The sequence below is a fragment of the Caballeronia sp. INML1 genome, from assembly GCF_023631085.1.
GTDB lineage: Bacteria > Pseudomonadota > Gammaproteobacteria > Burkholderiales > Burkholderiaceae > Caballeronia > Caballeronia turbans.
Genome location: NZ_JALQDT010000012.1, coordinates 1 through 106,205 on the forward strand (window position 1 = coordinate 1; position 106,205 = coordinate 106,205).

At 63.2% G+C, this 106,205-nt stretch carries 111 protein-coding genes, 4 tRNA genes and 1 pseudogene; 66 read left to right on the forward strand and 50 right to left on the reverse strand.

Annotated elements, in window-relative coordinates; translation table 11 throughout:
* Window positions 1-174: 174 nt before the first annotated feature.
* Window positions 175-1,374 carry an amino acid aminotransferase gene (locus tag NCR38_RS04870; RefSeq protein WP_061120146.1) on the reverse strand — a complete coding sequence of 400 codons (1,200 nt, stop codon included), beginning with the start codon at window positions 1,372-1,374 and terminating at the stop codon, window positions 175-177.
* Between the two features lie 377 nt (window positions 1,375-1,751).
* Between NCR38_RS04870 and uvrB the strand changes: the two genes are divergently transcribed.
* From uvrB to NCR38_RS04900, 6 genes are all read left to right on the forward strand, one after another.
* On the forward strand, window positions 1,752-3,848 hold the full coding sequence (uvrB, locus tag NCR38_RS04875; RefSeq protein WP_061120145.1) for an excinuclease ABC subunit UvrB: 2,097 nt from the start codon (window positions 1,752-1,754) through the stop codon (window positions 3,846-3,848).
* Between the two features lie 365 nt (window positions 3,849-4,213).
* On the forward strand, window positions 4,214-4,759 hold the full coding sequence (locus tag NCR38_RS04880) for an iron transporter (protein WP_061120144.1): 546 nt from the start codon (window positions 4,214-4,216) through the stop codon (window positions 4,757-4,759).
* A gap of 55 nt (window positions 4,760-4,814) precedes the next feature.
* A complete protein-coding gene (locus NCR38_RS04885; protein WP_061120143.1) occupies window positions 4,815-5,147 on the forward strand; it encodes a cupredoxin domain-containing protein in 333 nt (110 codons plus the stop codon).
* Between the two features lie 67 nt (window positions 5,148-5,214).
* Window positions 5,215-6,066 carry an FTR1 family protein gene (locus tag NCR38_RS04890; protein ID WP_061120142.1) on the forward strand — a complete coding sequence of 284 codons (852 nt, stop codon included), beginning with the start codon at window positions 5,215-5,217 and terminating at the stop codon, window positions 6,064-6,066.
* Complete coding sequence (locus tag NCR38_RS04895) at window positions 6,063-7,466, forward strand: 4Fe-4S binding protein (protein ID WP_250476517.1); 1,404 nt, start codon at window positions 6,063-6,065, stop codon at window positions 7,464-7,466. Before NCR38_RS04890 ends, NCR38_RS04895 begins: the two co-directional genes overlap by 4 nt.
* Window positions 7,467-7,504: 38 nt before the next feature.
* Window positions 7,505-7,918 (forward strand): heme-binding protein, encoded by a 414-nt coding sequence (locus tag NCR38_RS04900; RefSeq protein WP_061120140.1) that lies wholly within the window; start codon window positions 7,505-7,507, stop codon window positions 7,916-7,918.
* Between the two features lie 295 nt (window positions 7,919-8,213).
* Here the strand turns inward: NCR38_RS04900 and hemP are convergent, their stop codons facing one another.
* From hemP to NCR38_RS04920, 4 genes are all read right to left on the reverse strand, one after another.
* Window positions 8,214-8,462 (reverse strand): hemin uptake protein HemP, encoded by a 249-nt coding sequence (hemP, locus tag NCR38_RS04905; protein ID WP_061120139.1) that lies wholly within the window; start codon window positions 8,460-8,462, stop codon window positions 8,214-8,216.
* Between the two features lie 145 nt (window positions 8,463-8,607).
* A complete protein-coding gene (locus NCR38_RS04910; RefSeq protein ID WP_061120138.1) occupies window positions 8,608-9,096 on the reverse strand; it encodes an SRPBCC family protein in 489 nt (162 codons plus the stop codon).
* A gap of 40 nt (window positions 9,097-9,136) precedes the next feature.
* A complete protein-coding gene (locus NCR38_RS04915; protein WP_061120137.1) occupies window positions 9,137-9,535 on the reverse strand; it encodes an OsmC family protein in 399 nt (132 codons plus the stop codon).
* A 134-nt stretch (window positions 9,536-9,669) separates the two neighbouring features.
* Entirely contained in the window at window positions 9,670-10,542 is an 873-nt protein-coding gene (locus NCR38_RS04920) for a pirin family protein (RefSeq protein WP_061120136.1), read from the reverse strand.
* A gap of 166 nt (window positions 10,543-10,708) precedes the next feature.
* Between NCR38_RS04920 and NCR38_RS04925 the strand changes: the two genes are divergently transcribed.
* On the forward strand, window positions 10,709-11,671 hold the full coding sequence (locus NCR38_RS04925) for a LysR family transcriptional regulator (protein ID WP_061120135.1): 963 nt from the start codon (window positions 10,709-10,711) through the stop codon (window positions 11,669-11,671).
* Window positions 11,672-11,997: 326 nt separating this feature from the next.
* Here the strand turns inward: NCR38_RS04925 and NCR38_RS04930 are convergent, their stop codons facing one another.
* The 9 genes from NCR38_RS04930 to NCR38_RS04970 form a co-directional block, all read right to left on the reverse strand.
* Complete coding sequence (locus tag NCR38_RS04930; protein ID WP_061120134.1) at window positions 11,998-12,420, reverse strand: biopolymer transporter ExbD; 423 nt, start codon at window positions 12,418-12,420, stop codon at window positions 11,998-12,000.
* Window positions 12,421-12,437: 17 nt separating this feature from the next.
* Window positions 12,438-13,184 (reverse strand): MotA/TolQ/ExbB proton channel family protein, encoded by a 747-nt coding sequence (locus NCR38_RS04935; protein ID WP_061120133.1) that lies wholly within the window; start codon window positions 13,182-13,184, stop codon window positions 12,438-12,440.
* A 34-nt stretch (window positions 13,185-13,218) separates the two neighbouring features.
* Window positions 13,219-13,959 carry an energy transducer TonB gene (locus NCR38_RS04940; RefSeq protein ID WP_061120132.1) on the reverse strand — a complete coding sequence of 247 codons (741 nt, stop codon included), beginning with the start codon at window positions 13,957-13,959 and terminating at the stop codon, window positions 13,219-13,221.
* 324 nt (window positions 13,960-14,283) lie between these two features.
* The gene (locus tag NCR38_RS04945; RefSeq protein WP_061120131.1) at window positions 14,284-14,520 is read right to left on the reverse strand and encodes a bacterioferritin-associated ferredoxin; all 237 of its coding nucleotides are present in this window, start codon (window positions 14,518-14,520) and stop codon (window positions 14,284-14,286) included.
* A gap of 175 nt (window positions 14,521-14,695) precedes the next feature.
* Window positions 14,696-15,577, reverse strand: coding sequence for a glutamate racemase (gene murI, locus NCR38_RS04950; RefSeq protein ID WP_061120130.1), 882 nt, complete (start codon window positions 15,575-15,577; stop codon window positions 14,696-14,698).
* Window positions 15,578-15,581: 4 nt separating this feature from the next.
* Window positions 15,582-16,058 carry a bacterioferritin gene (bfr, locus tag NCR38_RS04955; protein WP_014190999.1) on the reverse strand — a complete coding sequence of 159 codons (477 nt, stop codon included), beginning with the start codon at window positions 16,056-16,058 and terminating at the stop codon, window positions 15,582-15,584.
* A 204-nt stretch (window positions 16,059-16,262) separates the two neighbouring features.
* Entirely contained in the window at window positions 16,263-17,786 is a 1,524-nt protein-coding gene (locus NCR38_RS04960; RefSeq protein ID WP_061120129.1) for a fumarate hydratase, read from the reverse strand.
* Window positions 17,787-17,835: 49 nt separating this feature from the next.
* A complete protein-coding gene (locus NCR38_RS04965) occupies window positions 17,836-18,423 on the reverse strand; it encodes a TIGR00645 family protein (RefSeq protein WP_061120128.1) in 588 nt (195 codons plus the stop codon).
* 170 nt (window positions 18,424-18,593) lie between these two features.
* Window positions 18,594-19,520 carry a DMT family transporter gene (locus NCR38_RS04970; RefSeq protein ID WP_061120160.1) on the reverse strand — a complete coding sequence of 309 codons (927 nt, stop codon included), beginning with the start codon at window positions 19,518-19,520 and terminating at the stop codon, window positions 18,594-18,596.
* A gap of 331 nt (window positions 19,521-19,851) precedes the next feature.
* On the opposite strand from NCR38_RS04970, the gene acs reads away from it, so the two are divergent.
* The 4 genes from acs (at window position 19,852) to NCR38_RS04990 (ending at window position 24,389) form a co-directional block, all read left to right on the forward strand.
* Window positions 19,852-21,834, forward strand: coding sequence for an acetate--CoA ligase (gene acs / locus NCR38_RS04975; protein ID WP_061120127.1), 1,983 nt, complete (start codon window positions 19,852-19,854; stop codon window positions 21,832-21,834).
* Between the two features lie 77 nt (window positions 21,835-21,911).
* Window positions 21,912-22,235 carry a DUF4212 domain-containing protein gene (locus NCR38_RS04980; protein WP_061120126.1) on the forward strand — a complete coding sequence of 108 codons (324 nt, stop codon included), beginning with the start codon at window positions 21,912-21,914 and terminating at the stop codon, window positions 22,233-22,235.
* Entirely contained in the window at window positions 22,232-24,256 is a 2,025-nt protein-coding gene (locus NCR38_RS04985; RefSeq protein WP_061120125.1) for a sodium:solute symporter family protein, read from the forward strand. Before NCR38_RS04980 ends, NCR38_RS04985 begins: the two co-directional genes overlap by 4 nt.
* Window positions 24,257-24,299: 43 nt before the next feature.
* Window positions 24,300-24,389 (forward strand) — tRNA-Ser (locus NCR38_RS04990).
* Window positions 24,390-24,883: 494 nt separating this feature from the next.
* Here NCR38_RS04990 and NCR38_RS04995 read toward each other — a convergent pair.
* The 3 genes from NCR38_RS04995 to NCR38_RS05005 form a co-directional block, all read right to left on the reverse strand.
* Window positions 24,884-25,180 (reverse strand): hypothetical protein, encoded by a 297-nt coding sequence (locus tag NCR38_RS04995; RefSeq protein WP_061120124.1) that lies wholly within the window; start codon window positions 25,178-25,180, stop codon window positions 24,884-24,886.
* Window positions 25,181-25,278: 98 nt separating this feature from the next.
* Complete coding sequence (locus NCR38_RS05000) at window positions 25,279-25,656, reverse strand: hypothetical protein (RefSeq protein ID WP_250476518.1); 378 nt, start codon at window positions 25,654-25,656, stop codon at window positions 25,279-25,281.
* 120 nt (window positions 25,657-25,776) lie between these two features.
* Entirely contained in the window at window positions 25,777-26,253 is a 477-nt protein-coding gene (locus NCR38_RS05005) for a hypothetical protein (protein WP_250476519.1), read from the reverse strand.
* 120 nt (window positions 26,254-26,373) lie between these two features.
* Between NCR38_RS05005 and NCR38_RS05010 the strand changes: the two are divergent.
* Window positions 26,374-26,748, forward strand: a pseudogene (locus NCR38_RS05010) (inorganic phosphate transporter); the annotation flags it as partial.
* An 11-nt stretch (window positions 26,749-26,759) separates the two neighbouring features.
* On the opposite strand, the gene NCR38_RS05015 reads toward NCR38_RS05010, so the two are convergent.
* Entirely contained in the window at window positions 26,760-27,251 is a 492-nt protein-coding gene (locus NCR38_RS05015) for a hypothetical protein (protein WP_061120120.1), read from the reverse strand.
* A gap of 155 nt (window positions 27,252-27,406) precedes the next feature.
* Complete coding sequence (locus NCR38_RS05020) at window positions 27,407-27,682, reverse strand: hypothetical protein (protein ID WP_061120159.1); 276 nt, start codon at window positions 27,680-27,682, stop codon at window positions 27,407-27,409.
* Between the two features lie 310 nt (window positions 27,683-27,992).
* Here NCR38_RS05020 and NCR38_RS05025 point away from each other — a divergent pair, with 310 nt between their 5' ends.
* From NCR38_RS05025 to NCR38_RS05035, 3 genes are all read left to right on the forward strand, one after another.
* On the forward strand, window positions 27,993-28,448 hold the full coding sequence (locus NCR38_RS05025; RefSeq protein WP_250476520.1) for a hypothetical protein: 456 nt from the start codon (window positions 27,993-27,995) through the stop codon (window positions 28,446-28,448).
* 79 nt (window positions 28,449-28,527) lie between these two features.
* The gene (locus NCR38_RS05030; protein WP_250476521.1) at window positions 28,528-29,547 is read left to right on the forward strand and encodes an IS110 family transposase; all 1,020 of its coding nucleotides are present in this window, start codon (window positions 28,528-28,530) and stop codon (window positions 29,545-29,547) included.
* A 664-nt stretch (window positions 29,548-30,211) separates the two neighbouring features.
* The gene (locus tag NCR38_RS05035; RefSeq protein WP_250476522.1) at window positions 30,212-30,949 is read left to right on the forward strand and encodes a DUF2968 domain-containing protein; all 738 of its coding nucleotides are present in this window, start codon (window positions 30,212-30,214) and stop codon (window positions 30,947-30,949) included.
* A gap of 63 nt (window positions 30,950-31,012) precedes the next feature.
* Here the strand turns inward: NCR38_RS05035 and NCR38_RS05040 are convergent, their stop codons facing one another.
* Window positions 31,013-31,237, reverse strand: coding sequence for a hypothetical protein (locus NCR38_RS05040; protein WP_061120117.1), 225 nt, complete (start codon window positions 31,235-31,237; stop codon window positions 31,013-31,015).
* A gap of 85 nt (window positions 31,238-31,322) precedes the next feature.
* Here NCR38_RS05040 and NCR38_RS05045 point away from each other — a divergent pair, with 85 nt between their 5' ends.
* The gene (locus NCR38_RS05045) at window positions 31,323-31,565 is read left to right on the forward strand and encodes a hypothetical protein (protein WP_061120116.1); all 243 of its coding nucleotides are present in this window, start codon (window positions 31,323-31,325) and stop codon (window positions 31,563-31,565) included.
* Between the two features lie 52 nt (window positions 31,566-31,617).
* Here the strand turns inward: NCR38_RS05045 and NCR38_RS05050 are convergent, their stop codons facing one another.
* Window positions 31,618-32,124, reverse strand: coding sequence for a PRC-barrel domain-containing protein (locus tag NCR38_RS05050; protein WP_061120115.1), 507 nt, complete (start codon window positions 32,122-32,124; stop codon window positions 31,618-31,620).
* On the opposite strand from NCR38_RS05050, the gene NCR38_RS05055 reads away from it, so the two are divergent.
* On the forward strand, window positions 32,116-32,916 hold the full coding sequence (locus NCR38_RS05055; protein ID WP_250476523.1) for a ribonuclease HI family protein: 801 nt from the start codon (window positions 32,116-32,118) through the stop codon (window positions 32,914-32,916). The two genes, NCR38_RS05050 and NCR38_RS05055, sit on opposite strands and share 9 nt — an antisense overlap.
* A 59-nt stretch (window positions 32,917-32,975) precedes the next feature.
* On the opposite strand, the gene NCR38_RS05060 is transcribed toward NCR38_RS05055, so the two are convergent.
* Window positions 32,976-33,725, reverse strand: coding sequence for an SDR family oxidoreductase (locus NCR38_RS05060; protein WP_061120113.1), 750 nt, complete (start codon window positions 33,723-33,725; stop codon window positions 32,976-32,978).
* A gap of 289 nt (window positions 33,726-34,014) precedes the next feature.
* Here NCR38_RS05060 and NCR38_RS05065 point away from each other — a divergent pair, with 289 nt between their 5' ends.
* The 4 genes from NCR38_RS05065 to NCR38_RS05080 all read left to right on the forward strand — a co-directional run bounded on the left by NCR38_RS05065 (window position 34,015) and on the right by NCR38_RS05080 (window position 37,997).
* On the forward strand, window positions 34,015-35,112 hold the full coding sequence (locus NCR38_RS05065) for a porin (protein WP_061120158.1): 1,098 nt from the start codon (window positions 34,015-34,017) through the stop codon (window positions 35,110-35,112).
* Window positions 35,113-35,178: 66 nt separating this feature from the next.
* A complete protein-coding gene (locus NCR38_RS05070; protein WP_061120112.1) occupies window positions 35,179-35,811 on the forward strand; it encodes a LysE family translocator in 633 nt (210 codons plus the stop codon).
* A 525-nt stretch (window positions 35,812-36,336) separates the two neighbouring features.
* Window positions 36,337-37,881 carry a peptide MFS transporter gene (locus NCR38_RS05075; RefSeq protein ID WP_061120111.1) on the forward strand — a complete coding sequence of 515 codons (1,545 nt, stop codon included), beginning with the start codon at window positions 36,337-36,339 and terminating at the stop codon, window positions 37,879-37,881.
* Between the two features lie 39 nt (window positions 37,882-37,920).
* A tRNA-Met gene (locus NCR38_RS05080) sits at window positions 37,921-37,997 on the forward strand.
* Between the two features lie 315 nt (window positions 37,998-38,312).
* Here the strand turns inward: NCR38_RS05080 and rpsU are convergent.
* The 4 genes from rpsU to NCR38_RS05100 form a co-directional block, all read right to left on the reverse strand.
* Entirely contained in the window at window positions 38,313-38,525 is a 213-nt protein-coding gene (rpsU, locus tag NCR38_RS05085; protein WP_006999077.1) for a 30S ribosomal protein S21, read from the reverse strand.
* Window positions 38,526-38,689: 164 nt separating this feature from the next.
* On the reverse strand, window positions 38,690-38,998 hold the full coding sequence (locus tag NCR38_RS05090) for a 2Fe-2S iron-sulfur cluster-binding protein (protein WP_086961388.1): 309 nt from the start codon (window positions 38,996-38,998) through the stop codon (window positions 38,690-38,692).
* A 26-nt stretch (window positions 38,999-39,024) separates the two neighbouring features.
* Window positions 39,025-39,618 (reverse strand): YigZ family protein, encoded by a 594-nt coding sequence (locus NCR38_RS05095; protein WP_061120109.1) that lies wholly within the window; start codon window positions 39,616-39,618, stop codon window positions 39,025-39,027.
* A 53-nt stretch (window positions 39,619-39,671) separates the two neighbouring features.
* Window positions 39,672-40,211, reverse strand: a complete 540-nt coding sequence (locus NCR38_RS05100; protein ID WP_061120108.1) for a GNAT family N-acetyltransferase — start codon at window positions 40,209-40,211, stop codon at window positions 39,672-39,674.
* Window positions 40,212-40,486: 275 nt separating this feature from the next.
* Here NCR38_RS05100 and NCR38_RS05105 point away from each other — a divergent pair, with 275 nt between their 5' ends.
* The 13 genes from NCR38_RS05105 to NCR38_RS05165 all read left to right on the forward strand — a co-directional run bounded on the left by NCR38_RS05105 (window position 40,487) and on the right by NCR38_RS05165 (window position 54,414).
* Complete coding sequence (locus tag NCR38_RS05105; protein ID WP_061120107.1) at window positions 40,487-42,073, forward strand: EAL domain-containing protein; 1,587 nt, start codon at window positions 40,487-40,489, stop codon at window positions 42,071-42,073.
* 49 nt (window positions 42,074-42,122) lie between these two features.
* Window positions 42,123-42,521 (forward strand): hypothetical protein, encoded by a 399-nt coding sequence (locus NCR38_RS05110; RefSeq protein ID WP_250476524.1) that lies wholly within the window; start codon window positions 42,123-42,125, stop codon window positions 42,519-42,521.
* A 286-nt stretch (window positions 42,522-42,807) separates the two neighbouring features.
* A complete protein-coding gene (locus tag NCR38_RS05115; protein WP_061120157.1) occupies window positions 42,808-43,497 on the forward strand; it encodes an ABC transporter permease in 690 nt (229 codons plus the stop codon).
* Window positions 43,498-43,520: 23 nt separating this feature from the next.
* Entirely contained in the window at window positions 43,521-44,255 is a 735-nt protein-coding gene (locus NCR38_RS05120; protein ID WP_061120105.1) for an ABC transporter permease, read from the forward strand.
* An 18-nt stretch (window positions 44,256-44,273) separates the two neighbouring features.
* On the forward strand, window positions 44,274-45,101 hold the full coding sequence (locus NCR38_RS05125; RefSeq protein WP_409241422.1) for an ABC transporter ATP-binding protein: 828 nt from the start codon (window positions 44,274-44,276) through the stop codon (window positions 45,099-45,101).
* Between the two features lie 46 nt (window positions 45,102-45,147).
* Window positions 45,148-46,125 carry a GlxA family transcriptional regulator gene (locus tag NCR38_RS05130; protein ID WP_250476537.1) on the forward strand — a complete coding sequence of 326 codons (978 nt, stop codon included), beginning with the start codon at window positions 45,148-45,150 and terminating at the stop codon, window positions 46,123-46,125.
* Between the two features lie 131 nt (window positions 46,126-46,256).
* Entirely contained in the window at window positions 46,257-47,483 is a 1,227-nt protein-coding gene (locus NCR38_RS05135; protein ID WP_061120155.1) for an aspartate aminotransferase family protein, read from the forward strand.
* Window positions 47,484-47,499: 16 nt separating this feature from the next.
* Window positions 47,500-48,546 (forward strand): arginine/ornithine succinyltransferase subunit alpha, encoded by a 1,047-nt coding sequence (gene aruF / locus NCR38_RS05140; RefSeq protein ID WP_061120154.1) that lies wholly within the window; start codon window positions 47,500-47,502, stop codon window positions 48,544-48,546.
* On the forward strand, window positions 48,543-49,574 hold the full coding sequence (gene astA / locus NCR38_RS05145) for an arginine N-succinyltransferase (protein WP_061120103.1): 1,032 nt from the start codon (window positions 48,543-48,545) through the stop codon (window positions 49,572-49,574). Before aruF ends, astA begins: the two co-directional genes overlap by 4 nt.
* A 12-nt stretch (window positions 49,575-49,586) precedes the next feature.
* Entirely contained in the window at window positions 49,587-51,059 is a 1,473-nt protein-coding gene (astD, locus tag NCR38_RS05150) for a succinylglutamate-semialdehyde dehydrogenase (RefSeq protein WP_061120102.1), read from the forward strand.
* A 15-nt stretch (window positions 51,060-51,074) separates the two neighbouring features.
* Window positions 51,075-52,424, forward strand: a complete 1,350-nt coding sequence (gene astB, locus NCR38_RS05155) for an N-succinylarginine dihydrolase (protein WP_061120153.1) — start codon at window positions 51,075-51,077, stop codon at window positions 52,422-52,424.
* Window positions 52,408-53,424, forward strand: a complete 1,017-nt coding sequence (astE, locus tag NCR38_RS05160) for a succinylglutamate desuccinylase (RefSeq protein WP_061120101.1) — start codon at window positions 52,408-52,410, stop codon at window positions 53,422-53,424. The genes astB and astE overlap by 17 nt, the downstream gene beginning before the upstream one ends.
* Window positions 53,425-53,601: 177 nt before the next feature.
* On the forward strand, window positions 53,602-54,414 hold the full coding sequence (locus NCR38_RS05165) for an ABC transporter substrate-binding protein (protein WP_250476526.1): 813 nt from the start codon (window positions 53,602-53,604) through the stop codon (window positions 54,412-54,414).
* A gap of 116 nt (window positions 54,415-54,530) precedes the next feature.
* Here NCR38_RS05165 and NCR38_RS05170 read toward each other — a convergent pair whose 3' ends face one another.
* Genes NCR38_RS05170 through NCR38_RS05185 form a run of 4 tightly spaced genes read right to left on the reverse strand, consistent with a single transcriptional unit; the run spans window position 54,531 to window position 59,304 of the window.
* On the reverse strand, window positions 54,531-55,394 hold the full coding sequence (locus NCR38_RS05170) for an HlyD family secretion protein (RefSeq protein WP_061120100.1): 864 nt from the start codon (window positions 55,392-55,394) through the stop codon (window positions 54,531-54,533).
* Window positions 55,395-55,434: 40 nt separating this feature from the next.
* Window positions 55,435-55,638 (reverse strand): DUF1656 domain-containing protein, encoded by a 204-nt coding sequence (locus tag NCR38_RS05175; protein WP_061120151.1) that lies wholly within the window; start codon window positions 55,636-55,638, stop codon window positions 55,435-55,437.
* On the reverse strand, window positions 55,625-57,790 hold the full coding sequence (locus tag NCR38_RS05180) for an FUSC family protein (protein WP_061120099.1): 2,166 nt from the start codon (window positions 57,788-57,790) through the stop codon (window positions 55,625-55,627). The genes NCR38_RS05175 and NCR38_RS05180 overlap by 14 nt, the downstream gene beginning before the upstream one ends.
* Before the next feature lie 2 nt (window positions 57,791-57,792).
* Entirely contained in the window at window positions 57,793-59,304 is a 1,512-nt protein-coding gene (locus tag NCR38_RS05185) for an efflux transporter outer membrane subunit (RefSeq protein ID WP_061120098.1), read from the reverse strand.
* A gap of 168 nt (window positions 59,305-59,472) precedes the next feature.
* Here NCR38_RS05185 and NCR38_RS05190 point away from each other — a divergent pair, with 168 nt between their 5' ends.
* Both NCR38_RS05190 and NCR38_RS05195 read left to right on the forward strand, forming a co-directional pair.
* The gene (locus NCR38_RS05190) at window positions 59,473-60,411 is read left to right on the forward strand and encodes a LysR family transcriptional regulator (RefSeq protein WP_061120097.1); all 939 of its coding nucleotides are present in this window, start codon (window positions 59,473-59,475) and stop codon (window positions 60,409-60,411) included.
* Window positions 60,412-60,528: 117 nt separating this feature from the next.
* Window positions 60,529-60,717, forward strand: coding sequence for a hypothetical protein (locus tag NCR38_RS05195; protein WP_061120096.1), 189 nt, complete (start codon window positions 60,529-60,531; stop codon window positions 60,715-60,717).
* 17 nt (window positions 60,718-60,734) lie between these two features.
* Here NCR38_RS05195 and NCR38_RS05200 read toward each other — a convergent pair whose 3' ends face one another.
* The 5 genes from NCR38_RS05200 to wrbA form a co-directional block, all read right to left on the reverse strand.
* Window positions 60,735-61,445: an SOS response-associated peptidase gene (locus tag NCR38_RS05200; RefSeq protein ID WP_061120095.1), complete on the reverse strand. Its 711-nt coding sequence runs from the start codon at window positions 61,443-61,445 to the stop codon at window positions 60,735-60,737.
* 54 nt (window positions 61,446-61,499) lie between these two features.
* Entirely contained in the window at window positions 61,500-62,303 is an 804-nt protein-coding gene (locus tag NCR38_RS05205; RefSeq protein WP_061120094.1) for a metallophosphoesterase, read from the reverse strand.
* A complete protein-coding gene (locus NCR38_RS05210; RefSeq protein WP_250476527.1) occupies window positions 62,300-63,754 on the reverse strand; it encodes an FAD-binding oxidoreductase in 1,455 nt (484 codons plus the stop codon). Before NCR38_RS05210 ends, NCR38_RS05205 begins: the two co-directional genes overlap by 4 nt.
* A 159-nt stretch (window positions 63,755-63,913) precedes the next feature.
* A complete protein-coding gene (locus NCR38_RS05215; RefSeq protein WP_061120092.1) occupies window positions 63,914-64,324 on the reverse strand; it encodes a DUF2069 domain-containing protein in 411 nt (136 codons plus the stop codon).
* Window positions 64,321-64,941, reverse strand: coding sequence for an NAD(P)H:quinone oxidoreductase (gene wrbA, locus NCR38_RS05220; RefSeq protein WP_061120091.1), 621 nt, complete (start codon window positions 64,939-64,941; stop codon window positions 64,321-64,323). The genes NCR38_RS05215 and wrbA overlap by 4 nt, the downstream gene beginning before the upstream one ends.
* A 96-nt stretch (window positions 64,942-65,037) precedes the next feature.
* Here wrbA and NCR38_RS05225 point away from each other — a divergent pair, with 96 nt between their 5' ends.
* Window positions 65,038-66,345 (forward strand): YihY family inner membrane protein, encoded by a 1,308-nt coding sequence (locus NCR38_RS05225; protein ID WP_061120150.1) that lies wholly within the window; start codon window positions 65,038-65,040, stop codon window positions 66,343-66,345.
* 28 nt (window positions 66,346-66,373) lie between these two features.
* Here NCR38_RS05225 and NCR38_RS05230 read toward each other — a convergent pair whose 3' ends face one another.
* The 3 genes from NCR38_RS05230 to NCR38_RS05240 all read right to left on the reverse strand — a co-directional run bounded on the left by NCR38_RS05230 (window position 66,374) and on the right by NCR38_RS05240 (window position 68,998).
* On the reverse strand, window positions 66,374-66,694 hold the full coding sequence (locus NCR38_RS05230; RefSeq protein WP_061120090.1) for an Mpo1-like protein: 321 nt from the start codon (window positions 66,692-66,694) through the stop codon (window positions 66,374-66,376).
* A 127-nt stretch (window positions 66,695-66,821) separates the two neighbouring features.
* Window positions 66,822-67,664, reverse strand: a complete 843-nt coding sequence (locus NCR38_RS05235; protein ID WP_250476529.1) for an alpha/beta fold hydrolase — start codon at window positions 67,662-67,664, stop codon at window positions 66,822-66,824.
* The gene (locus NCR38_RS05240; RefSeq protein WP_061120149.1) at window positions 67,661-68,998 is read right to left on the reverse strand and encodes an O-acetylhomoserine aminocarboxypropyltransferase; all 1,338 of its coding nucleotides are present in this window, start codon (window positions 68,996-68,998) and stop codon (window positions 67,661-67,663) included. Before NCR38_RS05240 ends, NCR38_RS05235 begins: the two co-directional genes overlap by 4 nt.
* 240 nt (window positions 68,999-69,238) lie before the next feature.
* Between NCR38_RS05240 and NCR38_RS05245 the strand changes: the two genes are divergently transcribed.
* From NCR38_RS05245 to aroC, 3 genes are all read left to right on the forward strand, one after another.
* Window positions 69,239-69,691, forward strand: a complete 453-nt coding sequence (locus tag NCR38_RS05245; protein WP_061120088.1) for a CBS domain-containing protein — start codon at window positions 69,239-69,241, stop codon at window positions 69,689-69,691.
* Between the two features lie 210 nt (window positions 69,692-69,901).
* On the forward strand, window positions 69,902-71,839 hold the full coding sequence (locus NCR38_RS05250; RefSeq protein ID WP_061120087.1) for an MFS transporter: 1,938 nt from the start codon (window positions 69,902-69,904) through the stop codon (window positions 71,837-71,839).
* 58 nt (window positions 71,840-71,897) lie between these two features.
* The gene (gene aroC / locus NCR38_RS05255) at window positions 71,898-73,004 is read left to right on the forward strand and encodes a chorismate synthase (RefSeq protein WP_061120086.1); all 1,107 of its coding nucleotides are present in this window, start codon (window positions 71,898-71,900) and stop codon (window positions 73,002-73,004) included.
* A gap of 69 nt (window positions 73,005-73,073) precedes the next feature.
* Here the strand turns inward: aroC and NCR38_RS05260 are convergent, their stop codons facing one another.
* The gene (locus NCR38_RS05260) at window positions 73,074-74,747 is read right to left on the reverse strand and encodes an electron transfer flavoprotein-ubiquinone oxidoreductase (RefSeq protein WP_061120085.1); all 1,674 of its coding nucleotides are present in this window, start codon (window positions 74,745-74,747) and stop codon (window positions 73,074-73,076) included.
* Window positions 74,748-74,951: 204 nt separating this feature from the next.
* Between NCR38_RS05260 and NCR38_RS05265 the strand changes: the two genes are divergently transcribed.
* Window positions 74,952-75,725 carry an SDR family oxidoreductase gene (locus tag NCR38_RS05265; RefSeq protein ID WP_061120084.1) on the forward strand — a complete coding sequence of 258 codons (774 nt, stop codon included), beginning with the start codon at window positions 74,952-74,954 and terminating at the stop codon, window positions 75,723-75,725.
* A gap of 41 nt (window positions 75,726-75,766) precedes the next feature.
* Window positions 75,767-76,204 (forward strand): thioesterase family protein, encoded by a 438-nt coding sequence (locus NCR38_RS05270; RefSeq protein WP_061120083.1) that lies wholly within the window; start codon window positions 75,767-75,769, stop codon window positions 76,202-76,204.
* A gap of 24 nt (window positions 76,205-76,228) precedes the next feature.
* Here NCR38_RS05270 and NCR38_RS05275 read toward each other — a convergent pair whose 3' ends face one another.
* Window positions 76,229-76,774: a LuxR C-terminal-related transcriptional regulator gene (locus NCR38_RS05275; protein ID WP_061120148.1), complete on the reverse strand. Its 546-nt coding sequence runs from the start codon at window positions 76,772-76,774 to the stop codon at window positions 76,229-76,231.
* Between the two features lie 220 nt (window positions 76,775-76,994).
* Here NCR38_RS05275 and NCR38_RS05280 point away from each other — a divergent pair, with 220 nt between their 5' ends.
* The 15 genes from NCR38_RS05280 to NCR38_RS05350 all read left to right on the forward strand — a co-directional run bounded on the left by NCR38_RS05280 (window position 76,995) and on the right by NCR38_RS05350 (window position 91,358).
* Window positions 76,995-77,699, forward strand: a complete 705-nt coding sequence (locus tag NCR38_RS05280; RefSeq protein WP_061120082.1) for a CoA transferase subunit A — start codon at window positions 76,995-76,997, stop codon at window positions 77,697-77,699.
* A 2-nt stretch (window positions 77,700-77,701) separates the two neighbouring features.
* Complete coding sequence (locus NCR38_RS05285) at window positions 77,702-78,343, forward strand: CoA transferase subunit B (protein ID WP_061120081.1); 642 nt, start codon at window positions 77,702-77,704, stop codon at window positions 78,341-78,343.
* A 212-nt stretch (window positions 78,344-78,555) separates the two neighbouring features.
* Window positions 78,556-79,476: an alpha/beta fold hydrolase gene (locus NCR38_RS05290; protein ID WP_250476530.1), complete on the forward strand. Its 921-nt coding sequence runs from the start codon at window positions 78,556-78,558 to the stop codon at window positions 79,474-79,476.
* 62 nt (window positions 79,477-79,538) lie between these two features.
* A complete protein-coding gene (locus tag NCR38_RS05295; protein WP_061120079.1) occupies window positions 79,539-79,892 on the forward strand; it encodes a RidA family protein in 354 nt (117 codons plus the stop codon).
* 35 nt (window positions 79,893-79,927) lie between these two features.
* Window positions 79,928-82,150, forward strand: a complete 2,223-nt coding sequence (locus NCR38_RS05300; RefSeq protein ID WP_250476531.1) for a bifunctional (p)ppGpp synthetase/guanosine-3',5'-bis(diphosphate) 3'-pyrophosphohydrolase — start codon at window positions 79,928-79,930, stop codon at window positions 82,148-82,150.
* Window positions 82,151-82,246: 96 nt separating this feature from the next.
* Window positions 82,247-82,323, forward strand: a tRNA-Val gene (locus NCR38_RS05305).
* Window positions 82,324-82,617: 294 nt separating this feature from the next.
* Complete coding sequence (gene thrS / locus NCR38_RS05310) at window positions 82,618-84,525, forward strand: threonine--tRNA ligase (protein ID WP_061120147.1); 1,908 nt, start codon at window positions 82,618-82,620, stop codon at window positions 84,523-84,525.
* 47 nt (window positions 84,526-84,572) lie between these two features.
* On the forward strand, window positions 84,573-85,100 hold the full coding sequence (gene infC, locus NCR38_RS05315) for a translation initiation factor IF-3 (protein WP_075583873.1): 528 nt from the start codon (window positions 84,573-84,575) through the stop codon (window positions 85,098-85,100).
* A gap of 235 nt (window positions 85,101-85,335) precedes the next feature.
* The gene (gene rpmI, locus NCR38_RS05320; protein WP_006052501.1) at window positions 85,336-85,533 is read left to right on the forward strand and encodes a 50S ribosomal protein L35; all 198 of its coding nucleotides are present in this window, start codon (window positions 85,336-85,338) and stop codon (window positions 85,531-85,533) included.
* A 28-nt stretch (window positions 85,534-85,561) separates the two neighbouring features.
* Window positions 85,562-85,921, forward strand: a complete 360-nt coding sequence (rplT, locus tag NCR38_RS05325) for a 50S ribosomal protein L20 (protein WP_008350196.1) — start codon at window positions 85,562-85,564, stop codon at window positions 85,919-85,921.
* A 202-nt stretch (window positions 85,922-86,123) separates the two neighbouring features.
* Window positions 86,124-87,137, forward strand: coding sequence for a phenylalanine--tRNA ligase subunit alpha (pheS, locus tag NCR38_RS05330; protein WP_250476532.1), 1,014 nt, complete (start codon window positions 86,124-86,126; stop codon window positions 87,135-87,137).
* A gap of 79 nt (window positions 87,138-87,216) precedes the next feature.
* On the forward strand, window positions 87,217-89,649 hold the full coding sequence (pheT, locus tag NCR38_RS05335; RefSeq protein WP_250476533.1) for a phenylalanine--tRNA ligase subunit beta: 2,433 nt from the start codon (window positions 87,217-87,219) through the stop codon (window positions 89,647-89,649).
* A 65-nt stretch (window positions 89,650-89,714) separates the two neighbouring features.
* Window positions 89,715-90,119, forward strand: a complete 405-nt coding sequence (locus tag NCR38_RS05340) for an integration host factor subunit alpha (RefSeq protein WP_061120075.1) — start codon at window positions 89,715-89,717, stop codon at window positions 90,117-90,119.
* An 87-nt stretch (window positions 90,120-90,206) separates the two neighbouring features.
* Complete coding sequence (locus tag NCR38_RS05345; RefSeq protein WP_061120074.1) at window positions 90,207-90,587, forward strand: MerR family transcriptional regulator; 381 nt, start codon at window positions 90,207-90,209, stop codon at window positions 90,585-90,587.
* Window positions 90,588-90,758: 171 nt separating this feature from the next.
* Entirely contained in the window at window positions 90,759-91,358 is a 600-nt protein-coding gene (locus NCR38_RS05350; protein ID WP_061120073.1) for a short chain dehydrogenase, read from the forward strand.
* Here the strand turns inward: NCR38_RS05350 and NCR38_RS05355 are convergent.
* The 5 genes from NCR38_RS05355 to NCR38_RS05375 all read right to left on the reverse strand — a co-directional run bounded on the left by NCR38_RS05355 (window position 91,348) and on the right by NCR38_RS05375 (window position 93,783).
* Window positions 91,348-91,704 carry a hypothetical protein gene (locus NCR38_RS05355; RefSeq protein WP_143756384.1) on the reverse strand — a complete coding sequence of 119 codons (357 nt, stop codon included), beginning with the start codon at window positions 91,702-91,704 and terminating at the stop codon, window positions 91,348-91,350. The genes NCR38_RS05350 and NCR38_RS05355 overlap by 11 nt on opposite strands.
* 126 nt (window positions 91,705-91,830) lie before the next feature.
* Window positions 91,831-92,085 (reverse strand): hypothetical protein, encoded by a 255-nt coding sequence (locus tag NCR38_RS05360; protein WP_061120071.1) that lies wholly within the window; start codon window positions 92,083-92,085, stop codon window positions 91,831-91,833.
* A gap of 86 nt (window positions 92,086-92,171) precedes the next feature.
* A tRNA-Pro gene (locus NCR38_RS05365) sits at window positions 92,172-92,248 on the reverse strand.
* Window positions 92,249-92,337: 89 nt separating this feature from the next.
* The gene (locus NCR38_RS05370) at window positions 92,338-92,862 is read right to left on the reverse strand and encodes a hypothetical protein (RefSeq protein ID WP_409241423.1); all 525 of its coding nucleotides are present in this window, start codon (window positions 92,860-92,862) and stop codon (window positions 92,338-92,340) included.
* Window positions 92,863-92,892: 30 nt separating this feature from the next.
* Window positions 92,893-93,783 (reverse strand): LysR family transcriptional regulator, encoded by an 891-nt coding sequence (locus tag NCR38_RS05375; RefSeq protein WP_061120069.1) that lies wholly within the window; start codon window positions 93,781-93,783, stop codon window positions 92,893-92,895.
* 102 nt (window positions 93,784-93,885) lie between these two features.
* Here NCR38_RS05375 and NCR38_RS05380 point away from each other — a divergent pair, with 102 nt between their 5' ends.
* On the forward strand, window positions 93,886-94,302 hold the full coding sequence (locus NCR38_RS05380) for a DoxX family protein (protein WP_250476534.1): 417 nt from the start codon (window positions 93,886-93,888) through the stop codon (window positions 94,300-94,302).
* 2 nt (window positions 94,303-94,304) lie between these two features.
* Here the strand turns inward: NCR38_RS05380 and NCR38_RS05385 are convergent, their stop codons facing one another.
* Both NCR38_RS05385 and NCR38_RS05390 read right to left on the reverse strand, forming a co-directional pair.
* Window positions 94,305-95,228, reverse strand: coding sequence for a LysR family transcriptional regulator (locus tag NCR38_RS05385; protein WP_061120067.1), 924 nt, complete (start codon window positions 95,226-95,228; stop codon window positions 94,305-94,307).
* A 58-nt stretch (window positions 95,229-95,286) separates the two neighbouring features.
* Window positions 95,287-96,105, reverse strand: a complete 819-nt coding sequence (locus NCR38_RS05390) for an IclR family transcriptional regulator (protein WP_061120066.1) — start codon at window positions 96,103-96,105, stop codon at window positions 95,287-95,289.
* Between the two features lie 228 nt (window positions 96,106-96,333).
* Between NCR38_RS05390 and NCR38_RS05395 the strand changes: the two genes are divergently transcribed.
* Genes NCR38_RS05395 through pcaC form a run of 6 tightly spaced genes read left to right on the forward strand, consistent with a single transcriptional unit; the run spans window position 96,334 to window position 101,486 of the window.
* Complete coding sequence (locus tag NCR38_RS05395) at window positions 96,334-97,026, forward strand: 3-oxoacid CoA-transferase subunit A (protein WP_061120065.1); 693 nt, start codon at window positions 96,334-96,336, stop codon at window positions 97,024-97,026.
* A 16-nt stretch (window positions 97,027-97,042) separates the two neighbouring features.
* Entirely contained in the window at window positions 97,043-97,699 is a 657-nt protein-coding gene (locus NCR38_RS05400) for a 3-oxoacid CoA-transferase subunit B (RefSeq protein ID WP_061120064.1), read from the forward strand.
* Between the two features lie 33 nt (window positions 97,700-97,732).
* Window positions 97,733-98,935: a 3-oxoadipyl-CoA thiolase gene (gene pcaF / locus NCR38_RS05405; protein WP_061120063.1), complete on the forward strand. Its 1,203-nt coding sequence runs from the start codon at window positions 97,733-97,735 to the stop codon at window positions 98,933-98,935.
* Window positions 98,936-98,939: 4 nt separating this feature from the next.
* Window positions 98,940-100,307, forward strand: coding sequence for a 3-carboxy-cis,cis-muconate cycloisomerase (locus NCR38_RS05410; protein ID WP_061120062.1), 1,368 nt, complete (start codon window positions 98,940-98,942; stop codon window positions 100,305-100,307).
* A gap of 4 nt (window positions 100,308-100,311) precedes the next feature.
* Entirely contained in the window at window positions 100,312-101,106 is a 795-nt protein-coding gene (gene pcaD / locus NCR38_RS05415) for a 3-oxoadipate enol-lactonase (RefSeq protein ID WP_061120061.1), read from the forward strand.
* On the forward strand, window positions 101,103-101,486 hold the full coding sequence (gene pcaC / locus NCR38_RS05420; RefSeq protein ID WP_008350165.1) for a 4-carboxymuconolactone decarboxylase: 384 nt from the start codon (window positions 101,103-101,105) through the stop codon (window positions 101,484-101,486). The genes pcaD and pcaC overlap by 4 nt, the downstream gene beginning before the upstream one ends.
* A 67-nt stretch (window positions 101,487-101,553) precedes the next feature.
* Here pcaC and NCR38_RS05425 read toward each other — a convergent pair whose 3' ends face one another.
* Together NCR38_RS05425 and NCR38_RS05430 are read right to left on the reverse strand one after the other, a co-directional pair.
* Window positions 101,554-102,846 (reverse strand): DUF3443 domain-containing protein, encoded by a 1,293-nt coding sequence (locus NCR38_RS05425; RefSeq protein WP_061120060.1) that lies wholly within the window; start codon window positions 102,844-102,846, stop codon window positions 101,554-101,556.
* Between the two features lie 10 nt (window positions 102,847-102,856).
* Window positions 102,857-103,318, reverse strand: a complete 462-nt coding sequence (locus NCR38_RS05430; RefSeq protein ID WP_061120059.1) for a DUF2844 domain-containing protein — start codon at window positions 103,316-103,318, stop codon at window positions 102,857-102,859.
* A 418-nt stretch (window positions 103,319-103,736) separates the two neighbouring features.
* On the opposite strand from NCR38_RS05430, the gene bamC reads away from it, so the two are divergent.
* Together bamC and NCR38_RS05440 are read left to right on the forward strand one after the other, a co-directional pair.
* The gene (gene bamC, locus NCR38_RS05435; protein WP_250476535.1) at window positions 103,737-104,957 is read left to right on the forward strand and encodes an outer membrane protein assembly factor BamC; all 1,221 of its coding nucleotides are present in this window, start codon (window positions 103,737-103,739) and stop codon (window positions 104,955-104,957) included.
* 453 nt (window positions 104,958-105,410) lie between these two features.
* Entirely contained in the window at window positions 105,411-105,701 is a 291-nt protein-coding gene (locus NCR38_RS05440; RefSeq protein WP_061120057.1) for a putative quinol monooxygenase, read from the forward strand.
* A 15-nt stretch (window positions 105,702-105,716) separates the two neighbouring features.
* On the opposite strand, the gene NCR38_RS05445 is transcribed toward NCR38_RS05440, so the two are convergent.
* Window positions 105,717-105,977: a hypothetical protein gene (locus NCR38_RS05445; protein WP_035503563.1), complete on the reverse strand. Its 261-nt coding sequence runs from the start codon at window positions 105,975-105,977 to the stop codon at window positions 105,717-105,719.
* Window positions 105,978-106,205: the final 228 nt, after the last annotated feature.

Below are 106,205 nucleotides of genomic sequence, written 5' to 3' on the forward strand. Positions count from 1 at the left end.
GCCCGCGCTTTCTCCTTGAGCAGCGCATCGAGCTTTTTTAGGTACGCCACCTCCGCGCGCAGGTATTCGTTCTCCTTCGCCATGAAAAACACCCCAAAGGTTGGATCGGTATCCAACTTTTGGGGTCAGTTCAGAAGGGCGCCATTTTTTATTTTGATGCTGCCTGGGCCGCTTTTACTTCAGCACAGCTGCGACGGCGTTCGCGACAGCATCGATGTTGCGCGTGTTCAGCGCGGCCACGCAGATACGGCCGGTGCTCACGGCGTAGATGCCGAATTCTTCACGCAGACGATCGACTTGCGCCGCTGTCAATCCCGAGTACGAGAACATGCCGCGCTGCTTGTTGACGAACGAGAAGTCGCGATCGACGCCGCTCGCCTTCAGGCGCTCGACGAGACCGTTACGCATCGCGCGAATGCGATCGCGCATTTCGCCCAGTTCCTGCTCCCAAGTGGCGCGCAGTTCCGGCGACGCCAGCACGGCCGCGACGATCGAGCCGCCGTGCGTCGGCGGATTCGAGTAGTTGGTGCGGATCACGCGCTTGAGTTGCGACAGCACACGGGTCGATTCCTCCTTGCCCGTCGTGATGATCGACAGCGCGCCGACGCGCTCGCCGTACAGCGAAAACGACTTCGAGAACGACGACGATACGAAGACGTTCAGATCGGCGGCTGCGAAGAGACGCACGGCGGCCGAGTCCGCATCGATGTTTTCCGCGAAGCCCTGATAGGCCATGTCGAGGAACGGCACGAGATTCTTCGCCTTCACCACTTCCACGATCTGCTTCCACTGGTCGTCCGACAGATCGACGCCCGTCGGGTTGTGGCAGCACGCGTGCAGCACGACGACGGTGCCCGGCGCGTAGCTGTTGAGCGCCGCGAGCATGCCGTCGAAGTTCACGCCGTGCGTGGCGGCTTCGTAGTACGGGTAGTTGACGACCTCGAAACCTGCGCTCTCGAACAGCGCGCGGTGGTTTTCCCAGCTCGGATCGCTGATTGCGACGATCGCGTTGGGATTCACGCGTTTCAGGAAGTCCGCGCCGATCTTGAGCGCGCCGGTGCCGCCGAGCGCCTGCGCCGTCACGACGCGGCCCGCGGCGATCAGCGGCGAGTCATCGCCGAGCAGCAGTTTTTGCACGGCGGCGTCATACGCCGCGATGCCGTCGATCGGCAGATATCCGCGGGGCAGCGCGGCGTCGACGCGTGCTTTCTCGGCTTCGCGCACGGCGCGCAAGAGCGGAATCTTGCCTTCCTCGTTCGTGTACACGCCGACGCCCAGATTGACTTTGGTCGTGCGCGTATCGGCGTTGAAGGCTTCGTTGAGGCCCAGGATCGGGTCGCGGGGAGCGAGTTCGACGGCAGAGAAAAGAGACATGATCTATCGGCAGTGAGGGAAGGACGTGCGGCAGGATGCAAACGGACGATGCGTGCGCCCCCGGTAACATCGCAAGAGGCGCAGAGCGCGGCGAAATACGGCTCGGGGCCGCTGCGCCCAGTCGCACATTGTAGCGAATCCAGCGAGGCTTTTTGGGCGATTATGGTGCGAATGCGCGTGCTTTTCGCCCTTTTTTGCACCGGAAGCCGTGCGAATGTCGACTAAAAGGGCGCGAATGGGCGCGCTTGAGATTGGTGATCGTTGCCCAATCTGTTGACGATCAGCCTTCCGAATCCCGGTCACGTCATGGCGAGCGCGCGTATTGCGTACGACGCTAAAATGCTTGTTTGCGCAGGCGTTGACTCTCTCGATCTCTCATGTCCGACACTCTCATCGCATCACCCGAAGAACTGGACGAATCGAAGTTCGTCACGTTCAAAGATTCGCCGTTTCAGCTCTATCAGCCGTATCCGCCCGCAGGCGATCAGCCCACTGCGATTGCGACGCTCGTCGAAGGCGTCGAGGACGGCCTTTCGTTTCAGACGCTGCTCGGCGTGACCGGCTCCGGCAAGACCTTCACGATGGCGAACGTGATCGCGCGCCTCGGCCGACCGGCGATCGTCTTCGCGCCGAACAAGACGCTCGCGGCGCAACTCTATGCGGAATTCCGCGAGTTCTTTCCGCGCAATGCCGTCGAGTACTTTGTCTCGTACTACGACTATTACCAGCCCGAAGCGTACGTGCCGCAGCGCGACCTTTTCATCGAGAAGGATTCGTCGATCAACGAGCACATCGAGCAGATGCGGCTTTCGGCCACGAAGAGCCTGCTCGAGCGGCGCGACGTGGTGATCGTCGCGACCGTGTCGGCGATTTACGGTATCGGCAATCCGTCCGAATACCACAAGATGATTCTCACGCTGCGCACCGGCGACAAACTCGGCCAGCGTGACGTCATCGCGCGTCTGATCGCGATGCAGTACACCCGCAACGAAGCCGATTTCCAGCGCGGCTCGTTCCGCGTGCGCGGCGACACCATCGATATTTTCCCGGCGGAGCACGCCGAAATGGCGGTACGCGTCGAGCTTTTCGACGATGAAATCGAATCGATGATGCTCTTCGATCCGCTCACCGGCCGCGTGCGCAACAAGATTCCGCGCTTCACGGTCTATCCTTCGTCGCACTACGTGACGCCGCGCGACACGGTCATGCGCGCGATCGAAACCATCAAGCTCGAACTGCGCGAGCGGCTCGAGTTTTTCCACGGCGACGGCAAGCTCGTCGAAGCGCAGCGGCTGGAGCAGCGCACGCGCTTCGACCTGGAAATGCTCCAGGAACTCGGCTTCTGCAAGGGCATCGAGAATTACTCGCGGCACTTTTCGGGCGCGGCGCCGGGCGAGCCGCCGCCGACGCTCGTCGACTATCTGCCGCCCGACGCGCTGATGCTGCTCGACGAATCGCACGTCTTGATCGGCCAGTTGAACGGCATGTACAACGGCGACCGCGCGCGCAAGGAAAATCTCGTCGACTACGGCTTTCGCATGCCGTCCGCGCTCGATAACCGGCCGCTCAAGTTCAACGAGTTCGAGCGCAAGATGCGTCAGGCGATCTTCGTCTCCGCGACGCCCGCCGACTACGAAAAGCAGAAGGCGGGGCAGGTGGCCGAGCAACTCGTGCGGCCGACCGGTCTCGTCGATCCGGAGATCGAGGTGCGTCCGGCGCGCTCGCAGGTCGACGACGTGCTTTCCGAGATCAATGCCCGCGTCGCCGTGCATGAGCGCGTGCTCGTCACCGTGCTCACGAAGCGCATGGCCGAGCAGCTGACCGAATTTCTCGCCGATCACGGCGTGAAGGTGCGCTATCTGCATAGCGATATCGACACCGTCGAGCGCGTGGAGATCATCCGCGACCTGCGGCTCGGCACGTTCGATGTGCTCGTCGGCATCAACCTGCTGCGCGAGGGTCTCGATATTCCCGAGGTGTCGCTCGTCGCGATTCTCGACGCCGACAAGGAAGGCTTCCTGCGCGCCGAGCGCTCGCTGATCCAGACGATCGGCCGGGCGGCGCGTAACGTGAACGGCAAGGCGATTCTCTACGCCGACAACATGACCGATTCGATGACGCGCGCCATCGGCGAAACCGAGCGGCGGCGCGCGAAGCAGATCGCGCACAACGAGAAGATGGGCATCACGCCGCGCGGTGTCGAGAAGCGCATCAAGGACATCATCGATGGCGTCTATAACGCCGACGATGCCCGCGCCGAGCTCAAGGAAGCGCAGGCGCGCGCGAAGTTCGAGGACATGTCGGAGAAGCAGATCGCGAAGGAAATCAAGCGCCTCGAAAAGCAGATGATGGATCACGCCAAGAACCTCGAATTCGAAAAGGCGGCGCAGACCCGCGACCAATTGGCGCTTCTTCGACAGCGCGTGTTCGGCGCGAACGTCGGCGATCACGTGAGCGGCATCGGCGGAAAGTAGTCGAGATGTAAGTGGTTTGCGCGGTGAAACGCGAAAAGACGCGGCGGAGCGGAAGATTCGCCGCGTTTTTTTATGTGCGCGGAAATCGCGATTTCGCGAAAAGCCTTACTGCGTCTAGGTCTGTAAGTTTGCTCAAATTGTTGAGCGTGTCGAACGATGCTAAACTGACGAACATTGAGAATCGTTCGTATTAACGTTCACAGTGTTGTGCTAACGCGCAACTGCGGCACTGCGATGCGGGCGGTCAATCGGCACGCATTGCCCCGGCCGGCGCGTCGCTTTCAGCCGTGGCGTGAAGGTTCGGAATCTCTGTGGCACGGCTCGCGTGGCACGCGCGCCAATCGATAACAACAAGGAGTTTTTTGATGGGTTCAACGTTGATGCGCGGCCTCGTCGCCGCCGCAGGTCTCACGGCGATGATGGCAGCATCGGCTGCCGAATATCCGATCGGCAAGCAGCACATCGAGGGCGGCATGGAAACGGGGGCCGTGTATCTCCAGCCGATCACGATGGCGCCGGAAGGCATGATGCGCAAGGCATCGGATTCGGACATCCACCTCGAGGCGGACATTCACGCGGTCAAGAACAACCCGACCGGTTTCGCCGAAGGCGACTGGATGCCGTATCTGAACGTGACGTATGAACTCACGAAGGTCGGCACGACGCAGACCCTCAAGGGCGACCTGATGCCGATGGTCGCGAGCGACGGCCCGCATTACGGCGACAACGTGAAGCTCTTCGGCCCGGGCAAGTATCACCTCAAGCTGCACATCTCGCCGCCTTCGCAGGACGGTCACATGGCGTTCGGCCGTCACACCGACAAGGAAACGGGCGTCGGTCCGTGGTTCAAGCCGTTTACGATCGAATACGACTTCCCGTTCGCGGGCATCGGCAAGAAGGGCGGTTACTGATCGTCGCAGGCGCCCGGCATCCCGGTCCGGGCGCACTCATCTTCAGGAAGTACGCATGAAACTGAAAATTCAGGTGGCCGCGCTCGCGATGTCCGTGTTCGCCTCCGGGATCGCATTCGCCGCCGACCTGCCGACGTTCAAGCTCGAAATGAACGACGGCAAGCTCAACCCGGCGCGTATCGAGGTGCCGGCGGGGCAGCGCATCAAGATCGAAGTGCACAACATCGGCAAGGGCGCAGCCGAGTTCGAAAGCGTGCAGTTGCGCAAGGAAAAAGTGCTCGCGCCGGGCGCCGATTCGTTCGTCGTGATCGCGCCGCTGGACCCGGGCGAATACAAGTTCTTCGACGACTTTCATCAGACCGCGCAGGGCGTGATCGTCGCGAAGTAACCGCCGTGCCGGCACGAGACGTGATGTCGCGCGCGGCCGATCGAACTGGAATTGCTGGAGGTTTGGAATGGGGCAGGTACTTTTCATCGTGTGGCGGGAGAGCGTCGAGGCGTTGCTCGTCGTCGGCATTCTCTACGCGTGGCTGAAGAACGGCGACCATCAGGCGCGCCGTGGCCTGCCTTATCTCTGGGCCGGCGTCATCATCGGTCTGCTCGCGGCCGTGGCGCTGGGCGCGGCGCTGATCGGCTTCACGGAAGTGCTGTCGGGCAATGCGCAGGATTATTTCCAGACCGCGATGGTGCTGGTCGCGTGCGTGCTGATCGTGCAGATGGTTCTGTGGATGAAGCGCCACGGCCGCACGCTCAAGCGCGACATGGAATCGTCGCTGCAAAAGAGCACGCAGGACGGGCACTGGTGGGGCATCGCGCTGCTCGTCGCACTCGCGATCGCGCGTGAGGGGAGCGAAACCGCCGTGTTCCTCTACGGCGTCGGGTTCGGCCAGTCGGGGCACGTCGACGTGTCGCAGTATGTCGCCATCATCATCGGTTTCGGCCTCGCGCTGCTGACCTTCTATGTGCTGCAGCTCGGCGGCAAGATCTTCTCGTGGCGCTCGTTCTTCCGCGTCACCGAAATCATGCTGCTGTTCCTCGCTGCGGGCCTCTTCGAGACGGGCGTCGACAAGCTGATCGACATGGAAGTGCTGCCGGTCATCGTCAATCAGGTGTGGAACACGTCGTGGCTGCTCGACGATTCGAGTACCTTCGGTTCGCTCGTCGCGACGCTCACCGGTTATCGCGCGCATCCGGCAGGCATGAACCTCGTTGCGTATGCCGTGTACTGGATCGTCATCTATCTCCTCATGCGCCATTCGAACAGCCAGATGGCGCAGAAACAAAAGGCGGCGAGCCGTCCAGCATGAGCTCTGTAATGCCTAGACCGGGCCGGCTGCAACAAGTCGGCCACTGGATGCAACGTCACGGCAGTGCGATCCGCATGATCCAGTGGGTCGTCGTGGCCGTATATGCATTTCTGATCGTCGTGCCCGCCGTGATGCCGCTGCCCGACGGCTCCGCGCACCTCTGGAGCAATCTCACGCTCGCCGCGCAGTTCGTGTTCTGGGGCATCTGGTGGCCGTTCGTGCTGCTTTCGATGGTGATGCTCGGCCGCGTCTGGTGCGGCGTGCTGTGTCCAGAGGGCGCGCTGTCCGAGTTCGCGAGCAAGTTCGGCCGCGGCTGGGCAATTCCACGCTGGATGCGCTGGGGCGGCTGGCCGTTCGTCGCGTTCGGGTTGACGACGATCTACGGCCAGATGGTCAGCGTCTATCAGTATCCGAAAGCGGTGCTGCTCGTGCTTGGCGGCTCGACCGTGGGCGCGATGATCATCGGCGTGCTGTATGGCCGCGAGAAGCGCGTGTGGTGCAAGTATCTGTGCCCGGTGAACGGCGTGTTCTCGCTGCTCGCGCGGCTCGCGCCGTTCCACTACAAGGTCAGCGAAGACGCGTGGCGCCGCTCGTACAAAGAGGGCGAGCACGGGCATCGCGTCATTCCGATCAACTGCGCACCGCTCGTCCCGCTGCGCAACATGAAGGGCGCGGCCGACTGCCACATGTGCGGACGATGCAGCGGCCATCGCGATGCAATCGCTCTCACGTGGCGCTCGCCGTCGGAAGAAATCGTGAAGCTCGGCGACAAGGCCGCGAATCCGTGGGACACCGCGCTGATTCTGTATGGCCTGCTCGGTATCGCGATCGGCGCGTTCCACTGGACGGTGAGCACGTGGTTCGTCGATCTGAAGCAATATCTCGCCGCGTGGCTGATCGATCGCAACATTCTCTGGCCGCTCGATACAACCGCGCCGTGGTTCCTGTTCACGCACTACCCTGAGCAGAACGACGTCTTCTCGTGGCTCGACGGGACGATGGTCATCGGCTATATCGTCGCAACGGGGATCGTGTACGGCACGGCGTTGCTCGCGCTCCTCGCGATGAGCACGCGCATGCTCGGCAAGATGAACGCGACGCGCCTGCACCATCTGACGCTCGCGCTGATCCCGATTGCGGGTGTCGGCGTGTTTCTCGGCCTTTCCGCGACGACGGTGTCGCTCTTGCGTGCCGAGCATTTGCCGTTGTGGTGGGTGCCGGGGCTGCGCCTCGGTTTGCTCGGCGCGGCGAATCTCTGGAGCGCGTGGCTCGCGTGGCGCGTGACGAACCGCTACACGTCGACGCTTGGTTCCCGCGTCCTTGCGATGGTATGGTTTGTCTCGGCGCTGGCCGTCGCGGACAGCGCGTGGTACCTGATGTTCTGGGGCTTCACCCGATAAACCGTCCACGCCGTCACGTGCGGCAACGAGAGCGAGAAGTGAGAACCAAACCCGTACTGACCGACGAAGACGTCAAGACCATGGCCGCCGCCGCCGAGGCGCATGCCAGGGAGCACAACTGGAACGTGACGATTGCGATCGTCGACGATGGCGGACATCTGCTGCATCTGCATCGTCTCGACGGGGCGGGCGCGAGCACCGCCGAGATGGCGACGGGCAAGGCGCGCACCGCCGTGCTCGGCCGCCGTGAGACCAAGGTCTACGAAGACACCATCAAGCAGGGCCGCACGGCATTTCTCAGCGCGCCCATGACCGCGATGCTCGAAGGCGGCGTGCCGATCTTCGTGGGCGCGGATATCGTCGGAGCAGTGGGCGTGTCGGGCGTGAAGTCGGATCAGGATGCACAGATCGCGAAGGCGGGCATCGCGGCGCTGGGCATCGAGAACGTCTGATCGGCGGCAGCGCGCTTCCTTCCATCAGTCGCGGCAAACGAAAACGGCACGCCTTCCGTGGAAGCGCGTGCCGTTTGCTCGATCATCATTTGCGTGGCATGCCTGAGAGGCATATCGCACAAGCGCGGGAACCAAAAAAAGCGGCTTCGCTTGCTATCGACGACTGGCTGGTGTTTGCACGAAGGGGTCTAAATTCTCGCGTGCAAGTCGTCCTCGCTGGCTAAGGCCAAACACCTCTTGGCGAGGTGGTCCCCACAATACCCGGTAGTAACGCTGTTCTTGCCTGACTGCCGCCTTACTTCGTCAGGATCAGTTTGCCCAGACGTGTCGCGCGCAACTGATAGGTCTCCCCGTTATGCACGATGCTCACATGGCTGCGTCCCTGCAGCAGCGCGTCGCTCCTGAGCGAGCGTTCAACATTGCTGTCCGCTGCGTGGGCAACGTGAACCGTAGTCACGGTGGTCGCTTTAGGGCGGGTGATCGCGGCGTCGCGGACAGCCGGGCGGCGCAGCCTGAGCGTGGAGGATCGCGGCGTGTCAGTCATGTCGGAATGTGCGTTCGTTGATTCGATGGTCTATAGTAAATGATAACTATTCCTATTTGCAAACAGACTTTCCGATTGAAGCGCAAAACTCGATAGGCAATCTCGATGCAGCAGCGACACAGTCTCTGCCGCGTCGGAGAAACGCTCAATGCAGCGGGCTTTCGTCTTTGCGCGCGTGCACGAACTGGCGAATCAGCCGCACGGTATCGATATCCGATTCGCGATAAGCCGACTTCACGATCTCCTGCGTCTGACGCTCGTCGGGCGTCGCGTTCTCGTTCTCGGGCAGCGTCGTGCTGTAGGTGAAGCGCAGGAATAGCTGAAGCGCGTCAGGCTGCTCGATGGCCATCGTGAGCGAGCCGCCGACGTACTCCGCAGTCGGCAGGATGTCATAGCGCACGCTCGAACCGGGCGTGAGCGTTACGCGATCGCGCACGGTGGCCTGGCCGTAGTGCAGCTCGCGCTCCATCGTGTCGCCATCGCGCGAGAGGATGTCGCAGCTATCCAGCCCCAGCACGAACAACTGCGGCTGCTCCGCACGCAGGACGAGCCCTTCCCAAAGCTGTTCGGGCGTGAGCGACTCGACGAGCGGGTTGAGCGGATCGTTGATCTGGATAAGGTGTTCGAAATTCAAGACGACGGTTTCCTTGGACGTTCGTGGTGCCTGCGATGCATCACTGCGGCGTGAGCCCGGAGTCGATGCGAATCGCGCCGGACAGGACCTTGTGCATCGGGCACGCATTGGCAATTTGCAAGAGCCGTTCCCGCTGTTCACCGGACAACGCGCCCTGAAGCGCGATGCGGCGATCGATGTTCGTGCCTTCCGCTGTGCTTTTCATCGACAACTCGACGTGGACGGCTTCCAGCGGCCATTCCTTGCGCTTCGCGTACATCTTCAGCGTGATGGACGTGCACGCGCCGAGGCTCGCGAGCAGCAGTGAAGCCGGTTCCGGGCCAGTGTCGCCGCCGCCGATGCTGGCCGGCTCGTCGGCGATCCACGCGTGTGTGCCATCCGCGAGGCGGACCTGATAGTCGATATTGCCGATGTCGGCGGTCACGGAAGGTCCGGCCATGCGTTGCTCCTCGTTGTAATAGGGGACTGCAAGAATGACGAAAACGGTGCGGCAAGAACGGTCATTGTGACGCAATGTGTCCGTTCATGCCGCACCGTCTCGTTGATTCCGCTCCAGTACGTGGGCGACGGCGCTCAGTGCGTGATCGCGCCCATCCGGCCTGCCTGAAAGTCCACCACGGCCTGACGGATTTCGTCCTCGGTGTTCATCACGAAGGGGCCGTAGCGCACGACCGGCTCCTTCAGCGGCACGCCGCCGATCAGCAGAAGCTCGACCGGCTCATCACCGGCGGCGAGTGCGATCGTATCGCTGTCGTCGCGAAAGATCACCATTTGCTGCGCACGCACCGGCTGGCTTTGCGGGCCGTACAGCCCCGTGCCCGACAGCGGATAGGCGAACACGCGGTAATCGCGCGGCACGGCCAGCTCGATCTTCGCACCGGGCTTCAGCGAAAAGTGCTGATACAGGATCGGCGTGCGCGTTTCGATGGCGGCTTTCACGCCGAGTGCCTCGCCCGCAATGACCTTCACACTGACCTTTCCGTCTTCGCTCGTCGCGACGGGAATCTGCGTCGACGGAATCTCCTGATAGTGCGGCGCGATCATCTTGTCGCGGCGCGGCAGGTTCACCCAGAGCTGCAGGCCGTGTACGCGGCCGCCGCGGCGTGTGAATTCCTCGGCCGGCATTTCGCTATGCACGACGCCCGCGCCGGCGGTCATCCATTGCACGTCGCCGGGCCGCAGCGTGCCCGAATGCCCCGCCGAATCCTTGTGGCCGAACTCGCCTTCGAGCATGTACGTCACGGTTTCGAAGCCGCGGTGCGGGTGATCGGGTGCGCCCTTCGCCTCGCCGGGGGCATAGTCGGCGGGCCCCATCTCGTCGAGGAGAAGGAACGGGTCGAAATCCATCAGAAGACGGGTCGGAAACGGGCGATGCACGACGAACCCGCCGCCTTCGATGGTGCGGGTCGCCGGAATGATGCGTTCGATGCTGCGGCTGATGGACATGGTTGCCTCGCGTCGCGGATACAGAAGTAAGGGAATAGCGATGAATTTGAAACACTGGTCTATTATATGGGCCGCGTTTCGCGGTAAAAGACGCTGCGGCGCAATGGATTGTCGCGCTGGCGATAACGAACGCGTCAATCCGAATTCCCAGCCTCAACGAGCGACCATGAAAGCCGACTCGCATGACCTGAACGATCTGATGTATTTCTCGCACGTGGTCGAACACGGCGGATTTTCAGCTGCCGAGCGCGTGCTCGGCATCTCGAAGTCGCGACTGTCGCGGCGTGTGTCCGAGCTCGAGGCGTCGCTCGGCGTGCGGCTGCTGCAACGCTCGACGCGCAAGCTCGCGCTGACCGAAGCCGGACAGCTTTTCTACCAGCACTGTCAGGCGATGCTCGCGGAAGCGCAGGCGGCGGTCAATGTCGTGCAAAGCCTGCGCGATTCGCCGCGCGGAACGGTGCGCGTGAGCGTGCCGGTGACGATCGCGCAGACGTTTCTCTCCGCGGTGATGCCTGATTTCATGCATCGCTATCCGGAGGTGCGCATCGTTTTGCGCGTGACGAATCGTGTCGTCGATCTGTTCGAGGATGCGATCGATGTGGCGCTGCGCGTGCGCTCGGAGCCGCCCGCGAGCTCGAACGTCGTCGCACGGCCGTTGTGGCGCACGGAGCAGATGCTCGTCGCGGCGCCGTCGCTGCTCAAGTCGAATGCGCCGCCGATGACGCCCGCCGAGCTCGCCCAATACGACACGATCGACACGCCGTCCGCCGATGGCCGCCACGTCTACCGGCTGATCGCGCCTGACGGCACGCGCCACGAGTTCGAGCACGAGCCGCGGCTCGTCACGGCGGACCTGTCGATGATCCGTGAAGCCGTGATGCGCGGCGTCGGCATCGCGGCGCTGCCAGAAATGATGTACGGCGCGCCGCTGCGAACGGGCCAACTCTCGCCGGTGATGCCGGGCTGGACGTTTCCGTCGCCGCAACTCTATGCAGTCTTTCTGTCGCGCCAGGGCATGGTCCCGGCAGTGCGCGCGTTTGTCGATTTTCTCGTGGAGTCGATCGGCAGCGGCCAGCGCTTCCCAGGAGAATGTCCTGTTCAGGAAGCGCCCGAACGGGAAACAGTTTGACCGCATCGGCGTCTGTCATTGGTTTATGACATTGAAGCGCGCGTTTGCGATGGTCAGATTCAATTGATGGCGAGCAGTCGCAGCGGTATATTGAAGCTCCCTTCGCTAAGGAGCTCCTTATGCGAAAACTCACGGCTGCTCTGATAGTTAGCCTGATAGGGTTGATTGCGCTGTCCGTGTCGACCACGGCTGCCGCATGTGACGGGACTTCCGGTTCTGGCTACTCGAACCCAAAGTGACCGCCTCACCCGAATGCGCCGAGTGCGCACGAAAAAAGGCCTTCATCTGACGATGAAGGCCTTTTACTTTGAGGCTTGCGCGAGCGCTTACTTGCCGCTCTTCGGCTCCGTGACGAAACCGATCTTCGTGAGTCCGCCGGCCTGCGCCGCCGACATCAGATCGGCGACTTTCTCGTAGGCCACCTGACGGTCCGCGCGCAGATGGATCTCCGGCTGCGGATTCTGCTGCGATGCCTGCGCGATGCGCGCCTCGAGCGTCGCTTCGTCGATCGGCTGATCGTCCCACAGCGTCGTGCCGTCGGCTTTGATCGCGATATTTACGTGCGCGGGCTTCTCGTCCTGCGGCTGGCTGCTCGCGTGCGGCAGGTCGATCTTCACCGCGTGATGCATGGCCGGGATCGTGACGAGGAAGATGATCAAGAGAACCAGCATGACGTCGACGAGCGGCGTCATGTTGATCTCGCTCATCATGCCGTCGTCTTCATCTCCGGCGAAAGGGCTCATGGCCATGATGCGAACCTCCGCGCTTACGACGCGCGCGTCGCGAGACGCAGGCTGTCTGTCGAGGCGTTCGTCGCGCGCTTGGTCGACGAGAGCTTCGAGCCCGTGACGAAGAATGCGTGCAGGCCGTGCGCGAAGCGGTTCAGCTTCGTGACGATGCCCTTGTTCGCGCGGGTGAGGGCGTTGTAGCCGAGCACAGCCGGAATTGCGACGAAGAGGCCGAACGCGGTCATGATGAGCGATTCGCCGACGGGGCCCGCGACCTGATCGATCGACGTCTGGCCTGTCGCGCCGATCGTCAGAAGCGCGTGATAGATACCCCAGACGGTGCCAAAAAGACCGACGAACGGCGACGTGGACCCGATCGACGCGAGCACCGCGAGACCCGCCTGCATGCGGCCGACGCCTTCATCCATCACGTCCTTGAGGCAGCGCGTGATCCAATCCGACACGTCCATGCGGTCGTGCAGATGCGGCTGCGTCTGATGATGATGGTCGGCGGCTTCCTGTCCGGCGAGCGCGAGCGCGAGGAACGGGTTGTCCGCGGGGCTGGACGACTGGCTGCCGAGCTTCTTGATCCCGTCGTTGAAGTCGTCGGAATGCCAGAACGCCTGTTCGGCGTTCTTGGTCAGGCGCTTCAGGCGCACGACATTCCATGCTTTCACGATGATCACCGTCCACGAAAGCACCGACATGATGACGAGCGCGAGCGCGATGCCCCGCGTCACGAAGTCGCCTTGCGCCCAGACGTGCGCAATCCCGTAGTTTTGCATTTTCCCGTTCCTTCTCTGAATCTAAAAAAATCGATCAGTCGTTCAGACTGAAAACGAATGGCACCGTGGCGGTCGCGCGAATCGCTTCGCCATTTTCCTTATAGGGGCTGCACGCGCTGCCGCGTACGGCCTCGAGCGCCGCGTCGTCGAGCCGCGACGAACCGCTGCTCTTTTGCAGCGTGACGTTTTCGATTTTGCCGGACAGCCCCACCGTCAGCCGGATGACAGCCGTGCCGGTTTCGCCGCGGCGCCTGGACATCGACGGATAGTCTGGCTGCGCGATGTTACAACTGAGGTGCGCGACGTTCTTCGGCGCGGCGAGATCCATGCTCGGCTTGCCGATGGCGGGCGCGGCGGGCGCGGCGGGCTGCGGCGCGGGCTGCGGCGGGGCGGGCGGCGTGGGTTCGGGCGCAGGCGCGGCAATTTGCGAGGGCGCCTCGGCGACCGGCATCGGCGTGGGCTTCGGCTCGACTTTCGGCTTGACCTTCGGCTTGGGCTGCGGCTTCGGAACGGGCTGCGGAACCGGCTTCGGCGGCGGCGGCGTTTCGACGGCGACCGGCTGCGGCGCGGGCTGCGGCGTTTCGCTGATCAGTTGGGCGGTGATCGATTTGGCTTCGATCGGGCGCGGCAGCGGCTCGCGGTGCATCGTCAGCGCGACGCCCAGAAGCGCGGCGTGAATGATGACGACAGCGGCGCACGCCGCGACGACGCGCGGATTGGCGTTTGCGGCTGGCGCGGTCTGAAACGCGGCGGGAGTGGTGGTCGGGGACTGCATTGTTATTGGGTGCCTGCGGTACTGCGTGAATGCTTGCTGGTGAGGCTGCCTTTCAACTCAGAGTCCAACGACAGCGCAGGCACGGTGCAAAAGAAACCAAGCGACGTCATGTTCGAAAAATCAGCAGGGAAATGAACAGGGTGGCCACGAAACCGATCAGCAGTTCCATCTTTCCCTCCAGGGGTAAGGGGTTGCTCGGCTGGCTCGAAGTGACCGGAAGTTCGAAGGTAACCTGGCTTGCTGGAGACGAGAAACGACTTGACGGCGCGACCGGACAAGCCGCGGGCGCCGTCGTTGTGCTGCGTCACGGCCGCGCGGGACGCTTCAGGCGGCCTGGCGTTCGTAGAACGTGAGGGGTGCCACGTGTTCGCGCTGCTCGACCCCGCAGCGGGACGAACACACACCGCTTTCTGCCATCACGTCGCGAACGCTCGGCTCGCATTTTCCGCAGCACAGCGCCACGCCGAGCTCGAATTGCAGTTCGTCGAAAGAGTCCAGTCCCTCGGCGATAGCGGCGCGGATCTTTCGGTCGGACACTGATTTGCAGACACAGACAATCATGATCGTTCGCGATAGCTTGCGTTAATGCGAATTATTATCATTCGTTATGCGCGCCTTTGCAAGCGGGGTTCTGTGTTTTTTGTAACACAGCGCGCAAGTAGGCGGGTTTATTGCCAGGCGTCTTGTCCGGCGGGCGAAAGCGCGCGTGTGAAAGAGCGCGGCGCGAGGAAAACCCTCAGACGATGTCGGGTTCAGCGAGACGCGTTCGGCGTGATGGGATATCCACATGCTCGACTTTCGCGTCGAGTTGAAGCAGGGCCGCGGCGAGCTGGCGCTGAGTTTCGCCATCGGCGGTGGAATAGAAGCGGGGCAGGGTTTCGGGTGGCGTGCTCACGCTTTTTTGCGCATGCGCGTCCAGCAGGCGATCGAGTTGCCGAGCGATCGCCACGCTCGTATCGATGATCTGCAGTCGCTCCCCGGCGATGTCACGAATCGCGCGATCGAGAAAAGGGTAATGCGTGCAGCCGAGCACGAGCGTGTCCGCCCCGGCGTCGAGCATGGGCGCGAGATAGCTTTCGAGCAGCGCCATCAGCGCGGGCGACGACGTGTCGCAACGCTCGACGGCCTGAACCAGCCCATGTCCCGCCTGACAGATGAACCGGCAATCTCCCGCGTACCGGTCGAGCAGTGACTGAAAGCGCGCGGAGCGCAATGTGACGGCCGTGGCGAGTACGCCGACCACACGCGACTTCGACACAGCCGCCGCGGGCTTCACCCCCGGCTCGACGCCGACGAGCGGAATCGGCAGGCGCTCACGCACGAGCGCGATCGACTGGGCGGTGGCGGTATTGCATGCGACGACGAGCGCCTTCGCGCCTTGCCCGACGAGCCATTCGCCGATCGCCATCGTGCGGTCGACGATGAAATCGTCGTCGCGCTCGCCGTAGGGCGCGTGGCGCGAATCAGCGACGTAGATCAGACGTTCGTGCGGCAGCGTCGCGCGTACGGCGCGAAGCACCGACAACCCGCCGAGACCGGAATCGAAAATGCCGACCGGCGCGCTCGCGTCTGACGCGGCACGCCCGTTCGGCTTCTGGGAAGGCACTGCGCCGGGCATGCGGTTACTCGTGATCGCCCATCATGGTCTGCTGGTAGTTCTGGATGCCGACCTTGTCGATCAGATCGAGTTGCGTTTCCAGCCAGTCGATGTGCTCTTCGGTGTCGTGCAGGATCTTTTCGAATATTTCGCGCGAGACGAAGTCGCGCACCGACTCGCAATACGCGATGGCTTCCTTGCAGGTGGACTGGGAAATCTGCTCGAGCTTCAGATCGCATTCGAGGATTTCCTTGGTCTCTTCACCGATCAGCAGCTTGTGCAGGTCCTGCAGATTCGGCAGTCCGTCTAGCATGAACACGCGCTGGATCAGCCAGTCGGCATGCTTCATCTCGCCGATCGATTCGTCGTACTCGTGCTTGTTCAGCTTCTCGAGGCCCCAGTGCTGATACATCCGGGCGTGCAGGAAGTATTGATTGATCGCGGTCAGTTCGTTCTTCAACTGCGCGTTCAAAAATTCGATGACTTTCGCGTCGCCTTGCATGATTTTGATTCCTGTTCTAAACGTGGGGCTTTTGAAAAGATAAACCTTGAGCGTGGCAATGCCAAGGTTGAGAAGAAATTTTTTGTTTCGATGAAACCGGGAATGAAAACCTTTCTCAGCTGGCGGCGTTGCAAAGAAAAGAGCCGGGTGGATCGCCCGGCTCGTGCCCATCAGTAGCGGTGGCAAACCGCCGTCAAGCGGCAATCAAGCCGTCGCGACCGGAATTTTGCCGATCTTCGCCTGCCATTCTGCGGGGCCCGTCTTGTGGACCGACGTGCCGGTCGAATCGACGGCGACCGTCACCGGCATGTCCTGCACGTCGAATTCATAGATCGCTTCCATGCCGAGGTCTTCGAACGCGAGCACCTTCGCCTCGCGGATCGCCTTTGATACGAGATACGCCGCGCCGCCGACCGCCATCAGATACGCGGCCTTGTGATTCTTGATCGCCTCGATCGCGACCGGGCCGCGCTCGGCCTTGCCGATCATCGAGATGAGGCCGGTTTGCGCGAGCATCATCTCGGTGAACTTGTCCATGCGGGTGGCCGTGGTCGGGCCCGCCGGGCCGACGGCTTCGTCGCGCACCGGATCCACCGGACCGACGTAGTAAATCACGCGGTTCGTGAAATCCACCGGCAGCTTTTCGCCCTTGGCGAGCATGTCGGCGATGCGCTTGTGCGCGGCGTCGCGGCCCGTCAGCATCTTGCCCGACAGGAGCAGCGTCTGACCCGGCTTCCACGACGCGACTTCTTCCGGCGTCAGCGTGTTCAGATCGATGCGCTTGCTGGTTTCCGTGTTCGGCGCCCAGGTGACCTTCGGCCATGCGTCGAGCGGCGGCGCTTCGAGCTTCGCCGCGCCCGAGCCGTCGAGCGTGAAGTGCGCGTGGCGCGTGGCCGCGCAGTTCGGGATGATCGCGATGGGCTTCGACGCCGCGTGCGTCGGCGCCGCCATGATCTTCACGTCGAGCACGGTCGCGAGGCCGCCGAGACCTTGCGCGCCGATGCCGAGCGCGTTCACTTTCTCGTGCAGTTCGACGCGCAATTCTTCGATCCAGTCCTGCGGTCCGCGCGCGATGACGTCCTGAATATCGATCGGGTCCATCAGCGATTCCTTCGCCATGACCATCGCCTTTTCAGCAGTGCCGCCAATGCCGATGCCGAGCATCCCCGGCGGGCACCAGCCGGCGCCCATCGTCGGCACGGTCTTCAGAATCCAGTCGACGATCGAATCCGACGGATTCAGCATCGCGAACTTCGACTTGTTCTCCGAGCCGCCGCCCTTGGCCGCGACCTGGACGTCGACCTTGTCGCCCGGCACGATCTCGTAGTGGATCACGGCCGGCGTGTTGTCCTTCGTGTTCTTGCGGCCGCCTTCGGGCGGACTTACGATCGATGCGCGCAGCACGTTGTCCGGGTTCAGGTAACCGCGGCGCACGCCTTCGTTGATCATGTCGGTGACCGACATCGTCGCGCCGTCCCAGCGCACATCCATGCCCACTTTCACGAACACCGTGACGATGCCCGTATCCTGGCAGATCGGGCGCTTGCCTTCGGCGCACATGCGGCTGTTGGTCAGGATCTGCGCGATCGCGTCTTTCGCGGCGGGGCTCTCTTCCAGCTCGTAGGCGCGGCCGAGCGCCTGAATGTAGTCGAGCGGATGGTAGTAGCTGATGTATTGCAGCGAATCGGCGATGCTCTGAATCAGGTCTTCCTGCTTGATGACGGTCATGGCTTGGGCTCTGGGGGACGAAATTTTTGCGTGCGTTCTATCGGACGCTTCAGTCGAGCGCGCTTCGGGGCGCGATGGTCTCGCTGTGAAAGTGCTTCGGATGCGTGTGCGTGGTCAGCCGGTCGACGTACGCCATGATGAGCGCGGAAACGAGGAACGCGACGTGGATGACAACCTGCCACAACACCGTGTGGAACGTGTGCTGGTCAGGGTTGATGAAGGTTTTCAGCAGGTGGATCGACGAGATGCTGATGAGCGCCATCGACAGCTTCACTTTCAGCACGCCCGCGTTGACGTGATCGAGCCACTCGGGTTCGTCGGGATGACCTTCGACGCCGAGGCGCGACACGAAAGTCTCATACCCGCCGACGATCACCATGATGAGCAGATTGGAGATCATCACCACGTCGATCAGGCCGAGGACCACGAGCATGATGTTGGTTTCGTCGAGCGTCATTGCGTGCGTGACGAGGTGCCACACTTCCTTCAGGAACAGCACGACGTAGACGCCTTGCGCGACGATGAGGCCCAGGTAGAGCGGCACCTGGAGCCAGCGGCTCATGAAGATGACTTTCGGCAGCACTTTCATCGAGCCGGACTGAGGGGGCGAGGCGGGAGAATGCTTGGGAGCGGACATGGGCGGCTTTTCAGTCGAGGCAGGTCGGACCGGACACGATGACAGGCGAATATGACGAACAAAACGTGCGATGCGCCGGCAAACGCGCGCTTGAGCGCAATTGCGGTGTCAGGAAGCCCGTTATTGTAGCGCGTCACCCGGCGCGCCTGCCGAAAGCTTTCAGAATTCGCTTAACGGTTGAGCCGTTCCTGAAGGACCGTTTCCCGCGGCACGGAGCCGGCGGAGCGCGGTTTGAGGCTCGCGAGCGCGATGCCCGTCACGACACACGCGAGCGCGACGCCGTGCGCGAGCGTCGGCCGCTCGTCGAGGAAAGCGATGCCGTAGAGCGCCGCCGCGACGGGCAGAACGGCACAGAACACGCCGGCGAGACTGCCGTCGACGTGACGTATGCCTTTCATCCACAGCCAGAAGGAGAAGACACTGGCGGAGAGTCCATACCATAAGACGAGCGCCCACGTGTCCCAGGCGACGCTGGCCCAGTCGAAGTGCGCGAGCGAGGTCGCGCCCGATCCGACGACGGGCAGCATCAGCAGCAGACCGATGGCGTGCGTGTACGCGCAGATGTCGATGGCGGGCAGCGTCTGCGTGAGACGGCGCGACAGGATCACGTAAAGCGATTCGCAGCACACCGCGCCGAGCACCATCAGATTGCCGGGCAACGAGCTCGCGCCCGTGTCGCCGGCCTGAGCGACGTTGATGACGAGCACGCCCGCGATAGCCAGCCCGATCGACGCGAGCGCGCGGCCGCCCGGCTTCTCTTTCAGGAAGATCCACGCGAAGAGCGCGACCACGGCCGGGATCGTGCTCGTGATGACGCCCGCCGCGACCGCGCTCGTGCGCGCGACGCCGTTGAGCATCAGCAACGTGAATCCGAACGTGCCGAACAACGCCTGCAGGAAAAGATTGATCCACTCGCCGCGCGCGACGCGCTTCATCTTCGACCAGCGCAGGAGCGGCCAGAGCACCGCCAGCGCAATCACGAAGCGCAGCAGGGCGAAGAGCGGCACGGGAACGAAAGCGACGATCGACTTGCCGATGCCGACGTTGCTTCCGACGAGCAGCATGGCGCCGATGAGTAAGAGGGCGTAGCGATTCAAGCTGGATACCGCGCGCATAGTTCAGTTACGATTGTGGGGACGCATTGTAGAAGCCCCGCGGACTCCGTGTATACCCCGTGCCCGTTGGATCGGCCACGTAAGAAGCGGGTAAGTTCAACGGCTTATCTTGAAATCAATGCAGGATGTCATGGGCGCGCGAATGTGACCTGACATGCTGTTCGTGCCGCCCCGGCACGGTTCAAGGAGACAAGGTCGGACACGGGAACGCCGCGCATCCCGCGTTCGAACCTCATAAACATGCGGCGCACGCAACCCATTCAGCGATGTGCGCGCCGCCGGATTTTGGAAACACCATCAGGAGAGGTTGTCGATGTCTGCGATCGAATCGGTTCTTCAGGAAAAACGTGTGTTCCCGCCGTCAGCCAAGGCAACTGCGGGCGCCGCAATCTCCGGCATGGACGCCTACAAGGCGCTTGTAGCGGAAGCGGAGCGTGATTACGAAGGCTTCTGGGCGCGCGTCGCGCGCGAGACGCTCGCCTGGCACAAGCCCTTCACGAAGGTGCTGGACGAATCGAAGGCGCCGTTCTACACGTGGTTCGAGGACGGCGAGCTCAATGCGTCGTACAACTGTCTCGACCGTCACGTCGAAGCGGGGCGTGGCAACGAGAACGCGATCATTTTCGAAGCCGACGACGGCACCGTCACCAACGTCACCTATGCGGAGCTGCTCGAGCGCGTCTGCCGCCTCGCCAATGCGCTCAAGAAGCGCGGCGTCAAGAAAGGCGACCGCGTGGTGATCTATCTGCCGATGTCGGTGGAAGGCGTGGTCGCGATGCAGGCGTGTGTGCGCATTGGAGCCACGCATTCGGTCGTGTTCGGCGGCTTCTCGTCGAAGTCCCTCAACGAACGTCTCGTCGATGTCGGGGCGGTCGCGCTCATCACCGCCGACGAGCAGATGCGCGGCGGCAAGGCCCTGCCGTTGAAGAGCATCGCCGACGAAGCGCTCGCCGCGGGCGGCTGCGAGAAAGTGAAGGACGTCATCGTGTATCGCCGCACGGGCGGCAAGGTCGCATGGACCGAAGGCCGCGACGTGTGGCTGCACGAGCTCGTCGAGAACGAACCGGCGAAGTGCGAGCCGGAGTGGGTGAGCGCGGAGCATCCGCTCTTCATCCTCTATACGTCGGGTTCGACGGGCAAGCCCAAGGGCGTGCAGCACAGCACGGCGGGCATCCTGCTGTGGGCCGCGCAGACGATGAAGTGGACCTTCGACGTGAAACCGGGCGATGTCTTCTGGTGCACGGCGGATATCGGCTGGATTACCGGGCACAGCTACATCGCCTATGGACCGCTCGCGATCGGCGCGACGCAGGTGATGTTCGAAGGCGTGCCGACATATCCGCACGCGGGCCGTTTCTGGGAGATGATCGCGCGCCACAAGGTCACGATCTTCTACACGGCGCCCACGGCCATCCGCTCGCTCATCAAGGCGTCGGAAGCGGACGAGAAGGTGCATCCGAAGAGTTTCGACCTGTCGACGCTGCGCATTCTCGGCACCGTGGGCGAGCCGATCAATCCGGAAGCGTGGATGTGGTATCACGAGAACGTCGGCAAGGGGCAATGCCCGATCGTCGATACATGGTGGCAGACCGAAACCGGCGGCCACATGATCACGCCGCTGCCGGGCGCGACGCCGCTCGTGCCGGGATCGTGCACGCTGCCGTTGCCGGGCATCATGGCGGCGATCGTCGATGAGACCGGCCAGGACGTGCCGAACGGGCAGGGCGGCATTCTGGTCGTGAAGCGCCCCTGGCCGTCCATGCTGCGCAACGTCTGGGGCGATCCGAAGCGCTATCAGACGAGCTACTTCCCCGAGGAACTCGGCGGGAAGCTGTATCTCGCCGGCGACGGCGCGGTGCGCGACAAGCAGACCGGCTACTTCACGATCATGGGCCGTATCGACGACGTGCTGAACGTCTCCGGTCACCGTCTCGGCACGATGGAAATCGAGTCGGCGCTGGTCGCCAATCCGATGGTCGCGGAAGCGGCGGTCGTCGGCCGGCCGGACGATACGACGGGTGAAGCCGTGGTCGCGTTCGTCGTGCTGAAGCGCACGCGTCCGGAGGGCGACGAAGCGAAGCAGATCGCGACCGAGTTGCGCAACTGGGTCGGCAAGGAAATCGGCCCGATTGCGAAGCCGAAGGACATCCGCTTCGGCGAGAACCTGCCGAAGACGCGCTCGGGCAAGATCATGCGTCGCCTCTTGCGCTCGCTCGCGAAGGGCGAGGAAATCACGCAGGACGTGTCGACGCTGGAAAACCCCGCCATCCTCGATCAGCTCGGCGAAGCGCGCTGATCTCGCGACGGCCGCTGCCCGATGCGGGCGCGGTCGATCCTTATTGCCGATGCCATGCGGTTTTGTTAAAAAGCCGCATGTCCGATTTCTCCCCGACGCCCGCCGCACCGCCGCCCGTATCGGCGGCGATGGCGCGCGCGCATCGACGCTACTGGCGTTTCAACGTCGCGCTGATTGCCGTGCTGATGACGATCGGCTTCGTCGTCTCCTTCGGCGTGCCGCTTTTCGCGCAGCGTTTCCAGCACGCGCGCGTTGCGGGCTTTCCGCTGCCGTTCTACTTCGGCGCGCAGGGCGCGATTCTCGTCTATGTCGCGCTGATCCTCGTCTATATCGTGCTGATGCAAGTCGCCGATGCGCGTTTGCTGCGCGCCGCCCGATCGGAACAGGGCGACGCGGCATGAAGCTCACGAACCGGCTCATCCTTTCCTACGCGCTCTATACGCTCGGCTTTTTGCTTTTCATCTTCCTGATGGAGCGCATCGAGCGCACGACGGGGCCGGGCATGTGGATCGGCTACGTGTTCCTGTTCGTGCCGATCGCGGTGTATGCGGTGATCGGACTCCTGTCGCGCACGTCCGATCTCGTCGAATACTATGTGGCCGGGCGGCGCGTGCCGTCCGCGTTCAATGGCATGGCGACCGCCGCGGACTGGCTCTCGGCCGCGTCGTTCATCGGTCTGGCGGGCTCGATCTACGCGAGCGGCTACGATGGCCTCGCCTATGTGATGGGCTGGACGGGCGGCTACTGCCTCGTCGCGTTCCTGCTCGCGCCCTACGTGCGCAAGCTCGCGCGCTACACGATCCCCGATTTTCTCGGCACGCGCTTCTCCAGCAATCTCGTGCGCGCGCTCGCGGCGGTCGCGGCGATTCTCTGTTCGTTCGTGTACCTGGTCGCGCAGATCCAGGGCATCGGATTGATCGCGTCGCGCTTCATCGGCATCGAGTTTTCGATCGGCATCTTCTGCGGCCTCGCGGGCATTCTCGTGTGCTCGTTTCTGGGCGGGATGCGCGCGGTGACATGGACGCAGGTCGCGCAATACATCATCCTCATCAGCGCGATGCTGATTCCGGTGTCGATGATCGCCCATCGCGAAGGGCTGGGCTGGTTTCCGCAATTCAACTATGGGCGCGTGATGGAGCGCGTCGAAGCGCTCGAGCGGGCCGTCGCCGTCTCACCCGAGGAAGCGCGCGTGCGTGCCGATTATCAGCGTCAGGCCGCGCGGATTCAGCAGCGCATCGACGCGTTGCCGCGGTCGTTCCACGACGAGCATGCGCGGCTCGTTGCCGAGATTGCCGAATTGCGGCGGCACAACAGCCCGCTGCGCGAGATCAACGAGCGTGAGCGCGAGCTCGCGGCGTTTCCGCGCGATCCCGCCGATGCGCAAGCCAAATGGTCGCGCGAACGCGACGCGCTGATCGATCGCCTCGCCGCGCCCGTGCCGATGACCGAGGCGTTCGCGCCCGGCTCTTCCGTCGACGAAAGTCCGCGCGTGCATCAGGTGAACTTCCTGTCGTTGCTCTTGTGCCTGTCGATCGGCACGGCGAGCCTGCCCCACATCCTGACGCGCTATAACACGACGACGTCGGTCTCGTCTGCGCGGCGTTCGGTCGGCTGGACACTGTTCTTCGTCGCGCTCTTTTATTTGACGGTGCCGGTGCTCGCCGTGCTGATCAAGCACGAGATATTGACGGGACTGGTCGGTCATCGCTTCGCGGATCTGCCGCAGTGGGTCACGCAGTGGCGGCGCGTGGAGCCGTATCTGATCCGTATCAGCGATGTGAACGGCGACGGCATCGTGCGCTGGGCCGGCATCCAGATGCAGCCGGACATGGTGGTGCTCGCGGCGCCCGAGATTGCCGGATTGCCGTATGTGATCTCCGGCCTGATCGCGGCGGGCGCGCTGGCGGCCGCGCTCTCGACGGCGGACGGCCTGCTGCTCACGATCGCCAACGCGCTGTCGCACGACGTTTACTACTGCATGGTCGATCGCCACGCAACCAGCCAGCGGCGCGTGACGATCTCCAAGATTCTGCTGCTGGGCGTGGCTTTGCTGGCTTCGTATGTGGCGTCGCTCAATGAGGGCAACATTTTGTTTCTCGTGGGCGCGGCGTTTTCTCTTGCGGCGTCGAGTCTCTTTCCGGCGCTCGTGCTCGGCGTGTTCTGGAAGCGGACGACGCAGCGCGGCGTCGTCGCGGGGATGATTGCGGGGCTCGTCGTGTGCGTGTACTACATCGTGTCGACGTATCCGTTCTTCGTGCAGCTGACGGGTTTCGCGGGGCCACGCTGGTTCGGCATCGAGCCGATCAGTTCGGGCGTATTCGGCGTGCCGGCGGGGTTCGCGGTGGCGATCGCGGTCAGTCTTCTGGACCGCAAGCCCGATGCGTACACGCGCGCGCTCGTCGATTACATTCGTCATCCATAGGGGCTGGCGCACGCGCGGGAAGTTGGTATAATCGCGGTCTTCCGGAGAGATGGATGAGTGGTTTAAGTCGCACGCCTGGAAAGCGTGTATAGGGTAAAACCTATCGGGGGTTCGAATCCCCCTCTCTCCGCCAGAATCTTAAGCCCTTGATCATCAAGGGCTTTTTTACGCGCATTGATTTCGATGTGCATAAGCCAGACGCGAACACAGACGCGACCCATCAGCACAGCAGCGTTCGCTTGGTTCCCACCTGCAACCCCGCCCACTTTCATCGTTTTCTTGGCTCGTCCCCGCATCTGCGAGCGCGCATTATCGACGACTCACTTGATAATTCGAAAATTCGGATAACTACGCAAGACGAACGGCGCGCGCGGTCATAGCAAGGCGGGCACGCTATTGACAAGGACTGGGGGAAAGAGAGAAAGGCCGAAAATCGATGTCGTAAGAGTAGTGGGCGCCGGTATGGCTGCGCCTCTAATAATGCTCGATGAACTCTCGCACATGGCAGGGCGCAGCGGCCCATGCAACCCACCTCTTACGACATTCAGAAGGATAGTCGATGCGGGGAAGAAAGGAATCGGATTAGTCGCGTTATGTGAGCGACGAACCTTTCAGCCGCGGTACGACTCAGCGGCGCGCCGGTTTCCGGGCGAACGCCGCAATCGGATCGTCGTCCGGTGTGTTCACTGCGGTCTGAACGGGTGCCTTGTGCGCCGTGTGCTTGATTTTCTGCGGTGCAACAGACTTTTGCGGGTTGCGGACGACTTCCGCGCTGGATACCCAGTGCTCGGTGTATCGCGCGCTGGCGGGTGCGGCGCTCGAAAAGAGCGCCACGGCGACCGGTATCAGGATAATGCTGGGTGTTCGCATGGCTGTGATGTTGGTTTGACGGTACGGCATCGCGAAACGGTGCAGGCGCGGCATGCCGTGTGCCCGGTGTAGAGGAAAAGCCCGTGCGGGGCACGGGCATCGGATCGATCCCGTTCGCGTCCCTGGCGACACGCGAGCGAGGTGAAAAAAGCTCAGTGCGAGGTCATGATCATCTGAGCGGTCTGGTTTTCGGCGTCGTAGTGCAAGGCGGCGTTCGCGGCCTGCGCCTCGTGAATCAGAACTTCGCGCGCGGCTTGGGCGCCTCGCTCATAATCCGATTTCGCCGCGTGTTCCTCGAGGGCGGCGATGAGCGGCAACTGCTCCTCCGCGACCGAACGCATCAGATTCAGAATGTCGCGGCGCATCGATTCGGGATACGAGCAGAGTTGTTCGAAACCGCCGGGCGCCGAAACGATATTCACGAGCGACATGAGCAGCCGGGCGCGGTTGGCGCAATGCTCGCTGATCTGCACCGATTGCGAAAGCGTGACGTAGCCGTTTGCGTCGACGGAAATCTGCAGTTCCTTCATCTTGTGAGTCTCTTGCAAAGAACAGAAGGGCTGCATTTAAGCGGCTTCAGCGGTAAAAAACGCTCGGACGAATCCTATTACCCCTGCGCGCGACGATCCTTTACCTTCGTATGCGATTGCTCACGCAAAGCGTCGCACGAGCGTACGCCAGAAAGCGCGCCAGCGGCCCGGCGCGACGACGCGCGACGCATCCATGTCGCGCTGCCAGGTCGCGTTTTCTCGATCGTCACGCGCCGACGTGACCAGTGTCCCGAAGTACATGGCGAAGCTCCTTTGCGGGTATCGATGACGGAAGGCGTCGCCCTGCGCGACAGCCATCCGCTCAGGATGCCGATGCATCGGCAGCCGCGAAACCCCGATGACGGCGGCCGCCGGATGGATGGGGCGCAGCCGCCGCGCGGAGATGGACGAAAGGACGGCGCGCGAGGCCGAACGAGGCAGCGAGCGCAGGCGCCTGAGCGCCGCGCGCGATTCGTCGCGGGCTGTCTTGTCGAGCCAGCGCACCGCTTCGTCGACGGCGTCCTTGTCTTGCAGCGCCGGCGCGACACGCCGCAACGCTGCCTCGCCCGCGGGCACGTCGTGGAGTCGCACAAGCACGGCCTGCGCCGCGAGCAGTTGCGCCATCGTTGCCTGCTCGAGCTTTTCGCGCCGGTGCTCGAGCGCGGGCATCGTCATAACATTGCGCGGCATCAAAGAAGCGGCGACGAAATTGCATTCGATCACGCAACGAAGTTCATTCCCACGTGGGTGAAGGTCGCGGTGGCGATCGCGCTCGGCCTCGGCACGATGGTCGGCTGGAAGCGCATCGTCGTAACCGTGGGCGAGAAGATCGGCAAGCAGCATTTGACGTACGGGCAGGGCGCGTCGGCTGAAATGGTGGCGATGCTAACGATTGGCGCGGCGGATGCCTGCGGCCTGCCGGTCTCGACGACGCACGTGCTGTCTTCGGGCGTCGCGGGGACGATGGCCGCCAACGGGTCGGGGCTGCAATGGAGCACTGTGCGCAGCCTCGTGCTCGCGTGGGTGTTGAGGCTCCCGGCCTCGATCGCGCTGGCGGCCGGCCTTTACTGGGCCTTCCGACATCTCTTCTGAGGCCTGGAAGTTCAGGCGTTCGCAGGGCGGCCGGTCTTGACCGTTTCGAGCGCTTTGATCGCTTCGATGAGACGCTTTTCGGGCGCGGCGTCGAGCATAGCCAGCGCGGCGCGCAGAAGTTCGCTCTTCTTCACGCGCACGCCGTTCTTCTGGCACTTCTCCTTGAGCGTGGCGATCTTCGCGTAGTCCGATTTAGGCATCGTGAAGCTGTCGCGCACGACCTTTTCCTTTTTCACGCGTCTGGGTTTTGCGTCGGACTTGGGCTGACTCTCGACGGTCTTCTTCGCTGCGGCGGCTTCGACCGAAGAGGTCTTCGCGGCCGGCTTTGCGGCGGGCGCTTTCGCGGGTGGTTTCTTCGTAGTCTTCGGCGTCGCGGCGGCCTTTGTATGCGTTTTCTTGCCTGTGTTTTTGTCCACTTTCCCGGGAGCCTCGGTCTTGTCAGCGGCGCGGTTCGGGGAAGGGAACGCCTTCCTGGTCGGTGCCTTGACTTGCGGTGTACTCATCCGTTTTCTCCTCATGTGTGGAGAAAACAGTATATACGGTTTTTAGGCGCGCATTCCCGGTCGCACGGGGGAACGCGGGTCGCCCGGACAGTGGACCGCGTCCCCGCAAAAGCGCCGGCGCGCGGCCGGCGTCGTGGACAAAAACATCTGCCGGGTTATTGCTTTATCGTCCCGGTCGATTGCGACCCCTGCGACTGATTCGGCGACATGCCTTGTTCGCGTTGCTGCATGAGCGTGCCGCTGCCCGATGTGCCGGACTGCACGCCGCCTTGCGACGCATCGCCCGTGCGCGGACTCGGCATCGGCTCGCTCTTGCCTGGCTGCATTTGCTGCTGGCGCTGCATCAACTGATCGCGTGACATTTCCTGCGAAAGCGCCGCAGTGCTGGCGAGCGCGAGAAGCGCGCCGGCGATCATCATGGGGGTTCTCATATCCGTCTCCTTTGAGGTCGGCGCCAGTCGCGCCGCTTGCATTCTTGTTAGCATCGAACGTGCCGCGCTGAAGTCGCATTAGGATTGTCCTTATTTATGTCTGAAACGACGATAAAGGCCGATAAACGGATAGCATATTCAACAGGCAATCAAGGGCGCGGTCTATTACAATTCGCGATCCAAACAATCTCGAACTCACTGAATCCGACTCAAAGGGCTGAACGCCACGGAGTATTTCATGTCGATCACATTGAACGATTTACTGGAATGGCGCGATCGTTTGCCCGAACCGTCGGGCGAAGAAGCGCAGATGGTGGGCGCGTTGATCACGCGCCGCGAGGCGGAGTTGCGTATCCGTATCGCGGATTTGATCGCGTCGGTCAGCCAGCGAGAAAACTGGAAACTGCAACGCTGCGCGGCAATTGCCCGGCGCGCGGAGCAGGCGCCGATTCACTATCTCGAATCGATTCACAAATTTTTTCAGGATCGCGACGAAGGAACGCATCGTTTCGAAACGCCCGCTGTTCTTTCCGACTTCTTCACGGAAAATCGACCGGAGCCGCAGGTGCCTCGTGCGCCCGTGCAGAAGTCTTTCGTGGCCACTGGCAGAGCCGGCACGCCCGCCCCGATCATCGACCTGCACGGCGTGATGGGCACGCTGGAATCCCGGGTCGCCAATACGCCGGGCATTGCGTGCGGCATACAGGGCATCAGGATCAATGAAATGAACGCCTCCCGCCATGGTCGCGTCAGGGAATTGGCCTAGCAACGGCGGATGCGATGCAAACGCACTAAGCTTGACGAGTCGTTACGACCTGTGCCATTTGACTCCAGGAGAGACCGAGATGAACCTTACGCCGGTTGGGATCGATATCGCGAAGCGTGTCTTCCAAATACACTTTGTTGACGCTGCCACGGGCGAGGTCATCAACAAGCCGATAAAGCGTGCGAAGTTTCTCGAACACTTTGCGAATCGGGCCCCATGCCTTATCGGCATGGAGGCATGCGGCGGTTCGCAGCATTGGGCGCGACAACTGGTGGCGCTAGGGCACGAGGTCAAGCTGATGCCAGCGGAATTCGTAAAGGCCTTCAACATCCGTAACAAGAACGACGCAGCAGACGCTCAAGCGATATGGCTCGCGTTGCAGCAGCCGAGCAAACCGGTAGCCGTAAAAACCGAGGCGCAGCAGGCAATCTTGGCGCTGCACCGATTGCGCCAGCAGCTGATCAAGTTCCGCACTATGCAGATAAACTGCCTGCGCGGACTCTTGACCGAGTATGGTGAGGTCACTGCACGAGGTCGCCTTGCACTCGATAAGGCAATGCCCATGATATTGGCGCGCGTTTCTGAACGGCTTCCACTCGCGCTCATTGATACGCTGCGGGAACAGTGGGCCGCGTTATCGAAAATCGACGATCAAGTGTCTACGATTGAACGGCGACTTCAACAAGCCGCTATTAACGATAACGGCGTCAAAGCGATTACTGCAATACCCGGCGTCGGCACGTTGACCGCGACTGCAGCCGTCGCCTCGATGGGTGACGTGCGTGCCTTCAAATCCGGACGTGAGTTTGCCGCCTGGATTGGCTTGGTGCCCCGGCAGACTGGTTCCGGCGGAAAGGTGGTTCTTGGGCGAATCAGCAGACGTGGCGACACGTACTTGCGCACGTTGCTGATACATGGCGCGCGAAGTGTCCTGTACCGCTACAAGCAACCTAATCCGTGGCTTGAGCAGATCAAACAGCGCAGGCCGGCAAATGTAGTGGTTGTCGCGATAGCAAATAAGATTGCCCGAATAATTTGGGCGATTCTCAGCCATGACTGCCCTTACCAACAGGGGCACGTCAGTACTAGACCCGCCTAATCGAGAATTCGTCGAGAAGACGGCGTTAGTGTAAGCCCGCTTGTCCAAAGGTTGCGTCGGCAGTCGAAGCGATGACGAGATAGGTCGGACCGGTACTCGCCAAACCTGAATGCGCATACGAGCTTCAAGCTCGCTTGATCAAAGAGGCGCGAGTAAGCGAATTTCATCGGGGCCCGCAGTGTGCGTCTTGCACTGCATCAAGGCCGGATATACAGCAGCAGTCCATCTACCTGTCAGCGTGCACTTCTGCTTCGCAAAAGGGAGGCGTTCATATACATGCGCATGGTCGCGCTGATGTCGAAAGCGCGCTCCGCCCAGATCGCAAAGTTGAGAATGAGCGGCACGCAGGCGTCTTATCGTCACTCGTGAAGTTCGGCCATTATTCGTCGCGTTCTGATTTCGTCGCTTTAGGTTTTATGGTGTATTACTTGTCGGACCCGCATACCGCATCGGCGTTTCATTGCACTTCGTTTGAAACGGCGGGGGTATTGCCTATACTTCATTCGACGGCTTACTGGATCGAAAACTAATGGCCGTCGTTCGTCATGCAGAATAATCGCGTTCTGCATTCAGGAAACTCGAATAACACATGTTGCGGTCCTGTTTTCCGCCAAGGTCACTGCATGACGGCGGGTCCTGAAAATGGATCTGCCAGGGAGCCATCGTGAAAAGTCTGCTGAGCAGAAGAGGGAGCTTGCTCGACAATGCGCCATCGTTTCTGGTGCGCCAGAAAGCGCACAATCCAATCCGCTTCCCCGCGCCTGAAATTCACGCGGAAGACGTGCCCAAGAACGAAGAGGTCCCGTTAGCCCCGTCTTCGACGCGCGTGACGCCGCTGCGGCCTGCCGCGGTTCCGCTTCAGCAATCCGGCAAGCAGGCGTTGCAAGCTGCGCAACTCGCCGAGGTCGAATGGCTCGTTCAGCAAGGCTCGCTTTCGACGTTTCGCACATTTCAGAGCTTTGGATATTCCGCGAGTCTGATGTTTTATCCGCGCGAGCTGATTTATTACGCCGTGCTGTATCACGAGGGCGCCGTCTGGCGGGTGCTCAAGGCCGGCGACATCGACGCGGCGGAGCCGGCGTTCCGGCATTTCGTCGAACAGGCAATGCGTCTTGCCGACGCCGAAATGCGGCGCGCGCATCTCGAGGCCCAGAACGAGCAGTTCTCGCGTCTCATTGCGGAGTCCGAGGCACAGATCGAACGCGTGCGTGTCGATCTGCATCGAGGCGGCGAGCAGGATCAGGAAGTCGCGCTCAAGCAGCAGGAAGTGCGCAAGGCGCTCGCGCAACTGGAAGGGCGACGCGTCGCCGCGCAGACGCAACTAAACAAACTACAGCGCCAACGTCATCAACTCGATGCGACCATCAACGAGAGCGTGCCGCATCTGCCGCCCATACGGTGACATTCCGTCAGATTCATCCGAAGAAAACGTTCCGATCTCGCGTAGAATCGCCCCTTCGTGCAGCTAGTCGATTCTTTCGGCATACTCCGCAACGAACTTCGCAATGTATGTGCTGAGCCCGCGTCCGGCGCGGGCGAGTTGCTTCATTTCCTCGACGCGCGTGCGACCGGGCACGCGATAGTCATACAAGTATGTCCCGCCGCTGACGAAGCGCACCTTGATGCCGTCGCGCAGGATGTCGAATGCTTCGACGCCCGAATTGCCGGCTAGATTTCGATAGGGTTGCATGGCGTCTTCAAGCCGAAACGTGCGCAAACGATTGCGCGTTCAAGGCTGGCCTAAAGTTTCATCGGCCGGGACCGTTAAGGGTGTCATGGATAAAGATCAATTCCCGTTCCTCGACTCGGACGACCCACACTTTCAGCACGCACGCGCGCTGAGCCTCTCGGTGGGTGCGATTCGACGTGCGCAGGGCAAGTGCAGTCCCAACGACTTCCCGGTCGGCTCGCTCGAATGGCACTTCGCCATCGAGGACTTCGCGGGCGACGTCCTGCGCGCGCTGATGGACGAGACCGAAAACATCGACATTCAAGTCGGAGAGCGTCCGCGCGATTGAACGCGCGCACGCCCTTTGCACCTTCCTGCCGCCATTGCGCGGCGATCCGCGTTTATAGCTTCACGCCGCCCGCTTCCGGCGCATCCACGCCGCCTGGCGGAATTGCGCCGCTCGGGCCGACGTCGCTCACGCGGTCGTTCGACCAGTACGGCTCGCGTCCGTAGTGCTGATGCACGGTGCTCGCCCAGACGCGGTCGGCCATCGACGGCCACGAATCCTTGTCGAAGCCCGGCGAGTTGCGCACCTGTTCGGCTGTTGCGTCGATCCGGAAGCAGCGGTTATCGGTATCGAGCGTGAGCGCGCTCCAGGGCACGGCCAGCAGCTTGTCGCCGATGCCGAGAAATCCGCCGCTCGACAGCACCGCATACGCCACGCGTCCGCTCGTCACATCGAGCATGATTTCCTTGAGCGAGCCGACGTCGTGGCCGTCGCTGCTCATCACTGAATTGCCGTCGAGCGTGCTCGCCGCCATGACGTCGGGTCCGGGGCCCGCGGCTGTCGCTGCGCCCTTGCCAACGATCTTCGCGCCTGCCGAAGACGGCTCGGTCGATTGAATCATGATCCGCTCCTTGACCGGTTGTGTAGACGCATTCCGATCAGCAACGGCCGTACCCATGACGCGTCGCGCGTGTCTGCTAAGCTCCGGGTTCGTTCAATCCTGCCGCTGCCCATGATTGCTTTCGAGGAACTGCTCGCCGTCGCGTACAAGAAGGAGCGCATGCAGAGCCGGCGGCTCGCCAGGGGCGCGGGAATATCCGAGCACGCGGCGCTCGTCAGGACACTGGAGAAAGCGGCGGACGGACAGTCCTTGCGCAATCTGATCGATGCGCGCCGCGCCGCGCAAACCCGACACGCGGATGCGCTGCGTTCGCGCGAAAGCCTTCGGGCCGAGCGCGCGGGCCAGGCGAAGCGGCGTAATGCCGAGGTCGACGCCGACGGATGGCGCGGCTGGTTCGACGGCTCTGCGCTGCCGAACCCGGGTCGGCTCGGGATCGGCGGCGTGCTCGTCGGGCCGCGGGGAGAAACCATTGAGATCAGCGTCGCCGCCGGCACGGGCGACAGCAGCGCGGCGGAATATCTCGCGCTGATCGCCGTGCTGGAGGCGGCAGCGCGCGCAGGCGCCACGGATGCGGTGATCTACGGCGACAGCCGTGTCGTGATCGACGACGCAAGCGCGCCGGACGGCGCGGGCATTCGGTCGCTTGCGCACCATGCGGGGCGCGTCCGCGAGCTTGTCGCGCGGATCGGCGATGTGCGGCTGCAGTGGATACCGCGCGCCCGCAACGTGCGCGCCGACGCGCTATCGCGCGGGGCGCTCGGTTCGTCGCGCGCGGCGGTCGAAGCGGCCTGATGGCGGTTCAAGTCCGCCATAAGAAAGTCATAAGCTGCGAAATTCAATAATCGCTTAAGTCAGTTCAGATCGCGGACATCCGCTGTCGGCGTATCGCCGAATGCATCGCTCAATAGATAGTCGGCGACCTTGCGCGCGGACTCCTCGGGCGTCGCGAGCTGGCCATCGCGCTTGAGTGCGTCGAAGCGTTCGCGCATCGGAAAGCGGTCGAGGCCCGTGCCGCGGATTTCGGCTTGCATGTCGGTGTCCACGACGCCCGGCGCGACGCTGCAGATGCGCAGCGCGCGATTGCCGTCGAGTGCGACCGCGCGCGCGTGATGATCGAGCGCCGCCTTAGTCGCGCAGTAGATGCTCCAGCCGGGATAGGCGTTGCGTGCCGCGCCGCTGGAAACATGGACGATGCGCGTATCCGTGGCCTGCGCGCTCGCCTGGACCACGGCCGCGGCAAGCATCAGCGGGGCGGCCACATTCACGCTGACCGCGCGCGCGACGGCGGCCGGCTCTTGATCCGCGAGACTGCCGACCGGCGCGAGCATCCCCGCGTTGTTGACGAGCAGCACGCGCGCCGCTCCGGAGACGAAGCCCGACAAAGTTTCACCCGACAGCCATTCGGTGAGTTTCGGCAGATCGGCCAGATCCAGTTCGATTTCGTGAAGCCGGCCGGGATGGCGCGCGGCGAGTTCGTCGTTGCGCTTTCGGGAAATCGCAAGCACGTCGGCGCCTTGCGCGAGCAAAGCTTCCGCGAGCGCGGCGCCGAGTCCGCGGGTGTGGCCGGTGAGGATGGCGCGAATCTGACTGGACATGGGCATGGGCGTGATGAGGTTGGCTGAAGTCGTCCGATTCTAGCGGCATGCGCCTGCACGTGCCGTCTACGCCCAATCGCGACGATCCGGCAACATGAAAACGCGTCGAGAACGGTCGAACGTTGGTTCCAGGACACAGCGGCGGGACGGGACTTTTTTCTGACTGACAAACCCTGTCGCAAAATTGACAATCCACTTGAAACGAAAACCGCTGGAGACTTTCATGCCGAACCGCCCCAAAGCGTCCCGAACTGCGTCGTCGATCGCCGGGGGCCGCCATGCCGCCGCGCCCGACATGCGCTCGCTCGCGTTTTCGGTCGCGGTATGCGCGATGCTCATCGGCTCGCCGGCGGCGGTCTGGGCACAGAGCTCGGTGCAGCTCTACGGCGAACTCGACGCCGGCGTCGCTTATACCAGCAACGTGGGCGGCCACTCGCAGTATCGTCTGACGAGCGGCACCATCGACGGCAGCTACTGGGGACTGCAAGGTTCCGAGGACCTGGGCGGCGGCGCGCGCGCAATCTTTCGGCTCGAGCGCGGCTTGTCGGTCGCGACGGGCGAAGGTCTCAACGACCATCCGATGTATGTCGGCATCGGCACGGATACGCTCGGAACGGTCACCTTCGGCAGCCAGTACGATTCGATTCACGATTATTTCCAGACCTTCACGCTCACCGGCAACACGGGCGGCACCGCGTTCGCCCACGTGCTCGATAACGACAACGCGAATAACTCGTTCCTTGCCTCGAACTCCGTCAAGTACACCAGCGCGAATTACGGCGGCTTCAGCTTCGGTGGCCTCTACGCGTTCTCCAACGAGGCGGGCGCGTTCTCGGACAACCGCGCGTACAGTGTCGGGGCGAACTACTCGATCGGATCGTTCAATGCGGGCGCGGCCTACTTGCACAACAACGGGCGCGGCAACACGACGATCGGCGCATACGATTCGCTTACGCTGCCCGGCTCCGGCAACACGGTCTTCAACGCGAACGTACAGCGGCAGAACACGTTCGGCATTGGCATGAGCTACGAGTTGGGCGAATTCACGCTGAGCGGCGCGTTTTCCCGCGCGATCAACTCCGGCGTGACCGATGCGGACACCGGCGACGCGATGCCGTCGCTCGCGCTCAACAACTACGAGATCAATGGCATCTACAAGCTGACGCCGGCCATCCAGTTGTCGGGAATGTACGTCTACACCAGCGGCGGCGGAGCGCACTGGCACGAGGGGGCGTTGCAGGTCGACTATCTGCTGTCCAAGCGCACGGACGTGTATCTCGAGTCGATCTATCAGCGCGCGTCGTCGGGCGCGCCGGCGATCATCAACACCAACGATCCGTCGAGCGGCCGCAATCAACTGATGCTGAGCACGGGCATCCGTCATCGTTTCTGAGACTTTTGAGGGCGTCGTGCGCGTGATAACTTAGCCGTCTGTTTTCCGCTGGTCAGCAGGTGCCCCATGTCGCTCCAGACCTTTTCGATCTTCCTGCCCGCATGCTTCGCTATCAACATGGCGTTCGGGCCGAACAACGTTCTGTCGCTGTCGAACGGCGCGCGCGATGGCGTGCGCGCTTCGGTGCTGGCGTCGTCGGGACGGATCGTCGCGTTCGCGATCATGATCGCCATCGCGGGACTGGGGCTCGGCGCGCTGCTGCTGGCGTCGCAGACGCTTTTCACCGCGATCAAGCTGGCCGGTGCGGCCTATCTCGTCTGGATCGGCGTGAAGCTGATGCGGTCGGGGCCGTCGCTCGTCGTCAAGGAAGAGGGTGTGGCGCGCGGCCCTGTGAGTCTCGCGCGGCTCACCAAGCAGGAGTTCTGGGTCGCTGCCGGAAATCCGAAAGCGATACTCGTGTTCACCGCATTCTTCCCGCAGTTCGTCGATCGCAGCGCGTACGCGACGAGCTTCGCGATCCTCGGCGCGACGTTCCTTCTGCTCGAACTGGTGGCGATCGTCATTTACGCCGCCCTGGGTGCGCGCCTGGGTTCGCTTTCGCGCGGCGCGCGTAGCTTCGTCTGGTTCAATCGCGTAAGCGGGGCGCTCATGATCTGTTTCGGTGTCATGCTCGCATTCGTACGCCGCCCTGCGACTTGATTCCCGTGTATCGAAATCGCATTAATCGCGCCGATTATTACGTTGACTCATGGAGAATGACGACGTAATAAGTCCTTAGCGCTATCCGCGAGTGACCCGAATCACAAATAACAACAAAATGCGTCGCTCGTGAATCGCAATACGCTTGCTTTTCGCTGAACCCAGCGACGCGCGTGAAGCGACCCTTCGGTGCGTTCGATATCTGCAACGATCGATTCTCGCCACACGCGAGAATCGCGTCAGGAAAATAGAAGTTCAATGAAAAGTTCAACCACTTGCATATGCGGCCAGGCCGCGTCGCGCGCGCAACTCTCGCACCTCCCCGATATGCTTCACCGCCACGTCTCTTGATTGCAAGCAGACATTCGTCTGCAATCTGCGATAATTTTGAGTTTTACTCGCGGATAATCGCACCCGCGATCGCCACATGCCCTGATCCGCGCGTCTCGTTCATTTGGTTATTTCTTGCGATCGGAAGCTTGGTTTGCGCCGATTCGCTTATTGTTGTCCGAAGGATTTTCTCCGATGCTTACTCACTCGTCCGGCACCTCGCAGACGCGCTCGTTCACGACTGTTTTTCTGATCGAAATGTGGGAGCGCTTCGGCTATTACGGCATGGCTGCGTTGCTCGTGCTGTTCATGGTCGACAAGATCGGGTTCGCCGATGACCACGCCAACCTGACCTGGGGCGCGTTCACCGCGCTCGTGTTTTCGGCGCCGTCGATCGGCGGCTGGATCGGCGACAAGGTGCTCGGCGCGCGCCGCACCATGACCGCCGGCGGGATCGTGCTCGCGCTCGGCTATCTGATGCTCGCGCTGCCCATCGACACGCTCGGTTTCATGTATGCGTCGCTCGGCGTGATCGTCGTCGGCAACGGGCTTTTCAAATCGAACGCGGCGAATCTCGTGCGCCGCATCTACGAGGGCGACGATGCGCGCATCGACAGCGCGTTCACGATCTACTACATGGCCGTGAACATCGGCTCGACCTTCTCGATGCTCGCGACGCCGTGGATCAAGGATCACTGGGGCTGGCACGCCGCGTTCGCCGTGTGCTGCGGCGGCATGGCGCTCGGCCTGCTCAATTTCGCGTTGATGCGTCGAACGCTCGCGCACATCGGCTCCGCGCCGGACGATCAGCCCATTTGCTGGAAGCACGCGTTCGCGGTGGCGGCGGGCGGCATCGCGCTCGCGGCATCGACCGTGTTCGTCCTGCAGCACAAGGCGGTGGCCGTCGCGTGCGTCTACGCGGCGGGCGTCGCGATTCTGGGCATCTTCGGCTACATGCTCACGAAGTGCGACCGCAGCGAGCGCGCCGGGCTCGTCGCCGCGCTGATCCTCACGCTCCAGGTCATTCTGTTTTTCGTCTTTTATCAGCAGATGTCGACGTCGCTCACGCTGTTCGCGCTCCGCAACGTCGATCCGTCGTTCGCGATCGGCGGCGTCGAGCTGTTCACATGGAGCGCCGCGCAGTTCCAGGCGCTCAACCCGATCTGGATCATGCTGCTGAGCCCGATCCTCGCGTTCGTCTACACGCGACAGGCGCGCCGCGGCCGCGATATTCCCGTGGCGGCGAAGTACGCACTGGGCTTCGTCGTCGTCGCGGTCGGTTTCTTCGTCTTCGGTCTGAGCGGACGTTACGCGATCGACGGGCGCGTGTCTTCGTGGTTCATGGTGGCGGGCTACGGTCTTTATTCGCTTGGCGAACTGCTCGTGTCGGGCCTCGGCCTCGCGATGATCGCGCGTTACGTGCCGGTCCGCATGAGCGGTTTCATGATGGGCGCGTATTTCGTCGCGACGGGCGTTTCGCAGTATCTCGGCAGCGTCGTGGCCAACTTTGCGCGCATGCCGTCGGGCAATCTCGAGCCGCTGCAATCGCTGCCGCTCTACACGCATCTGTTCGTCGGGCTCGGCTGGCTTGCGGCGGGCGGCGCGGCGGTCGCCGTGGCACTCCTGCCCGTGCTCGGCAGACTGTCGCGGGCGCATCAGCGTGCTGTGGAGGAGGCCGTGAACGCCGTAGCGAAAGAGCGTGCGCAGCCGGCGGCACGATTGAGTGCAAACAACGTTTGACTTCGATGAATGCTTCGGTCTATAATTTAATTCTTCAGACGCGGGGTGGAGCAGTCTGGCAGCTCGTCGGGCTCATAACCCGAAGGTCGTAGGTTCAAATCCTACCCCCGCAACCAAATCGTCAAGCAAAGAGCCCGGTTCATCCGGGCTCTTTGCTTTTCCGCGCTCGTTTTTTTCGTGCCTAGCACCGGCTAACCTATTCGCGCGACCTCTCCAACAGAAAATTCATCCCCAAGCACGAAAAGCCTGCATGAGCTTTCACTCATGCAGGCTTTGTGCGATCTTGCCAACTTGTTTCGACTGGGGCGCAACCGAAAGTGCGCAAATCCGCGAGCTTTCACGCGACCTGCGCGCGAAACCGCGACCCGATCGATCTCAGGTTGCGATGCCGATCCTGTCAGGATGGACGAGGGCAGTATGCCCTGCGTCGATCAATAGAATTTCTTCGGCAGTTGCGCGCGACGAATCTGCTTGCGCAGGCGAGCGACAGCAGCAGCTTTCTTGCGCTTGCGCTCGGTCGTCGGCTTTTCATAGGCCATGCGGGACTTGAGCTCTTGAATCAGGCCCGTGCGTTCGACGGTACGGCGGAAACGACGCATGGCGACGTCGAAAGGCTCGTTCTCTTTCAACAGTACTTTAGTCATTGAAATCTCGGTTGATCTGGCCCTGCCAGAATTTAGGGCAAAACGCAATTGTACACTTTTTGAGAGTCGGCCTGCACGCACTTTGTACGAAGACATGCACGCGCGGACTCGGGAATCACATCGTAGGTCGTTGAATCGAGACGACAATCCCGGAATACCCGGGTTCAGAAGCCGCGCGAGCGCACAGGGCGCGAATCGGGTACGGCCTCGCGCGCGTCGGGCTGTTCGATCGTCACGTCCGATTGCGCGAGCGCCACGCACGGCAGAATCCATCCCTCGGCCTGTTCCTCCGACGTCAGTCCCGGCCATTCGACGCGATACGCGATGTCACCATCGACGAGCCGGCACATGCATGCGCGGCACGTGCCGTTGCGGCACGATCGCGGCAGCGACAGTCCCGCTTGCAGCGCTGCTTCGAGCAGCGTGACGCCGTCTCTCACCGCGACGAAGTGCCCGGCGGGCTCGATGACCATCGCGAAGGCGCGCGGCGCGTCGTCGGTCACGCTTTCACCTCGACACCCGCGCGGCCATGGGTGAGATCGCGCAGTTCGGCGGCCGCCGGTTCGCGCGCCGCCGCTGGCATGCGCACGACGAGGCGCACGGTCATGCCGTATTCGCTCTGCACGAGTTCCGCGTCGTGCTGCTCGATCCAACGCCGCACGCGCGCTTCGTCCGCGTAGTCGATGTCGATGCCGATCAACCCGCGCTCGATGCGCTCGATGCGTTCGGCCAGTTGCATCGCGCTGGCGATCGCGTCCGTATAGGCACGCACGAGCCCACCCGCGCCCAGCTTGATGCCGCCGTAATAGCGCACGACGGCGGCCAGCACGCCGTCGACTTCGTGATGCCGCAGCACTTCGAGAATCGGCCGGCCGGCGGTGCCGGAAGGCTCGCCGTCGTCGGACATGCCCGACTGACCGCCCGCGAGCAGCGCCCAGCAGACGTGCGTGGCGGCCGGGTGCTCGGCGCGCAGGCGCCCGAGTTCGCGCATGGCTTCATCGCGGTCCGCAACCGGCAGCGCGAGCGCGATGAAGCGGCTCTTGCGGATGTCGATTTCGGCGCTGACGGCAGAGGCGAGGGTGTACGTTGGCAAAGCAGAAAATGCGCAGAGGCAAAAGGCGAATCATAGCCGCTCAGCGCGACCGGTCATGCCGGGGCGTGCGGGGCCGCGTTCAGCGCGCGCTGCATGAGCACGGTGTCGACCCATCGTCCGTGCTTGAAGCCGACATCGCGCAGCACGCCGGCATGCTCGAAGCCGAGCTGCGCATGCAGCGCGATCGATCCCGCGTTGCCGCTGTTGCCGATCACCGCGATCATCTGCCGCCACGGGCCGCGCCCGCATCGTTCGATGAGCGCCGTGAGCAGCGCGCGCCCGATGCCGCAGCGGCCGAAACCCTCGGCAACATAGACCGAATCCTCGATCGTATGGCGGTAAGCCGAGCGCGGCCGGTAGGCCGACGCATACGCATAGCCCGCCAGTCGGCCATCGAGTTCCGCGACGAGATAGGGCAAACCCGCCGCCGCGATTGCCGCGTGACGCGCGCGCATCTCGTCGACGGAAGGAGCGATCTCCTCGAAGGTCGCGAGCGCGTGCTCGACGTAGTGCGAATAGATGCGCGCGATGGCGTCGAAGTCCCCGGGCGCGGCGTCGCGCACGAGCGGACGGGGGCGGTCGTGTGAGTCCATAGTTATCGTTCGATGCAAGGAAAACGCCGTTTCTGGTCATGCCATTTTCGCACGGCGCGCAGTCGGCAAAAAAAGGGCCTGCGGGCCGTGCGGAAGCCCACCAAAAGGTTGAGTTTTCGGGCAAAGAATTCGTTGAACCGGGCGATGCCCGGCCCCTACACTAGGTCGTTTGTCCGAGACTCTCGCATGAGCGGCGCAAGACGAGCCGACGCAGTCGAGCAGGAAACGAAAAACGCGGCGCGCGACATGGCTCGCGCCGCGGTCCATCACACGCAATGAACAACATTCAACGTGGTGCCTTGGCGGCGCTTCTGATCGTCATCGTGGTAATCGCGGCGCTGGCGCCGGCGGGGATCGGCTTTTTGTTCGCGCAGCGCAGCCAGCGGCATGACGAGGCCGAGCGCCTGAACATGGTCGCCGAGGCCGCGCTCTATCGCGCCGAGGAGCTCACGCGGCGTCTTTCCGGTGCGCTCGGGGAGATCGGCAAGGTGGCGGCGACGCCATGCTCGCCGCCGTATCTGAAAGAACTGCGGCGTATCGCGCTCACGCATGAGCAAGTGCGCGATGCGGGCGCATACGATCACGCTGGCCGCTGGCAGTGCTCGTCGCTGCTCGGCGCGGTGTCGGCGGGCGTGCTCGACGGTCTCACGTTGCCGCCGCCGGACTGGCGCTCGCGCGACGGCGTGATGGCGTGGTATGGCCTGTCGCGCCTGCCGGGCGGCAAGTCTTCGCTCGTGATGGGCCGAAACGGTTTTTACATCGCCGCCGATCCATCGCTTTACATCGACGCGCTCGATGCGAACGACGACGTCGCGAGCGGCGTCGCCGTCATCAACACGGACGTGAGCCGCGTGATCGCGACCACGCCCGCCACCGATGCCAACGCCATCCTCGCCGCGTATCGCACCGCGCCGCCCGTGCGCGACTGCGCGCCGTACGTCGTGCGCCGCTCCGTGTCGATGCCGCTCGCGGTCGTCGTGAGCGCGCCGCATCAGACGCTGCATCAGCGCCTGCGCACGCTGCCCTGGGGCTGGCTGCTCGGCGGCGTCGTGGCGGGGCTCCTGTTCGCGAGCTGGGCGGCGTTCTTCGTCGTGCGCCGGCTTTCGCCGCGCGGCCAGCTGAGCGACGCGGTGCGGCGGCACCAGTTCATCGTCGCGTATCAGCCGATCGTCGATCTCGCCACGCGACGCTGCGTCGGCGCCGAAGCGCTCGTGCGCTGGAAATATCACGATCGCATCGTGCGGCCCGATCAATTCATCCCGCTCGCGGAGCATCGCGGGCTGATCCAGGCAATCACGGATCAGGTGCTCGACACGATCCTGCTGGAACTCGGCGACTTCCTCAGGCGCTATCCGGAGTATTACGTGTCGGTGAACCTCTCCGCGCAGGATCTCACGACGCGTCGCTTTCTCGACGTGCTCGGCCCGGCGATCGCGCGGCAAGGCGTGCGGCCGGCGCAGATCCGCATCGAGGCGACCGAGCGCAGCTTTCTCGACGCCGATGCCGCCAAGGAAGTCATCAGCGCGTTCCGGGAAGCAGGCCACGCCGTCTATCTCGACGATTTCGGCACCGGCTATTCGAGCCTCTCGCACTTGCAGAACTTCCGCATCGACGGCCTGAAGATCGACAAGTCCTTCGTCGATACCGTCGGGCAGGACGCGGCGTCGAGCAGCGTCGCCTCGCACATCATCGACATGGCCGTGACGCTCGATGTGCAGGTGATCGCCGAAGGCATCGAGCGCGAGGAGCAGGCCGCGTATCTGCAGGCGCGCGGCGCGCAGTACGGACAGGGCTGGTTCTTCTCCGCGCCGCTTTCGGCGGCGGAATTCATCCGGTATGCGGGCAGGACGCGCGGCGCTTGATCGATACCGAAACGTCCTCACTTAAGTCGTTTCCAGACGAGGCACGATCATGAACGACCAGACAGCCACCGCTTTCCTGCGCGACGTGCGCCATCCGCTGCTTGCGCTTCATCGCAGCGTTCTTGCGCATCTGCGCGCGCGCCACGAGGCCGAGTTCGGGCCGGTGTCGCCGGGCGAATTCCTGCAGATCGTGATCAACGGTTCGGCGTATCGCTGGCTTACGCCGCTTTCGACATTGATCGCCGCCATCGACGACGTGCTCGACGACGACGAAGCCACCGCCGACGCGCGCATCGCACATGCGAAGGCGGTTGCCGACATGTTCAGCGCCGGGACGCGCGATCCTGTTTTCGCGGAGCAGTTCCTGCCCTTGCTGCAGGATAGCCCGGAGGTCGCCGTGGCGAACGGGCAGGTCGCGCAGCACGTGCGGAGCGTCGCGCGCGCGTAGAGCGCCTGCGCGCGGTCTATCGAAAATGCGACCTGAAAAATGCAAATTTCGTCGGCCGCGCATGTGCGGGTTTTCCTGTCTGTCGCACGCGGACAGCATTGCGCGGCGGGCAGATGACGGCGCCGCCGCGCGCTTCGTTCTCATGCTGCGTCGCAGCAAACATGGTCCAACGTCATTGAGCGATTGATTTTCGCTTGCGAGTATCGCCGCCAATCGCCGGAGCGCGCCTTTGCATCGCGCGCTCCGTTTCTTTCCGGTCAACACGAAAAGACGTTGGAGGCGACTCTTGAACCTGTACGGCTTTGCTCCGCTCCTCTGGGCGGGCGCCAAAGAGACGCTCGCGCTCGCGGTGCTGTCTCTCGCGGTATCGGTGCTGCTCGGCCTGGCTGGCGCATCCGCGAAACTTTCGCGTCACGCTCCGTGGCGCGCCATCGCGACCGCGTACACGACGCTCATCCGCTCGGTGCCCGATCTCGTATTGATGCTGCTGCTTTTCTACAGCATCCAGATCGCGGTGAACAATCTGACCGATGCGTTCGGCTGGGATCAGTTCGATATCGACCCGTTCACGGCCGGCGTGCTCACGCTCGGCTTCATTTACGGCGCGTACTTCACCGAAACGTTTCGCGGCGCGTTTCTCGCCGTGCCGCGCGGTCAACTGGAAGCGGGCAGCGCATACGGCATGAGCGGCATGCGCGTGTTCGCCCGCATCCTCTTTCCGCAGATGATGCGTTTCGCGTTGCCCGGCATCGGCAATAACTGGCAAGTGCTCGTGAAGGCGACGGCGCTCGTGTCGATCATCGGCCTCGCCGATGTCGTGAAAGCCGCGCAGGACGCGGGCAAGAGCACGTTCAACATGTTCTTCTTCATTCTGATCGCGGCGTTGATCTATCTCGCGATCACGAGCGCGTCGAATCTCGTGCTGATGGCGCTCGAGCGCCGCTATTCGATCGGCGTGCGCCATGCCGAACTCTGATCTCTGCTAGCGAGCGACAAGCCATGATCCAGATCTTCGCCGAATACTGGCGCCCGTTCCTGTACTCCGACGGCATGCGCGCGTCGGGCCTCGTCGTCACGTTATGGCTGCTCGCGACGTCGATCGCGCTCGGCTTCTGCGCGGCGGTGCCGCTCGCCTGCGCGCGGGTGTCGCGCAACCGCTGGCTCTCGACGCCCGTGCGCATCTACACCTACGTGTTCCGCGGCACGCCGCTCTACGTGCAACTGCTGCTGCTCTACACGGGCATGTACAGCCTGGAATTCGTGCGCACGCAATCCTTGCTCGAAGCGTTCTTTCGCAGCGGCTTCAACTGCGCGATTCTCGCGTTCGCGCTGAACACCTGCGCCTACACGACCGAAATCTTCGCCGGCGCGATCCGCGCAATTCCGCACGGCGAAGTCGAAGCCGCGCGCGCCTACGGCATGAGCACGTTCACGATGTATCGACGCGTGATCCTGCCGTCGGCGTTGCGCCGCGCCTTGCCTTTGTACAGCAACGAAGTGATTCTGATGCTGCACGCGACCACCGTCGCGTTCACGGCGACCGTGCCGGACATCCTGAAGGTCGCGCGCGATGCGAATTCGGCCACCTATCAATCGTTCGAATCGTTCGGCATCGCGGCGCTCCTCTACGTGGCGATCTCGTTCGCGCTCGTCGCGGCATTCCGGCGCGCGGAGCGGCACTGGCTCGCGTACCTGCGGCCGGCGGGCCCGGCGCATGGGGCGCGGCGTGCCTGAGCGGTAGAATTCGAAACCATGCATCAGTCCCTGTCATCACCCGAGGAGAAAGCGTTGGAGCCAACCGCCAAAGACGTCGCGACCAAGCTCGTCGCCGAGGACATTCACAAGCGCTACGGCGACAACGAAGTGTTGAAGGGCGTCTCGCTCGCCGCTCGCGCCGGCGATGTCATCAGCATCATCGGCGCGAGCGGCTCGGGCAAGAGCACGTTTTTGCGCTGCATCAACTTTCTCGAGCGGCCGAACGCGGGGCAAATCATCGTCGATGGGGAAACCGTGCGCACGAAGGCCGACCGCGCCGGCAATCTCGAAGTCGCGGATCACAAGCAGTTGCAGCGCGTGCGCACCAAGCTCGCGATGGTGTTTCAGCATTTCAATCTCTGGTCGCACATGACGGCCATCGAGAACGTGATGGAAGCGCCGATCCACGTGCTCGGCGTGTCGAAGAAGGAAGCGGAGGATCGTGCGCGCACGTATCTGGAGAAAGTGGGCCTGCCGCCGCGCGTCGAGAAGCAGTATCCGTCGCACTTGTCGGGCGGGCAGCAGCAGCGCGTCGCGATTGCGCGCGCGCTCGCGATGCATCCCGATGTCATGCTCTTCGACGAACCCACGTCCGCGCTCGATCCCGAACTCGTCGGCGAAGTGCTGAAGGTGATGCAGAATCTCGCCGAGGAAGGCCGCACGATGATCGTCGTCACGCACGAGATGGGCTTTGCGCGCAACGTGTCGAACCACGTGATGTTCCTGCATCAGGGGCGCACGGAAGAAGAGGGCGCGCCTGCGGAAGTGCTGAGCGTCCCAAAGAGCGAGCGTCTTCGGCAGTTCCTGTCGGGCAGCCTGAAATAACGTGGCAGGCGCGCCGCTGCAGGTTGCGATCGTCGCGCTCCCGCCGATGTCGATGAGCGGCATCGGCACGATCATCGACTGTCTCTCTCTCGCCAACGAGATCGACGGCCATCGTCTCTACGAATGGCGCATCTGTTCCTGGGACGGCCGGCCCGTGCCGCTTTCGGGCGGTGCGCAACTCCCGGCCGATTGCGCATTCAACGACGCGGTGCGTTGCGACTGGCTCATCGTCGTGTCGGAGCGCTATCAGCAGTTCGCCGACTACCGCCTCTTTCTCGCGAGCCTCGCGCGCGTCGCGCCGCGCACGCCGCTCGTCACCGGCATTCATCACGGCGTATGGTGGCTCGCGATGGCCGGCCAGCTCGCGCAATACCGCGTCGCGGTGAACTGGGAAACGTATCAGCAATTCACCGAGCAGTTCGAGCGCGCGATCGTCAGTCAGCAGATTTTCGAAATCGACCGCGACCGCGCCACATGTTCCGGCGGCCAGGCGAGCATCGACTTCATGCTCGCGATGATTGCGCGCGATCACGGCCCGGATCTCGCGGAGCGCATCGCGGATTCGCTCGGCATCGGCACCTTGCGCGCGGGCACGGAGCGTCAGCGCATCCCGTTCGTCACCGCGCCGGGCGAGCGTCACCCGCGCCTGAACGATGCGCTGCAACTGATGGAAGCGAACATCGAAGATCCGCTCGCCACCGATGAAATCGCGAGTCTCGTCGGCATTTCGCGGCGGCAGCTCGAGCGGCTCTTTCGCCAGTACCTCGGCGCAATGCCCTCGAAGTACTACCTCAACCTGCGCCTCACGAAAGCGCGCACGCAGTTGCAGCGCACGAGCAAATCCGTGGTGCAGATCAGCCTCGCGTGCGGCTTTTCCTCGGCGGCGCATTTCTCCAATGCGTACCGCGACCGCTTCGGCGTGACGCCGCGCGAGGAGCGCCGCAACTGGATCGAAAAGCAGCGCGGCGGCGCCATCGACGAGCCGCGCGGCGGCGCGCTGATCGAGCCGCCCGAACCCGCCTGAAGGCTGCGAAAAAACCCCATCGAAGCATGTCGCGAACGCGCAAGACGGAACGCGCGCGATTGCCTAATATCGAAGCTGATTGCCAAGAACCGGTGCTGACACCGATGCACGAACCTGACGAGGAGTGGCTCATGACCGACATCACAGTGAATCGCGGTACATTCGACGAAGTAATGGTCCCGGTATTCGCACCGGCCAATTTCGTGCCCGACCGGGGCCGCGGCTCGCGCGTATGGGACACCGAAGGCCGCGATTATGTCGATTTCGCCGGCGGCATCGCGGTAACGGCGCTGGGCCACGGTCATCCCGAATTACTGAAAGTGCTGCACGAGCAGGGCGAAAAGCTCTGGCATATCGGCAACGGCTACACCAATGCGCCGGTGTTGCGCCTCGCGAAACGCCTGACCGATCTGACCTTCGCCGATCGCGCGTTCTTCGCGAACTCGGGCGCGGAAGCGAACGAAGCGGCGCTCAAGCTCGCGCGCCGCTATGCGATCGACAATCACGGCGAGGACAAGATCGAGATCATCTCGTTTACGCAGTCGTTCCACGGCCGCACGTTTTTCACGGTGAGCGTCGGCGGCCAGCCGAAGTACGCCGAAGGCTTCGGCCCGCAGCCGCAGGGTATCCGTCATCTGCCGTACAACGATCTGCCAAAGGCGCTCGAAGCCATCGGCCCGAAGACGTGCGCGGTCATCGTCGAACCGGTGCAGGGCGAAGGCGGCGTGCTGCCCGCCGATCCCGCGTTCCTGAAGGGCCTGCGCGAAGCGTGCGACAAGCACGGTGCGCTGCTCATTTTCGATGAAGTGCAGACGGGCGTCGGCCGCACGGGCACGTTCTACGCGTACATGCAGTACGGCGTGACGCCCGACATCCTCACGAGCGCGAAGGCGCTGGGCAACGGCTTCCCCATCGGCGTGATGCTCACGACCAGCGAGATCGCCGCGCATTTCAAGGTCGGCGTCCACGGCACGACGTATGGCGGCAATCCGCTCGGCGCGTCGATCGCGGAGAAGGTCGTCGAGCTCATCAGCGATCCGAAGCTGCTCGAAGGCGTGAACGAGCGCAGCCGCGCGATCAAAACGCATCTGGAGCGTCTCAACGAGCGCTTCGGCATGTTCAAGGAGATTCGCGGACGCGGTCTCCTGATCGGCGCGGAGCTGAACGACGCATACAAGGACCGCGCGAAGGACGTGCTCAATGCGGCGGCGGCGAACGGCGTCATCATGCTGATCGCCGGGCCGAACGTGCTGCGCTTCGCGCCGTCGCTCATCATGCCGATGGCCGATCTCGACGAGGGCTTCGCGCGCATCGGCAAGGCGATCGAGCAGGTCGTCGGCACCGCGGCCGTCAAGTGATCAACAGGACCCGATGATGCTATTCGTTCGTCCCGCAAGACTCTCCGATCTCGACGAGCTCGAACGGATGGCGCGCGCAGCGCTTCCCGTGCTGCACTCGCTGCCGCGCGACCGGCGCGCGCTCGAAACGCGCGTCGCGTTGTCGGAAGACTCGTTTCGCGCCGAAGTCGAATTCCCCGGCGAGGAGTTCTATCTCTTCGTGCTCGAAGATGCGCAAACGGGCCGGCTGCTCGGCACGTCGAGCATCGTCGCGTCGGCGGGGTATTCCGAGCCGTTCTACGCGTTTCGCAACGACGCGCTGATTCACGCGTCGCGCGAGCTCAAGGTGAACCGCAAGATCCACGCGCTCACGATGTCGCACGAACTGACGGGCAAGAGCCGTCTGACGGGTTTCTACATCGATCCGTCGCTGCGCAACGAAGCGAACGAAGCGGCGGCACATCTGCTGTCGCGCGCACGCATGATCTACATCGCGGCGAACCGCAAGCGCTTCTCGAGCGAAGTCTTTTCGCTGATGCTCGGCGTCACCGACGACACCGGCGCCTCGCCATTCTGGGATGCGGTGGGCCGCAAGTTCTTCGGTCGCGACTTCGAGCAGGTGGAAGCGGAATCGGGCGGACGCAGCCGCACGTTCATCGCGGAAGTGATGCCGAGCTATCCGCTCTATGTGCCTTTGCTGCCAGGCGAAGCGCAGCGCGTGCTCGGCGAGCCGAACGAAGGCACGCTGCTCGCTTACGACATCCATCTCGAAGAAGGCTTCGAGCCGGATCGTTTCGTCGATATCTTCGATGCGGGCCCGGTGCTCACCATCGCCGTCGGCAAGAGCGCATCGGCGAGTTCGAGCGAGCTGCGCACGGTGCGCGAGGGCGCATCCGAAAGCGGCGCGCCGTATATCGTCGCCGCAGGCGGGGCGCATGAGTTCCGCTGCATCGTCGCCGGACTGGCGGGAACGCGCGCCGACGGCGCCGCATTGACCGCCGCCGCGCGCGCCGCGCTCGGCGTGGAGGACAAGGACACGGTGCGTTGCGTGCCGTTGCATCAGGCATCGGGAGAATTGCAATGATCGTCGTGCGTTGCACGCAGCCGGGCGATGTCGATGCGCTCGTCGCGCTCGCCCAGGAAACGGGTCCCGGACTCACCACGTTCAAGCCGGATCGCGGCGCGCTCGCGGCACGCGTCGAACGTGCGCGCCGCACGCTCGCCGGCGAGGCGCAGGCCTTCGAAGCGGGCTACTTCTTCGTGATGGAAGACACCGCGACGGGCGATGTCGCCGGTGTGTGCGGCATCGAAACGGAAGTCGGGCTGGAGCAGCCGTTCTACAACTATCGCGTGTCGACGGTCGTGCATGCGAGCAAGGACATGGGCGTATGGACGCGCATGTCGCTGCTCAACATCTCGCACGATCTGACGGGTTATGCGGAAGTGTGCTCGCTGTTCCTGAGCCCGCGTTATCGGACGGCGGGTGTGGGCGGCTTGCTGTCGCGCTCGCGCTTCATGTTCATCGCGCAGTTCACGGATCGCTTTCCGCAGCGCCTGTGCGCGGAACTGCGCGGACACTTCGACGAGAACGGCGAGTCGCCGTTCTGGGACGCGGTCGGCTCGCACTTCTATCAGATCGATTTCAACGAAGCGGATTACCTGAGCTCGCACGGCAAGAAGTCTTTCGTCGCCGAGTTGATGCCGCGCTACCCGGTGTATCTCGACTTGCTGCCGGATGCGGCGCAACGCGCGGTCGGCGTCACGCACAAGGACACGGCGCCCGCGCGCAAGATGCTCGAAGCGGAAGGGCTGCGTTACGAGAACCACGTCGATATCTTCGATGCGGGCCCGGTGCTCGAATGCCATACGACAGACTTGCGCACCGTGCGTGAGAGCGTGGTCGCCCGCGTGCGCATCGGCGATCGCACGCAGACGGACAGCGACGCGAAGAGCCTCGTATCGAACACGCTGCTCGAAGACTTCCGCTGCGGCGCGACGACGGGCGCGGTCGAGAACGGCGCGTTTGTGCTGACGGCGGAAGAAGCCGCCGCATTGCGCGTGAAGGAAGGCGACAACGTGCGCGTGCTGACGTCTTATCCGCGCGCGAAGTGAACGAGAGAGAACATGGATATTTCTAACCAGTTGTATATCGGCGGTGATTGGCAGGACGGCAAGGGCGCCGCGTTTGCATCGCGCAATCCGGGCTCCGACGAGATCGTATGGCAAGGCCGGGGCGCATCGGCGCAAGACGTGGATCGCGCGGTGTCGTCGGCGCGGCGCGCGTTCGCTTCCTGGTCCGCGCTGTCGTTCGATGAGCGTGTCGCGATCGCCAAACGCTTCGCGGCCCTGCTCAACGAAAACAAGGACGCGCTCGCGAGCGCGATCGGCCGCGAGACCGGCAAGCCGCTGTGGGAAGCGCGCACGGAAGTCGCATCGATGGCCGCCAAAGTCGATATTTCCGTGCAGGCGTATCACGAGCGAACCGGCGAAAAGCGCGCGCCGATGGCCGATGGCGTCGCGGTGCTACGGCATCGTCCGCATGGTGTCGTCGCCGTGTTCGGGCCATACAACTTTCCGGGCCACTTGCCGAACGGGCATATCGTGCCTGCGCTGGTCGCCGGCAATACGGTCGTGTTCAAGCCATCGGAACTCGCGCCCGGCGTGGCGGCTGCGACGCTCGCGCTGTGGATTCAGGCCGGACTGCCGGCTGGCGTGCTCAATCTCGTGCAGGGCGAGAAGGATACGGGCGTCGCGCTCGCGAATCACCGGCAGATCGACGGGCTGTTCTTCACCGGCAGCTCCGACACGGGCACGCTGCTGCACAAGCAGTTCGGCGGGCGTCCCGAAATCGTGCTTGCGCTGGAGATGGGCGGCAACAATCCGCTCGTCGTCGCGAACGTCGAGGACGTCGATGCAGCCGTACATCACACGATCCAGTCGGCGTTTCTGTCGGCGGGGCAGCGCTGCACGTGCGCGCGCCGTCTCTTCGTTCCCGACGATGCCTTCGGCGAGCGCTTCATGCAGCGCTTCACCGAGGTGAGCGCCAACATCCGTGTCGGCAAGTTCGACGACGAACCGCAGCCGTACATGGGCGCCGTGATTTCGGCGCGTGCGGCGGCGCGCCTCGTCGATGCGCAGGCGCGCCTCATCGAAGCGGGCGCGAAGCCGGTGCTAGAAATGGTGCAGCGCGCGGCGAATCTCGGCTTCGTGTCGCCCGCGATCCTCGACGTGACGAACGCCCGCGACGTGCCCGACGAAGAGCACTTCGGCCCGATGGTGCAGGTGACGCGCTACCAGACCTTCGACGAAGCGATCGAGCGCGCGAACGATACCGCGTACGGCCTTTCCGCAGGCCTGCTCGCCGACGACGAAGCCGCATGGAAGCACTTCCAGCGCACGATCCGCGCGGGCATCGTCAACTGGAACCGGCCGACCAATGGCGCATCGTCGGCGGCGCCGTTCGGCGGCATCGGACGCTCGGGCAATCAGCGGCCGAGCGCGTATTACGCGGCGGACTACTGCTCCTATCCGATGGCATCGGTGGAAAGCGCGCAATTGCAGATGCCCGCGAGCGTGTCGCCGGGACTCACGTTTTAAGTACGGGAAATGACCATGCAGGCATCGAAAGCATACGAGGCGAACTTCGACGGGCTGGTCGGCCCGACGCACAACTACGCGGGACTTTCGTTCGGCAACGTCGCGTCGCGCAGCAATGAGAAGTCGGTGGCGAACCCGAAGGCCGCCGCGAAGCAGGGCTTGCGCAAGATGAAGCGGCTCGCGGATCTCGGTTTCCAGCAGGGCGTGCTGCCGCCGCTGGAACGCCCGTCGATCAGGCTGTTGCGCGATGTCGGCTTTTCCGGCGACGACGCGAGCGTGATCGCCCGCGCCGCGCGTGAAGCGCCCGAACTGCTCGCCGCGGCAAGCTCGGCATCGGCGATGTGGACCGCGAACGCTGCGACCGTGAGCCCGTCGGCGGACACGGAAGACGGCCGCGTGCATTTCACGCCCGCGAATCTCGCGGCCAAGCTACATCGCGCGATCGAGCATGGCGAAACACGCCGCTCGCTCGGCGCGATCTTCGCCGATGAGTCCCGCTTTCGCATCCATCACGCGCTGCCCGGCACGCCCGCACTCGGCGACGAAGGCGCGGCGAACCATACGCGCTTCGCTCGCGAGTACGGCGACAAGGGCGTCGAGTTTTTCGTGTATGGCAAGAGCGAGTACGGACAGGGTCCGCAGCCGCAGCGCTATCCCGCGCGTCAGACGCTCGAAGCGAGCCGCGCGGTCGCGCGCCTGCATGGCCTGTCCAATAGTGCAACCGTGTTTGCGCAGCAATCGCCCGGCGTGATCGACGCGGGCGTGTTCCATAACGACGTGATCGCGGTCGGCAATCGCACGACGCTCTTTTGCCATGAGCGCGCGTTCGTCGATCAGCACAAGGTCTACGACGAACTGCGCGCGAAGCTCGAGGCGCTCGGCACGCCGTTTACCGCGCTCGAAGTGCCGGAAAGCGAAGTGAGCGTGGAGGACGCGGTCTCGTCGTATCTCTTCAACAGCCAGTTGCTGTCTGGCGCGGATGGCAGGCAGTTGCTCGTCGTGCCGCAGGAATGCCGCGAGAACGCGCGCGTGGCGGCTTATCTCGATTCGCTCGCGTCGCGCGTAACGCCCATCGACGAAGTGCTCGTCTTCGATTTGCGCGAAAGCATGAAGAACGGCGGCGGCCCGGCCTGCCTGCGTCTGCGTGTCGTGCTCAACGATGCCGAGCGCGCCGCGGTCAATGCGCGTGTATGGATGAACGACGCGCTCTTCACACAGCTCGATGCGTGGATCGACAGACACTATCGCGACCGTCTCGCGCCCGCCGATCTCGCCGATCCGACGCTGCTCGCCGAATCGCGCGCGGCACTCGACGAACTGACGACCATTCTCGGACTCGGTGCCGTCTATGACTTCCAGCGCTGATTCACCCTTGCTCGAAGACTTCCTTGCTTTCACGCTCGAAGGCAGGCGTCCCGCGGCGAACGTGGGAACCGCGCCTTCGGGCGTGCGCTGGACGTGGCAGGGCGAAGGGGTGTTATCGCTCGAACCCGGCCAGGAACCGACGCACAGCGTGCTCGTATCGGCGGGCATTCATGGCGATGAAACCGCGCCGATCGAGATGCTGTCTTCGCTCGTCGCGGATATCGCGCGTGGCCGGGCGCCGCTCGCCGCGCGCGTGCTGGTCGTGCTCGGTAACATCGGCGCGATGCGCGCGGGCGACCGGTATCTCGACGACGACCTCAATCGCCTGTTCAGCGGCCGTCATGCGCGTTTCGAAACGAGCCGCGAAGCGCCGCGCGCCGGCGAACTCGAACGCGCCGCACTGAACTTCTTCGATGCGACCGCGCATCCGAAGTGGCACATCGACATGCATACCGCGATCCGCGCATCGGTGTTCGAACAGTTCGCGTTGTTGCCGCACACGGGCGCGCCGCTCGCGCGCGCGATGTTCGACTGGCTGCGCGATGCGCGTCTGCAGGCCGTGCTTCTGCATCGCGAGAAGGGCAACACCTTCACGCATTTCACGGCCGAGCAGGCAGGCGCGCTCGCGTGCACGCTGGAGCTGGGCAAAGTGCGGCCGTTCGGCCAGAACGAGCTTGCGCGCTTCGCGGCATCGGATGCGGCGTTGCGTCGCCTGATCGCGGGCGAGGGGCCAACGGAGGATGCGCCGTTGCGCGTGTTTACGGTCGTCGCGCAGATCGACAAGCAGAGCGACCACTTCGTGCTGAATGTCGCGAGCGATGTGCCGAACTTCACCGCGTTCCCCGCAGGCACCGAGCTCGCGCACGATGGCGATTATCGCTATCGCGTGTCGCACGATGAAGAGCGCATCGTGTTTCCGAATCCGAAGGTGAAGCCCGGGCTTCGTGCCGGCCTGATGGTCGTCGACACGACCGATTCGACGCTCGCCTCTCTCGATTGAGTCAATCGGCTGCCGAATCGCTTACCGGGATTCGTCCGAAGCCCCCGGGATTCGTGCACGCTACAATCGCGCCCCGGTGTCGGATGCGAGTGGGGAATTTTGTGCCGCAATGCTTCATCGGATGTGCGAAGCCGCATCATGACACCCGGATCGAACCGCAATGGAAGGAGATGGAAGTTGAAAAAATCGCATCTGGTCGGTCGCAAGTTCGCCGCGTTCGCTGTGCTGGGCGCCACTATCGTCACGGGCATCGCCGCGTTGAACGCGCAAGCAGCCGATAACATGAAGGAACTGCGTTTCGGCGTCGAAGCGTCTTACGCGCCGTTCGAATCGAAGTCGCCGAGCGGCGAGCTGACGGGCTTCGATATCGACATCGGCAACGCGGTGTGCGCAAGGTTGAAGATGAAGTGCGTGTGGGTCGAGAACTCGTTCGACGGCCTCATTCCCGCATTGCAGGCGCGCAAGTTCGACGGCATCAATTCGGACATGACGATCACCGACAAGCGCAAGGTCGCCATCGACTTCACGGATCCGATCTACACGATCCCCAATCAGCTCATCGCGAAGAAGGGCAGCGCGATCCAGCCGACCGTCGATGGTCTGAAGGGCAAGCGCGTGGGCGTGCTGCAAGGTTCGATCCAGGAGACGTACGCGAAGGCGAAGTGGGCGCCGGCGGGCATCGATGTCGCGTCGTATCAGGCGCAGGACCAGATCTATGCGGATCTGGCGTCGGGTCGTCTGGATGCGGCGTTCCAGGATGCCGAAGCGTCGAAGGGATTTCTGAAGCAGCCGCAGGGCGCGGGCTTCGCGTTCGCGGGACCTGCCGTGTCGGATGACAAGCTGCTGGGTTCCGGCGTGGGTTTCGGTGTGCGCAAGAACGATAAGGCGCTCAAGGAAGCGCTCAATCGCGCGTTGAAGGAATTGAAGGACGACGGGACGATCGAGCGCTTCGCGCAGAAGTATTTCGATGTGAAGGTCGTGCTCAAGTAAGGCGGCGTCGACGCTGTATGCAAGAAGCCCGCTCAGGGAATTCCGGAGCGGGCTTTTTGTTCGTCTGGCTGGCTCAAAAGCGCATAAACCATATCGCGAATGGCACGGAAAATCGCTCAACTCGACGGCGCAATCACCACCGTACACGTCGTCCCCGCGCTCAGCAGCACCCCCTGCGGCACGTCATCGATATGCAAGCGCACCGGCACGCGCTGCGCGAGTCGCACCCAGTTGAACGTCGGGTTCACGTCCGCGAGGAGTTCGCGGCTTTGCGGATTGTCGCGGTCATAGATGCCGCGCGAAATGCTCTCCACATGTCCCTTCAACTCGCCGCCGCTCATCAGGCGAATCGACGCCTTGTCGCCGATGCGCACACGCGGCAGCTTCGTTTCCTCGAAATAGCCGTACACCCAGAACGAATGGCTGTCGACGATCGCAAGCTTGGCTGCGCCCGCCGTCGCGTAATCGCCGCGAAACACGTTCAGGTTCGTCACGTAACCATCGACCGGCGAGAACACCTTCGTGCGTTCGAGATTGAGCTTCGCGGCATCGAGCGCGGCCTGCGCCTGTTGCAACTGCGCTTGTGCGGTCGATGCGGTCTGCATCGCGTTTTCACGCGCTTCCTTCGACACGACCTGACTGTCCATATCGGCGCGGCGCGCGGCATCCGCACGGCGCATGCGCAATTCGGCCGCGCGCGCCGCAACGTTCGCCTGCGCCTGCTCGACCGCGATCTGATAGTGCGACGGATCGATCTCCATCAGGAGATCGCCTTTCTTCACGAGCTGGTTGTCGCGAACCGGCAACTGCACGACCGCGCCCGAGACATCCGGCGCGACATTGACGACATCCGCGCGCACGCGGCCATCGCGCGTCCACGGCTCATCCATGTAATGCACCCAGAGCACGCGCCCGATGATGAGCGCGACGGCGAAAATGGCGATCGTCAAAACGACGCCGATGATTTTCCGAAGAATCATGATGCAACTCTTTTTCAGCTTGTATGAAAAGTGATGCCGCTTACGCGTAAGCGACGAGTCCGAGCGTGCCGCAGATGCACACGAGCAGGCTTGCGCGAAAAAGCGCCGGATGCCAGACCACGCGATAGAGTCCGGTCAGCGCGAGCACGCGGTCGACGACCCACGTGATCATCGCGCCTGCGATGAAGAGCAGCAGGATCGTCGGCACATAGGCTTCGAAAATCGCGACGTTACGCGCAAACATGGAGCGCTCCTTCATGCGTGTGTTTCCCGGCAGGCGCAAACCGGGCGAACGGTGATTCGTGATCGAGCAGCGCGGTGCGGATGAAATGCAGATGACTCGCGATGCGCTCTAACCGATGTCTTTCCTCGCGCGGCCGCTCGGCCAGGACGAGCAGCGCCTGGATATCGGAGATCGCGCGTTCCGTGGCGGCGAGCGCGGCGTCGAAGCGCTTCGCCTGCGGTCGATCGAAGAGCCGCGCGACCGCATCGAGCGTCGCATCGACCGAGCCGCGCCCGATCGGTAAGTTCCCGGTTTCCCGCCGCAGGTCGATCACCGCATTGCCGAATTCGAGCACCGCGAAGAGCCATTGCAGCGCATCGCGTTGCAACTCCGGACGGCCGTTGGCGAGCGCGTTGATCTGGGAGAGCAGATCGCGCGTGCGGCTCTCGAAGTGCGTCGTGAGGGTCGCGAGACGTCCGCGGCGCGCGTTCACGACTTCGCGCCGCAAATCGCCGAGCAGCAGATGACGCAGCCACGGCGCATCGGTCGGCAGGAGCACGGCGAAGGCGATCGCGGCGACGATCATCGACAGCACGAGCGCGATCGCATCGTTCATGAAGCCGGTCGGATCGTAGTGGACCAGGTTGTCCGGCCCCGCGAGAAAGCAGAAGAAGATGCAATAGCCGATGCCCACGCCCGCGAGCGTGCGCCGCGTGCTCAGATACGCGCCGAGCAGCAGGGCGGGCGCGAGCGCGGCGCACATCATCGCGAAGCCGTCGATATGCGGAAACACGCCGAACACGACGATCATGCCGGCGACGGCCGCGAGCATCGTGCCGATGGCCATTTGCGCCGACATGAGCGTCGGGCGCGGCGAGGACGAGGCGAGCGCGCACACGGCCGCGGCGTTGAGCACCATCGTGCCGCCGCTCGGCCATGCGGTTTCGATCCAGAACGCGGAGAGGACGAACATCACGACCGCGCCGCGCAAGCCCGAGATGGCCGCCGCGAGCAGGTTGGTCTTAGGCACGTAGCGCGCGATCCAGCGCTCGCGTTCGTGCGAGGGCGATGTCAGCGACGCGTACGTTTCGGCATACGCGAGCATGTCGTCGACGAAGCGGTAGAGCAGTTCCGCCGCGGTATCGAACTCCAGTTGCGCGAACTCCGGATTCGTTTCGAGCGCGGCACGCGCCGCACGCACGCGCTTCGGCAGGGCGGCCTTGTATTCGCGCAACTGCGCGGCGGCGTGGGCGGCGTCGGCGGCGTTGCGCACCGGCTCGCCCGACAGTGAGAAGAGCGGCGGCACTTCGCGAAAGAACGGCTCGAGCGCGGCGATGGTCGTCGCCGACGCGTTCTCACGCAGCCGGTTCATCAACTGATGCAGCGCATGAAAGCGCGTCGATGCGCTCATGAACTCGCTGTTCAGACGTGCGAGCCGCCCGCCGCGCATGCGCGATTCGGGGTTTTCGAACACGGCCACACTGCGCGCGGCCTCGAAGCCGACGATATCCGACACGAACGCGAGATTCGTCCGCTCGATCTGCGCGCGTTCCATCTTGCCCGCCAGCGCGCGGCACACATAATCGACGAACTGCGTGAAGCGCCGGCGCACGGTTGTGCGGACCTGCTCGCCCGCATGCTGCGGAAAGATGAGCGCGCTTACCGCGCCGGAACACACGATGCCGAGCGTCACTTCGCCGACGCGCGTGAGCGCCGACAAATATGCGGCCTCCGGATGCTGCGCCGCCGGAATGCCGATCAGCGCGGCCGTGTAGCCCGCGAGCACGAAGCCGTACGAGCGAAAGTTGCGGTTGCGCGCCGCGCCCGCCGTGCAGATGCCGACCCAGAGCGCCGTCGCCGAAAGAAACAGCACCGGCTGCTGAGAGAACAGGCTGATGAAGACCATCATCACGACGAGGCCGACCATCGTCCCGCAGAAGCGATAGAAGCTCTTGGCGAGCACCATGCCGCTTTGCGGCTGCATCACGACGAACACGGTGGTCATCGCGGTGCGCGGCTGCTGCATGTCGAGGCGCATCGCGATCCACAGCGCCAAAAGTGCGGCGAGCACGGCCTTGAAGATGTAGACCCACGCGAGGCCGTCGGTGCGCGCCCAGTCGAGCACAGCCAGCTTGAGCGACGGTCGTTCGGTGAAAGTAGCGGGCGTCGACATGCTCAGTTCCGCGCCTTGCTGAACGGCCCGATGTGCTTCGACGGCGCGAGCGCGGTCTGTTCGGGCCCGTTCGACGGATCGTCGATGCCGCCGCCGAGCGCCGACGTGAGCGTCGCGTAAGAGGCGAGCCGTTGCGCGCGCACGCGCGCCTGGCCGTCCTGCGCCTTGAGCAACTGCGACTGTGCAACGAGCACGTTCAGGTAATCGGTGAGCCCGCGCTTGTAGCCTTCGTTCGCGAGATCGTAGTTCTTGCGCGCGGCGGCGACGGAGCGGCCGGACGCTTCGAGCTGCGTGTCGAGCGAATGCACGCGCACGACCTGATCGGCAATGTCCTTCAGCGCCGCGACGAGCGTCGCGTTGTAGTGATCGACGGCCTGATCGTACTGCGCCGATGCCGCACCGAGCTGCGCGCGCAGGCGTCCGCCTTCGAAGATCGGCAGCGAGATCGCCGGGCCGAAGCTGTAGCCCGACGCATCGCGCGTCAGGAAGCTGAGCAGCGCACCGCCCGCGAATGCCTGTGTCAGCGACGCGGCGAGATTGATGTTCGGGTAGAAACCGGCCTTCGCCACGTCGATGCCGCGCGCCTGCGCCGCGACCATCCAGCGCGCCGCGACGATATCGGGCCGATGCCCGACGAGCTCCGCCGGCAGCGCGGAGGGCAGGGGCAGCGGCGTCGCAAGCGACAACGCCGGACGCGTGAGCGCTTCACCCGCGCCCGGACCCTCGCCTGCGAGCGCGGCCAGTTGATTGCGCGCGAGCTGGATTTCTTCCTTGTAGACATCGACCTGACGCTCGTACTCGGGCAGGGGCGCTTCGGCCTGGCTCACTTCGAGCTGCGTGCCGAGGCCGCCCTTCAGACGCCGACGCGCGAGTTCGGCGATGCGTTCCTGCTGCGCGAGCGTGTCCTCCGCGATATCGAGCAGCGCGAACGACTGCGAGAAGCCGATGTACGCGCGCACCACGTTCGTTTCGAGCTCGAGCTGCGCGGCGCGCGCATCGGCGGCCCGCACATGGGCGACGTCGAGCGCGCGTTCGGCGTTGTTGTCGTCGCGATGCCAGAGGTCGAGGTTGTAGGACAGCGAGAGGCCGGCAATGTTGTCCCAGGTCGTCGTGTCGGCGAACGGGCCGGGGCCGTAGAAATCGTTATTGGGCCAGTTCTTGCGGGAGACGCTCATCGCACCGTCCACGTGCGGCAAGAGCTCGGAGCGCGCGACGCCCGCCTGTTGCTGCGCTTCGCGCACGCGTGCAGCGGCCATCGCGAGTGTGGGACTGCCGTGGGTCGCGCGTGAAATCCAGGCGTCGAGCTGCGGGTCGCGATAGGCGCGCCACCATTGATCGTCGGGCCACCGGGCGTCGGCATTGGCGGCGCGAATGGCGCTGCCGGCGTCGAGCGTGGATGCGTCCGTGAGCGAGTCTTGCGGCGCGATCCTGCCCGTGCTCGCGCACCCGGCAATTGTTAATATGGCTGTAAGAACGGCGGCGCAACCAGCGCTTCCGAAGACTCGCCCTCCCACGATTCACTCCCGAATTGGAATTAGATTCAAGGAAGTGATTATATTTTTGCGTGGATTGTCGAATAACCCGTAAGGATGCAAAGCATTTTTACGATGGATGTGATAATCGTTGTTACCTGACGTGCAACAATTCGACCCACGAACAGTTCTTGAAGACGGAAAAGCGCCATGGACACGCTCCAGAACATGCGCGTATTTGTGCGGGTCGTCGAAGCGGGCAGCTTCACCGCGGCCGCGCAGCATCTCAATACGACGACGGCCTACGCTTCGCGGGCCGTATCGGACCTCGAAGCGCACCTGCGCGCGCGCTTGCTGAATCGCACGACGCGGCGCATCGCGCTCACCGAAGCCGGAGAGCGCTATCTGCAACGCTGCGAGCAGATCCTGGCCTATGTCGATCAGGCGGAAGCCGAGGCCGGCGACGCCCACGCGCGTCCCTCGGGCAAGCTCAAGGTTCATTCGATGACGAGCTTCGGCCAGCACTACATCGTGCCGATGATCTCGCGCTATCAGCAGCGCCATCCTTCCGTGCAGGTCGATCTGACGCTCGCGCAGCGCGTGCCGGATTTGCTCGACGAAGGCTACGACGTGTCCGTCGTGCTCGCGTCCGATCTGCCGGACTCCGGACTCGTGTCGGCGCGGCTCGGCTCGGTGTTCAGCATCGCGTGCGCTTCGCCGGCTTATATCGAGCAGCACGGCGCCCCGCACGTGCTCTCCGATCTCGTGCGCCATACCTGCCTGCATCTGATGACGCCGGTGTTTCCGCCGGATCGCTGGGTGTTCGACGGCCCGAACGGGCAGGAAACGGTGAGTCTCGGCCCGTCGACGTTCACGGTGAACGTCGCGGAGGCGATGGTCGTGGCGATCCGCGAGAGCATGGGCATCGGCGTGCTGCCGACTTCGTCCGCGCTTCCCGGCCTGCGCGCGGGCACGCTCGTGCGCGTGTTGCCGCAATACACGATGCAGGAGCTGAACGTATACGCGCTTTATCCGTCGCGCCAGTATCTCGACGCGAAGATCCGCACGTGGGTGGAGTTCCTGCGCGAGGCGCTGCCCGACACGCTCGCCGCGGACACCGAGTCGTTGAAGGAATTCGTCGTCGCCTGAAGCGGTGCGCGGTCAGTTACCAAAAAGTCCGGAGCGCAACACTTGCTTACGCACGATGTGCCCGCAGCTTGATACTTTCTGCACTGGTTCCACCGCATTTCTACCGGGATAAATCACATGAGTACGCCACTTCTGCTCGCACTCGCCGCGCTTCTGGTGTTGATCGCCGTTCCGGCGTCGCGCGATCTCTTCAACGCCACGCGCGCCCAGTCGGAGCGCAACGCGAAGCGGCGCCTCGTTCCGGTGCGCATCGACGACGATCGGGAGGCGCTTGCGCGGCGCATGCGCGACCCTTACGATCGCTGATCTTCGCGGGACGGTGGTCAGAGCTGCGTTTCGAGCGGCTCGATGAGTCGCGGCTCGTCGTTCGTTGCGCGATTGACGTCGCTCGAAACGCGATGCCACACGAAGTGCGACGCCGACACGCCGTCCGCCTTGACGAGCGCCGCGAGATCCTCGAGTGATGCGCCGGGATCGAGCCAGCGTCGCGCGACGGCGGGCGAAAACACGAGCGGACGGCGGTCGTGCACATCGATCAGGCCTTCGTCCGCCGCCGCCGTCACGATGACGAAGCCCGCGCCGGGGGCCGCGGCGTCCTCGTCGCGCGTGATGCTGGTGAGCGCCGCGAGGTACATCGGCTCGCCGTCGGCGCGCTGGATGAAATACGGTTGCTTGAAGGGCTTCGTCGCCGGATCTGTCGGACGCGGCTCGATGCGCCATTCGAACCAGCCATCGGCCGGCACGAGAATGCGCGCCTTCCTCCATAAATGCTTGTAATACGCGCTCGTCGCGGCGGTTTCGACGCGCGCGTTGATGGTCTGCGGCAGCTTCTTCTGTATGGCCCACGGCGGGCAGTAGCCCCAATGAACCGCGCGGATGGTTTCGTCGGGATAGATGGCGAGCGGATGCGTGCCCGGTGCGAGGTTATAGCCCGGACGCCTGTCGGCGGCGTCCACGAGGACGAACGGATTTTTCAGATGCAGGCGTTGCGCGTAATGCATCGGCAGTCGGTACTGGCTGATTCGGCCGCACATGGCGTTCCTCCGCAAAGTCCAACACGGTTTCCGTGCTTCTGACGCGTTGCTGCGCTAGATCTCGACGACCTTGTCCCACGCGAACTCGGGATTCTCCCATTGCTGGCGGCGGCGGTGGAAATAGCCGCGCGGATTGCACACGACGCGCGTGCCCTCGACGACGTAATCGAACGATGTATGCGTATGACCGTGAATCCACAGCGATGCGGGCGCACGCGCGAGCGATGGCAGATGATTGACGAAGCCCGCCGATACGAGATCTTCCGCGTAGCGCCGCGCGAGGCTTTCGCGCATCGGCGCGTGGTGCGTGACGACGATCGTCTGGCCCGCGAACGGCTTCGCGAGTTCGCCTTCGAGCCAGGCGCGAGCCTGTTCGTGCAGGGCGAGGGAATCGTCGGGTGTGAACTCGCGGGGCTCGCCGTCGGGCTCGGGCCATGCGAGCTGGATCAGGCCTTTGTAATCGAGCATGACCTTCGTGCACGCCTCTTTGGCGTTTTCGATCTCCGCGTCACTGGATCCGAACAGCGCGAAGTCCGTCCAGAGCGTCGTGCCGAGCACACGCCATGCCCCACGGCGATCCACCAGCGACGCATTGTTCAGATAGTGCACGTTGTCGACGCTGCGCGCGGCGTCCTGCATCGCTGCTTCCATTGCGCCGAACTCGGCGTCGTAGTACTCGTGGTTACCGGGCACGTAGATGACGGGCACATCGGAACCGAAATTTTCCGCGGCCCAGCGCAAGCCTTCGGCGTGATTGTGGATATCGCCCGCCAGCACGACGAGATCGGCCTCGGCGTAGGGGATCGCCAGCGGCTCGTCGCATTCGAGATGCAGATCGGATAGCACGCGAATCTTCATGCGATGTTCTCCTTCGCGGACGACGCGCGCGAGCGCACGACCTTGCCGGGATTCATCAGGTTGTCCGGATCGAGCGCGGCCTTGATCGTCTGCATGAGGCGCACTTCGACCGGCGACTTGTAGTGCATCGCTTCATCGACTTTCAACTGCCCGAGACCGTGCTCGGCGCTGATGCTGCCGCGATGCCTGTGCACCTGGTCGTACACGAGCGCGTTGATCGGCGTCTGGAACTCGTCGAGGAACTGTTTCGCATCGACGCCTTCGGGCGCCTGCACGTTGTAGTGCAGATTGCCGTCCCCGAGATGGCCGAACGTCACCATGCGCACGCCGGGCACCGCGTCCGCGATGATCGCATCGGTTTCGTCGATGAAGCGGCCGATGCTCGAAATGGGCACGGCAATGTCATGCTTGATGTTCAGGCCCTCTTCCGCCTGCGCGAGCGGAATATGCTCGCGCAAGCTCCAGAAGGCCTGCGACTGCGCGAGACTCTCCGCGACGACGGCGTTCTCCACGATGCCCTTTTCGAGCGCTTCTTCCATCAGCCGCTCGAAAAGGGCGCGCGCGTGCGCATCGCTTTCGCTGTCGGAGAGTTCGAGCAGGACGGTCTGCCCGTGCGGCTCGTCGAACGGATAGCGCAGTTGCGGGAAATGCTTGCCGACGAGGCGCATCGAGAAGTCGGACATGAGCTCAAAGCCTGTCAGCAGCGCGCCCGCGTGGTGTAGCGCCAGCGAGAGGAAATCGAGCGCGGCGTGCGGCGTCGCAAGTCCGGCCAGCGCCGTGACCCTGGCGACCGGCGCCGGATGCAGCTTCATGACCGCCGCCGTGATGATGCCGAGCGTGCCTTCCGCGCCGATGTAGAGATCGCGCAGATCGTAGCCGGTGTTGTCCTTGCGCAGTCCGCGCAGGCCGTCCCAGATTTCGCCTTGAGGCGTCACGACTTCGAGTCCGAGGCACAGCTCGCGCGTGTTGCCGTAGCGCAGCACGCCGGTGCCGCCCGCGTTCGTGGAGAGATTGCCGCCGATCGTGCAACTGCCTTCGGCGGCGAGACTCAAGGGGAAGAGCCGTTGCGCGCTTTGGGCGTGCGCCTGAATTTCGGCGAGCACGACGCCCGCTTCGACGGTCATCGTGTTGTTGTGCGGATCAACGTTGCGAATGCGATTAAGCCGCTTCAGGCTCACGACTGCTTGCGCGCCGCTCGCATCGGGCGTTGCACCGCCGACGAGACCGGTGTTGCCGCCCTGCGGCACGATCGCGATGCGATGCTCGCGTGCGAGCCGCACGACTGCCGCGACCTGCATCGTGTCGGCGGGCAGCAGCACGGCGCATGCACTGCCGCGATAGCGCTTGCGCCAGTCTACGAGGTAGGGCTCGGTATCGTGGGCGTCGGTGAGGACGTGCGGCGTGCCGAGAACGTCGGCGCAGGCGGCGATGAAAGCTTCAGTTGCGGTCATGTCAGATGAGCAAGGAATCCGATGGAGCGTAGTGCACAGTATCGCGCAGTGATGCGGCGCGCCACCCTCGTCCGAATGGCATAGGCACGCGCGTCGGCACGCGTTTCGTGCTAAAAAGCATCACGTCCTGGCGATGCAGACTTCAGAAAAGCGGCTGGATCAGCTTTTTTTCGAACGTGCGTTCAACCGGGCCGCGCGTTTGAAAGGCGCGACGTAAGCGAGCGCGCAAACGAAGAAGGCAAGGGCGAGGAGCGCTTCGAGCCAGGCGAGCGAAGCGGACAGACCCGCGTCGGTCATGCCGCGCACGACGCCTTCGGCCAGATAAAGAAGTACGAGCATCGACGCCCATTGCAGCGTGTAGACGTTCTTGCGCGCGACGCCCGGCAGCGCGCACGCCAGCGGCAGCCCCTTCAACGCGAGCGCCCATGCGCCGGGCCGCAGCGGTGCGAGCCAGAGTTCCCAGGCGAGCGCGAGCGCAATGAGCGCCACAAGGCTCGCGAGCGCGGCCAGTGCGAACGCGGCGTTCGATCGCGGATTCGCGGCGGCGGGTGCGTTCAGCGGCAAGTTCATGCCGAGCGAGCGCCGCGTACGAGATTGAGCGCGGTGCGCGCAAGCCGGGCGCCGAGCGCGATGGCCAGCGCCTTCTCGTCGGCGGAAATGCCGTGGAGCTGGTTTTCGTCGCTGCCCGCGCGCGCGTGATGCGACGCGCCGTAGGGCGTGCCGCCGCTTTGCGTCGTGGTCAGCCGCGACTCGGTGTACGGGATGCCGACGATCAACATGCCGTGGTGCAAGAGCGGCAGCATCATCGAGAGCAGGGTGCTTTCCTGACCGCCGTGCAGACTCCCGGTCGACGTGAAGACGCTCGCGGGCTTGCCCGCCAGCGCGCCGGAAAGCCACTGCGGCGTCGTGCCGTCGAGGAAGTATTTGAGCGGCGCGGCCATGTTGCCGAAGCGCGTCGGCGAGCCGAGCGCGAGGCCCGCGCATTCTTCGAGATCGCGCAGCTCGGCGTAAGGCGGGCCGTCGGCGGGAATGTCGGGGTGGGTGGCTTCGCAGACGGCGGAGACCGGCGCAACCGTGCGCACACGGGCTTGCATGCCGGGCACGCTGTCGACGCCTTGGGCAATCGCGAGCGCAAGCTCGCGGGTCGCGCCGTGGCGGCTGTAATAGAGCACGAGGATGTCGTTCATAAGGCTTTTTTAGTGAACGGCTATTATAGGTATTGGGTGATTTTCGTGGCGAGACGCGGCTTTGCGCAGGCGCTTCGCCATGACGGGAGAATGCGTTTGCAGCACGTTTCCATCGATCTCGCGGCGGTCAAGCGGCTCGCCAGCTTCGTCGCGCGACGCATCGGCGAAGATCGCGTCGCGCAAGTGGCGGGCAGCCTCACGTTCACGAGCGTGCTGTCGCTCGTACCGCTCGCCACCGTCGCCTTCGCGCTCTTCACTGCGTTCCCGATCTTCGGTTCGTTCCAGGCGTCGCTGCAGGATTTCCTTGCGGTGCATCTGATGCCGCCGCAGATCAACGATCAGATCTTCAAGTATCTGAACCAGTTCGCGTCGAAGGCCAAGGGGCTCACGACCGTCGGCATGATCATCCTGTTCGTGACCTCCGTCATGACGATGATGACGGTCGAGTCCGCGTTCAACGTGATCTGGCGCGTGAAGAAGGCGCGTCCGATCGCGCAACGCGTGCTCGTCTATTGGTCGATCATCACGCTCGGGCCGATTCTCTTCGGCTGCAGCCTGTCCATCTCGTCCTACGTGTTTGCGCATTCGGTCGCGTTCGCGGGCTCGCACAACCTGATGCCGCCGATCGTCGAATGGGCGCTGACGGGCCTCTCGCTGCCGGTCACGGCGCTCGCCTTCACGATCATTTACGTCTACATGCCGAACTGCAAGGTAGAGTGGCGCGATGCGATCGTCGGCGGATTGATCGCGGCGGTCGCTTTCGAACTCGGCAAGCGCGGCTTCGGCTATTACGTGCGGCGCATTCCGACCTATACCGCTGTCTATGGCGCATTCGCCGCGCTGCCGGTGTTCCTGCTGTGGGTCTATCTGTGCTGGATGTTCGCGCTCATCGGCGCGATGGTCACGTCCGCGCTGCCTGCCATTCGCACGGGCCAGTATCATCGGCGTGATTTTCCGGGCAGCGATCTGCTCGACGCACTCGAAATCCTCGCGCGGCTCGTCGAGGCGCGCGACGAAGGCAAACCAGGCCACACCGCATTGCAGCTTTCCAGCATGGCGCGCTGCGATCTGGATACGTCGACGCGCCTGATCGCACGGCTCGACGCGCTCGGCTGGATCGGCCGGCTGGAGGATTCGCGCATGCCGCGCTACATCCTCATCGCCAATCCGAGTCAGATCACGGTGACGATGCTCTTCGAGCAGTTCGTGATCGACCGCGCCGAGCTGGAATACCAACTGAAGCTGGACGCGGCGCAGGTCGATTGCGCCGCGCTCATGAACGCGCTGGAGAACGAAAAGCTGGAGATCACGCTCGGCTCGCTAATCGCCGCGCGGGTGTCCGCGCTCACGAATCCGCGCCTGCGCGAGGCGCCGCGCTCGTCGATGCCGGAGCAGCCCGCCTGAGCGAATGCCGGCGTTTGTCGCGCGCGGATCAAAGCGAGATCTTGCCGACGCAGATGTCCTTGAACATCACCCAGTCGCCCATCAGGCTGTAGACCGGATGGCGAAACGTCGCGGGGCGGTTCTTCTCGAAAAAGAAATGGCCGATCCACGCGAAGCCGTAGCCGCAGACGACGGCCGCGGGCAGCCAGAGCCAGTCGCCGGTCGCGACCGCCATCGCGACGCAGCCGATCACGCCGAGTGAGCCGATGAAATGCAGCCTGCGCGAGACCAGGTTCCGGTGTTCGTCGAGGTAATAGGGATAGAACTCGGCGAAATTCGCGAAATGTTCACCGTGTGCGGTGTGCGCCATGGCGGCCTCCCTGATGATGCAGCCGGTGTCGCGCAGGCGGTGTGCGCCTGTCTGACGATTGGCCGGCAAGAATCATTCTGCGACTGCGACGCGCGCCATGCAAGCGGCCGCAGCGAGCACGCGCGGTTCAGCCGGCCTTCGTGTCCGTTTTGAGGCAGGCGAGTGCGAACGCGAACAATGTGTCGAGCGTCGCGTCGGGCTGCTCGGACATCAGCGCGTGCCCGGCGTCGAGTTCCACCGATTGCACCGTGGCACCGGCCTTCCTGAGCGCATCGACGAGCGGTCGGGCGGCGCGCGGCGGCGTCATCATGTCGCGCATGCCGCTCACGACGCACACCGGGCAGCGCACGGCGGCCGCGCGTTCGAGGGCATCCGCGTAAGTGTTGCAGGCGCTGAAATCGGTATGAAACAGGAGCGCTTCGCCGCGCAGGCTCACGCGCTCCATGAGCCGCTGGTTCACGCCTTGCAACCAGAAACCGGGCGCGGGACTGGACGGCTTCGCGGCGATCGTGGAATGCGACCACTGATTGACCATCGCGATCGCCTCGGGCTCGTGCTCGCGCGCGGCGTCGAGCAGCGTGTCGGAGACGGCCATCGGCGCGGCGGTCGCGAGCAGGGCTAGGCCTGTCGCGCGCGCGGGATAGCGGCCCGCGACGTCGAGCGCGATCAGCGAACCCATGCTGTGGCCGACGAACATCGCCTTTTGCACATTCGCCGCGTCGAGTACGGCGATCACCCAGTCGGCAAGCTCGCCAATGGTCGGCAGCGCCGGCCCGTCGCTTCGTCCGTGACTCGGAAGGTCGAGCGCCAGCACGCCGAAGCCGTGATGCGCGAAATAGCGCGTCTGCAGCGCCCATACGCTGTGGTCGTGCTCGGCGCCGTGGATGAATACGATGGCGGGCCGGGCGGCGTCGAGCGATTTGCCGCCGGTGTAGGCGTAGGCGGCGCGGCCGTGCACGTCGAGGATCATGCGCGGCTCCCGAGCGGCGCGGCCGCGCCGGCGTCCTGACCGCTTTCAGCGGCTTTCTGGGCGGCCTTCAGCCCGCGCTTGAGATCGTCGATGAGATCGTCCGGGTCCTCGAGTCCGATCGAAAGACGGATGCGCCCCGGCCCGATGCCTGCGGCTTCGAGCGCGGCGGCGTCCATGCGGAAGTGCGTGGTCGAGGCGGGATGGATCACGAGCGAGCGCGCATCGCCGACGTTCGCGAGATGCGAAAACAGCGTGAGCGTTTCGATGAACTTGCGCGCCGCCGGCACGCCGCCCTTCAAATCGAAGCTGAACACCGCTCCCGCGCCGCGTGGCAGCAGACGCGCGGCGAGCGCGCGATCGCGGTGCGTCGGCAGTTCCGGATAGGCCACGCCTTCAACTGCCGGCGAGCTCAGCAGGAACTCGATCACCTTGCGCGTATTCGCGACATGCCGGTCCATGCGCAGCGGCAACGTCTCGATGCCTTGCAGCAGTTGCCAGGCCGCTTGAGGATGCAGGCACGCGCCGAAATCACGCAGGCCCTCGCGCCGGGCACGCAGCAGGAACGGCGCGACCGTGCTCTCTTCGGCGAACACCATGCCGTGAAAGCCGTCGTAAGGCTCGGTGAACTCCGGAAAGCGCCCGCTCGCGGTGAAATCGAAGGTGCCGCCGTCGACGAGCACGCCCCCGATCGTCGTCCCGTGGCCGCCCAGAAATTTGGTGGCGGAGTGATAGACGAGGTCCGCGCCATGCTCGAACGGGCGCAACAGATAAGGCGTGGTGAAGGTGGAATCGACGAGCAGCGGCGCTGCGTGCTCGTGCGCGATTTCCGCGACGCCCGCGATATCGAGCACGTCGAGGCCCGGATTGCCGAGCGTTTCGCCGAAGAAAAGCCGCGTGTTCGGCCGCGCGGCGGCGCGCCACGCGTCGAGATCGTGCGGCGGGACGAAAGTCGTCTCAATGCCAAAGCGCCGCAGCGTGTAATGCAGCAGGTTGTGCGAGCCGCCGTATAGCGCGCTCGACGCGACGATATGCGAACCCGCGCCCATCAGCGTCGCGATGGCGAGATGCAGCGCGGCCTGGCCGCTCGCCGTGCCGATGGCGCCGACGCCGCCTTCGAGCGCCGCGACGCGTTCCTCGAACACCGCGACGGTCGGATTCGAGATGCGCGAATACACATGCCCCGAACGCTCCATGTTGAAGAGCGCCGCGGCGTGATCGCTGTCACGGAAGGTGAACGAGGTGGTCTGATAAATCGGCGTCGCGCGCGCGCCGGTGGCGGGGTCGGGCGCGGCGCCCGCATGCAGCGCGAGCGTGTCGAAACGATTGGCTGGCATCATAGGCGGCCGGCGCGCGAGGCGGCGCCGGCATGCGGCAAAAATGAGGGTCAATCATCGTAACATCGGAAGCGCGTGCCCAAACCTAGGGCGAACGCTTGTCAAAAAACGCGCAAAGCCTTGTCCGTTCGGCTGATGCGGGCCTTGTTCGCTTTCTTTTTGCGAGCCTTTCCGATAGCATCGACCTATGGTTTCATCACCGTTTGAGCATCCGAACAGGCATTTCGCGAGGAGACAGTCATGCGAGTCAGCGACATTCTGAAAGTAAAGGGCAACACGCTCTTTACGGTGACACCCGATACGCCGCTCTCCGACGCGATCGACACGATGGCTGCGCACGATATCGGCTCGCTCGTCGTGATGGAGTACGGCGACCTGGTCGGCATGCTGACCTTCCGCGAGATCATCCTGACCTTGCACAACAACAGCGGCTCGGTCGGCGCCACGACCATCCGCAAGATCATGGACGACCATCCGCTCACGTGCACGCCGGAAACGGATGTAAACGAAGTGCGCCGCATGATGCTGGAGCATCACGTGCGCTATCTGCCTGTCATGGAGAATCGTCAGTTGATGGGCGTCATCTCGTTCTACGACGTGGCCAAGGCCGTCGTGGAAGAGCAGGGCTTCGAAAATCGCATGTTGAAGGCTTATATTCGCGACTGGCCCGAGCAGCAGGAAGAAGCCCGCTGAGCGTCGATGTCGTGCCGCGAGGCGTCGCGCTTCGCGGCATGATGTACGAGCCGATGCTTCGCGCAGAATGCAGTGTCCGCAGCGCGCCCTCATGGCGCGCTTTTTTTCGTCTGGCCGGCAGCAAGGCGAGCCTTCGGCCTGGTTCTCGTTTCATTCGGATTCGATCGCCCTATGCACGGATCAACGCCGAACTCAACCTGTACACAAGACATGAGTGACAAACCGATGCGCGCCTCGTCGCGCACTTCCCGACGTTCGCACGAAGGCGAAAGCCAGTTCCGCCTCCTGCGCGAGCGCCGTTTCGCGCCGTTCTTCTGGACGCAGTTCCTCGGCGCGATGAACGACAACATCTTCAAGGTCGGCTTCACATCGCTCGTCACCTTCCAGGCCGCACGTTTTTCCGGCGTCGATCCGAAGACGGCCGCGTTCCTGATTTCCGCGATCTTCATCGTACCGTTCGTGCTGTTCTCCGCAACCTCCGGGCAGATCGCCGACAAGTATGACAAAGCCGTGCTCGCGCGCCTCGTGAAGACCTTCGAGATCGTCGTGATGCTGATCGGCGGCGCGGGCTTCCTGATGCACAGCGCGCCGCTTCTTTACGCATGCACCTTTCTGATGGGCGTCCACTCGACCGTCTTCGGGCCGGTGAAGTATGCATATCTGCCGCAGCATCTCGATTCGCATGAACTCGTCGGCGGCAACGGGCTCGTCGAAATGGGCACGTTCGTCGCGATCCTGATCGGCACGATCATCGGCGGGGCGGCGGCGGGCGCGATGGAGCACGGCGCGATGCTCCTCGCCGTCGCGTGCGTCGCGTTCGCGATCATCGGGCGCGTGGCCTCGGCGTTCGTACCGAAGTCGGACGCGTCGCAGCCGGACCTGCGCATCAACTGGAATCCGTTTTCCGAGACGTGGCGCAATCTCAAGCTCGCGCGGGCCGATCGCACCGTGTTTCTCAGCCTGCTCGGGATTTCGTGGCTCTGGTTCGTCGGGGCGACCTTTCTCACGTCTTTCTTTAATTTCGCGAAGGATGTGCTGTCTGCCGATCCTGATGTCGTGACCATTCTTCTCGCGACGTTTTCCATCGGCATCGGTACGGGATCGCTGTTGTGCGAGCGGCTGTCGAAGCGCCGCGTCGAGATCGGGCTCGTGCCGCTGGGCTCGATCGGCATCAGCGTGTTCGCGATCGATCTTTTCTTCGCGAGCCACCGCATCGCGCCCGCGGGGCACTTGCTCGACGTCGGCGAATTCCTGCTCGCGCTGCCCCACTGGCGCATTCTCGCGGACCTGTTCCTGCTCGCGATGTTCGGCGGTTTTTACAGCGTGCCGCTCTATGCGCTGATTCAGGCGCGCAGTCAGCCCACTCACCGGGCGCGCATCATCGCGGCGAACAATATCCTCAACTCGTTTTTCATGATCGTCTCCGCGCTGATGGCGCTTGCGCTCACGTCGTTCGGCGTCGGCATTCCGGGGCTCTTTCTGGCCACGGCGCTCCTCAATGTCGTCGTCGCCGTCTATATCTATTCGCTCGTGCCCGAGTTTCTGCTGCGCTTTATCGCGTGGATTCTGGTGCACACGTTCTACCGCATTCGTCTCGTCGGCGCCGAGCGTATTCCCTCGCATGGCGCGGCCGTGCTCGTGTGCAATCACGTGAGTTTCGTCGACGCGGTCGTCATCATGGCCGAAAGCCCGCGTCCGATCCGCTTCGTGATGGATTACCGCATTTTCCGGACGCCGTTCGTCGGCTGGATGTTCCGGCATGTGAAGGCGATCCCGGTCGCGCCCGCGCATGAAAACGCCGACATGCTCGAACGCGCCTACGCTGCATGCGGGCAGGCGCTCAAAGCGGGCGATCTCGTCTGCATCTTTCCTGAAGGCAAGCTGACGCGCACCGGCGAGATCAATCCGTTCCGGCATGGCGTCTCGGAGATTCTGCGGCGTCATCCCGCGCCCGTCGTGCCGATGGCGCTGCGCGGGCTCTGGGGCAGCGTGTTCTCGCGCCACGAGGATGCGCAATGGCCGCGTCCGATTCAGCGCGGCGCGATGACGCGGCTGACGCTCGCGGTCGGCGAGCCGATCGCGCCCGAGGACGTGACGCCGCAACATCTGCAGGACGTGGTGAGCGCGCTGCGCGGCGCAAGGCGCTGAGCGCGGCGGCGCTGGCATAATATCGGTTTCCCCCGACACTTCTTTCAGGTCGACGCTCATGTCCGGCAATACCCTTGGCACGCTCTTCACCGTCACGAACTTCGGCGAGTCGCATGGTCCGGCGATCGGCTGCGTGATCGACGGCTGCCCGCCCGGCATGGCGCTCACCGAAGCCGATATCCAGATCGAACTCGATCGCCGCCGCCCCGGCACGTCGCGTCATGTCACGCAGCGTCAGGAAGCGGACCAGGTCGAAATTCTCTCCGGCGTGTTCGAAGGCGTGACGACCGGCACGCCCATCGCGCTCCTGATCCGCAATACCGATCAGCGCAGCAAGGACTACGGCAACATCGCTCAGACGTTCCGGCCGGGTCATGCGGACTACACCTATTGGCAGAAGTACGGCGTGCGCGACTATCGCGGCGGCGGCCGTTCGTCGGCGCGTCTCACTGCGCCGACCGTCGCCGCGGGCGCGGTCGCGAAGAAGTGGCTGCGCGAGAAGTTCGGTCTCGAGACGCGCGGCTGCATGAGCGCGCTGGGTGAAATCGAGATTCCGTTCGTCGACTGGCAGCACGTGCCCGAGAACCCGTTCTTCTCGCCGAATGCCGAAATCGTGCCGCAACTCGAAGCGTACATGGACGGACTGCGCCGTGATGGCGATTCTGTGGGCGCGCGCATCGAGGTCGTTGCGACGGGGGTGCCCGTCGGACTCGGCGAGCCGCTGTACGACCGGCTCGATGCCGACATCGCTCACGCGATGATGGGCCTCAATGCAGTGAAGGCCGTCGAGATCGGCGCGGGCTTCGCAAGCGTCGCGCAACGCGGTTCGCAGCACGGCGACGAGATGACGCCCGAAGGCTTCGCGGCCAACAACGCGGGCGGTATTCTCGGCGGCATTTCGAGCGGACAGGACATCAGGGTGTCGATCGCGATCAAACCGACCTCGAGCATTCGCACGCCGCGTCAGTCGATCGACAAGCAAGGCGCGAGCGCGACCGTCGAGACCTTCGGGCGTCACGATCCGTGCGTCGGCATTCGCGCTACGCCGATCGCCGAAGCGCTACTCGCGCTCGTGCTGATGGATCACGCGCTGCGTCATCGGGCGCAATGCGGCGATGTCGTGGTCGACACGCCCAAGATAGCGGCGCAAGCACCGACGGAATAAGTCGAAGCATTAAAAAAACGGGCGCCGGTCTCAACGACCGGCGCCCGTTTTCTTTCGGCGAAGCAGAAATCACATGTTCGGATAGTTCGGCCCGCCGCCGCCTTCCGGCGTAACCCACACGATGTTCTGCGTCGGGTCCTTGATGTCGCACGTCTTGCAGTGCACGCAGTTTTGCGCGTTGATCTGCAGGCGCTCGTTGCCGTCGTCGGACTTGACGAACTCGTACACCGCGGCCGGGCAGTAGCGGCCTTCCGGACCGGCATAGGTGCGCAGGTTCACGTTGACCGGCACGCTCGGATCCTTCAGCGTCAGATGCGCTGGCTGATTCTCTTCGTGATTCGTGTTCGAGATGAACACCGACGAGAGACGGTCGAACGTGAGCTTGCCATCGGGCTTCGGATAGACGATCGGCTTGCACTGCGACGCCGGCTTCAGCATCTCGTGATCCCAATGCTGATGATGCAGCGTCCACGGCACGTTGCCGCCCATCACCTTTTGCTCGAGGCCGACCATGAAGGTGCCGAGGTAGAGGCCCTTGCTCATCCACTGCTTGAAGTTGCGCGCGCGATACAGCTCGGTCTTGAGCCACGAACTGTCGAACGCTTCGGGGTAAGCAGTGAGTTCGTCGTTCTGGCGGCCCGCCTGCACGGCTTCGAACGCGGCTTCGGCAGCCATCTTGCCGGACTTGATCGCCGCGTGACTGCCCTTGATGCGCGATGCGTTGAGAAAGCCCGCGTCGTCGCCCGCGAGCGCGCCGCCCGGGAACGCGAGCTTTGGCAGCGACATGAGGCCGCCCGCGGTGATCGCCCGCGCGCCGTAAGAAATGCGCTTGCCGCCTTCGAGGAACGGTCGGATCGACGGATGCGTCTTGTAGCGCTGGAATTCCTCGAACGGCGACAGATACGGATTCGAATACCCCAGCCCGACGACAAAGCCCACCACCACCTGATTGTTGTCCATGTGGTAGAGGAACGAGCCGCCGTAGGTGTCGGGTTCGAGCGGCCAACCGGCTGTGTGGATCACGAGTCCCGGCTTGTGCTTGACCGGATCGATTTCCCACAGCTCCTTGATGCCGATGCCATACACCTGCGGATCGGAATTCTGGTTGAGCTTGAACTTGTCGACCAGTTGACGGCCGAGATGCCCGCGCGCGCCTTCGCAGAAAAGCGTGTATTTCGCGTGCAGTTCCATGCCGAGCTGGAAATTCTCGGTCGGCTCGCCATCCTTGCCGACGCCCATGTTGCCCGTGACGACCCCGCGCACCGAACCGTCCTCGGCATAGAGCACTTCGGCGGCCGGAAAGCCCGGAAAGATCTCCACCCCGAGCGCCTCGGCCTGCTGGCCGAGCCATCGCGTCACGTTCGCGAGGCTGATGACGTAGTTGCCGTGATTCTTGAAGTTGTCGGGAAGCAGCCAGTTCGGCACCTGCTTCGCGTCGCTCTGCGTCAGGAAAAGGAACCGGTCCTCGGTCACTTCGACGTCGAGCGGAGCGCCTTTTTCCTTCCAGTCGGGAATGAGTTCGGAGAGGCCGCGCGGGTCCATCACCGCGCCGGACAGAATGTGCGCGCCGATCTCGGAGCCTTTCTCCAGCACGCACACGCCGATTTCGACGCCTTTCTCCTCCGCCAGTTGCTTCAACCGGATGGCCGCCGACAAACCGGCTGGTCCCCCGCCAACGATGACGACGTCGTATTCCATCGATTCGCGGGGACCGTACTGCTCGATGAGGCTCGCCGGGGTCATCAATGCTCCTATGTACCGTTAGAATGCCCTTTCGGGATCGCGTATTTTCAGGGAAGGCGAAGCGGGCTGCAACCAAAAGCTCGCCAATTTAGCACGACCGTACTATTATCCACGACACCCGCGCTATCGGTGTTGATGCTTATAGCCCGCATCGGCGCGTCTGTGCGCCCGTCAGGGCTGAGCCAACCATAAAAAGGAAGCACAATGGGCCGTTCGATCAACCTGGAAGGCAAGGTCGCGCTGATCACCGGCGCGTCCAGTGGTTTGGGCAAGCGTTTCGCACAAGTGCTGTCGCAGGCAGGCGCCAAGGTGGTGCTCGCGAGCCGTCGCACCGAGCGCCTGAAGGAACTGCGCGCCGAAATCGAGGCGTCGGGCGGCGCGGCGCACGTCGTCTCGCTCGATGTGACGGATTACCAGAGCGTCAAATCGGCGGTTGCGCATGCGGAGACCGAAGCGGGTACCATCGACATCCTCGTCAATAACTCGGGTGTGTCGACCACGCAGAAGCTCACGGAGGTCACGCCCGCTGACTTCGAGTTCGTCTTCGGCACGAACGTGCGGGGCGCGTTTTTCGTCGCGCAGGAAGTCGCGAAGCGCATGATCATGCGCGGCAACGGCGCGGCCAAGCCGGCGTATCGCATCATCAACGTGGCGTCCGTGGCCGGCTTGCGCGTGTTCCCGCAGATTGGCCTCTATGCGATGAGCAAGGCCGCCGTCGTGCAGATGACGAAGGCGATGGCGCTCGAATGGGGCCGCCACGGCATCAACGTCAACGCGATCTGCCCGGGTTACATCGACACCGAAATCAATCATCATCACTGGAAGACCGAGCAGGGACAGAAGCTCATTTCGATGCTGCCGCGCCGCCGCTTGGGTTCGCCTGACGATCTCGACGGTCTGCTGCTGCTGCTCGCAGCCGACGAATCGCAGTTCATGAACGGCTCGGTGATCTCGGCGGACGATGGCTTTTCGCTCTGAGCGGTTTTCTCTTTTTTACACTTGCAACTGTAGAGCAGTCCATGAGCACCGACAGCCAATTTCACACCGTCATCGATGTGTCCATGCCGATCCGCTGGGGCGACATGGACGCGTTCGGCCACGTCAACAACACGGTCTTTTTCCGCTACATGGAACAGGTGCGCATCTCGTGGTTCGAGCGACTCGGCATCGCGGGCGGCAATGGCGAGGGGCAAGGGCCGGTGATCGTGAATGCGTCGATGGAGTTTCTGAAGCAGCTCCATTATCCCGGCGACGTGATCGGCCGGATGTCCGTCGGCAAGCCCGGACGCAGCAGCTTCGACACGCGCTTCGAGCTCTATCGCGCCGATGCGCCCGGCGTGCTCTACGCGCGTGGCGCGGCGAGGATCGTGTGGATCGACTATGCCGCGGGCAAGTCGCTGCCGATTCCGGATTTCATGCGGCAGACCATCGAGAAGGCCATACCGGTGGCGTCGTGATCGCGCGCGGTCGGTCTGAATGCCTCAGGTGCCGAGCAGCCGCTGTAGAAGTTCGGTGGCATTGCCCGTGTCGTACTTCCTCATGAGCCGCGCCCGGTAGATATCGACCGTGCGCGGGCTGATATCGAGCACGCGGCCGATCTGCTTGCTCGTCTTGCCTGTCACGAGCTGCGCGGCAATCTCCCGCTCGCGCGGCGTCAGTTCGATCGCCACCCGCCGCGTCGCGCTCAAGTCTTCGAACGTCCAGACGCCCGCCGCATGCGGCGCGGCCCGATCGAGGGCGCGCCCGGTCACGTGGCACCAGAAGAGTTCACCGTTTCTCCGCTTCATGATCCGGTCGTCGCTGTAAGTGCCTTCCTTGCTGATATGCGCCGCGATGCGCTCACCGATGCGCGCGAACTCGTCCGGCGACGGATATAACACCTCGAACGACTTGCCGATGAGCGCCTCACGCGCGAAACCGAATATCGCGCAGAGCTGCTCGTTGCAGTCCTCGATGATGCGCTCGCGCGAAAGCACGAGCCCGACGGGCGCGAGGTGAAACGCGGTTTGATAATCCAGTGCACGCATGTGAAATCGGGCGCGCGGGCGCTTGCGTTTCGCGGCGAAAAAGGCGCCGGGAACCAAACGCGCGCGGGCAAAGACTTATGTATTTTTGCGTATTGTGCCGGATCACCGCGCCAAAGTACTCTTTCGCCATGCGAAAAGGCCGTGCGACGCGCTCCTGACAGCGCGAACGCGGCGTCAAAAAACCGATTTTCAGTTGGTTCAACATGGAAGGGACATTCAGATGAACAAGGTCTATCCCAGCGCGAAAGCCGCGCTCGAGGACATCGTCAAGGACGGGCAGACGTTCGCCGTCGGCGGTTTCGGGCTGTGCGGCATTCCCGAGGCGCTGATCGAAGCGCTGCGCGACACGGGCGTGAAGGGCATCACCTGCATCAGCAATAATGCGGGCGTCGACGGTTTCGGGCTGGGTCTGCTTCTCGAGACACGCCAGATCAAGAAGATGATTTCGTCGTACGTCGGCGAAAACAAGGAGTTCGAGCGGCAATATCTCGCTGGCGAACTCGAACTCGAATTCACGCCGCAAGGCACGCTCGCCGAGAAACTGCGCGCGGGCGGCGCGGGCATCCCGGCGTTTTTCACGAACACGGGCTTCGGCACGGTGATCGCGGAAGGCAAGGAAACGCGCCAGTTCGGCGAGAACCACTACGTGCTCGAACATTCGCTGACGGCCGATGTCGCGCTCGTGAAAGCCTGGAAGGCGGACAAGTCCGGCAACCTGATTTATCGCCGCACGGCACGCAACTTCAACCCGAACTGCGCGATGGCCGGCAAGATCACCGTGGCCGAAGTGGAAGAGATCGTCGAGACGGGCGAACTCGATCCGGACATGATTCATACGCCCGGCATCTTTGTGCAACGCCTCGTCCTGAATGCGCATCCGGAAAAGCGCATCGAACAACGCATCGTCCGCGCGAAAGGAGAGTAATCATGGCTTGGACTCGAGACCAGATGGCCGCGCGCGCGGCGAAGGAACTGCAGGACGGCTTCTACGTGAACCTCGGCATCGGCTTGCCGACGCTCGTCGCCAATCACGTGCCGGAAGGCATGGAAGTGTGGCTGCAGTCGGAAAACGGCTTGCTGGGCATCGGCCCGTCGCCGTATGAAGACGAAGTCGACGCCGATCTCATCAACGCCGGCAAGCAGACGGTGACGACGCTGCCCGGCTCGTCGATCTTTTCGTCGGCGGATTCGTTCGCGATGATCCGCGGCGGCCACATCAACCTGGCGATCCTCGGCGCGATGCAGATCAGCAAGAAGGGCGATCTGGCCAACTGGATGATCCCCGGCAAGATGATCAAGGGCATGGGCGGCGCGATGGACCTCGTCGCTGGCGTGAAGCGCGTCGTCGTGCTGATGGAGCATGTCGCGAAGGGCGATCAGCACAAGATCCTCGAAGAGTGCTCGTTGCCGCTGACGGGCGTGGGCGTCGTGGATCGCATCATCACGGATCTCGGCGTGATCGACGTCACCGACACCGGGCTGAAGGTGGTCGAGCTGGCCGACGGCGTGACCGCCGAGGAAATCCAGCAGAAAACGGGCGCGCCGCTCGATGTGACGAGCGTGAAGTGATGGCGATCTGACAGAACGCCGCTTGCGCGGCGTGAGCGCGGCTCGGAGCCGATTGCAGGCGGGCGAAGCTTTTGCAGCTTCGCCCGTTTTCTTTTTTTGCCCGATCGTCGGTATTTGCTGCGTGCAGGCGGGTCGTCCATCCGGCCAACGTCCGCTCGAACCCACGGGATGCGCTTTACAATCGTTTCGACACTTGCCACGAGGAACTCTCTATGACCGCACCCATCGTCGTCGAACCCGTGCATTCCGATTTGAGCGATCCGCGACAGCACTTCGTGCAATGCGCGAGCCCGGCGGGTCTGCATCGCATTGCTTACACGGAGTGGGGCGATCCGGCGAATCCGCGCGTGCTGCTTTGCGTGCACGGATTGACGCGTTCGGGCCGTGACTTCGACAAGCTCGCGCAGGCGTTCGCACGCGACTATCGCGTGGTGTGCCCGGATGTGGTGGGACGAGGGCTCTCCGACTGGCTTGCCGACCCGCGTTATTACGGGGTGCCGCAATACGTCGCCGACATGGTCACGCTGATCGCACGTCTGAACGTCGAGACGGTGGACTGGTTCGGCACGTCGATGGGCGGGCTCATCGGCATGGCGCTCGGCGGGTTGCCGAATACGCCCATCCGGAAGATGCTGCTCAACGATGTCGGGCCCCATATCGAGCCGATCGCGCTACAGCGCATCGGCGACTATCTCGGCAAGCCAGCGCGCTTCGCATCGCTCGATGAAGGCGTGCGGCATGCGGCGGCGCTCGCGGCGTCGTTCGGGCCGCTGACCGATGCGGAGTGGACGAGCATCAATACGCCGCTGCTGCACGAGCGCGACGGCGCGTGGGGCTTCCGCTACGACCCGGGCATCGCGACGCCGTTCACGTCGGCAACGGACGAGCAGAATGCGGCCGGCGAGGCGTTCCTGTGGCGCTCTCTTGCGTCGATCAGGACGCCGGTGCTGGTCGTGCGCGGCGAGACGTCGGATCTGCTGTCGCGCGAGACGGTCGCGCAAATGGTCGAAAAAGGTCAGGCCGTGACGAGCGTCGAGATTCCCGGCGCGGGACATGCGCCGGCATTTCTTGCCGAAGATCAAATCGCTGTCGCCAGGGGGTTCTTTCTCGAAAATAGCGACAGCGGGGCATAATATCGGGCTGGGCGCACGTCGCTTGTGCCCGTTTTTCACCCTTCATCGATCAGGAACACACAATGGCAGTCATTCGTCATCACGTCGGTCCGCGCCTCTCCGAAACCGCCATCCACAACGGCACGGTATATCTCGCGGGCCAGATCGCAGAAGACACGGACCAGGACATTACGGGCCAGACGCGCGAAGTGCTCGGCCACATCGACCGCTTGCTCGAGGAAGCGAACAGCGACAAGTCGCACCTGCTTTCGGTGCAGATCTATATCTCGGACATGATTCACTTCCCCGGCATGAACGCCGTGTGGGACTCGTGGGTCGCGGAAGGCAACACGCCGCCGCGCGCGACGGTCGAGGCGAAGCTCGCCAATCCGGCGTGCCTCGTCGAAATCGTCGTGATCGCCGCGCAACGCAGCTGATTCATCGCTTCGCCTGAAGTAGTGGCAATACCCGCATGACCGCGACCGCCGTCCCCGCCCAAACGCTGCCCGAGCCGTCCATCGACGACGCGCTCGCGTTCGTGCGCGAGCACGCGAAGGATGCGCGGGTCTCGACGGGCGAACTGCTGGCGGATCATGCGGCGGGCACAGCGCGCATCATGCAGACGCTCAACGTCGATTCGCATGCGATCGCGGCGGCGGCGTTGTTCGTGCTGGTGCCGCATCTCGATGATCCGGAGAAAGTCATTGCCGAGCGCTTCGGCCCGGAAGTGCAGCGGCTCGTCGGCGATGTGCGCAAGCTCTTGCGGCTCGGCTCGGTCAGTTCCCGTGCGACGCTCGCGGCATTGCCCGAGAACACGCGCGATGCGCAGGCCGCGCGCCGCGCGCAGGTCGAGGCGCTGCGCAAGATGCTGCTCGCGTTCGCTCAGGACATACGCGTCGTCTTGATCAGGCTCGCGTCGCGCGTGCAGACGTTGCGTTATCACGCCGCGCACAAGACCGATCCCTCGCCGGACGTGCCGCGGGAGACGCTCGAGATCTACGCGCCGCTCGCCAATCGCCTTGGTATCTGGCAACTGAAGTGGGAACTGGAGGATCTGTCGTTCCGCTTCGAGGATCCGGTCACGTACAAACGCATCGCGAAGCTGCTCGACGAGCGGCGCGTCGAGCGCGAGACGTATGTGACCGAGGCAATCGCTCGATTGCAGAAAGAGCTCGACACCGCGCACATCAAAGCGGAAGTCAGCGGGCGGCCGAAGCACATCTACAGCATCTGGAAGAAGATGCGCGGCAAGCATCTCGACTTCTCCGAACTGAACGACGTGCGTGCGTTTCGGGTGATCGTCGGCGACATCAAGGACTGCTACACCGTGCTCGGCATCGTGCACAACCTGTGGCAACCGGTGCCGCGAGAATTCGACGACTACATTTCACGTCCCAAGCCCAATGGCTACAAGTCGCTGCATACGGTCGTGATCGGCGATGACGGGCGCGCGTTCGAAGTGCAGATCCGTACCCACGAAATGCATCAGTTCGCCGAGTACGGTGTGGCTGCGCACTGGCGTTACAAGGAAGCGGGCGCGCGCGGCTATGCGGGGCAGGTGACGGCGAGCGAGAAATACGACGAGAAGATTGCATGGCTGCGTCAGCTTCTCGCGTGGAAGGATGACGTCGAAGGCGAGCCGCCGGGCTGGCAACATCTGCGCGACGCCACGCTCGACGACGATCATATTTACGTGTTGACGCCGCAGGCGCGCGTGATCGCGCTGCCGCAGGGCGCTACTGCCGTCGATTTCGCGTATCACCTGCACAGCGAGCTTGGGCATCGCTGCCGCGGCGCGCGTGTCGACGGCGCGATGGTGCCGCTCAACACGCAGCTGCAGAACGGGCAGACGGTCGAGATCGTCGCGGTAAAGGAAGGCGGGCCGTCGCGCGACTGGCTCAATCCGCAGCTCGGCTATTTGCACAGCGCACGGGCGCGGCAGAAGGTGCGCTCGTGGTTCCTCGCGGCCGATGCCGCGGAGCACATCGCGGCGGGGCGCACGATCGTTGAAAAGACTTTGCAGCGCGAGGGAAAGACGTCGGTGAGCCTGGAGCAGCTCGCGACGAAGCTTGGCTTCAAGACACCCGAAGATCTCTATGCGGTCGTCGCGAAGGAAGAGTTCAGCCTGCGCAACATCGAGCAAGCGCTTTCGGACACGCCGCCGCCCGAGCCGGAGCCGGAGGCGCCCGAGCAGTTCGAGAAGCGCAGCAGCGGGCAAAGCGTCGCGCACGGCGCGTCCACGGGCGTGCTCGTCGTGGGCGTGGATGCGTTGCTCACGCAACTCGCGCGCTGCTGCCGCCCTGCGCCGCCCGATCCGATCGCGGGCTTCATCACGCGCGGCAAGGGCATGTCGGTTCACCGCAGCGATTGCGCGACGTTCAAGCGCATGGCCCAGCGCTCGCCCGAGCGCGTGTTGCACACGACCTGGTCCGCCGATGTGATGAACGGACGCGGTTCGTCGGTATATCCGGTGGATCTTTCGGTGGAGTCCGCGGACCGGCAGGGTTTGCTACGCGATATCTCCGAAGTGTTCGCGCGCGAGAAGATCAACGTGATTGGCGTAAAGAGCCAGAGCCGCAGGAATATCGCCTATATGCAGTTTACGGTGGAAGTGTCGAGCGCGGCGCAGATTCAGCGCGCGTGCACGCTGCTCAATGAAGTGCAGGGTGTGATTCGCGCGTCGCGTCGCGCGTAATCGCTGGGCGTTGAACGGATCGGCGAATATTTTAGATTTTTCTGAAGATAACCACTTGCCAAGATCCGAAACGCTCCATATAATCTCACTTCTTTCAGGCTCGTAGCTCAGCTGGTTAGAGCACCACCTTGACATGGTGGGGGTCGTTGGTTCGAGTCCAATCGAGCCTACCAACGAAAACGAAATTCGGCGAACTCTGGTTTGCGGAGTTTCAAACCGCAAGAAGCGCTTAGCGCAAAAGGCGAATATAAATGGCACTTCGAACGTTGACCGAAACAAATTCGGAGCGACGCTAGTCGAGGACCTATTTCGCCTTCTGCCAAATTGTTTCGCGGTATGTGTGAAAAGTGAATGCGGCCCCTCGATAGCGGGGCCGCATTTTTTTTGCCTTGCGATTTTTGAAGTGAAATCGCGCGGCAATGCTTAAATCGAATCGCTCGGCATGCGCCAGCGTCTTGGAGAACGATATGGTTTCGGTACGTTTGCCTGATGGGTCGGTCCGACAATACGACCACCCGGTGACCGTCGCGGAAGTCGCGGCATCGATCGGCGCGGGCCTTGCCAAGGCAGCGCTCGCCGGCAAGCTCAATGGCGAACTCGTCGATACCTCGTTTCTGATCGACAAGGATTCGTCGCTTGCCATCGTCACTGACAAGGATCCGGAAGGCGTCGATGTCGTGCGCCACTCTACCGCGCATTTGCTCGCTTATGCGGTCAAGGATCTGTTTCCCGAGGCGCAAGTGACCATCGGGCCGGTCATCGACAACGGCTTCTATTACGACTTCTCGTACAACCGTCCCTTCACCCCCGAAGATCTCGAGAAGATCGAAAAGCGCATGCAGGAACTCGCGAAGAAGGACGAGCCGGTGTCGCGCCGCGTCGTCTCGCGCAACGAGGCGGTGGAGTACTTCAAGAGCATCGGCGAAAACTACAAGGCAGAGATCATCGAGTCCATCCCGGAAAGCGATGAAATCCGTCTGTACGGGCACGGCAACTTCATCGACCTGTGCCGCGGTCCGCACGTGCCGTCCACCGGCAAGCTGAAGGTCTTCAAGCTGATGAAAGTCGCCGGCGCCTACTGGCGCGGCGATTCGAAGAACGAGCAGCTTCAGCGGATCTACGGCACCGCGTGGACCAAAAAGGAAGATCAGGACGCCTATCTCCACATGCTCGAAGAAGCCGAGAAGCGCGATCATCGAAAGCTCGGCAAGCAACTCGACCTGTTCCATCTGCAGGACGAAGCGCCGGGCATGGTGTTCTGGCATCCCAAGGGCTGGTCGCTGTGGCAGCAGGTCGAGCAGTACATGCGCCGCCGCGTGAACGAGGCCGGTTACCTCGAAATCAAGACCCCGATGGTGATGGACCGCTCGCTCTGGGAAGCGTCGGGCCATTGGCAGAACTATCGTGAAAACATGTTCACGACCGAGTCGGAAAAGCGCGACTACGCGATCAAGCCGATGAACTGTCCGGGTCACGTTCAGGTGTTCAACCATGGTCTGCGTTCGTATCGCGATCTGCCGCTGCGTTACGCGGAGTTCGGCTCATGCCATCGCAACGAGCCGTCGGGCGCGCTGCATGGCCTGATGCGCGTGCGCGGTTTCGTTCAGGACGATGCGCATATCTTCTGCACCGAAGATCAGTTCATCGCGGAATCGATCGCCTTCAATACGCTCGCGATGAGCGTGTACAAGGATTTCGGGTTCGATCACATCGACATCAAGCTGTCGCTGCGCCCCGATCAACGTGCCGGCACCGATGAAATCTGGGACCGCGCGGAGCAGGGCTTGCGCGAGGCGCTGACCGCGTGCGGTCTCAAGTGGGAGGAACTCGCCGGCGAAGGCGCGTTCTACGGTCCGAAAATCGAATATCACATCAAGGACGCGCTCGGCCGCTCGTGGCAATGCGGCACGCTGCAGCTCGATATGGTGCTGCCGGAGCGTCTGGGCGCCGAGTACGTCGCGGAAGACAACAGCCGCCGCCGTCCGGTGATGCTCCACCGCGCAATCGTCGGATCAATGGAGCGATTCCTCGGCATCCTGATCGAGCATCATGCCGGCGCAATGCCGCCGTGGCTCGCGCCGATCCAGGCCGTCGTGCTGAATATTGCCGAAAGTCAGGCTGAATATGCGGGTAATCTGGCCCAATCGTTGCAAAAACAAGGGCTTAGAGTCGAGTCGGATTTGCGCAACGAGAAGATTAGCTATAAAATACGCGAGCACACGCTGCAAAAGGTGCCGTATTTGCTGGTCGTCGGCGACAAGGAGCGTGATGCGCAAACCGTAGCCGTGCGTGCTCGTGGCGGTGTCGATCTGGGCGTGATGCCGGTCGACGCATTCCTCGAACGTCTGCAGCAGGAAGTGCGGGCGTTCAAGTAAGTCACTCGCAGCGCGGCTTGTTTTTTCATTTTTAGAGGAAACGTAACATCGCTACTGATAAGTCGTCACATCGCATCAACGGTGAAATTACCGCGCCGGAAGTGCGCTTGGTCGGAGTGGACAACGAGCCGCTCGGAATCGTGAAGCTCGCCGAAGCGTTCCGTCAATCGGAACAGCTCGACGTGGATCTCGTCGAAATCGCGCCGCAGGCGTCACCGCCTGTCTGCCGTTTGATGGACTACGGAAAGTTCAAGTATTCGGAAGCGAAGAAGCAACACGAAGCGAAGTTGAAGCAGAAGATCGTGCAGGTGAAGGAAGTAAAATTCCGCCCCGGCACCGATGACGGTGACTACAACGTCAAGCTGCGCAACCTTACGCGCTTCCTCGAAGACGGCGACAAGACGAAGATCACGTTGCGTTTCCGCGGCCGTGAAATGGCGCACCAGGAAATCGGCATGCGTATGCTCGAACGCCTGAAGTCCGATCTGGACGAATTTGGCCAGGTCGAGCAGATGCCGAAGATGGAAGGGCGCCAGATGATCATGGTGCTTGCCCCGAAGAAAAAGGGTAAGTAAGCGCAAAAGCGGTAAGGCGATGGATCGCGCGCCGTCACAAGGCGGCTGGCGCGGCATTGTCGGAAGTTTCAGGGCGTCGCCGCTTCGGTGGCGGCGCTCATGAAAGGCGGCGGTTCTTCACTGAGCCGTTTGCACATAAGTGGAGCGTGGGTTTCGAAGGGCGGGAAGGGGTTCGTCGGCCGCATCGACGGATCAGCCGCACACCCATGACCATCTAATAAACTGGAGTTGTTTCATGCCGAAGATGAAGACCAAGAAGAGTGCTGCAAAGCGCTTCGTGGTGCGTCCGGGCGGTACCGTCAAGCGCGGTCAGGCCTTCAAGCGCCACATTCTTACCAAGAAAACCACCAAGAACAAACGCCATCTGCGTGGCTCGACGGCCGTTCACGATTCCGATCTGAACTCCGTCCGCGCGATGCTGCCGTTCGCCTAACCTCAACTTAAACTCATAGGAGCGCAACATGCCTCGAGTAAAACGTGGGGTTACCGCACGGGCCCGTCACAAGAAGATCATCCGTCTGGCCAAGGGTTACCGCGGCCGTCGCAATAACGTCTATCGCATCGCCAAGCAGGCGGTCATGCGCGCAGGCCAGTACGCCTACCGCGATCGCCGCAACAAGAAGCGTGTGTTCCGCGCACTGTGGATCACGCGTATCAACGCGGCGGTGCGTCAGCACGACATGACCTATAGCGTGTTCATCAACGGCCTGAAGAAGGCATCGATCGAACTCGACCGCAAGGTTCTGGCTGACATGGCTGTGTTCGACAAGGCTGCTTTTGCTGCGATCGTGAAGCAGGTGAAAGCCGCCGTTGCAGCCTAATTGCGAAATTAGTACTGCGTGGTTCGCCTCTTCGTCGCCAGGTCGTTGACGGCGGCGGAAGGCAGAAAACGGGGCTCTCACCGAGCCCCGTTTTTGTTGGTCGGACGGTTTTGCTTATCCTCGCGATTGGCACGCGCTTCGTGAAGCGTGGATGAGCAAAACCGAACCTCAGATTGAATTTCGACGTTAAAAGATGGGATCAATGGATCTGGACCAGATTGTCGCCGACGCGAAGAGCGCCTTTGAACACGCCACCGATACCACCACGCTCGAAAACGAGAAGGCCCGGTTTCTCGGCAAGTCCGGTGCGCTGACCGAGTTGCTGAAGGGATTGGGCAAACTCGACCCGGAAGCGAAGAAGACCGAAGGCGCGCGCATCAATCAGGCGAAGCAGCAGGTCGAAGCCGCGTTGAACGCGCGCCGTCAGGCGCTCGCGGACGCGTTGCTGAACCAGCGTCTCGCGGCCGAAGCGATCGACGTCACGCTGCCGGGACGCGGCGCGGGAGTGGGCACGCTGCATCCTGTGATGCGCACGTGGGAGCGCGTTGAGCAAGTGTTCCGCACGATCGGCTTCGACGTGGCCGACGGTCCAGAGATCGAAACCGACTGGTACAACTTCACCGCACTGAACAGCCCGGAGAACCATCCGGCGCGCTCGATGCAGGACACGTTCTACGTTCACGGCAAGGACGCCGATGGCCGGCCGCTGCTGCTTCGCACGCACACGAGCCCGATGCAGGTGCGCTACGCGCGCATGAACAAGCCGCCGATCAAGGTGATCGTGCCGGGCCGCACGTATCGGGTGGATAGCGACGCTACGCACTCGCCGATGTTCAACCAGGTCGAAGGCCTGTGGATCGAAGAAAACATCAGCTTCGCGGACCTGAAGGGCGTCTACACCGATTTCCTGAAGAAATTTTTCGAGCGCGACGACATTCTCGTGCGCTTTCGTCCGTCGTACTTTCCGTTCACGGAGCCGTCTGCCGAAATCGACATGATGTTCGAGCATGGCAAGAACGCGGGCAAATGGCTGGAAATCTCCGGCTCGGGTCAGGTTCACCCGACCGTCATCCGCAACATGGGCCTCGATCCTGAGCGCTATATCGGCTTCGCATTCGGTAGCGGGCTCGAGCGCCTGACGATGCTGCGCTATGGCGTGCAGGATCTGCGTCTGTTTTTCGAGAACGATCTGCGTTTCCTGCGCCAGTTCGCGTAACGCGGCGGCCTTGCCTGCGGCGTCCGGCGCTCCAACGGGAAGCCGGACGAGACTCCAAACATTTCGAACGTAGACACACATGCAATTCCCAGAATCCTGGCTCCGCAGTTTCGTCGATCCCAAGCTCTCCACCGATGAACTCGCGCACGCGCTGACGATGGCCGGTCTCGAAGTCGAAGACCTGCGCCCGGTCGCGCCGCCGACCACGAAGATCGTCGTCGGGCAGGTGCTCGAAGTCGCCAAGCATCCGAATGCCGACAAGCTCAATGTCTGTCAGGTCGACGTTGGCACGGGCGAGCAGTTGAACATCGTGTGCGGCGCGCCGAATGTGTCGCCGGGCATCAAGGTGCCAGTGGCGCTCATCGGCGCGGTGCTGCCTCCGGCGGAGCCGGGCGGCGAGCCGTTCGCGATCAAGCCCACGAAGCTGCGCGGTGTCGATAGCCAGGGCATGTTGTGTTCGGCGCGCGAGCTGAAGCTATCGGAGGATCACAGCGGTTTGCTGATCCTGTCCGCCGATGCGAAGGTCGGTCAGGATATCCGCGAGGCGCTCAACCTCGACGACACCGTGTTCGAAATCAAGCTCACGCCGAACAAGGCGGATTGCCTGTCGGTGTTCGGCGTCGCGCGCGAGACCGCCGCGATCACCGGCGCACCGCTGAAGCAACCGGACATGCCCGCGGTCGAAACGAAGCTCGACGAAAAGCTGCCCGTGAAGATCATGGCGCCCGATCTGTGCGGCCGCTTCTCCGGCCGCGTGATCCGCGGCGTGAACGCGCACGCGAAGACGCCGCAATGGATGGTCGAGCGCCTCGAGCGCGCGGGCCAGCGCAGCATCTCCGCGCTCGTCGATATCTCCAATTACGTGATGCTCGAGCTCGGCCGTCCGTCGCACGTGTTCGATCTCGACAAGATCCACGGCGCGATGGAAGTGCGCTGGGGCAAGAAGGGCGAGTCGCTGAAGCTCCTGAACGGCAATACCATCGAGGTCGATGAAACCGTCGGCGTGATCGCGGACGATCACCATCTCGAAAGCCTCGCGGGCATCATGGGCGGCGACAGCACCGCCGTGTCGCTCGACACGACCAACATCTATCTCGAAGCCGCTTTCTGGTGGCCGGATGCAATCCGCGGCCGCGCGCGCAAGTACAACTTCTCGACCGATGCGGCGCATCGCTTCGAGCGCGGCGTCGACTACTCGACGACCGTCGAGCACATCGAACGCATCTCGCGCCTGATCCTCGACATCTGCGGCGGCGCAGCCGGTCCGGTCGACGACCAGATCATCAACGTACCCGAGCGCAATCCGGTGTCGATGCGCGTGTCGCGCGCGCATCGAATCATCGGCGTGGAGATTGGCGCCGAAGAAATCGCGCAGATCTTCACGCGCCTGAACCTCGCATTCGAGCGCGACGGCGATACTTTCAGGGTTACGCCGCCGCCGTATCGTTTCGACATCGAGATCGAGGAAGATCTGATCGAAGAAGTCGCGCGCATCTACGGTTTCGAGAAGATTCCGGCGCGCCCCCCGGTTGCGCGCAGCGAGATGCGCATCACGAACGAAACGAAGCGCTCGATCCACACGCTGCGCCATGAAGTGGCCGCGCGCGATTACTCGGAGACGGTCAACTTCAGTTTCGTCGATGCCGAGTGGGAGAAAGACTTCGCCGGCAACGACAATCCGATCAGGCTGCTCAACCCGATCGCGAGCCAGCTCTCGGTCATGCGCACGACGACGTTCGGCAGCCTGATCGAAGTGCTGCGCTACAACCTGAATCGTCGCGCGGACCGCATCCGCGTGTTCGAGGCGGGTCGCGTGTTCCATCGCGATGCATCCGTGAAGGCGGGCGAACTGACGGTCGAAGGCTTCGCGCAGCCGAAGATGATCGGCGCTCTTGCGTATGGTCCGGTGATCGAGGAGCAGTGGGGCGCGGCTTCGCGCAATGTCGACTTCTTCGACGTGAAGGGCGATGTCGAAGCGCTCTTCGCGCCGGTCGTGCCGCGCTTCGTGAAGGCGGAGCATCCGGCGCTGCATCCGGGGCGCAGCGCGCGCATCGAAGTGGCGGGGCACGCGGTCGGCTGGATCGGCGAACTGCATCCGCGCTGGCTGCAGAAGTATGACCTGCCGAACCCGCCGATCCTCTTCGAAATCGACGCGGACGCGCTGATGGATCGCGCGCTCCCCGCGCCATCCGAGGTGTCGAAATTCCCGCCCGTGCGACGCGATATCGCAATTGTCGTGGATCAACACGTCCCGGTTCAGGCGCTCTTGGACGAGCTCGAAAGTGCCCGCTCGGAGGACGCTTGCAGGCACGTTACGCGGGTTGCGCTTTTCGATGAATTTCGTCCAAAATCAAATACTTCCGGTGGCTTGGGAGCGCATGAGAAAAGTCTTGCCTTCCGTGTAACGTTGCAAGATACTGGCGGCACGCTTCAGGACGAAACGGTCGATACGGCCATCAAAACGCTGGTGGATCGCCTGGCTCGAGTACACGGCGCGCGGTTACGCGGATAGCCTGCAGTTGGCCCTTTCCGTCTCAATCGCCAAGTCTTCAATGTGGCAAGCGCCGTTCTACCGATATGAACCAAATGAACTCGAGTGATTTCGAAGCCCTTCTTTCGGCGCAGCGTAGCGCCATGAACCGCGATACCCCGACCTCGAGCGCGCCCGGCGACACGCCGACGCTCACCAAAGCCGAACTGGCGGAGATGCTGTTCGACCACGTCGGTCTGAACAAGCGTGAAGCCAAGGACATGGTCGAAGCCTTCTTCGAAGTCATCCGCGATGCGCTGGAGAGCGGCGAGAGCGTCAAGCTGTCGGGCTTCGGCAACTTCCAGCTGCGCGACAAGCCTCAGCGTCCGGGCCGCAACCCGAAGACGGGCGAGGCCATTCCTATTGCCGCGCGGCGGGTCGTCACGTTTCATGCAAGTCAGAAGCTGAAGGCGCTGGTCGAAACGGGAGCGGAGACCGATCTCACTCGCTGATCTCCCGGCGGCGCGCGAATGACCCGCGCCGCGCTGCATGACCGCCGCGCTTCAATCGACATCACTTATAACGATGGTTGATCGACGATGGAAAAAGTCGTCTTGCCTCCGATCCCCGCCAAGCGTTACTTCACGATTGGCGAAGTCAGCGAGTTGTGCGGCGTCAAGCCTCACGTGCTGCGCTATTGGGAGCAGGAGTTCACGCAACTGAGGCCGGTCAAGCGGCGGGGCAATCGCCGCTACTATCAGCATCACGAAGTCTTGCTGATCCGGCGCATTCGTGAGTTGCTGTACGAACAGGGTTTCACGATCAACGGCGCGCGCAACCGGCTCGATTCACAAGGACGCGCGAATGGCGACGAAGCCGAGCTCGATGAAACGCAGGCGTCGGCGCAAGCGCAACCGGGCGTCGATGTCGATCAGCTTCGCAAGGATATTCTTCAGGTGATCGATCTTCTCGGCGGATGAACGCCGCTGTGATCCACGCCATGATGCCGCGATTCGTCGCGGCATTTTTTTCGTCCCTACGACGCGCGCTGCGCGCCGCCAGCGACGGCAGTAGCATGGTTCCTTGCTTTTTTCTCGTTGCCGCACGGGACGTGTTCGCGGCGGCTTCATCACATCGACTCAGGAGGGCTTATGCGAGTGTTGCTCGTTGGCGCAACTGGAATGTTGGGCACGGAGATCAAGCGGATTCTCGAACCCGGGCACGAAGTGATCAGCGCGAGCCGCAAGGGCTCGGACGTAGCGGTCGATTTGTCGGACAAGGCGAGCATGGTCGCGATGTACGAGAAAGTCGGGAAGGTCGGCGCTGTCGTGTGTGTCGGCGGCGCTGCGAAGTTCGCGCCGCTCGACGCGCTCGCCGATGACGACTATGCCTTCAGCCTCGCGAACAAGCTCATGGGGCAGGTGAATCTCGTGCGCTGCGCGGTCGGTCACGTCGATGAAGGCGGATCCGTCACGCTGACGAGCGGCACGCTCGCTCAAGCACCGATGATCGGCAGCGCGGCCGTGAGCCTCGTGAACGCGGGCGTCGAAGGATTCGTGCGTGCGGCCGCGCTCGAGTTGCAGGGCATGCTGCGTGTGAACGTCGTAAGTCCCGGATGGGTCTCTGAAACGTTGGTCTCGATGGGGAAGGATGGATCGCAAGGCATCGCGGCTGCGGAAGTCGCCAAAGTGTATAGGCGTGCCGTCGACGAGACAATGACCGGGCAGACGCTGGCCGCGGCTAAGACTTGATGCCCGCGCGAATGCGCCGCTTCGGGCCGACCGTGGCCTCGGAGCGGGAGACAGGCATCTTCACGTTGATTGACCAATAGACGATGCTCGGCCCGACGCCCCAGGGCGGATAGATGCGCCAGTCGTCAGTGCCGTGGTGGAAGAAGTAGAGCGCGAAGCATCGGCCTGGCCTGGTGGCGCTCACACACACATAGCGGCTGCCGCCGGGATAGATGCGCCCGAACCTCGTGACGCGTGCGCGGCTCGCCGGATCGAACCAGCGAGCGACTTCCGCGTGCAAGGCGGAGCAGGGTCGACCGGATTGGATGCGCCGCTGTTGCGCGGACGTCGAGACAGACGAAGGCATAAGCGCCGTTCCTTATGTGGCACCTTAACATTAGGCCTTAAATCACTGACACACAAGTGTTTTTTCCGTTTTACGTCTGAATAAAGGGTGGGCTGAGCGCCGGTAATCCCCATGTGACGAGCGGTGTCAGATGCTTAAGCCCATCATCGCGGTCGCGTTGGTCAAAGTCTCCTCTTCGGCGCGGACCTTGAGCATTGCATCAGCCAGACGGTAGTAGAGTTGGGCGCGCTGTTCGAGGACCGCGGGTGACGCGTCGCCGGAAAGTCTTTCGCCAGCCATTTCGCCAGCCAGCGCCTGGCCCGCGAAGTAGTCTCGCAATGACATGCCGTAATTGCTGTTGCCGGGAAATGCGCGTGGGTTGTTGAGCTTGTTGTATGCCATTGTTCTTGCTCGTTTTATGAATACGATGGCTTGGGACGGACAAAGAAAAAGGCTCTCCGGCCAGAAGCCGGAGAGCCTTTGATTCCTGGTCGGGGCGAGAGGATTTGAACCTCCGACCACCTGCACCCCATGCAGGTACGCTACCAGGCTGCGCTACGCCCCGAAAGAGCGAAAGTATATCAGAGAGAAACGGATAGTAGAACTGCTTCCAACAATTTCGCTGTTGCACTCACCAAATTCACTCGCGGTGGGTCAGAGCGTCAGCTCCGACTGCGTGTAAGGCGAGGTTTGAATCTGCACGGAGCCTTCGCGTTCCGTCTCGCTTCGACCGTGGACACCCTCGCGCGCGAAGCGCTGACGCCGACGAAATCTCAACGCAAGCAGCAGCGATATCGTGCAGGGAATCAGATACGTGACGATCCGTTCGCTCCACGCGATCCTCGATCCGAGGCTGTCGTAGCGAGTGCGTTCATGGAAATTCGCGGATGCGAAGACCATCGTCAGCGTAAAGTCCAGCAGCATCGCCAATACGCAGAGGGCCAGAAAAAGCAGTGCGCCGTTCCACTTCGGCGCGCCAAGGCTCGCGTTCAAGGCGCGACAGATAAAAAGCGCCAGGCCAAGCAAGGTCAGACTGAAGGCCAGGGGAAGCCAGGGAAAATCCATATCGCGCGTGCCTCGCGTGCGGGTAACAGGGAAGATCCCGGCGGCGCGCAAGATGAAACTTTTTGTCGCGTCTCGAGCGCCCGATCCGGAAGCGGGCGCGATCATCACACGCAAGACCTAACGCTTGAATGAGAGTATTCCTAATTACATAGGCCGATCGGCTAACGACTCCGACAAAAAGTCGATGAAAGTCCGTACCTTGGTCGTCATGTACTTTCGGCTCGTGTACACCGCATACACGGACGGCGCGAACGCCGTGTAGCTCGGCAGCACGCGCACGAGCGAGCCTGAGGCCAGCTCGGGTTCGACGATCCACGCCGGAAAATACGCGAGGCCGAGCCCCGCGCGCACGAGTTGCAGCGCCATCGACGTATCGTTGGTCTTGAGCACAGCTTGATTCTTCACGGTGAACACGCCGTCCGGTCCCGTCAGCGTCACGGTGTCGACGTTCGTGTACGTCGGCAACACGAAGCGATGACGCGCGACATCGTCCGGATGACGCAGCTTGCCGTGCTGTTCGAGATAGGCGCGCGAGCCGGCGAGCACGAAGGGCATCTTGCACAGCGGCCGCACGATCAGCGAAGGCGACGGCTCGGATGTCGCGCGGATCGCCATGTCATAGCCTTCCTCGACCAGATCGACGAAGCGGTTCTCCAGCCGCAGATCGACGAGCACGCCCGGATAGCGCGCCTGATACGCGACGAGCAGATCCGCGAACGTGCGATTGGCGAACCAGCCCGGTGCGGTGACCTTGAGCACGCCTTGCGGCTGCGCGGTCTGCACGCCGACTGCCGCCTGCGCGGCCTGCAGGATGTCGAGCGCCTCGCTGCACTGCTCGTAATACACGCTGCCGGCCTCTGTGAGGCTCAGATGGCGCGTCGTGCGGTTCAAGAGGCGCACGCCCAACTGACGTTCGAGATTGGCAACGTGCTTGCTCGTCATCGCGGTAGAGATGTCGAGCCGCTCGGCGGCTTTCACGAAACTTCCCGCCTCGACGACTTCACGGAACACGCGCAGGCTGGTCAGAGCGTCCATCGATCATTTCCTGTTCGGAAACAAAAAGCCAATGTTAACCGGATTTATCGACGGACGATGCCTGCCTAGACTGCGAGCATTAACCATCACAGGAGTTTCGCGATGTCTACGACTCAAGTTCCCTCAGCCGTGTCCCGCGTACCTGCGCTAGCCGGCTACGCTCACGCTCTGTTGCGCATCGTCGCGTCGTATGTGCTGCTCACGCATGCGAGCGCCAAGCTGTTTCATGTTCCGCACATCGCGATGTTCGATGGCTTGCCGCTCTTCTCGTTGCTCGGCGCGGCGGGCGCCATTGAACTGGTTGGCGGCGTGCTCGTGTTGATCGGCTGGTTCACGCGCGCGGCGGCGTTCGTGTTGTCCGGTGAACTCGCGTTCGCCTATTTCCTCGGACATGCGCCGAATGGACACTTCTTCCTGCCGCTGCTGAATCAGGGCGAGCCGGCCGTGCTGCTGTCGTTCATCTGCCTGTTCATTGCGGCGGCGGGGCCGGGCGCGTGGAGCATCGACAATCGGCGGTGAAGCTATTTCGGCCACTCGTCGAGCTCGTCGTTGAAGAGTGAAGCGACGATCCGGCGCAGCCACATCGTGCGCGCATCGTTATGAAACTTGCGATGCCAGTGCTGCTTCAGATCGAAGCGCGGCAGCGCGAGCGGCGGCTCGGCGAGCGTGATCGACGCATGCTCGGCCACATACGCGAAGCCGATCGCGTGCGGCACCGTCGCGATCAGATCGGTGCGCGACAGGATGAACGGCAGGCTCATGAAGTGCGGCGTCTCGAGCACCGCACGGCGCCGCACGCGTTCCTTGTCGAGAAAATTTTCCAGGATCTCCTGACTGCGGCCTTCGGCGCGCACGACGGCGTGGCCGCATTCCATGAAGCGCGCGAGCGTGAGCGGCTCGCTCGCGTACGGATGATCGCGCCGCATCAGACAGATGAAGCGATGCGAAAAAAGTCGCTGCTGAAAGAAGTTGTTGCCGCGCAGATCCGGGAAATAGCCGACCGCAAGATCGATATCGCCCGATTCGAGCCCGCGCTCGACATCCCCGTGCGACGCCGACACCGAGCGCAGATTCGCATTCGGCGCCTCCTTCGCGAACGCTTGCAGCAGCCGCGGCAGGAATACGATTTCGCCGACATCGGATAGCGCGATCGAGAAAGTCTCCGTGCTTGTCGACGCATCGAAGTGCTGCCGGTCGAGCAGGCCGCGTTCGATGCGCGCCAACGCCTCGCGCGCAGCGGGCACGAGCGCGATGGTGCGCGGCGTCGGTTCCATGCCGCGCGAGGTGCGTACGAAAAGCGGATCGTTGAAGTATTCGCGCAGGCGCGCGAGCGCCGTCGACACGCGCGGCTGGCTCACGCCGAGCCGTTCGGCCGCGCGGCTCACGTTGCGCGTTTCCTCGATGGCGACGAGGTAGGGAATCAGATTGAGATCGAGGTCGTTCATGGCGCGATGCTCCGCCAACGATGTTGGCGCGCGGCGATTCCCACGTCAACGCGCGCCATCAGCCGCGCCGCGCGACCATGTCCGACACGCGCTGAGCCGCTTCCTGCAACGGCTCCAGAAACGCTTTCACCATCTGTCTGGCGTTTTTGCGCTGGGCGTTTCCGCTGATGTTCAGCGCCGCGATCACGCGTCCCTGCCGGTCGCGGATCGGCGCGGACATCGAAATCAGCCCTTCCTCCAGTTCCTGATCGACGATCGCCCAGCCCTGGCGGCGCACGATGGCGATCGCTTCCTTGAGCGCGTTCTTGTCGACGACCGTGCGCGGCGTGCGCGCGACGAGCGGGCTCGAATCGAGCACTTCGTCGAGGCGCGCTTCGTCGAGCGCGGCGAGCAGCACGCGACCCATCGACGTGCAGAACGCGGGCAGGCGGCTGCCGATCGACAGATTCTGCGTAATGATCTTGTGCGTCGGCACGCGCAGGACATAGACGATTTCCGCGCCGTTCAGCACCGCGGCCGAGCAGCTTTCGTGAACCTGCTCGACGAGGTCTTCCATCACCGGCTCCGCGAGATTCCAGAAGGGCATCGAGGTCAGGTACGCGAACCCGAGGTCGAGAATCTTCGGCGTCAGTTGAAAGAGACGCCCGTCGGCTTCGACATAGCCGAGCGCCTGCAGCGTCAGAAGAATGCGGCGGGCGCCCGCGCGCGTGAGGCCCGTTGCCGCGGCGACATCGGTGAGCGTCTGGGCGGGGCGGTTCGCGTCGAACGAACGGATCACCGCGAGCCCGCGTGCGAAAGACTGAACGTATGCGTCGCCGGGGCGCGTCTGCGTGTCTTGCGGCTCGGCATCTGGATTGGGCGTGGCTGGATTCTTCATAAGGCTCGTCACGAAAGGGGCGAACGGTCTGCGGCTTCAGTGAAAACCCGCAGTTTGCGCATGCTTCGTTGACACGACAACGAACGCGGGACTACTATGCCGATGTTCGCTAAACGAATCCATGTTCGCATGACGAACATTTTGAAGCAAGTCTGATTACCAACTGGTAAACCCGAATTCGAGGCGCGATTTTCAAATCGGCGCCCGAGACAGGAGAAGGAACGGCACATGATCAACAAGATTTTCGATTCGCTCGCCTCGGCCGTGGCCGACGTCCACGACGGCGCGACCATCATGATCGGCGGTTTCGGTACGGCGGGCATGCCCTCCGAGCTGATCGACGCGCTCATCGAGCAGGGCGCGCGCGAACTCACGATCGTCAACAACAACGCCGGCAACGGCGACACGGGCCTGGCTGCGTTGCTCAAGGCGAAGCGCGTGCGCAAGATCATCTGCTCGTTCCCGCGCCAGACGGATTCTTATGTATTCGACGCGCTGTACCGCGCGGGCGAAATCGAACTGGAACTCGTGCCGCAGGGCAATCTGGCCGAGCGCATCCGTGCGGCGGGCGCGGGCATCGGCGGCTTTTTCACGCCGACCGGCTACGGCACGAAGCTCGCACAAGGCAAGGAAACGCGCGTGATCGACGGCAAGCACTATGTGCTCGAAGCGCCGCTGCATGCGGATTTCGCGCTCGTGAAGGCATTCAAGGGCGACCGCTGGGGCAATCTGGTCTATCGTAAAACTGCGCGCAACTTCGGCCCGATCATGGCGAGCGCCGCGAAAACGGCGATCGCGCAGGTCTCGAAGGTCGTGCCGCTCGGTGAGTTGGACCCCGAAAACATCGTGACGCCGGGCATCTTCGTGCAGCGCGTCGTGGAAGTGCCGCAAGCCGTGCATCAAGCCGAACTCGCTGCTTAAGGAAGGACGAAAAGCCATGAAGAAACTCACTCGTGACGAAATGGCCAGGCGCGTGGCCGCGGATATTCCCGAAGGCGCATACGTGAATCTGGGCATCGGCGTGCCGACGCTCGTCGCCAATCACCTCGCGGCGGATCGCGAAATCTTCCTGCACAGCGAAAACGGCCTGCTCGGCATGGGCCCGGCGCCCGCTGCCGGCTCCGAAGACGACGAACTCATCAACGCCGGCAAGCAACATGTGACGCTGCTGACGGGCGGCGCCTATTTTCATCACGCCGACTCGTTCGCGATGATGCGCGGCGGCCACCTCGACTTCTGCGTGCTCGGCGCATTCCAGGTGTCGGCGACGGGCGATCTCGCGAACTGGCACACCGGCGCGCCCGATGCGATTCCGGCCGTCGGCGGCGCGATGGACCTCGCGATCGGCGCAAAGCAGGTCTATGTGATGATGGAACTGCTGACGAAGCAGGGCGAAAGCAAGCTCGTCGCGCAATGTTCATATCCGGTGACGGGCGTCCAGTGCGTGGATCGCGTGTACACGGACCTCGCCGTGTTCGACGTGACGCCGGAAGGCTTCGTCGTGCGCGAGATCGTGGAAGGTCTGTCGTTCGACGAATTGCAGAAGCTGGCCAAGGTGCCGCTTCAATACGCGCCGCTGACCGAAGCCGTCTGACGCCTGAGAGACATAAAGGAACTGGAGCAACTGATGAAAGAAGCTTTCGTATGTGATGCCATCCGCACGCCGATCGGCCGTTACGGCGGTTCGCTGTCCTCCGTGCGCGCCGACGATCTGGGCGCCGTGCCGCTGCGTGCGCTCGTCGAGCGCAACAAGGAAGTGGACTGGGAAGCGGTGGACGAAGTGATCTACGGCTGCGCGAATCAGGCGGGCGAAGACAACCGCAACGTCGCGCGCATGTCGGCGCTTCTGGCCGGACTTCCGGTCGGCACGCCGGGCTCGACGGTGAACCGCCTGTGCGGCTCGGGCATGGACGCGATCGGTGTCGCGGCGCGGGCGATCAAGGCAGGCGAGACGAGCCTGATGATCGCGGGCGGCGTCGAGAGCATGAGCCGCGCGCCGTTCGTGATGGGCAAGGCGACGAGCGCGTTCTCGCGTTCCGCCGAAATTCACGACACGACCATCGGCTGGCGTTTCATCAATCCGCTGATGAAGAAGCAGTACGGCGTCGATTCGATGCCCGAGACCGCCGAAAACGTCGCGGACGACTACAAGATCAGCCGCGCCGATCAGGACGCGTTCGCACTGCGCTCGCAGCAGAAGGCGGCGCGCGCGCAGAAGGACGGGACGCTCGCACAGGAAATCGTCGCGGTGACGATTCCGCAGAAAAAGGGCGATGCGCTCGTCGTCGACCGCGATGAGCATCCGCGTGAAACGAGCCTCGAAGCGCTCGCCAAGCTCAAGGGCGTCGTGCGTCCGGACGGAAGCGTGACGGCCGGCAACGCGTCGGGCGTGAACGACGGCGCGGTCGCGATGCTGATCGGCGACGAGGAAAGTGCTAAGCGCCACGGTCTCACGCCGCGCGCGCGCATTCTCGGCCTCGCGACCGCGGGCGTGCCGCCGCGCGTGATGGGCATCGGCCCGGGTCCGGCGTCGCAGAAGCTGCTCGCGCGTCTTGGCATGACCATCGACCAGATGGATGTGATCGAGCTGAACGAAGCCTTCGCGTCGCAAGGACTGGCGACGCTGCGCATGCTCGGCGTCGCCGACGACGATCCCCGCGTCAACCCGAACGGCGGCGCGATCGCGCTGGGCCATCCGCTAGGCGCGTCGGGCGCGCGGCTCGTCACGACCGCGAGCTACCAGCTTCATCGCACCGGCGGCCGCTTTGCGCTGTGCACGATGTGCATCGGCGTGGGCCAAGGCATCGCGATGATCATCGAGCGCGTCTGACGCAATGTTCGCATCCACGGGACGTCTCACCGATCTCGTGTGCGGCAACGCCGCCGCGAACGAGATCTGGTCGCCGCGCGCGACCGTGCAGGCGATGCTCGACGTCGAAGCCGCGCTCGCGCGTGCGTCGGCGCTGCATCGCGTGATTCCGCCGGGCGCGGTCGAGGCGATCGTCGCCGCATGCAACGCGGACAACATCGACGGCGACGCACTGATGACCGGCGCGCAAGCAGGCGGCAACCTCGCGATTCCGCTCGTCAAGCAATTGACGGCCGTCGTGAAGGCGAGCGATGCCGAAGCCGCGAAGTATGTGCACTGGGGCGCGACGAGTCAGGACATCATCGATACGGGCGTCGTGCTGCAATTGCGCGCGGCGCTCGATCTCTTCGATGCCGACCTGCGTTCGTTGTCCGATGGGCTCGCGCAGCAGGGCGACCGGCATCGCGCAACGCCGATGATCGGCCGCACGTGGCTTCAGCAAGCGCTGCCGATCACGCTCGGCCTGAAGTTCGCGCAATGGCTCGATGCGGTGACGCGTCATCGCCAGCGTCTTGCGGAGTTGAAAGCGCGCACGCTGGTGCTGCAATTCGGCGGCGCGGCGGGAACGCTCGCGAGTCTGCGTGACAAGGCGCTGCCGGTTGCGGCATCGCTCGCGCAAGATCTGAGACTGACGCTTCCCGCGCTGCCTTGGCATACGCAGCGCGACCGCATCGCGGAAGCGGCGTCCTTCTTCGGCATGTTGACGGGCACGCTGGGAAAAATCGCGCGCGACATTTCGCTCATGATGCAGACCGAAGTCGGCGAAGTCGCGGAACCCGCCGCGGCAGGCAAGGGCGGTTCGTCGACGATGCCGCACAAGCGCAATCCCGTCGGCTGCGCCGCGGTGCTCACCGCCGCGACACGCGCGCCGAACCTCGTCGCGACGATCTTCGCCGGCATGGTTCAGGAGCACGAGCGCGCATTGGGTGGCTGGCAGGCCGAGTGGGAGGCGCTGCCCGACCTCGCACGCCTGACGGCCGGGGCGCTTTCGAACATCGTAGGCATCGTTGCGGCGATGGAAGTCAACGTCGAACGTCTCGCGCACAACCTCGATGTGACGAACGGCCTCGTGCTCGGCGAAGCGGTGATGCTCGCGCTCGGCGACGCCATCGGCAGGCTCGATGCGCACAAGCTCGTCGAAGGCGCATCGAAGGCGTCGGTCGCGAAGGGCACGTCGCTCTTCGACGAACTCGCCGCGAACGAAACCGTCACGCGCCATCTCTCGCAAGATCAATTGAAGCAATTGCTCGATCCGGCGAACTACGTCGGTGAGGCGCAGGCGTTCGTCGCTGCCGCCATCGCGAGCGCTAACTCGAAACAACAGGAGCAGTAAAAACATGCCTCTTGCCGAAGTGAACGGAACGCGGATTCACTATCGCATCGATGCCACGGCGGGCGACAGCGCGCCGTGGCTCGTGCTGTCGAATTCGCTCGGCGCCGATGTCTCGATGTGGACGCCGAACATCGAGGCCTTCGCGAAGCACTACCGCGTGGTGCGCTACGACACGCGCGGCCACGGCCATTCCGACGTGCCGCCGGGACCGTACACGATCGATCAGTTGATCGGCGACGTGATCGGCCTCATGGATCATCTGAAAATCGAGCGCGCGAACTACTGCGGCCTGTCGATGGGCGGGCTGACCGGCATCGGTTTGGCCGCGCGTCATCCGGAACGTTTCTCGCGCGTCGTGCTGTCGAACACCGCCGCGCTGATCGGCTCCGACGCCGTATGGACGCCGCGCGCCGCGAAGGCGCGCGAGCCGGGCGGCATGCCCGCGCTCACCGACGCCGTGATCGCGCGCTGGTTCACCGCGCCGTTCATCGAGCGCGAGCAACTCGAGCTCGCAAATATCCGCGACGTGTTTCGCCACACCTCGGGCGATGGCTACGCGTCGAACTGCGAGGCGATCCGCGACGCCGATCTGCGCGACGAAGCCAAAACGATCAGGCTGCCGGTGCTCGTGATCGCAGGCACGCACGATCTGTCGACGACGGCCGAGCAGGGCCGCGAGCTCGCGGGTTACATCGACGGATCGCGCTACCTCGAACTGGACGCGGCGCATCTGTCGAACATCGAAAAGCGCGACGACTACACGCGCGCCGTCCTCGACTTCCTCGGAGAAAAGAAATGACCGACGACGAACGTTACGAAGCGGGGATGAAGGTGCGTCGCGCGGTGCTGTCCGATGCGCACGTGGACCGCTCGCTTGCGAATCGCACGGAGTTGACGACGGAGTTCCAGAACTTCATCACGCGCTATGCGTGGGGCGAGATCTGGACGCGCGATGGCCTGCCGCGCCACACGCGCAGCCTCATCACGATCGCGATGATGGTTGCGCTCAACCGCAGCGAGGAACTCGCGCTGCACTTGCGCGCCGCGAAGAACAATGGCGTGACGCAGGACGAAATCAAGGAAGTGCTGCTACAGACGGCGGTCTACTGCGGCGTGCCGGCGGCGAATTCGGCATTCCACCTTGCGCAGAAGATCTTCGACGAGGAAAGCAAGGCGTAATCGCGTAATACGGCTTCGAGAGGAACCGTCTCCGGGAAACCGGAGACGGTTTTTTTTGTTTCTGGACTCAGAACGCGTAGTACGGTCCCGGTCCGGCGGGCGTCGCGCGTCCGGCGAGCGCCGTGAACACGCGGCGCCCGTAGAAGAACGGCAAGCCCCAGTCGAAGTAGCCGCTCGCCGCGCCGGCGAGGTTGTCGAAGGCGAAGTTGCCTGTGCCGAACAATGCGGTCGATTGCGCGACGGTAAAGCTCACCGCGCTTTGTGCGCCGCTCGACGAGCGAATGGTCGCCGCGATCGTCTGCGGTGTGGACGGGCAATACCACACGCCGCATTTCGCAAGCGTCGTCGAAGGGAAGAAGACGCCGTTCGATCCGCTGTCGATGAAACTCGACCCATACTGGCTGCCGCCGAAATCCGTCGTGACGTAGCCCGACGACGAACTCGACTTGAGCACGGTCGCCGAGCCGAGCAGATTGTTCGACTGCGAGCCGATGCCGAAAGTCATCGTGCCGGTCACGGTCATCGCGCCGTTGTCCGGCACGTCGGGAAGCTCGATCAGCACGCCATTGTTGTCGGTGGCGAAGTTCGCGACCGGATTCGTCACCTGCTGGGCGACCGCCACCGTGCTCGAGACGCAGTTGCCCGCGATGCAGCTGTAGTACCAGCGCGGCATCGCGGTGACCGCACATCCCGCGCCGCAATCGGCGCTGAAGGGCCCGACGCCGAGAATGCCGTTCGCGCGCAAGGACGACGCGGAGAGCATCGGCAGACCGGACTGGGTGCAGTCCTGCGCGGTCGTGGGCGCGGCGCTGTCGGCGATCAGTTGGACGGAGGTCGAGCGCGCGACCTGGCCGGCGAGCCGCACGTCGGCCGTGCGTACCGCGCCCCACGTGTAACCCGAACCGAACACCGCGCATTCCGCAACGATCGCGCTTTGATTGCTGCCCGCGATCAGCGGCAAGGCAATCGACGGGCTGAGCGCGGAGGCAAGCACGCGCAGGCCATGCGAGCCGGTATCGACCTGAATGTTGTCGATGGTCTGACAGGTGTTCGTGCCGGGCACGCAGATCGTGACGCTCGTTTGCAGCATGTTGCGCGTGTTGGTGGGCGTGCTGGTGACGTGGATCGTCTGGACGTTGGGTGTCGTCGATTGCGGCAGGCTCGTGTCCGTGGACGCAGGCGATGGGGCGCTCGAGGGCGTGGCGGCGCTTGCCGCGGCCGCCGCGCTCGCGGTTGCGGGCGCGCTCGGTTGCGGGGGCGGCGCGGCGGAACTGTCGTTCGAGCCTCCGCCTCCGCCGCACGCGTTAAGCAGGGCGCAGAGCGCGAAGAGGGGCATCGAGTGGAGGGCGCGTGTGTTCATCGTCGGCCTCTCACTGGATGTCGCTCGATGTCACGCCCGCCGGCAGGCCGCTCGCGAGCCATGCGCGTCCGCTGAATTCGCGAAGCCGCACGCGATTTTCGACGACGAGATCGCCCTGCGCGACGCGCGTCGCATGCAGACCGGCGTCGCCGACCGACGCATTCGCGCCTTGCCTGAACGTCTCGAAGTGCGCGCCAAGCAGCGCGCCGATGTCCGGCATCGCCGGGCCGCGCCAGGAGACGCCGTACACCGCACCGCTCGTATCGACATATTCACGCACGACGATGCCTTGTTGGTCGGTCGTTTCGCGATATTGCACGAGTCCGCCCTGTGCCTGATGCACGACATCGCCTTGCGAGGCACCGGCGGCGCGCCCGGTCGCGCCGAGTTCCGCGCGAGCGGGCGCCGTCGCGCCGATCGTGAGAATCGCCAGGCCAGCGATCGCGTAGTGAGGAATTCTGATCTCTCTCATGTACTTTCTCCGTTATTTAGGACTCTTCTTGTTTTTGAGATGGGATTTTAGATGTAGAGCCCGGCAAAACGATACGGAGGAAGGCACGTGGCAGAGCGATCGATTCCCGTCGTACTAGCGATAAATTCGCCTATAAATCAGCAGGTTGCACACAGCGAAAGACCGAATTCCTGATTTTCGTGATTGTCATAAATTGTCAATGCGATGCCGGAGCGTCTTAAATACAAAATGCGCACGCGCTATTTGGCTGCTTTCAATCCGCATTCTGCGACACCGAGCAATAGGCAAGATGCGCGCGCTGCACGCGCTCGCCGGAGGCCGACCGGACCTCTTTTTTTCACGGCACACCGTCGGACCGGTAAAATGCTGGGTTGATCCACGGAAGAACGCCCGTGGCGTAGCGGAAGGATTTCTCCAAATGACAGATTTTCGTGTGACCAAGCGCATGGCTGCGCTTTTCGCGGTGGCCGGAATCGTGGCGGGATGCGGCAGCACCAATCCCAACGCATTCAACTACAAGAGCGATCAGCGTTCCAAACAGGTGTCTCTCGCCGTTCCGCCGAATCTGCTCGACGAAGCGGTCGACCAGCGCTCGCTGCCGCCGCAGGGCGGGCAGGCATCGCTCTCCGAGCTTCAACAAGTCCAGAAAGTCGCACCGAACGCGCCCACGGTGGTCCCGCCGGTCTCCGGCATGCACATTCAACGCGACGGCACCGAGCGTTGGCTCGTCGTCGATGGCAAGACGCCCGATCAGGTATGGCCGCAAATCCGCCGTTTCTGGCAGGAGCAGGGCTTCCTGCTCGTCGTCGATCAGCGCAGCAAAGGTGTGATGGAAACGGACTGGAACGAAACCCATCCGCAGATTTCGGACGGCCTGATCCGTGACACGCTCGCCAAGGCAACCGGCAATTCGTATGTGACCGCTGAGCGCAACAAGTACCGCACGCGCCTCGAAACGGCACCGAGCGGCGGCACTTATGTGTTCATCAGCCAGAAGGGCATGCGCGAGGCGCTGACGGGCGTGAACAACGATTCCAGCCAGTGGCAGGCGCGTCCGAACGATCCGGCGCTGGAAAACGAATATCTCAAGCGTCTGATGTCCTCGCTCGCGATGGCCGATCAACGGACCGCTTCGGGCGGCGCGACGCCGCTCGACACGCCGGTTGCGGCAGGCGCAGCAGGCGCCGCAGGCGCGCAAGCCGCGAAGGGCGGTGATTCGAAGGCCGCGTCGGTTGCGGCACAGAATGTCGCGAACACGGGCAACTCGCCGATTCGCAACGAAGTCGTGCCCGAGGCCACGACCTCGCAACTGACGTTGCCGGAAGCGTATGACCGCGCGTGGCTGCGCGTGGGCATCGCGCTCGATCGCGCGAACTTCACGGTGGACGACCGCGACCGCAGCAAGGGCGTCTACTACGTGCGTTATGTCGATCCCACGGACAAGTCATCCGCGGAGCAGGGCTTCTGGAGTCAGGTGTTCCACGGCCGCAAGGAAATGAAGGCCAAGCAATATCAGGTCAACGTGCGCGCAGTCACGGAGCAGCAGACGCGCGTGGCGATCGTCGACGACAAGGGGAATGTCGATTCGTCCCCGCAGGCGCGCCAGATCATGGCGTTGCTCGCCGACCAGATCAGCTGAACGTACCGTCAGCCTGATCGCAGGGAAACCGCCTCGTCCGCGAGGCGGTTTTTTTATGCCCGCCGCACGCGCAAACGATTTTTTCAGCATGCACAGAAATGCGAGCGTCGCCCGAGAATTGCGCAGACAATTCTTTCTATCGGGAAATGTGCGCAAAAGCTTATAGAAATGAACGGGCGGACAGTACATTGCATCAATAGCGTCATTCACCCGCCCGAAGCGCTTCGAAAGCGCGTCATCAGGCGCGTCGCACTGGACAAACAGACGATTGGTTCGCTACGCGCGAACCCCGATGGCCCCGTCGCCTATCCTCGTAGGGCGACGGTTTTTGCCCGCGTTTCGCTTGGAACGCGGGCTTTTTCTTTGCGTGCGCTCATCGGATGTTTTCAGCGATCTCGGCGGAGCGCGGTTATGCTCGTGCTTTCATCGCTTCATTGAATAAGGAGAACATTCATGTCGGAAGTTGCCGTCGTTGCTATTTTCGTCGCCAAGCCGGGCAAGGAAGAGGAACTGAGGCAGGTGCTCGAAGCCAACGTCGAGCCGACGCGGAAAGAACCGGGTGCGCTGCAATACGACTTGCACCGCGACATCAAGGAGCCGCGGCGCTTTATCTTCGTCGAGCGCTGGGAGAGCGAAGCCGCGCTCCAAAAGCACGGCGAATCGGCGCATATTCAGGCGTTTCGCGCCAAAGCGCCGGATCTGTACGAGCACGGCGAGGTCCGCGTCGCGAGCAAGATCCTCTGACGGTCGAGACCGTCTTCAGTGCGTTTCGTGCGGAACGTCGAGGATCAGGATGATGGTCCAGTCGGCGTCGCCGTCGTGGTGATACTGGCGCTCCGCGACGATGAACGGTTGTTGCTTGCCGCTCGGCCCGAGGAAGAGCACGTCACCTTCCATCGGCAGACATTCGACCGGCGGCAGCGCCAGATACGAGTCCTTGTTCACGTTGCGCGGCATCAGTTTTTCGATCTTGCGCGATGCCGCTTCGGTCCATTCGATATCGAGCTGGATATTGCTCATGCTGTCGTTCGCACGGTGAGTGCGCTCCACGGTTGAATCATTGAAAAGACGATGCGCAATGTAGCACACGCCATGCTCGATCCATGAGGCGCGCCAAACGAAAAAACGGCCCTGAGGCTAATGCCGTTCAGTTAGCGCTGCACGGCATTTTTGTTTATGGGGTGAGAAGTGGTTGTAAACGGAGCGCCGGGCTGTTAACTTTCCGGTGCGATGCTTGCCGACCACCTC

Coding starts and splice junctions, on each gene's coding strand:
- NCR38_RS05395 (WP_061120065.1), top strand. CDS start 96,334: ATGATCAACAAGATTTTCGATTCGCTCGCCTCGGCCGTGGCCGACGTC.
- NCR38_RS05025 (WP_250476520.1), top strand. CDS start 27,993: ATGGTGGGCGCGTTGATCACGCGCCGCGAGGCGGAGTTGCGTATCCGT.
- astB (WP_061120153.1), top strand. CDS start 51,075: ATGCAGGCATCGAAAGCATACGAGGCGAACTTCGACGGGCTGGTCGGC.
- NCR38_RS05250 (WP_061120087.1), top strand. CDS start 69,902: ATGAGTGACAAACCGATGCGCGCCTCGTCGCGCACTTCCCGACGTTCG.
- pcaD (WP_061120061.1), top strand. CDS start 100,312: ATGCCTCTTGCCGAAGTGAACGGAACGCGGATTCACTATCGCATCGAT.
- NCR38_RS05300 (WP_250476531.1), top strand. CDS start 79,928: ATGACCGCGACCGCCGTCCCCGCCCAAACGCTGCCCGAGCCGTCCATC.
- NCR38_RS05290 (WP_250476530.1), top strand. CDS start 78,556: ATGACCGCACCCATCGTCGTCGAACCCGTGCATTCCGATTTGAGCGAT.
- NCR38_RS04870 (WP_061120146.1), bottom strand. CDS start 1,374: ATGTCTCTTTTCTCTGCCGTCGAACTCGCTCCCCGCGACCCGATCCTG.
- NCR38_RS05170 (WP_061120100.1), bottom strand. CDS start 55,394: ATGATTCTTCGGAAAATCATCGGCGTCGTTTTGACGATCGCCATTTTC.
- aroC (WP_061120086.1), top strand. CDS start 71,898: ATGTCCGGCAATACCCTTGGCACGCTCTTCACCGTCACGAACTTCGGC.
- NCR38_RS05270 (WP_061120083.1), top strand. CDS start 75,767: ATGAGCACCGACAGCCAATTTCACACCGTCATCGATGTGTCCATGCCG.
- NCR38_RS04980 (WP_061120126.1), top strand. CDS start 21,912: ATGTCCGATTTCTCCCCGACGCCCGCCGCACCGCCGCCCGTATCGGCG.
- NCR38_RS05125 (WP_409241422.1), top strand. CDS start 44,274: ATGCATCAGTCCCTGTCATCACCCGAGGAGAAAGCGTTGGAGCCAACC.
- NCR38_RS04945 (WP_061120131.1), bottom strand. CDS start 14,520: ATGATTGTCTGTGTCTGCAAATCAGTGTCCGACCGAAAGATCCGCGCC.
- NCR38_RS05175 (WP_061120151.1), bottom strand. CDS start 55,638: ATGTTTGCGCGTAACGTCGCGATTTTCGAAGCCTATGTGCCGACGATC.
- NCR38_RS05105 (WP_061120107.1), top strand. CDS start 40,487: ATGAACAACATTCAACGTGGTGCCTTGGCGGCGCTTCTGATCGTCATC.
- NCR38_RS05295 (WP_061120079.1), top strand. CDS start 79,539: ATGGCAGTCATTCGTCATCACGTCGGTCCGCGCCTCTCCGAAACCGCC.
- NCR38_RS05060 (WP_061120113.1), bottom strand. CDS start 33,725: ATGCCCATGTCCAGTCAGATTCGCGCCATCCTCACCGGCCACACCCGC.
- NCR38_RS05215 (WP_061120092.1), bottom strand. CDS start 64,324: ATGAACTTGCCGCTGAACGCACCCGCCGCCGCGAATCCGCGATCGAAC.
- NCR38_RS05180 (WP_061120099.1), bottom strand. CDS start 57,790: ATGTCGACGCCCGCTACTTTCACCGAACGACCGTCGCTCAAGCTGGCT.
- bfr (WP_014190999.1), bottom strand. CDS start 16,058: ATGCAAGGCGACGCGAAAGTCATCGAATTTTTGAACGCGCAGTTGAAG.
- uvrB (WP_061120145.1), top strand. CDS start 1,752: ATGTCCGACACTCTCATCGCATCACCCGAAGAACTGGACGAATCGAAG.
- NCR38_RS05280 (WP_061120082.1), top strand. CDS start 76,995: ATGAACAAGGTCTATCCCAGCGCGAAAGCCGCGCTCGAGGACATCGTC.
- NCR38_RS05425 (WP_061120060.1), bottom strand. CDS start 102,846: ATGAACACACGCGCCCTCCACTCGATGCCCCTCTTCGCGCTCTGCGCC.
- bamC (WP_250476535.1), top strand. CDS start 103,737: ATGACAGATTTTCGTGTGACCAAGCGCATGGCTGCGCTTTTCGCGGTG.
- pheT (WP_250476533.1), top strand. CDS start 87,217: ATGCAATTCCCAGAATCCTGGCTCCGCAGTTTCGTCGATCCCAAGCTC.
- pcaF (WP_061120063.1), top strand. CDS start 97,733: ATGAAAGAAGCTTTCGTATGTGATGCCATCCGCACGCCGATCGGCCGT.
- NCR38_RS05015 (WP_061120120.1), bottom strand. CDS start 27,251: ATGAGTACACCGCAAGTCAAGGCACCGACCAGGAAGGCGTTCCCTTCC.
- NCR38_RS05440 (WP_061120057.1), top strand. CDS start 105,411: ATGTCGGAAGTTGCCGTCGTTGCTATTTTCGTCGCCAAGCCGGGCAAG.
- NCR38_RS05245 (WP_061120088.1), top strand. CDS start 69,239: ATGCGAGTCAGCGACATTCTGAAAGTAAAGGGCAACACGCTCTTTACG.
- NCR38_RS05075 (WP_061120111.1), top strand. CDS start 36,337: ATGCTTACTCACTCGTCCGGCACCTCGCAGACGCGCTCGTTCACGACT.
- astE (WP_061120101.1), top strand. CDS start 52,408: ATGACTTCCAGCGCTGATTCACCCTTGCTCGAAGACTTCCTTGCTTTC.
- acs (WP_061120127.1), top strand. CDS start 19,852: ATGTCTGCGATCGAATCGGTTCTTCAGGAAAAACGTGTGTTCCCGCCG.
- NCR38_RS05260 (WP_061120085.1), bottom strand. CDS start 74,747: ATGACCCCGGCGAGCCTCATCGAGCAGTACGGTCCCCGCGAATCGATG.
- NCR38_RS04890 (WP_061120142.1), top strand. CDS start 5,215: ATGGGGCAGGTACTTTTCATCGTGTGGCGGGAGAGCGTCGAGGCGTTG.
- NCR38_RS05065 (WP_061120158.1), top strand. CDS start 34,015: ATGCGCTCGCTCGCGTTTTCGGTCGCGGTATGCGCGATGCTCATCGGC.
- thrS (WP_061120147.1), top strand. CDS start 82,618: ATGGTTTCGGTACGTTTGCCTGATGGGTCGGTCCGACAATACGACCAC.
- pheS (WP_250476532.1), top strand. CDS start 86,124: ATGGATCTGGACCAGATTGTCGCCGACGCGAAGAGCGCCTTTGAACAC.
- hemP (WP_061120139.1), bottom strand. CDS start 8,462: ATGACTGACACGCCGCGATCCTCCACGCTCAGGCTGCGCCGCCCGGCT.
- NCR38_RS05390 (WP_061120066.1), bottom strand. CDS start 96,105: ATGAAGAATCCAGCCACGCCCAATCCAGATGCCGAGCCGCAAGACACG.
- NCR38_RS05135 (WP_061120155.1), top strand. CDS start 46,257: ATGACCGACATCACAGTGAATCGCGGTACATTCGACGAAGTAATGGTC.
- NCR38_RS05050 (WP_061120115.1), bottom strand. CDS start 32,124: ATGATTCAATCGACCGAGCCGTCTTCGGCAGGCGCGAAGATCGTTGGC.
- NCR38_RS05240 (WP_061120149.1), bottom strand. CDS start 68,998: ATGCCAGCCAATCGTTTCGACACGCTCGCGCTGCATGCGGGCGCCGCG.
- NCR38_RS05020 (WP_061120159.1), bottom strand. CDS start 27,682: ATGAGAACCCCCATGATGATCGCCGGCGCGCTTCTCGCGCTCGCCAGC.
- NCR38_RS05345 (WP_061120074.1), top strand. CDS start 90,207: ATGGAAAAAGTCGTCTTGCCTCCGATCCCCGCCAAGCGTTACTTCACG.
- NCR38_RS05210 (WP_250476527.1), bottom strand. CDS start 63,754: ATGACCGCAACTGAAGCTTTCATCGCCGCCTGCGCCGACGTTCTCGGC.
- NCR38_RS04960 (WP_061120129.1), bottom strand. CDS start 17,786: ATGACCGTCATCAAGCAGGAAGACCTGATTCAGAGCATCGCCGATTCG.
- pcaC (WP_008350165.1), top strand. CDS start 101,103: ATGACCGACGACGAACGTTACGAAGCGGGGATGAAGGTGCGTCGCGCG.
- NCR38_RS05375 (WP_061120069.1), bottom strand. CDS start 93,783: ATGGACGCTCTGACCAGCCTGCGCGTGTTCCGTGAAGTCGTCGAGGCG.
- NCR38_RS04885 (WP_061120143.1), top strand. CDS start 4,815: ATGAAACTGAAAATTCAGGTGGCCGCGCTCGCGATGTCCGTGTTCGCC.
- NCR38_RS05200 (WP_061120095.1), bottom strand. CDS start 61,445: ATGTGCGGCCGAATCAGCCAGTACCGACTGCCGATGCATTACGCGCAA.
- NCR38_RS05355 (WP_143756384.1), bottom strand. CDS start 91,704: ATGCCTTCGTCTGTCTCGACGTCCGCGCAACAGCGGCGCATCCAATCC.
- NCR38_RS05040 (WP_061120117.1), bottom strand. CDS start 31,237: ATGCAACCCTATCGAAATCTAGCCGGCAATTCGGGCGTCGAAGCATTC.
- NCR38_RS05070 (WP_061120112.1), top strand. CDS start 35,179: ATGTCGCTCCAGACCTTTTCGATCTTCCTGCCCGCATGCTTCGCTATC.
- NCR38_RS05230 (WP_061120090.1), bottom strand. CDS start 66,694: ATGGCGCACACCGCACACGGTGAACATTTCGCGAATTTCGCCGAGTTC.
- NCR38_RS04965 (WP_061120128.1), bottom strand. CDS start 18,423: ATGTCCGCTCCCAAGCATTCTCCCGCCTCGCCCCCTCAGTCCGGCTCG.
- astD (WP_061120102.1), top strand. CDS start 49,587: ATGGATATTTCTAACCAGTTGTATATCGGCGGTGATTGGCAGGACGGC.
- NCR38_RS05385 (WP_061120067.1), bottom strand. CDS start 95,228: ATGAACGACCTCGATCTCAATCTGATTCCCTACCTCGTCGCCATCGAG.
- NCR38_RS04995 (WP_061120124.1), bottom strand. CDS start 25,180: ATGCCGCGCCTGCACCGTTTCGCGATGCCGTACCGTCAAACCAACATC.
- NCR38_RS05090 (WP_086961388.1), bottom strand. CDS start 38,998: ATGGTCATCGAGCCCGCCGGGCACTTCGTCGCGGTGAGAGACGGCGTC.
- NCR38_RS04930 (WP_061120134.1), bottom strand. CDS start 12,420: ATGGCCATGAGCCCTTTCGCCGGAGATGAAGACGACGGCATGATGAGC.
- NCR38_RS05410 (WP_061120062.1), top strand. CDS start 98,940: ATGTTCGCATCCACGGGACGTCTCACCGATCTCGTGTGCGGCAACGCC.
- NCR38_RS05445 (WP_035503563.1), bottom strand. CDS start 105,977: ATGAGCAATATCCAGCTCGATATCGAATGGACCGAAGCGGCATCGCGC.
- NCR38_RS05350 (WP_061120073.1), top strand. CDS start 90,759: ATGCGAGTGTTGCTCGTTGGCGCAACTGGAATGTTGGGCACGGAGATC.
- NCR38_RS04985 (WP_061120125.1), top strand. CDS start 22,232: ATGAAGCTCACGAACCGGCTCATCCTTTCCTACGCGCTCTATACGCTC.
- NCR38_RS05340 (WP_061120075.1), top strand. CDS start 89,715: ATGAACCAAATGAACTCGAGTGATTTCGAAGCCCTTCTTTCGGCGCAG.
- NCR38_RS05265 (WP_061120084.1), top strand. CDS start 74,952: ATGGGCCGTTCGATCAACCTGGAAGGCAAGGTCGCGCTGATCACCGGC.
- murI (WP_061120130.1), bottom strand. CDS start 15,577: ATGCCCGGCGCAGTGCCTTCCCAGAAGCCGAACGGGCGTGCCGCGTCA.
- NCR38_RS05430 (WP_061120059.1), bottom strand. CDS start 103,318: ATGAGAGAGATCAGAATTCCTCACTACGCGATCGCTGGCCTGGCGATT.
- NCR38_RS05130 (WP_250476537.1), top strand. CDS start 45,148: ATGTCGATGAGCGGCATCGGCACGATCATCGACTGTCTCTCTCTCGCC.
- NCR38_RS05205 (WP_061120094.1), bottom strand. CDS start 62,303: ATGAAGATTCGCGTGCTATCCGATCTGCATCTCGAATGCGACGAGCCG.
- rplT (WP_008350196.1), top strand. CDS start 85,562: ATGCCTCGAGTAAAACGTGGGGTTACCGCACGGGCCCGTCACAAGAAG.
- NCR38_RS04920 (WP_061120136.1), bottom strand. CDS start 10,542: ATGTCCATCAGCCGCAGCATCGAACGCATCATTCCGGCGACCCGCACC.
- NCR38_RS04935 (WP_061120133.1), bottom strand. CDS start 13,184: ATGCAAAACTACGGGATTGCGCACGTCTGGGCGCAAGGCGACTTCGTG.
- NCR38_RS05120 (WP_061120105.1), top strand. CDS start 43,521: ATGATCCAGATCTTCGCCGAATACTGGCGCCCGTTCCTGTACTCCGAC.
- NCR38_RS05000 (WP_250476518.1), bottom strand. CDS start 25,656: ATGAAGGAACTGCAGATTTCCGTCGACGCAAACGGCTACGTCACGCTT.
- NCR38_RS04880 (WP_061120144.1), top strand. CDS start 4,214: ATGGGTTCAACGTTGATGCGCGGCCTCGTCGCCGCCGCAGGTCTCACG.
- aruF (WP_061120154.1), top strand. CDS start 47,500: ATGCTATTCGTTCGTCCCGCAAGACTCTCCGATCTCGACGAGCTCGAA.
- rpmI (WP_006052501.1), top strand. CDS start 85,336: ATGCCGAAGATGAAGACCAAGAAGAGTGCTGCAAAGCGCTTCGTGGTG.
- NCR38_RS05360 (WP_061120071.1), bottom strand. CDS start 92,085: ATGGCATACAACAAGCTCAACAACCCACGCGCATTTCCCGGCAACAGC.
- NCR38_RS04895 (WP_250476517.1), top strand. CDS start 6,063: ATGAGCTCTGTAATGCCTAGACCGGGCCGGCTGCAACAAGTCGGCCAC.
- NCR38_RS05380 (WP_250476534.1), top strand. CDS start 93,886: ATGTCTACGACTCAAGTTCCCTCAGCCGTGTCCCGCGTACCTGCGCTA.
- astA (WP_061120103.1), top strand. CDS start 48,543: ATGATCGTCGTGCGTTGCACGCAGCCGGGCGATGTCGATGCGCTCGTC.
- rpsU (WP_006999077.1), bottom strand. CDS start 38,525: ATGACTAAAGTACTGTTGAAAGAGAACGAGCCTTTCGACGTCGCCATG.
- NCR38_RS05275 (WP_061120148.1), bottom strand. CDS start 76,774: ATGCGTGCACTGGATTATCAAACCGCGTTTCACCTCGCGCCCGTCGGG.
- NCR38_RS05190 (WP_061120097.1), top strand. CDS start 59,473: ATGGACACGCTCCAGAACATGCGCGTATTTGTGCGGGTCGTCGAAGCG.
- wrbA (WP_061120091.1), bottom strand. CDS start 64,941: ATGAACGACATCCTCGTGCTCTATTACAGCCGCCACGGCGCGACCCGC.
- NCR38_RS05235 (WP_250476529.1), bottom strand. CDS start 67,664: ATGATCCTCGACGTGCACGGCCGCGCCGCCTACGCCTACACCGGCGGC.
- NCR38_RS05400 (WP_061120064.1), top strand. CDS start 97,043: ATGAAGAAACTCACTCGTGACGAAATGGCCAGGCGCGTGGCCGCGGAT.
- NCR38_RS05195 (WP_061120096.1), top strand. CDS start 60,529: ATGAGTACGCCACTTCTGCTCGCACTCGCCGCGCTTCTGGTGTTGATC.
- NCR38_RS05110 (WP_250476524.1), top strand. CDS start 42,123: ATGAACGACCAGACAGCCACCGCTTTCCTGCGCGACGTGCGCCATCCG.
- NCR38_RS05100 (WP_061120108.1), bottom strand. CDS start 40,211: ATGGACTCACACGACCGCCCCCGTCCGCTCGTGCGCGACGCCGCGCCC.
- NCR38_RS04915 (WP_061120137.1), bottom strand. CDS start 9,535: ATGGCCGGACCTTCCGTGACCGCCGACATCGGCAATATCGACTATCAG.
- NCR38_RS05285 (WP_061120081.1), top strand. CDS start 77,702: ATGGCTTGGACTCGAGACCAGATGGCCGCGCGCGCGGCGAAGGAACTG.
- NCR38_RS04940 (WP_061120132.1), bottom strand. CDS start 13,959: ATGCAGTCCCCGACCACCACTCCCGCCGCGTTTCAGACCGCGCCAGCC.
- NCR38_RS05030 (WP_250476521.1), top strand. CDS start 28,528: ATGAACCTTACGCCGGTTGGGATCGATATCGCGAAGCGTGTCTTCCAA.
- NCR38_RS04925 (WP_061120135.1), top strand. CDS start 10,709: ATGAAAGCCGACTCGCATGACCTGAACGATCTGATGTATTTCTCGCAC.
- NCR38_RS05045 (WP_061120116.1), top strand. CDS start 31,323: ATGGATAAAGATCAATTCCCGTTCCTCGACTCGGACGACCCACACTTT.